Genomic DNA, 112,140 nt, shown 5'->3' with positions numbered 1-112,140 from the left:
AACTCACCACGAGCGATGCTGGTGCTTGGCATTAGCGGAAATCTTTTTCCAAGCAAAAAACCCGCAACCAAAGCATGGCCGCGGGTTCTAAAGTCAAAGACCAGGAAGAGCTTGTCTCGAGAGATCAGCCTTCGGCGGCCTCGGGACCGTCATCCTCGTTGTCATCAGGGCCCTTGTCGAGCATCTGCTCGGAAATGAGACCGGCATTCTGGCGCAATACCACTTCGATCTCGTTGGCGATTTCCGGGTTTTCCTTGAGGAACAGTTTCGCATTGTCACGCCCCTGGCCGAGGCGCTGCGAATTATAGGAGAACCAGGAACCGGATTTTTCCACGATACCGGCCTTGACGCCGAGATCGACCAGCTCGCCGGTCTTGGAAACACCTTCGCCATACATGATGTCGAATTCGACCTGCTTGAAGGGCGGCGCCAGCTTGTTCTTGACGACCTTGACGCGGGTCTGGTTGCCGACAACCTCGTCACGCTCCTTCAGCGAGCCGATACGGCGGATATCGAGGCGGACCGATGCATAGAACTTCAGCGCATTGCCGCCTGTCGTGGTTTCGGGCGAGCCGAACATCACGCCGATCTTCATGCGGATCTGGTTGATGAAGATGACCATGCAGTTGGAGCGGGAAATCGACGCGGTCAGTTTGCGCAGCGCCTGGCTCATCAGACGCGCCTGCAGGCCCGGCAGGCTGTCGCCCATCTCGCCTTCGATTTCCGCACGCGGTGTCAGGGCGGCAACCGAGTCGACGACCAGAACATCGATAGCACCCGAACGCACCAGCGTATCGGTGATCTCCAGCGCCTGCTCGCCGGTATCCGGCTGCGAAATCAGCAGGTTTTCCAGGTCGACGCCCAGCTTGCGGGCATAGACAGGATCGAGCGCATGTTCGGCATCGACAAAGGCGCAAATGCCGCCCTTTTTCTGTGCCTCGGCAATGGTGTGCAGGGCGAGCGTCGTCTTGCCCGAGCTTTCCGGCCCGTAAATCTCGACAATGCGGCCTTTCGGCAATCCGCCGACGCCAAGGGCAATATCCAATGACAGCGAGCCGGTCGGAACCGTTTCAATCTCCACCACCTGCTCATTGCGCCCAAGCCGCATGATCGAGCCCTTACCAAAGGCCCTCTCGATCTGGGACAATGCCGCATCCAGCGCTTTCGTTTTATCCACCGAATTACCCTCAACCAACCGCAAAGAATTTTGAGCCATGTTACACTACCCCTGTGTTATCCATGAAGTACGGATGTTCCTGAATCTGAACTTATTTGTATCTGTTTTGTTCTCATTTTGCAACAGATGCATCTTATTGAAAAATAAGCATAACTTAAAAATGTTCCTAGGATGTTCCCGTCGCTGACGCGACCTGCGGCCCACACATTCCTGAAGCGAATCCGCAGCTTGCCGCATAAAGCGACACCGGCGGATTCGAATCGCTCCGATCATTGCGCCCGGCCGTCCGGCGTTCTAGAGAAAGAACGAAGCGAAGACCTCGCAACCTGAAGTTTATCCGGATAAAGCAATCAACCATGACCACAGGTAACAAACCGCTGCTTTTCGCTGTCGGCGGCGCTCATCTCGACCGGCGCGGCCAGAGCAGCGCGCCTTTCGTGCCGGGCGCGTCGAACCCTGGCATCATGCGCGAGGAGCCCGGCGGCGGCGTGTTCAATGCGCTCCGGCTCGTGGTCCAGCGCGGTGTCTCTGCGGAAATCCTGTCGGTGCGCGGCGGCGACAGGATCGGCGATATGATCGGCGCGGCAATCCAGACCGCGGGGATCAAGGATGGCTCGGCCGTATATATGGACCGGGCAACGCCGAGCTATACGGCCATTCTCGACGAGCATGGCGACGTCGTCGCCGGCATTGCCGATATGGAGCTTTATGAGGTGGCGCTGCCAAGGCAGTTGCGCCGGCGCAAGGTCCGCGATTCCATCGCCGTCGCCGATGCCGTCTTTTGCGACGCCAATCTTCCCTCGGATGCGCTGCAGTGGCTGGCTGGCCTTGCCGGCGACCGGCCGCTGTTCGCGCTGGCAATCTCCCCGGCCAAGGTTCCGCGCCTGGCGCCGGTCTTCGGCAATCTCACCTGCCTGTTCATGAACCGGCGCGAGGCGCGGGCACTAACGGGGCTCGGGGCCGAAGCGGCGTTGAAAGAAATATATGCGGCATTGCGTGCCGAAGGCGTTCGCGGCGCGGTCGTCAGCAATGGCGGCGATGCCGCCTTCGCCTTTTCCGGCGACGATGCCTTCTCCATCCTGCCGCCTGCAGTGAACGGCATCGCCGATGTTACCGGTGCGGGCGATGCGCTGGCCGGCGGCACAATTGCGGCGCTGATGCGCGGTACCGCATTTTCTGAAGCCGTGCGCGAAGGCATGGCCGCTTCCATGCTGACCTTGCAGACACACTCCGCAAGTCCGCGCTTTTCACGACAGGAATTCAACAGCACGCTTGCCTGCATCCCGGCTGCAGTCCAGCTCAGCTGAAAGACAGAAGGAAACGACCATGACGACCAAAGCTCTCAACCCGTTCACCGACATCGCCCCTGAGGTACAAAAGGCGCTGGACGCTGGCAGGCCGGTGGTTGCACTGGAAAGCACGATTATCACCCATGGCATGCCCTACCCCGACAACAGCCGCATGGCGGCTGATGTCGAGGCGATCATCATCGAGGAAGGCGCCGTTCCGGCAACCATTGCCATTGTCGATGGCCGCCTGAAAATCGGTTTGTCCGCCGAGGAGCGCGAGGCGCTGGCGCAGGTCAAGGGCGCCATGAAACTCTCCCGCGCCGATCTCGCCTTTGCACTTGCGGAAGGCCGCACCGGCGGCACGACAGTCGCGGCGACGATGCTTGCCGCGCACCTTGCCGGCATCAGGGTCTTTGCCACCGGCGGCATTGGCGGCGTGCACAAGGGGGCGGAACAGAGTTTCGACATTTCCGCCGATCTCGAAGAGCTTGGCCGCACGCCGGTCATCGTTGTCTCGGCCGGTGCCAAGGCGATTCTGGATATCGAGAAAACGCTGGAAGTGCTTGAAACAAAGGGCGTTCCGGTGGTCGTCCATGGCTCGGATACACTGCCCGCCTTCTGGTCGCGCCAGTCGCCAATCAAGGCGCCGCTGCGTCTCGATACGGCGAAAGCCATTGCGGAATTCCAGGCGGCGCGCGAGGCCATCGGTGTCGTCGGCGGCATGCTGATTGCCAACCCCATCCCCGAGGCAAGTGAAATCCCGGCGGGGATCATGAGCGGGTATATCAGCGAGGCGATTGCCCGCGCCAAGAAAAATGGCGTCACCGGCAAGGCCGTGACGCCCTATCTTCTTTCCGAAATACTCGACATCACCAAGGGAACCAGCCTCAAGGCGAACATTGCCCTCGTCGAGAACAATGCGCGCCTAGCAGCAAAGATCGCGGTCGCGTTGTCTACGCTTAAGTAAGCGGCGCGATCGAGAGCTCGACGCGGCGGTTCTGGGCGCGACCGGCCTCGGTGGCATTGGTCGCGACAGGCTGCGTCGGGCCATAGCCCTGAACGGCGAAGCGGCGGTTGTCGATGCCCTGCTGCGTCAGGTAGTTGGAAACCGACAGCGCGCGCCGTTCTGACAGGAGCTGGTTATGCTGCAGGCTGCCGGTGGAGTCCGTATGGCCGGCGACATCGACGGTGGTCTGGTCAAACTTGCGCAGGACGATGGCAACGGAATTCAGCGTCTCGAAGAACTGCGGCTTCACCTGGTCCTGATCGGTGTTGAAGGTGATGTTGGACGGCATGTTGAGGATGATCCGGTCGCCATTGCGCGTGACCGAAACGCCGGTGCCCTGCAGCTGCGCGCGCAGCTCCGATTCCTGACGATCCATGTAGTTGCCGATGGCGCCGCCGCTGAGCGCACCGATGCCAGCGCCGATCAGTGCATTGCGGCGATCATTGCCGCCCGCCAGCAGGCCCAGTCCGGCACCTGCCAGCGCGCCGAGCGCCACGCCGCCGGCGGTGTTCGACACCTTCTGCTGGCCGGTATAGGGATCGGTGGTCGTGCAGCCCGCAAGGAAGGAGGCTGCAAGGCAGCTGATGGCAAATTTCTTCATCATGGAATCAGGTCCCCGGTTGGATGTGGCCCGGAATATACAATCGATTCGGGCAAAAGAAGGGAGAAGAAAGGCGAAGATCGCAGGCTCAATCGAGATTCGTGTGGTTTGCACAAAGAAGCTGGAATCGCCCTTCGGCCTCATGCCATTTCGACCAGGTTAAAAAGTCCTGACCCTAGCCTGCTCCGCGATTTTCAAATAGCTTCACCCTCGTTGCGTTGATGGTCGGCTCGCTGCTTCTCGAGATGAGCATTAAACAGAAGTTGAAACAGACTACCGGGAGGAAACATCTGTGGCGTTGAATAGACGAGGTATTCTAGGCTTAGCGCTTGGTTCGGTGATCGCATCAGTATTGCCGGCTGCAGCACAAACATTCCCAGATCGTGCCATCACGCTTGTGGTGCCTTTTGCGGCCGGTGGCTCGACTGACCTGGTTGCCCGTCTGGTGGCAGCAAACATGTCGACCACTCTCGGGCAGCAAGTGATCGTGGAGAATGTCGGGGGTGCCGGCGGAAATCTCGGTGCCACGCAAGTCGCCAGGGCAGAGCCGGATGGTTACACGATCCTGATGGGTACAGTTGCAACCCATGCGCTCAATCCACTCATGCTGAAAACGAAGCCCTATGATCCGGTCACGGATTTTGCGCCGGTTTCGCTTTTGGTAATCGTTCCCAATGTCCTGGTTATCAACCCGCAATTGCCGGTTAACAGCGTAAAGGAACTGGTTCAGCTGCTCAAAGACAATCCGGACAAATATTCGTATGCGTCGTCCGGAAACGGCACTCCGCTGCACTTGTCCGGCGAACTTTTCAAAAGCATGGCCGGGGTCTCCATGGAACATATTCCCTACAAGGGTGCAGGCCCGGCTTTGAACGACCTTCTCGGCAACCAGATATCCATCATGTTTGACAACTTGCCATCCTCATCGGCCCATATAAAGGCCGGGTCACTGAAAGCCCTGGGCGTTACGACCAAGGAGCGGGCCCCTTCCTTTCCCGATATACCAACGGTCGCTGAGGCGGTGCCCGGTTATGAGACCTATACCTGGAACGCTTTATTTGCGCCCGCGGGAACCCCGCCCGAGGTTGTGGCTCGCCTCAATGAGGCTGCGAATGCTGCGCTAGCCAATCCTGCTGTCGTTTCACGCATGAAAGATTTCAGTGCAACGATCGTCGGTTCGACACCGGACGAACTGGCGTCACACGTAAAAGCAGAAGTCCAAAAATGGGAGCCCATCGTGAAAAGCACGGGCGTGACACTGGATTAATAAATGCAGAAAATCTTCGAGCGGACGCTTTGTCCGCTCGAAGGATATTCGCCTACATGACCACACGCGCCATGGCGAGAGCATCGGCAAAACGCCCCTCCCTGAAGGCGTAGGCCTTCAGCAGTCCTTCCGTCTCGAATCCGAACTTCTCATAAAGACGGATAGCTGGGGCATTGTCGGCGAAGACCGTCAGCTCGATACGCCTGATGTTCAGCCAATTGTCCGCCGCATCGATCAAGGCGCCAAGCAAAGCCTTGCCGATGCCCTGGCCGGTGAACTTGTCATGCACGCCAATGCCAAGATCTGCGGCGTGCAATCGCCGTCCTTCAAACCGCTGTAAACCGGCGACGCCGACAATCTGTCCGTCGATCTCGGCAACGATGCTCAGCGTGCCGGTACCATGACTCTCAAGCCATTGTCGCGTCTGTTCCAGACTTTGATAGGGCAAGCGCAAGGTCCCGGCGCGATAGAGCGGCAGGTTCGCCAGAGTGGTTATCTGTTCGAAATCGGTGACACGCGTGGACCGGATCGATAATCCGCCGGCTTCGGATGGTGATATAGATGGGTCAGGCATTTGGCTCTCCATTTATCGAGGAGAGCAGGAGCAAACCCTGCGCGCCTCAGTGGCAGGGTTTGGTGAAAGTCCGCGTCGACTTCAGCGCAACAGCTTCCCACCGTCCCTGTAAGGGAGGACAGAGCAAGCCATCATGGTGATCGAGCGAATGGTCATGGCGTTGATCATTCCTTATTCGCGCCAGGCTTTCAATGAGCTTTCAACACAGGGCTAAAGAATCTTCATGAGTGTTGCCAGAACACTGAATCCGACAGCCATCATCACACCGAGACGCAACGTCAGCGCCAGTGTTTGAGCTGTCAAAGCAGCCGACAGATCGGATTTGGTAACGAGCTCGGACATGATGAGATCCCTTGCAGCTCCGGCATGGGCTTCTGCGTGACCCTGGTCCACACCATTTTCACGCAAACGCTTTGCATATCTCTCACAATTGTTTCAACGATTTCAATTCGACTTTTGACTCATTTTCTCAACCCGGTTCAAAATATTTGAGCATCGCAGCAAGCGAAATTGTTTGCGCGCGCCGCGGCGATTAAACATGCTCCACGCCATTCCAAATATTGAAAGGCAAGCATCATGACCGACACTTCACATCCCGTCGCAATCATTACCGGCGGAGGTCGCGGCATGGGCGCTGCCATCGCCCGCGAATTGCATGCGCGCGGCTATCGTCTCGGCCTGATGTCGCCTTCGGGCAGCGCGGTGGAGCTTGCCGCCGAACTCGGCGGCGTCGGCATCAAGGGCTCCGCTGGCGAGGCGAATGATCTCGAAGCTTTGGTCGCCAAGACGGTCGAAGCCTATGGCCGCGTCGATGCCGTGGTCAACCACACCGGCCATCCGCCAAAAGGCGATCTCCTCGACATCACCGACGAGAAATGGGCAATTGGCAATGATCTGATGGTCTTGAGCGTGGTGCGCATGGCGCGGCTGGTGACCCCCTATATGCTCAAGCAGGGCAAGGGCGCGTGGGTGAACATCACAACCTTTGCCGCCTTCGAGCCGAGTCTGGTCTTCCCGGTTTCCTGTGCCTACCGCGCCGCCGTCGGCGCCTATACGAAGCTCTATTCGGACCGCTATGGCGCCGACAATATCCGCATGAACGCGCTTCTGCCGGGCTACATCGACAGTCTCGACCACAAGCCTGGAACAGCAGACAAGGTGCCCATGAAGCGCCTCGGCACGATGAATGAAATCGCCAAGACCGCGGCATTCCTGCTGTCAGACGACGCTGGTTATATCACCGGCCAAAACATTCGCATCGATGGCGGCGTCACCAGGCACGCCTAGGAAAGGCTGACCCCGAAAGTCTCGCGCAGCTGCCTCTGTCCGTTCGGGGTTACCGAAACAGCGCGAGTGCCTTCGATTCGCCTGATCCAGCCATTGTGGAAGCAATGGCTGCACAGTGCTGCGCCGATGGCGCCGGCAAGATGCGGGCGGCGCTCGCTCCAGTCGAGGCAGGGCCGGCACAGGACACGGCCGCGTCTGGCGGTGATCGCCTCGATATCAATGCCGGCGCGATCGAACAGCGCGAGGCCGCTATCGGTAATCTCGCCCGCATCGAGGCCGAGATCGAGATGACCAGCGTCAATAAGAGCATCGGTGATCGAAACGCCGAGATGCCCGGCCAGATGATCGTAGCAGGTGCGCCCTGCCCTGAGGGCTGCGTCGCGCGGTCCGGTCCGCACCGGCCTGGAGGTGATTTCGGGTGCTGCGAGCTGCATGATACTCTCGATCATCCGCGCCACGGCCGGAGACGCAAGCCGGTGGTAACGATGCCGGCCCTGCTTCTCTACCGCAAGCAAGCCCGCCTCGGTCATACGTGTAAGGTGACTACTGGCGGTTTGCGCGGTAACGCCGGCGAGCTGCGCCAGTTCCGATGCCGTCAGCGCCCTGCCATCCATCAGCCCGTTGAGCATGCTCGCACGGCCCGGATCGCCCGCCAGCGCCGCTATTTCCGCAAATCTCGCATTGTTCGACATGATACGTTCCGTGGTTGTTGTCTGGCCAGACTGCCCTCGCCGCAGCCAAGAATGCTTCGAAACTGGTCGAAGTATCAAGCTGCCATTGCCGGCTATACCAAGGTCAATCCAGACGCAAAGGAGCGACCAAAATGAGCATCACCTGTTTCATCCAATACGAGATCGACCCCTACCAGAAGGACGCATTCGAGGAATATGCCCGCAATTGGAACGAGGCGATCCCGCGCTGCGGCGCGGACCTCATCGGCTACTACGCACCGCACGAGGGCTCGGCCACACTGGCTTACGCTGCCTACAACATCGAAAGCCTCGCAGAATACGAGGCTTATCGGAGCCGCCTCATGTCCGATCCGATTGGCCGCGCCAATTATGAATTTGCCAAAGAGAAAAGGTTCATCCGGCGCGAGGATCGCACATTCCTGCGTCTCGTCACGGGAACGAAGGGAGGATTGATCAGATGATTGCAGTGATTTTTGAAGTGGAGCCCGCCGAGGGCCGTGGCAAGGATTATTTCGACAGGGCTGCAGATCTGCGTCCACTGCTGGAGACGATGGACGGTTTTATTTCCGTGGAGCGGTTCCGCAGCCTTGCCAACGAGAACCGCTACCTGTTCCTCTCCTTCTGGCGCGACGAGGCGTCAGTGGCGGCTTGGCGCCAGACCGAGGAACATCGTATGGCCCAGCGTGACGGTCGCGGTGGTATCTTTGCCGATTACCGGCTGAGGATTGCGTCCGTTGTGCGTGACTATGGGTTGCGAGCCCGTGATGAGGCTCCGCTTGACGCGCGGGTTTACCATCACGCCTGAATCCCGTGGTTGCGCTGGGCACATGCCGGTCCGGGACCACGCATATAGTGGCGTTCCGGCCGGTAGCTCGGCACAATGAACTCGCGGACGACGCGAAGCGTATCGCGCAGCTGGATAATCATGGTCATCATTCTGGTCTCTTGGTTCTGGCTTGCCGGGCAAAGCCGGTAGCGATCAATTAGCTAAAATTTAACTCATAAAGATGAACACCTCCTGAACGGCGTTGGTTAAAATCAGGTGAATTCATGAAAAATTAGCCTTAACCAGTTGGGTAAAAACGATTTTCTAAAATGGGAAAAGGACGCAATTTCGCCCTTTTCCATTGGATTTCAAGTCTGATTCAGCGCGAAATTGCAGCTATTGTGACGGTCACAGAATCACGCGTTGCCTATCAGAATGCCTGTTGCCAGGACCAGGCTGCCCCCAAGCACGACCTGTATGGCCGCCCGGAAGAACGGCGTCTCCATGAAACGATGCTGAATATAGGCGATGGCCCAGAGTTCCACGAAGACAACCAGAGCCGCGATTGTAGTCGCCGTCCAGAAATCTGGAATGAGATAGGGCAGCGCGTGACCGAGACCGCCGATCGCCGTCATCAGGCCGTTGGCAAGACCGCGCTTCAGTGGCGAGCCGCGCCCCGACAACTTGCCATCATCATGCGCAGCTTCGGTGAAGCCCATGGAAATGCCAGCGCCAAGCGACGCGGACAGACCGACGAGAAAGGTCTGCCATGTGTCCTGGGTGGCAAAGGCAGCGGCAAAGATTGGCGCGAGGGTCGACACCGAACCATCCATCAGGCCGGCAAGACCGGGCTGGATGTAAGTCAGGATGAATTGCCGGCGCTCGGTCTGCTTCTCGTCCCGCTGCACCGCGTCCGGCGTATGCTCGATGCCGAGGCGATGCGCCAGCGATTCATGGGCCTTTTCGGCGATAGCAAGATCACCAAGCAGTTTGCGCGTCGAGGCGTCACGCACAAGTTTCAACGCCTCCGTATAGAAGCGGTAGGCCTGCTCCTCCATCTTCTCCGCCATTTCCCGCACCTTGTCGATGCCGAGCGGGCGAACCAGCCAGTCTGGCTTGCGCTCAAGGTAGCCCTTCACGTGCTCGCGGCGAATGAGCGGTATCTGGCTGCCAAAACGCTGCTGATGCAGATCGATCAATGATTGGCGATGGCTGTTTTCTTCCTCTGCCATATCCTCAAACACCTTGGCACTTTGCGGGAAATCGTCGCGCAATCCATCCGCATAGGCGAGATAGATCCGCGCATCGTCCTCCTCCGACGAAATGGCGAGTGCCAGGATTTGCTGTTCCGATAGCGACGGAAGGTCGTGGCGGCGGTGACCGAAAAAGCGGCTGAGCATGACATCGTTCCAAGTTAGAATGATTCTAAACTATAGAGTCGAAGGACGCGATTCAAGCCCCAATCCCCCGCTTTTGACCCCATGGACAGAAAGGAGGCGCAGGAGTATCGTCCGCCTCCGCCGACCCTCATTAACAGAGTTTCATCATGACACTTGCCGGTTTTGTCGCCTATTCGGGTGCACTCGCCATTGCCGCCGCCATTCCAGGACCGGGTGTAACCGCCCTCGTCGCACGGGCGCTCGGCTCCGGCTTCCGCTCCTCGCTCTTCATGTCGCTCGGGCTGATCATGGGAGACCTCACCTATCTGACTGCGGTCGTGCTCGGGCTTGCCATGGTCGCGCAGACATTCGGCACGGTTTTCCTCGTCATCAAGTGGGCGGGCGTTGCCTATCTGGCCTATCTCGCCTGGGGCTTCTGGACGTCCGGCATTTCGGCAGAAAAGATCGAGGCAAAGAAAAGTAGCGGCAGTGGCTTCTCCGCCGTTCTTGCTGGCCTGGCCGTGACGCTTGGCAACCCGAAGACCATGCTCTTCTATATCGCGCTGACGCCGACTCTGGTGGACTTGCACACGATCACCCTCGCCGATTATTCGATCCTGGCCGCGCTGACGGTCCTGGTCCTCCTCGTTGTGCTGGTGCCCTATCTGGCCCTGGCAGCAAAGGCGCGCGGGCTGCTCGCCTCGCCGCGGGCACTCAAGCGGCTGAACCGTACCGCCGCAGCCTTCATGGCGGGCGCGGCCTTGGCCATCGCCGGGCGCTCTTCTTGATCCGGAATATTATTCTAACAGCAGGCCTATATTAGTAGGCCTTTCCAACTGAAACATGGTTTGCGCACGGCTTCGACTATGAATTTTCGGATGCGCCCCATAAGATCGGTTCACGACGCAATCCAGCATTGGGAGAATATTGATGAGCAACGATAACGCGCGCAAACCCGGCCGTGGCCGCATTTACAATTCCATTGTGGACACGATCGGCGATACGCCCATTATCCGTCTCGACAAACTGGCCAAGGAAAAGGGCGTCGGCGCCAATCTGCTGGCCAAGCTCGAATTCTTCAATCCCATCTCCAGCGTCAAGGATCGTATCGGCGTTGCGCTCATCGAAGCGCTCGAGGCCCAGGGCAAGGCGACGCCGGGCAAGACCACCCTTGTCGAACCGACCTCCGGCAATACCGGCATCGCGCTGGCTTTCGCCGCAGCAGCCAAGGGCTACCGTTTGATCCTCACCATGCCGGAAACCATGTCGGTAGAGCGTCGCAAGATGCTGAAGCTGCTCGGTGCGGAACTCGTCCTGACCGAAGGCGCCAAGGGCATGAAGGGCGCCATCGCCAAGGCCAATGAGCTCGTCGAGACAACGCCCGATGCGATCATCCCCGGCCAGTTCGACAATCCGGCCAACCCGGAAATCCACCGCAGGACCACAGCCGAGGAAATCTGGAACGATACGGACGGCAAGGTCGACATCTTCGTTGCCGGTATCGGTACGGGCGGTACGATCACCGGCGTCGGCCAGGTGCTGAAGCAGCGCAAGCCCGACGTGCAGGTCATTGCGGTTGAGCCGAAGGATTCGCCGGTCCTCTCAGGCGGGAATCCCGGCCCGCACAAGATCCAGGGCATCGGCGCCGGCTTTGCGCCCGCAGTTCTCGACACACATATCTACGATGAAGTCATCCAGGTTTCGAACGAGGATTCCTTCGCCAATGCGCGTCTCGTGGCGCGGCTTGAAGGCGTGCCGGTCGGCATTTCCTCCGGTGCGGCGTTGACCGCTGCCATAGAGGTTGGCAGGCGTCCGGAAAACAAGGGCAAGAACCTTGTGGTTGTCATCCCCTCCTTCGCCGAGCGTTATCTGTCGACGGTGCTGTTTGAAGGGCTGGAATAGCCTCTATCGCAGAGCGATGACATGTTCCCTTGGTGAGTGCAATCAGCGTCTTGTGCGTGGTTCGACAAGCTCACCATGAGGAACGTGGAGAGGTTTCAGGGAGCCAGGAACGGCAACGCTCACGGGAATGATTGCAAATCACCATTCTCCCTCATGGTGAGCTTGTCGAACCACGCACCGCCGATCTACAAAACCTACTCGCTCTCGAGCATTTCCTTGACTGCCGTTGCAAGCTGCTTCAGCGAGAACGGCTTCGGCAGGAAGCCGAATTTGGCATCTTCCGGCAGGTTGCGCGCAAAGGCATCTTCCGCATAGCCCGAAACGAAGATGAACTTGATATCCCCGTATTCCTTGCGCAGTTCGCGCAGAAGCGTCGGCCCGTCCATTTCGGGCATCACCACGTCGGAGACGACGATATCGACCTTGCCGCCGAGTTCCTTCATCACTTCCAGCGCCTCGACGCCGCTCGACGCCTCGTGCACCGTGTAGCCGCGTGATTGCAGTGCCCGCAGACCACCCATGCGAACGGCATCCTCGTCCTCGACCAGGAGCACGGTTGCAGAACCGGAGAGATCAGTGGCTTTTTCCGTCTTCTTCTCCTTCCTCGGCACTTCGGTCACGATGACTTCGCCATCGGCGTTCAGCATCGGGGATTGCTTTTCCTCCACATGCCGCGGCAGGAAGATACGGAATGTCGTACCCTTGCCAAGTTCTGACTCGGCGTGGATCGATCCGCCCGTCTGCTTGATGATACCATAAACCATCGACAAGCCGAGACCCGTTCCCTTGCCCACTTCCTTGGTCGTGAAGAATGGCTCGAAGATTTTCGCGATCACTTCCGGTGTCATGCCGGTGCCGGTGTCCGCAACCTCGACCAGAACGTAATCGCCCGGAACGAGATCGCGGTAGTTGAGTTCGGCGCTCTCGGCCTCATTCATGTTGCGCGTGCGGAGGATCAGATCCCCACCCTCTGGCATCGCATCGCGTGCATTGACGGTAAGATTGACCACGACCTGCTCGAACTGGCCGAGATCGGCGCGTACCGGCCACAGATCGCGGCCATGCTCGATCTTGAGGTTGACCTGGGTGCCGGCAAGGCGCGTCAGCAGCATGCGCACATCGGCAATCACGTCGGTCAGATTGAGCACTTCCGGCCGCAGGGTCTGGCGGCGCGAGAATGCCAGCAGCTGCCGCACCAGCGAGGCGGCGCGATTGGCATTCTGCTTGATGTTCATGATGTCGGCGAAGGATGGGTCCGACGCACGATGATTGGTCAAAAGCAGGTCCGACGACATGATGATCGCGGTCAGGACGTTGTTGAAGTCGTGTGCGATACCGCCTGCAAGCTGCCCTACCGCCTGCATTTTCTGGCTTTGGGCCATCGTGGCTTCGAGCGCCTTCTGTTCCGTTGTCTCGACCACGGAAACGATGGCCGCTTCCTCGGCGCCATCTTCCGAGCCCGCATCGAAGACCGGGCTGATATAGAAGCGAAGATGCCGGTCCTCATTGCCCGGGATAACCGTATCGACGGGAGAAATCTCCGCCTGGCCGGCAAAGGCTGCCGCAAGCGCCCGGTCAAAGGCCTCGCGATCGCGTTCATGCACGACGGTTTCGAGCGGGATGCGCCTGTCGATGTCATCGCGGTCAACAACGGGCGAGAACAGGCCGAGGAACCTGGCATTGGTGCGCAGGATCTTGCCGGTTGCGTCGACAGCGGCAATCGCCATGGATGCCGAATTGAAGAAGCGCGTGAACCGTACTTCGGCGGCGCGCAAGGCTGCAGACGTATCCTCACCCTCGGCGCGGTTGAGGACGATGGTGCGGGTGGGTCCACGCCTGCCATCACGCTGCGCCTGAACGCGGTGATAGAAGCGCACAGCGAGGCTCTGACCATTGGATTTCGCCAGATCAAGATCGATGACCGTATTGCGGCTGGTACCCGGTTCCGTCTTGACGGCGTTGATCAGTGCCATGCCATTGCCGGCCACGATCTCACGAACCATCATCGAGCCCGGGGTAAACCGGGTCAGGTCAACGCCGAGCCACTCTGCCAGAGTGGCATTGATATAGATGATGCGCCCATCGGGATCGGCTGAGAAGAAGCCGGCCGGTGCATGATCGAGATGGTCGATGGCTTCCTGGATGTCCTGGAAATAGCGTTCCTGTTCGGCACGCTCGGCAGAAATATCGGCGATCTGCCAAGCATAGACCGGCGCGGTCTGGTCGGGGATACCGGCAACCGGGCGGGCCTTCACCCGGTACCAGGTCGGCACGGGCTCGCGGGATGGATCCAGCGGGCGCGACAGGCGCAACTCTTCCTGGCCGGAAACGCCGTCGCGCACCGCATTGGCAAGGCGGTAAATGGGATCGGAGGCGGAAGCTTCACCGGAAAGAATGTGCTCGATTGCCCGCACATCATTGGAATTGGTCACGCCGGTGAGTTCGGCATAGGCCCGGTTGGCGTAGACGATGCGGCCTTTCTGATCGGAGACGACCGTGCCTTCCGGCAATGTATCGACGAAGGCGCGGGTCAGTTCGTCACTCGTACCGCGCGGCGTGAACTGAATGACGTTGATCGCCGAGCCGAACAGGTAGAACACGCCGGTCATGGCAAGCGTGCCGAGAAGGCCAAGCAGGAACTGCTGGCCCAACTGGTCGCGATAGATGAAATAGAGGACGGAAACACCGACCAGCAGCACGCCGAGAATGACCAGCCGCAAGCCGGCCCTGTTCGATTTCGTGTTGGCAATAATCGGTTCTGGATAAAGATCGCTATTCGTTTCTTGAGACATGCGTCTCAAACCCCTTTTCTTCAACATCGCGGCCGTATGCAACAGGCCGATGCTTATTCCCGAATCGTTTGGATCATATCTTTGACGCCGTATAAACCCCATCCTTTATCTGGCGTGGGTTATTCCACCATTCCGTTCGACAATTGCTCAATATTGGACGCTGCCCGCTTATCTCGTTGAGCATTCCGTCATCAGGGTTGCGGCTAACATTCGCTCGCACTAGTGTCACGCAAAGTAATGCTCCGAAGCCCGTGTCGGGGAACAAGTTTCGGGTCCGGAGATCGCAAATAAGGAGTTCGTCATGAACGCTTGGCTGGCCACTGTTGTTGGCGACACCGCTGCCCCTATCGTGGGATTTGTTCTTCTTTTTCTTCTGGTGATTGCGCTGCTCCTTATCGTCTTCGCGATCCTGCGGCGGGTGACGGGCGGAACTTTCGTTGCCGGCGGCCGCAACAGGCAAGTGCGCCTGTCGGTTACCGACGCGGCCGCCGTCGACAATCGCCGGCGGCTTGTACTGGTCAGGCGCGACGATGTCGAACATCTGATCCTGATCGGCGGTCCGAGCGACGTGGTCATCGAGCAGAATATCCGCCAGTTCGCCAAGCAACCTTCGCGCCTTGAGCCGACGGCACCCGCAGCTGAACCCGAACCAAGGCCAGCAAACGGCGCTGCGGAAACGCCGCGCGCCCAGCCGGTCGCGCCGGCCGCGCCCACGGCGCGGGTCGCACCACCGGCTCCGCCCGTGCAACGCCCCGCACCACCCGTTCAGGCAGCGCAGCCGCCCCAGATACCACTGCGCCCGGCTGCACCACAGCCGGTTTCGCCGCCCAGGGATCTGCGCCTTGCCGAGCCTCCGAAGCACGCTCAGGCACCCGCACCCGTTCCCTATGTAACAATCACTCCTGAGGCAGCTCCACCGCAAGCAACTGCACCGGCGGTCGAAACTCCAACGGTCAGCGCGCCGGCGCACGACAACGGCAATGGCTGGCAGCGAACCGCATCGCCATCTTTCGGCGCTCCCCGAAACGAGCCGACGGTTGAGACATCGGCGCCTGCGCGTGAGGCGTCTCCGGAAACCAGGACGACGACTGCTGCTGCCTTTCCCTTTGCAATACGCAACGAGCCGGCATCACCCGCGTCCAATGAACCGACCCTCGAAATTCTTGGCCTTACGGACACTGAAGAGCCGGAAGTTTCACTCGGCGATTTGGATTTCAAGGACGCATTCGAAACCGATCTCGAAGGCGAACTCAATATCGCGCCTGGTGACAAGGAAGAACCCAAGAAGACCGACAATATCGAAGACGAGATGGAGCGCTTGCTTGATGATCTTTCCAAGCCGGAAAAGCGCTAGGAGACTTTCGACAACTTCACCCTGATGGGCATTTATTGCTACAAAAAGAAAGGCCCGGAAACCCGGGCCTTTCTTTAAATCAATCTTGTCAGCTCAATCGTCGCGGTAAACTTTCTCGCGTCGTTCGTGACGTTCCTGAGCTTCGATTGACAAGGTTGCGATAGGACGTGCGTCCAGACGCTTGAGGCTTATCGGGTCCCCTGTCTCTTCGCAAAATCCATAAGTTCCATCGTCGATACGCTGCAAAGCAGCATCAATCTTGGAGATCAGCTTGCGCTGGCGGTCACGTGCGCGCAACTCGATGGCGCGGTCAGTTTCGGAGGATGCGCGATCTGCGATATCTGGCAAGTTCGCATTTTCCTGCTGCAGGATTTCAAGCGTTTCACGCGCTTCCCGCAGAATGTCGTTTTTCCAGTTGATCAGTTTTTCACGAAAATAGGATTTCTGCCGATCACTCATGAAGGGCTCGTCATCCGTGGGCTTATAGTCAAGATCGATAAGTTCATTCATCTTTGAATCACCCTGCACCTATGAGACGCGAGGAGGCCTATATAGGTCGTGTCACATGGCCACACAACTACAAAAAGACATGTAAATCAAAGAAAGGGACCCCGGAAATTTGCTCAAATTATTGGCAAAACCGGCAACATTTCCCAATTTTCTGAACCGAAAGATGAAGAAATAAGGGTAAATTTGGTCATTTGTAGCTCCAACGCACTACTACTGGTTGTAGCCTGCCTTGCAAAAACGCACGCCGCACAGAATTTTCGCAAGGAGGTTTTGCACAATAAAGTGATTATTTTCACATTTGCGGCAGACATTTATCGACTATTTGTGTCTTCTCGTGAAGCATGACACCCTATCTAGCAACGGACTCAGTGGAGTTAACAGATGAGCCAAGTCTATTTGCTCCGCCACGCGAAAGCAGTCTGGCCCTCTCCCGGCCAGAAAGACTTCGACCGGACACTGGATACTGACGGCATCGAAGCCGCAAAGGTTCTTGGACAGGAGCTCAGGCGCTCCGGGCTGAAACCGGAGATCGTCTTGTGTTCACCGGCGATCAGGGCAAGGCAAACCCTCGAATACGTCAACCTGGAACCACCCTTCGTCCTTGATGAAGCCGAAAAGCTTTATTCGGGCGGTCCCGACGCTTATCTCATGGCAATTCGGATGGCCGGGCTTGAACATGAAACAGCCAATTCGGTCATGCTCGTCGGCCACAATCCAATGATGGAGGAACTGGCCATCGCCCTCGCCGGTCAGGGTAACCCACCATCGCATCCGACCTTCACGTCCGGCTTTCCAACGGCTGGGCTTGCTGTCATCCAGTTTGATAGCCCGCTCGCTGAAATCCGTCCTGGAACGGGCACGTTACAAGCATTCTTCTCCCCCTCTGAACATCTCTGAAGACCGATTTCTTGCCATTGAGCCGGCCTCGTCCCATATGGCTGAAATTGTGACTGCGGCCATAGGACGGTTGAATTGGGAACACTGACCACACTTACCGACGAAGCGAAGATCGTACTGGATACGTTGGCGGACCGGACAAGTGCGCTGGTTTCCCCATCGCTGCGGCTCGGCGTCACCGGTCTTTCCCGCGCCGGCAAAACCGTCTTCATCACGGCATTCGTGCACAATCTGATCCATGGCGGGCGCCTTCCGCTGTTCGAGGCGCAGAAATCCGGACGCATTGCCCGCGCCTATCTCGAAGAGCAGCCCGACGATGCCGTCCCGCGCTTCCAATATGAAGATCATCTCAAAGCACTGATCGATGAGCGGATCTGGCCGGATTCGACGCGCGCGATATCCGAACTGCGCCTGACAATCGAATATGAATCGGCCTCGATGTGGAACCGCATGTTCTCCGGCGGCAAGCTTTCCGTCGACATTGTCGACTATCCGGGGGAATGGCTGCTCGACCTGCCGCTGCTCGGCAAATCCTACGCTGAATTTTCCAAGGGCTCCTTCGAACTGGCGCAGCAGCCGAGCCACCGTGACCTGGCAACGGACTGGCTTAGGATGGCGGATAGCGCCGATCCGGATTCTCCGGCGGACGAGATGACAGCGCAGCGCCTTGCAAAGAGCTTCACCGATTACCTCAAAGCCGGAAAGGCCGATGAGCGCGCCCTCTCGACGCTGCCGCCCGGCCGCTTTCTTATGCCGGGCGATCTCGAGGGTTCGCCAGCGCTTACCTTTGCACCGCTACCGAATCTTGGTACCGGAAAGCACCGGCCCGGAACGCTCGGCGCGATGATGGAACGGCGCTATGAGGCCTACAAAACGTATGTGGTGAAGCCTTTTTTTCGCGAGCATATTGCCCGGCTCGACCGGCAGATTGTTCTCGTCGATGCCATGCAGGCCATGAATGCGGGCCCGGCAGCGGTTGCCGATCTTGAACGGGCGCTAACGGAAATTCTCTCCTGCTTCCGCCCCGGCAGCACCAATTTCCTGACGGGCCTGGTGCAACGGCGCATCAGCCGCATCCTTGTTGCGGCAACGAAGGCCGATCACCTGCACCACGAAAGCCACGACCGGCTGCAGGCTATTGTCCGCCGTCTCGTCGATCGCGCGGTCAGCCGTGCCGACTTTTCCGGCGCGAGCGTCGATGTGCTGGCGATGGCGGCAGTACGCACTACACGCGAAGCGACAGTGACACAGGGCAAGGAAACACTGCCCGTCATCGTCGGAACGCCTCTCAAGGGCGAAACCATCAATGGCGAACAGTTCGACGGCAAGACGGAAACAGCCATATTTCCCGGTGACTTACCGGAGAAACCGGATTCAATTTTTGAACAGGCGGAATCAGTTTCGGAAGATCCGGCCATCCGCTTTGTCCGCTTCCGTCCTCCCCGGCTCGAAAGGACAGCGGAGGGCTTCACGCTGTCCTTGCCGCACATAAGGCTCGATCGCGCGCTACAATTCCTGATCGGAGATCGCCTCGCATGACGGATCAAAACCATCGCAAGCCCGCGTCTTTTCGCATCGACCAGCCGCAGCAGGCAGAAACCCCACGCAAGGCTGGTTCCGGCTCGGCACAGCAGCGACGGCCCACAGGGATCAAGGATGTCGCTGTCATCACACCGGCAGCAGTCGATGTGTTCGATCTCGACACGACGACCGCAAACGAACTCGACGCGCTGACTCCGCCGCCAGCGATGGTGCACAAGAAGCGCTTTTCCTTTGCGTCCCTGTTGACCGGAGCGCTTGGCGTACTGGTGTCGCTGGCGCTTGGCCTATGGGCTGATAATCTCATTCGCACATTGTTCGAGCGCGCGCCATGGCTCGGCTGGGTGGCGCTGGGTGTCACGGTTCTAGCATTCTTTGCCCTGTTTGCCATTGTCATAAGGGAAGGCCTTGCGCTGCGCCGCCTCGCCTCCGTGCAGAGCCTGCGCGACGAGGCCGCCAAGGCAGCAGCCGACAACGATGCTCGCGCTGCCAAGGCTGCCGTTGCCAAACTGACGTCCATTGCAGCGACCCTCCCTGCCACAGCCAAAGGCCGGGCTATGCTGCATGACCTGCGCGACGATGTGATCGACGGGCGCGATCTGATCCGGCTCACGGAAACCGAGCTATTGCGCCCGCTCGACCGGCAGGCACGCGACATGATCCTTGCCGCATCCAAACGCGTATCCATCGTCACGGCGGTCAGTCCGCGTGCGCTGGTCGACATTGGCTATGTGGTGTTCGAATCGGCGCGCCTCATCCGCCGCCTCTCGGAGCTCTATGGCGGTCGGCCCGGCACACTCGGCTTTCTGAAACTCACTCGCAATGTCATCGCGCATCTTGCCGTGACCGGCACCGTGGCGATGGGCGACAGCATCATCCAGCAACTGGTGGGTCACGGCTTGGCGGCGAAATTGTCCGCGCGGCTCGGCGAAGGCGTCATCAATGGCCTGATGACAGCGCGCATCGGTATTTCCGCCATGGATCTGGTGCGTCCCTTCCCCTTCAATGCCGAAAGGCGCCCTGGAATCGGCGATTTCATCGGGGATCTGGCGCGGATCGGGGGCACAAAAAAGGACTAAACTGCACTTTGTCGGCGTTCTGGGGTTGTAATTTTATTCGGAGCAAGTTTTGTGGGGATGACAACCATCCGTTAACCATTCCGGACGATGATTGCCGCACGTGCCCCATTCCAATAATTTGTGTTGAGTCTTGTCGATGAAAAGAAGCGCAGCAGCCGCTACCCTCTCCCTGTTCGCCTGCGCGCTCTTCGCGTTGCCGGCGCAAGCCAAGGACAAGGACGCGGAATTCTTCCAGACTATTGAAGGCCAATGGGTTGGTCCCGGCGAGATCGTTGCCGGCAAGTACAAGGGCACCAAGTTCACCTGCACGCTCGATGGCACGACGCCTGAGCAAAAAGCAGGCATGACACTGGATGGCAGTTGCCGCGTCGGCATTTTCAACCAGCCGATGAAAGCAACGATTGTGCGCGCAGGCAACAGCTACAAGGGCAGTTTCCTTGATGGCTCCGCTGGTAAGGGCCTCGACATCACCGGCGGCAATGTTTCGGGCGACCGCGTCGTACTCGCAATCAGCCGCAAGCAGTTGAACGGTGCAATGCAGGCGAAGTTCACCGGTGACAATACCATGAACGTCACCATTTCCGTTCGCCTCGAGGATCAGCTGATCCCGGTTGTCGGCATGACGCTCAAGCGGGTCGATGCGACCGCAGTCGGCAGCATCGCCAAGAACTAGTCTTATTGCGTTTCGCCCTGACGCCACCAGCCCGCATCATTGCGGGCTTTTTCTATGCCGCTCCTGTCGCAGAGCCTTGACCACTCAGCGACTGACTTGCCGCTGATCAGCAATTCCGGGGCGATATCGGCAAGCGGGACCATCACAAAGGCCCGTTCGGTCATACGTGGGTGCGGCAGCAACAATGTCGGACTCTCAAACGCCTCCTCGCCCTCATAAGCAAGAACATCGATGTCGATGATGCGTGGCCCCCAGCGCTCGATGCGCTGGCGCTTCATGCGTTTTTCGATATCGAGGCAGGTGGCAAGCAGCGCCTCCGGTTGGAGTGAGGTCGTGACCTCGGCACAGGCATTGTGAAACCAGGCCTGGTCAATTACGCCCCACGGCGGCGTGCGATAGACCGGCGACACCGCCAGAACGCGCGTGTCACTCCGCCTGTGCAATGCGCGCAATGCCTTCGCCATGGAAGCCACTGGATCGCCGATATTGCCGCCTAGCCCCAGCCAGGCCCTTCGCATCGACATGCTCAACTTCGCTGGCGGCGCGCGTTCAGCACGGCGTCCGCCAGGGAAAGAGCACTCCGGTTCATTGCAACATCATGCACCCGGAAGATATCCGCGCCGGCTAGCCGCAGGATCGCCGAAGAGGCGGAAGTCGCAACATCCCGCTGTTCAGCCTCGCCGCCCGACGTTGCGCCGAGGAACCGTTTGCGCGAGGTGCCAACGAGGAACGGGTAGCCAAATGCCGAAAGTTCGGCGAAACGGTCCATCAGTGCGATGTTTTCGGCCGTATCCTTCGCAAAGCCGAATCCGGGATCAAGCACGATCTGATCGCGCGAAACACCGGCAAGTTTGGCGATTTCCAGCGACCGGTTGAGGAATGCAAACTGATCGACGATGACATCCGGGTCGCGTTCACGCTCGCGCCCCGTATGCATGATGACGAGGCCGGCGCCGGTCTCCGCGGCCAGATCGGCAATGGCAGGCTCGCGCTGAACGCCCCAGACATCGTTGACGATGTGGGCCCCGGCGGCAACAGCAAGGCGAGCAGTTTCCTCACGATAAGTATCGACGGAGATGATGACATCCGTCTCCTTCACCAGCGCCTCGATCACCGGCAGCACGCGAGATTGTTCGACAGCGGGTTCAACCCGCGTCGCGCCGGGACGGGTCGACTCACCGCCGACGTCGATGATCGACGCGCCCCCAGCCATCATCGCACGCGCACCGGCCAATGCCTGGTCGAGCGAGTAATGCAGTCCGCCATCGGAAAAAGAGTCCGGCGTAACATTGAGAACGCCCATGATCAGCGCTCGATCCCCCAATGTCAGAGACCGGCCATGTGCCAGCTTCCATTCCCGTTGCATCGGCGCGCTCCTTGAACTTCACAAATCCTTGTCCTGTTTTTGATCAGAACGTGCGCAACGTCAATTCATCTGCAATGTTTTTGACGGTAGGGTCAGGATCGGGCAGACTTGGCTGAAAAGGAAATACCAAATGCACATTCTTGCCAAAGCTGCGTCGCTCGGTGTGGCACTTTTCATGGCCATGCCGGCCGCTAATGCGGCAACAGTCTTGCGAAAGTACGAGTATTTTTCCCTGAACGGGCGCACCGCAGCAGATCTCGATCGCGAATTGTATCGTCGCGGTCCGCTACTGCAAAAGACGGGACAGCGTCACCCTGGCATGACGAAGATGCGTTTCGACAGCCGGATCAAGTATGGTTCCAATGGCAGCAGCTGCCGTGTCGTCGAAACCAGCATCACGGTCCACGCGCATGTATACCTGCCACGGTGGAAGCAGCGGCGCACGGCAAAGCCTGACCTCGCCATGGTCTGGGACACGCTGTCCGCGGATATCAAGCGGCATGAGGAAAGCCATATCTCGATCGCCCGCACCGCCGCTGGCGATATGGAGCGCCAGATCAAGGCGCTCCCCTGGCGCAGCGATTGCCCTACCATGAAAGCCGACATCGATGCCCTGACGGCGAAGCTGATGCTGCAGCACGACCTTGCGCAGGTCCAGTTCGACAAAGTCGAGGCAATCAACTTCGAAGATCGTTTTGGGCGGCTTCTAACCTACCGGATCATTCGCGAATTCGGCAAAAACCCTTAACTAACGCCCAGCTTCTTCTGCAAGCTGGTCGATGATGTGGTGTATTGGAAGACAATCCGTTCGTTCGGGCTGACGATGTGCTTTGCCGCCTGGGTCATCAGCGCCGCTTCGTGGAAGCCCGAGAGGATCAGCTTCAGCTTGCCCGGATACGAGTTGATATCGCCGATTGCGAAGATGCCCGGCTCCGAAGTCTCGAACGTCTCGACGTTCACCGGAATGAGGTTCTCATTGAGATTGAGACCCCAATCGGCGATTGGCCCGAGCTTCATCGTCAACCCGAAGAAGGGCAGCAGGCGCGTGACGGGAATGTCGACTTCGCCTTCATTGCCCTTGATCGTTGCGTGTGAGAGCTGCCCGCCCTCACCCTTCAGGCCGGAAACCTGGCCGAGTTCAAAACGGACGCTGCCGCTTTCGACCAGTTCGAACATCTTCTTGACGCTGTCAGGCGCGGCGCGGAATTCGGCGCGGCGATGGACGACAGTGAGGCTGCGTGCGATCGGCTGCAGGTTCAGCGCCCAGTCGAGCGCAGAATCACCGCCGCCGACAATCAGGATATCCTCGCCGCGGAATTCTTCCATGCGGCGCACCGAATAGAAGACGCTCTTGCCCTCATAGGCTTCGATACCCGGAACCGGCGGACGTTTTGGCTGAAACGAGCCACCGCCAGCAGCGATCACGACCACCTTGGCTTCGAATACTTCCGCCTCGTCGGTTTCGACATGGAACGAGCCGTCCGCCTGGCGCTCCAGCTTTGTCACCATGCGGTTGAAATGGAACTGCGGCGAAAACGGCTTGATCTGCTCCAGCAATTTTTCGGTGAGATCGTGCCCGCTGATGATGGGCCATGCCGGAATGTCATAAATCGGCTTTTCCGGATAGAGCTCGGCACACTGGCCGCCAGGACGGTCGAGAATATCGATGAGGTGGCATTTGAGATCGTAGAGGCCAAGCTCGAACACCGCGAACAGGCCAACAGGCCCAGCGCCAATGATCACAACATCGGTTTTGATAATCTCGCTCATCGAAAATTCCTCATGCCAGGACCTTCTGCATGCCGTGCAGATAGAAAAAGGGATAATGGCTGGCGCGTTCATGACGCACGGGCTGCACAGCGCGTAACGATTGCATTGGCCAAGGTCAAGACAATGCGTACGGCCGTCACGGCAAAAGGGCCGGCTCGGCGATTATTCTAATCGGTGGATGAGAAAATATCAGCTAATTAATCAAGCCTGACGCTCTGGAACATGTACGACCAGCCCCTCCAGATCATCCGAAACGCGAATCTGGCAGGACAGGCGCGAGTTAGGGCGAACGTCATAGGCGAAATCCAGCATGTCCTCTTCCATGGCTTCGGGCTCGCCGGTCACGGAGGTCCAATCTTCGTCGACATAGACATGGCAGGTTGCGCAGGCGCAGGCGCCGCCGCACTCCGCATCGATGCCAGGCACCGCATTGCGGATGGCATTTTCCATCACGGTCGAGCCGTTTTCTGCGTTCGCTTCAATACGCACGCCATCGAAGGTGACAAACGTGATCTTTGCCATAAGAAATGCCCCAAGCAGGAAAGTTAACGCTGACATAGGGATTTGGACAGGGAAGTCAATTGTACTCCCTGACGCAGCCTTAAGGCATGACGCACGCTTGTCCCGGAATGCAGGAAGCCAGACTAGCCCAGCATGTTAACGCGTGATTGCCGCAATATAATCGCGTACATCGTCGATGACTCGGTGCAGGTCTTTGATCTTTCTGGTATCGGAGGGTGCCTGTTCGATCGCCTCCGCCATTTCAGCAACGCGAAACGCACCGATGGCACGGGCAGAACCCTTCAATGACCTGGCAAGACGCACGCGTTCGTCCGTATTGGCGTGAGTCAGGCGATCGACGATACCGCATATCTGGCGGGAAAACAGGTTGAGGATTTCGATTTCGAGAGCCCTGTTGCCAAAGGTTTCACGCGTCAGATGAACGAGATCGATGGGCCGCTTGCGGGATGGCTTCGATGTTTCGCCACCGGGTAGTGCGAAGGCCATCGAAGCTTGTTGTGGCAGTGCCATTGGTACACTCCTGAACGCTTTTACAATTTGAACTGACAAGTTTACTCAAATGCCGCTGATTCAAGGTTAAAACGAGGCAAGCGCTGCGCCGAAATGGCCAGTTATGGTGAACGTTTGGTAAATTTTGATGTTCGCGTGAAATTTCGATCGACCTCAAAAAATTAACCTTGTGTTTAAACTTTTAAGCATTTCCCGAATCCATTGTTTCTTTCCAAGCCATGTGCCAGTACGATACACTAGCGGCGTAAAGAGTATGGCGCGGTGGGCTCCACATGTGGTCACCGTCCAATATTGTGAGGTAAACATGGCCACAGCCCCGAAAAGCAAAGCAGTGAAGACCGAAGACGAACTTGGTCAAGCTCTTGAAAAGGCTCTCGAAATTGACTTCGACGAGTCGACGCTTGGGATGGATATGGATTTGTCGCCTGTCGATGACGATCTCTTGTCCTTCACTGATCTGGAAGCGCAGATTTCACAGGCAGCCCAGGAGCTTGCAGCGGAAAAGCACAACCCGCCTGCAACCCCGGAACCGGTGAAAGCCGCTGAAGTCAAGGCACCAGTAGTAGTGGAACCACCTGTTCCGCTCCCGGCGCCCAAGCCCCAGATCAAGGCTGCAAACCCTATTCCGGCAGCTCCGCCCGCTCCGCCAAGGGCGCCGGCGGTTCCGACACAGACATTCAAGCCGGCAAACGACGATTTGCTGCAGACGTCCACCACGTCACGCCCGACGACAACCGTACAGGCACCCAAATCGTATCGCCTTGCCACTGCGATCGTCAGCATCCTTTGGGCTGGCGGTATGTTTGCCCTCGGCAATGCCCTCTACGGTTCTTCAATCCGGTCGATTCGCTCGTTCTCGGACTTCGCCGCAGCGCCATATGCTATCGGTTTGGCCGTCGCCATCATTGTGCCGATCATGCTGTTCTGGGCGTTTGCCCTGATGGTCCGTCGCGCCCAGGAAATGCAGTATGCCGCGCGCTCCATGGCTGAAGCGGCCATGCGCCTGTCCGAGCCGGAAATGCTCTCGTCTGACCGGGTTGCCTCATTGGGACAAGCCGTGCGCCGCGAAGTGGCCGCGATGAGCGAAGGCGTCGAACGCACCCTCGCCCGCGCCGTGGAGCTTGAGACGCTGGTTCAGACCGAGGTCAACCAGCTCGAACGTGTCTACACGGACAATGAATTTCGCATCCGCACACTTGTCGACCGGCTCGGCGGCGAGCGCGAATCGGTCATTGGCCATGCCGAACGCGTCCGCGCTTCGATCTCGAGTGCCCATGAACAGCTAAAGGATGAACTGTCGCAAGCCGGTGAATCGCTGCGCGAAAATCTCTCCAACGCCTCGACCAACCTGACCATGTCGATCAGCCAGTCTGGTGAGACGCTTATCGACCGTCTTACCCAGAGCGGCCAGGCGATCTCGGAATCCATTACCTCGCGTTCCGACGACATCTCGCACAAGATCAGCACTTCCGGCGAAGCCTTTGCAAACCTTCTGGAAATGCGCATTGCCGCATTGTCCGAGCAGACCGATACCGTAACGATGAAGCTGGCCGATACGCTGGATGGCCGCACCAACAGCATGCTGTCGCTGCTTGGTAACGCCACACAGACGTTGGTCGGCGAATTCGACACGCGCCTCGCCGGGCTCGACACAACGATCAACGAACGCGGCCGCTCGCTCCTCGCCGAGTTCGAGACACGCGCTCAATCGCTCGATACCAGCACCGAGCGTCTCAATTCAGCCCTTGAAGCCCGTGCGCGCCAGATCAACGAACAGTTGATCGAGCGCACCCGCGATATCGCCAAGACCTTCACCGACGGCCGTGCTTCGATTGACGGTATCGTCGACGAGACCAAGGCCAAGATCGGCAATGACCTGTCGAGCCTGTCGGAATCGGTCGGCAGCCTGCTCTCGACGAATGCGGCAGCCTTTGCCGACAAACTTGTTGAAAGCCGCGAAGCGCTGGCAGCCACGCTGTCGGGCGAAACAGAGCGCGCCGCTTCGATCATCAGCCAGCATGCAGGTCAGATTGGCGATCATACGTCAAACCTGAAGAGCGTTCTGGAAAGCAGCACATCTTCTATCGGCCAGATCATCGAAGGTCACACCTATTCCCTCGACAATCGGACTGCAGGCCTGCGCGCCGCGCTCGACGACAATGATGCACGCATCGGCGCGACACTCGAGCAGCACGCCAAGGCAATCGAAGACCGCACATCCGGCATGCATGCGGCCTTCTCCGACACGGACGAGAAGATCCGTCAGACCCTCGACGAACATGTTCGCACGATCGACTCCCGCAACGGACAGATCGAGGCGGCAATCCACGCCAACGACGCAAGGATCGGCCAGACGCTCGACGCCCATGCCAAGATCATGGACGACCGCACATCAGGCATGCGCGTTGCATTCGTCGACACGCACGCCAAGATCGCACAGACGCTTGACCACCACGCCAAGAGCCTCAACGAGCGCAATCAGGAAATCCAGCTGGCGCTTTCCAGCAGCGATATCAAACTCGGCGACACACTTTCCGCCCATACGCAGGCTATCGATTCCCGCAATGCGGAAATCCAGGCGACACTGCTCAACAGCGGGGCGCGCATCGATGATACGCTCGGCGGCTTCATCGACTCCGTGGACGATCGCACCAACCGTATCGAATCGGCACTGACCAGCAGTGATGCACGCATCAGCGATGTTCTTGCATCCCATGCCAGCGCCATCGAGGATCGTACAGCTGGCATCGAACAGGCTTTGAGCAACAGCGATCAGCGGATCGGCCAAACCCTCGCCTCGCATGCCTCCGCACTTGATGAGCGGACGGCTGGCATTCAATCGGCGCTCGAAAACACCCATTCACGCATTGGCGAGACGCTTGCCCAGCACGCGAACGTTATCGATACACGTACGGCGGGCATTCGCTCCATTCTCGATGACAGCAATGCTCGCATCGGCGAAACGCTTACCAAACACGTCACGGATATCGATGCACGGACGGCCGGTATTCGCTCCGTTCTTGACGGCAGCAATGCGCGCATTGGCGAAACACTTGCCCAGCACGTCAACGATATCGATGCACGGACGGCCGGTATTCGCTCCGCTCTTGAAAACAGCAATGCAAGCATCGACGAAACGCTTGCAAAGCACGCAGGCGATATCGAAGCGCGCGCGGCAGGCATTCGCTCCTTGCTCGAAAACAGCAACGGAGAGATCAGCGACACTCTTGCTTCGCATATCAGCGTGCTCGACGAACGCGCTGCTGCGATCAGGGCAGCCCTCTCCGAAAGCGACTCTCGTATCGGCGATACGCTCAACACCCATGCTAGCCAGATCGATGACCGCATCAGCGGCATCCGGGCAGCCATGGAACAGGGCACAGCTGCGCTTGACCGGACGCTGGACAATCAGGCCAGTGCGATCAGCGACCGCACCGTTGCGCTTCAGGCTGTGCTCCAGGACAGCGCCGAAGTACTGGCGAAAGCCTTCGAGAACCACGGCGGAACCATCGATGAACGCACGACGACCATGCAGGACGCGCTCGCCATCGGCGTCGACAATGTGCGCAAGTCGCTGGAGCAGAGCGCTTCGGTCGTTGCGCGCAGCCTGCGCGACAAGATCTCCGAGGCCGCCTCTTCCCTTACCGGCGAGGCACAAAAGGCCGGCGAAGCGCTTGATGGTCATGGCGAGGCATTCAGCCAGCGCATGAACGAAAGCCTGGCGCAGACAGAAATGCGTCTTGGTGAGCGTGCACGTGAAGCTGCGGCCAATCTGGAAGCGCTTGAAGCGCGCTTCTCTGCGGCAACGGATTCGACTGCATCCAAGCTTGCCGAGAGCACCCGCGAACTCAATGAAGTTCTCGCTGCCCGTTCGCAGGAGATCATTGGCATCCTCGACAATACGGCACAGCCTCTGGTCGACAGCCTCGCAGACAATGGCCGTACGCTGGCTTCGCAGCTCGTTGAAGCGACAACAGCGGCAACGGAACGTCTGCGCGTCGAAAATGCAGCCTTGATCAATGCCATCGCCAGCCGCACGGCAGAAACCATCACGGCCGTCCAGGCCGCGAAGGCGGGCCTCACGGACGACGTCAGCAATCTGATCGACCGCCTCTCCGCTTCCAACGCAAAGCTGGGTGAGCTGATCGATATGGCTACCAAGAATCTTGGTGACATCGACGGACGTCTCCTGGATACGACAACTGCCTTCGCCGAAAATGCGACCAAGGCGGCAGAGTCGTTCCAGACCTCGACCCGCCTCATCGATGGCAATCTCGGCAAGCTGTCACAGCTGTCGAACTCAACGCTGACAGACATCGCCTCCATCGCCAAGCGCTTCGAAGATCATGGCAGCATGCTCAATGCAGCGTCCGAGCTGATCAACGCATCGCAGACGAACCTCGCTTCGACCTTCGATGAGCGCCAGGAAGCCCTGCAAAATCTTGCAGCCGGACTGGTTGCGAAATCCGAGGGCATCGAAAAAACCATGCGTTCGTTCGAATCGCTGGTTTCCTCGGCTTTCGATCGCGCCGAAGGCCGCGCGACGCAGACGACCGAACAGATCCGCAATTCGATCTCGGAAGTCGTCGAACAGGCGTCGCAGAAGTTCGCCAACGCAACGGACGAAATCCGCCGGTCTTCCGCGGCTATCCGCGCAGAATTGGAGGAAACCCGTTCCGAATTGCAGCGCGGCGTCATGGATATGCCAGAAGAGGCAAAGCAGTCGACCGCGCAAATGCGAAAGGCTGTGTCCGAGCAGATCAACGCCCTGAAGGAACTGTCGGAAATCGTTCAGAAATCCGGCCGCCTCACCGATGTCGGCGAAGCGCGCGTAGTACGCGGTTCGGCCCGTGCAGCGGTTGCTGTCGCAGCTCAGCCTCAGCAACGCAGCGAGCCTGTCGCCGCGCCGCAGCCTCAGGCAAATGCACCTGCACCAGCAACTGCAGCTCCGGCAATTCGCGGGACCCTCGACGTACGGGGCAACGCGGCGCCTGCACGTCCTGCTGGCAATGGCTGGGTGTCGGATCTGCTTCGCCGCGCTTCGAGCGACGAGGCACAGGTCGAGCCAACGGCAAAGACCCCTGACGCCGGCGGCCGTTCGCCCGGCCAGGTTGTCGAATCCCTCAACTCATTGTCGATCGACATCACCCGTGCGATCGATCACGAGGCTTCGGTCGAGCTCTGGCAGCGCTATCGTGCCGGTGAGCGCAATGTGTTCACCCGCCGCCTCTATACGCTGAAGGGGCAGCAGACATTTGACGAGATCAAGCGCAAGTATCAGGCGGACAGCGAATTCCGCCGCGCCGTCGACCGTTACATGGACGATTTCGAACGCCTGCTCGAAGATGTGACCCGCAACGACCGCGACAATGTCATGACGCAAAATTACCTGACGTCAGACACCGGCAAGGTTTACACGATGCTGGCACATGCGAGTAACCGCCTGCGGTAAAAACAGGTTCATAACGACACAAAAAAACGCGGCCTTAGAGCCGCGTTTTTTATTTTGGGGGAAACATGCTTGCAAAACGAGGGAGATAACCCGCTAAATAACTGACAGCGTCCAGGTCACGATTTCGCTTGTGGCATTGTCGAATGCACGATCAAGAGCGGCGATATAGGATGCATTACCCGTGCCGCCTACTGGCGATGTCGAGCGGAAAACCCGCGATGCACGAACCGTTCCATTCTTGTCATTGAGGATCTTGATCGCGATTTCAACCACACCGGTTTCACCGGCCGAGGCATCGATATTGAAGGTGCGGATTTCGCTGATGACCTGGTAGTCGATGGCAAGGCCATCGCCGGGACGGCCAACGCCGCCAAGACGGCCTGTGCTCTCGAAAGCCTGAGCCAGACGCGACTGCACGATATTCGGCAGGCGGTCGGCCCACTGCGCACCTTTAAGAAAGGAAATCGAATTCGGACCGGACCGGACCACGACGTTTTCGCCATCGAGCGCCTTCAGGGCGGATGGTGCAGCAATCAGGATCTGGCGGCCCTGCTTCTTTGATGAAGTCACGGAAGGCGAGGCACTGGAAAGATCAAAAGTATCAAGCTTCTTGGTGCTGGCGCAGGCTGAAACGGACAAGACCATCAGCAGAGCGGCAACTGTCGTTCTTGAATTCACCAATGCCCCTGCCCCTGCGAAAACGTGATGATTCCGTTAGCCTTTCATGCGATGCGAACTTGCCAAAGTCAACGGCGTGTGCGGCCGTCATATTCAGGTACATTGCCACCACCACCGAAAATCACGCGCTGTGGATTTTTTTCCAGATCCGTTATTGCCCGTTCGATGCGCTGGACCGATTGGCGGCTCTCAGTGACGAGCGCCTGCACATCGCGCAGACCCTGGCCGGAGAACCGGTTAAGATTGTCTGTGATCGGCCCGAGCTTCGCATTCAGATTGTCGGCTACTGCCCGATAGGATTGCATCGTTTCACGCGCTTCCCTGACGACGCTGCCATCCTGATCCGAAAGCTGCTTGTCAAGCTTGGCCAGAACGCCGTCGACCCGGGTCGATGCCGAATTGAGGCGCGTCATCATTTCCCGAGCCTCCTTGACCACCGCCTGTACATCCTCGGCGCTCTGACTGAACTTGTCGATGACCTCCGAATTGTTGGCGAGCGCATCGGTAAACTTCTTCGTATTGTTGACCGTATCGACAAGTGGCCCCTTCACTTCCGTGATGAAGCTCTCGATCGAGCCCACCGCGCCATCGACACGCTCAAGAATGGTCTGCGCCTTTTGCAGCAGGTTGTTCACCACGGAAGGATCGGCGTCCATGCGGGCGATCTGGTCGTCCTTGGCAGCTTCCTCAAGCAAATTCGGCTCGTTGAGCTTGCCGCCCTTGAGCTCAATGAAGGCCTGTCCGGTCAGGCCGGCGAAACCCAGCGTCGCCTGGGTCGAACGAGTGATCGGTGTGGTTGCATTGACTTCTGTCTGAGCAATCACCGCATCGGGATTGTTGGCGTCAATGAACAGGCGCCGCACACTGCCGACCTTGATGCCGTTGAAAAGAACCTGGCTGCCTTCGGAAAGGCCGGTGACAGAACCGACAATACGAATTTCGAGGGTAGCGGTTTCGCTCCTGTCGCCATAACGGGCAATCCAATAGACGAATCCGAAAGCAAGAGCGCAGATCACCAGCGTGAAAATACCGACCAGGACATAGTTGGCTTTGGTTTCCATTGATTACTTTACCTGACCCTCTTGCCCCTGGATGGGCTGTGGCGTGGTCCGATCGCCTCCCGATCGCCGCCTGCTCTTGCCGTTGCTGACGATCTGGCGTGCACGCTTGCCGCGGAAATATTCCTGAACCCACGGATCATCAAACGCCAGCATGTCTTCGATGGTTCCCTCAACGAGAACCTTCTTCTTACCCAATACCGCGATTCGGTCGCAAACTGCGAACAGGCTGTCGAGGTCATGGGTCACCATGTAGACCGTCAGCCCCATCGTATCGCGCAGATTGGCGATAAGCTCGTCGAAGTCCGCAGCGCCGATCGGATCGAGACCCGAGGTCGGCTCATCGAGAAAGACGATCTCGGGATCGAGCGACAGCGCGCGGGCCAGTGCAGCGCGCTTGATCATGCCGCCTGACAGCTCCGAAGGGTATTTTTCCGCCGTATCGGGCTTTAGTCCGACCAGGTCAATCTTCAGGCGCGCGAGTTCATCCATCAGCCTTTGCGGAATATCGAGATACTCGCGCATAGGCACTTGAATATTCTCCATCACAGTCAGCGACGAGAACAGCGCACCATGTTGAAAAAGCACGCCCATGCGCATGTCGACGCCGAGCTTCTCCTGCTCCGAAGCACGGTCAATGTCGTGACCGAATATGCTGATCTTGCCGCTTTGCTTCTGGTTCAGGCCTAAAATTGCCCGCATCAGTACCGACTTGCCCGTACCGGATGCGCCGACAAAGCCAAGAATCTCGCCGCGATAAACGTCAAGTGACAGATTATCGAGGATCTTCGACGCGCCGAATGAAACGCTGACATCCTTTACCGAAAGGATGACTTCCTTTGCCTCTCGCTCGTGGTCCTGTCTGTTTGCTGTCGGAGTCATGCGCCCTGGCGGTCCTGGCTCAAAAATTGATCGATGCGTAGAAGATCGCGAAAATACCATCGACTACGATAACGACGAAAATGGATTTGACCACGGACGCAGTGACGCGCTGTCCCAGCGACTCTGCACTGCCGCCAACTTTCATGCCTTCCACCGAAGCCATGATGCCGATGATCATCGCCATGAAAGGTGCCTTGATGAGACCGGCCAGATAGCTCGACAGATCGATGGCGTCGCGCAACCGCTGAATGAATGCATCCGGTGTGATGCCGGAGTAAGCCCAGGTGATTGCCATTGCGCCGGCAAGGGCAGCGAAGTCGGCGATGATCGTCAGCAATGGCAGGGAAATGACCAGCGCCACGAGGCGCGGGAACACCAGGACACCAACCGGATTGAGGCCGATGACTGTGAGCGCGTCAGTTTCTTCGCGCATCTTCATCGAGCCGATTTCGGCGGTGATCGCGCTGCCGGACCGGCCCGCAATCATGATCGCTGTCAGAAGCACCCCGATCTCACGCAACACTAGAATACCGACGAGATCGACCACGAAAATCTCGGCGCCGAAATAGCGCAACTGAAATGCGCCCTGCTGCGCAATGATTGCTCCGATGATCGTCGACATCAGGACGACCACGGGCACGGCACCGATACCCATGCTGTCGATCTGATGGACAATGGCTGCGGGCCTGATACCGCTGCGGCCACTCCCCTTCATCTGGGCGCCGCGTACGGTCGCACCGAGGATATGCATGGATTTGATAAAATCGCCGCCAAAGGCATAGACGGTCTTGCCGATCGTCTCCAGAAAGCGAATCAGCAGCGACGTATGCTGGACTGGAACAATGTCCTCGGGGGCTGCCGCAGCTTCACCCACTGCCTCGAACAGGGCGCCCCAACTTGCGGATTGCCCTTCGATCGTGACCTGTTTGCCCGCCTTTTCAAACGTGGTGCGCAAACGTTCAACCAGCCAGGTGCCGGCTGTATCCAGCAATTCGACACCCGAAAGATCGATCACAGCACTGGAAAAGCCATTGTCGTGACCAATTTCACGCATGCGCTCGTCGACGCGGCGGACATTACGTGTGGTCCATGCACCGGAAAGGGCGATCGTCGCGCGATCACCATCCTTGCTGAATTCAACGTGAGGCGGCGCTGCGGTAGAAGCACTTGAATTGTTTGCTCTATCGGTCAACATCACACACACATATCGAGTCTCTTGGCTGATGTCACTTGAACAATTAAGGCGTGTAAAATGGCACTGAAAATGGAGATAACGGTTGAGCGTTGGCCCATAGCGGGGACGTTTACGATCTCGCGCGGCTCGAAAACAGAGGCTGCTGTCGTGGTCTGCATTCTGACCAATGGCGACTATGCGGGACGCGGCGAATGCGTACCCTATGCCCGATATGGCGAAAGCCTGGACTCTGTTTGTGCCGAGATCGAAAAGCTGCGTGATGCCTTGATCAACGGCGCAACGCGGCGGGATCTATCAACCCTGATCAGCGCTGGTGCCGCCCGTAACGCGATCGATTGTGCATTGTGGGATCTCGAGGCCAAGCGCAGTGGCATGTCTGTTGCCGATCTTGCCGGTGCTTCGCCTCTGCGCGACCTGACGACGGCAGTCACAATCTCCTTTGGCGATACGCAGGCAATGGCTGCCTCTGCAAGGGCCTTCGCCGACCGCCCCTTGATCAAGGTAAAGGTTGGCGGCGAGAACGATGCGGAGCGCATCCGCGCCGTCGCCGAAGCCGCACCCTCAAGCCGCATGATCATCGATGCGAATGAGGGCTGGACCAACGACAACATCGTCGAAAATATGCTGGCGGCGGCAAAGGCCGGCGTGGTGCTGATAGAGCAGCCTCTTCCTGCCGGAAACGACGCGATCCTCGCGAGCATACCGCACCCGGTGCCGGTCTGCGCCGACGAGAGCGCCCATGGCACGGACGATCTGCACACATTGCTTGGCCGCTATGACAGTATCAACATCAAGCTCGACAAGACAGGTGGCCTGACCGAGGCGCTGCGCATGCAGAAGCGCGCCCGCGAGCTTGGCTTTGGCATCATGGTCGGCTGCATGGTCGGAACGTCGCTGGCGATGGCTCCTGCAGTGCTCGTTGCCCAGGACGCGGATTTCGTGGATCTCGATGGTCCGCTGATCTTGAAAGACGACCGCAAGCCAGGTCTGGTATTCAATGGCAGTCGCGTTTCACCGCCCAAACCAGAATTGTGGGGCTAGGCTTCTCGTTGTTCCAGTTTCAGCGAGACATTGGCAAGCGTCAGACCGCAAGCCGCGAGCACGACCATCACATAGAAGCCGTAAATGCCCGTCGCGCTGTAGAGCGGGCCGGAAGCCATTGTGACGATTGCCAGCGCTGTGCCGATAAAGAAGGTCGATAGACCCTGCGCCGTGCCACCGCGTTCCTCGGGTATCGTCAGCGCTATCATTTTCTGCATGCCAAGGAATGAAAGTGCAAAGGAAAAGGCGTGCAGGCTCTGGACCACGAGAAACCCGGTAACGCCGAGGCCGCCTGGCGCAATGAGCGGAAAAACGGCCCAGCGGAACATCGCCACTGTCGAGCCAATCATCAGGACTTTGGCCGGATGAAGGCGGCCGAAAAGCCGGCGAAAACAGGTGAACATGATCACTTCCGCCACGACGGAAATCGACCACAGCGTTCCAATCATGGTTTCCTCGATACCGATCGATTTCCAATAGATCGCGGAGAAACTATAGCCATAGGCATGACTGGCCTGGGTAATGCCGGTGGCAATCAGAAAGGTGACGAAGGCTGGCCTGCGCAGTGCCCTGCCCGCGTCCGCAATATCGACATCGGAAAGAGGAGACAGGCGGCGCGGCTTGCCGATGCGCGGCACAACGAAGCTCATGACGCAGGCAGCAATCAGCGTGCCCATCAGTGCCCATGGAATGATGTGTTCGCCCACGTTCTGGATGAATATGCCGCCCACGAAGGAGGTGAGCAGAAACGAGATCGATCCCCAGACGCGCATTCTGGCAAAATCAGCGCCGTAGCGGCGCACGCCTGACAAAGCGATCGTATCGGCAAGCGGCACCTGCGAGGTCCATGGTGGCGCCAGCATCAGTGAAACGATGAGAATTCCGATGAAACCGAATGGCACAAAGTAAAATGCAGCGACGATAGCGGCTAGTGCCGTTGCTATGCTCAGAATATGCGCCCGGTCGTTTGAGCGGTCCGCGAGCATCGAAACCAGCGGTGCTGCAATGACCCGCACGAATAGCGGCATGGACAGGACGATGGCGATTTGCGTCGGCGTCAGGGACCGATATTCGAGCCACAGCGGAAAATACGGCAGGTGCAATCCGCTTGACATGAAAATTGCGAAATAGGCCAGTGCAACCCGCAGCTCGAATCGAGGCGGCTTCTCCTGGTAAGTGTCCGCTGAGGCGGCGGCTATCATTCGAGGGACTTTCGGAAGATCAGAATGGCCCAGGCAGAATCGCAACCCTGCGTTGCCTGAATTTTCGAACTAACACGAAATTTCCCAAGCGCCTAGAAACGCTCGGAATTTGTTATGCGATTTCCTTCCCAATTTAGACTTTGTGCCAATTGAACTCCAAATTCACGCCCTTCACAGTTGTTGGCCCATCAGAGCTTTTCCCATCAGTTCCTGAATTTGAAAAACCCAACACGATAGGTTATATTAAGAATGGTTATCGTCTATCGGGAATACGGGCTGAGCGTGGCTATTTTTTTGAATGACCATGAACCGCCACATGTGCATGTATTCGGCGATCGTCATGCCAAAATTGGTTTGGCGGGAGCTGACGGCAGGCCTTACTTGATTTCGCATTATAAAATGAAGCGGAATGATGTTCGACGCGCGATTGCCATTGTGAATGAACATCAAATCTTTTTGCTCGCAAAGTGGAGAGACTTTCATGGCTGAATTGACCGATGCCGAAATCGATGCCGCAGGGGAGCGTGGCAGAAGAGAGCGAGAAACCGAACCACGAGCCCGTAATGCCTATTATGATCGCGAAAGCGACCGTATCGTCATCGATCTGGTGAATGAATCGACGTTCTCGTTTCCGCCACACCTCGCGCAGAATCTCGAAACTGCAACGGCTGATCAACTTGCGGCAGTCGAAATCATCGGCGACGGGTTTGGTCTACATTGGGAAGAGCTTGATACTGATTTTACAGTTGCAGGCTTGGTCTCAGGTATTTTTGGGACACAAGCGTACCTAGCACGACGGGCCGGACAGGCCACATCACCGGCAAAGGCAATAGCTTCCAGAGCAAATGGCGCGAAAGGCGGACGGCCGCGAAAAGCTGCCGGAAGATGAATTCCTTTACCGCGCCGAAACAGCGCGACTGGATTTCAACTTGCTTGCCGCGAGCTCCCTCGTACCGCCAATTGTCGTCAGCACGCTTTCGAAAATATCGGCGCAGGCTTCCCAGCTGAACCCCTGGAGCCTGACGTCCGGGTCGACCCGCCCCATTTCCAGCGCACCCAAGGCGGCTTCCTGCAAGTTGTCTGACAGAACACCTGCCCCGGAGGCGCCAATAACGTCCTTTGGACCGGGTACGGGATAGCCAGCGACCGGAAGACCGCAGGCAATCGCCTCCAGAAGCACCAGACCGAATGTGTCGGTGCGGCTGGGGAAAACGAAGACATCGGACCCAGCATAGAGACGGGCAAGCTCTTCACCCTCTTTCTTGCCCGCAAATACTGCTTTTGGATATTTCCGCTTCAACTCTTCCAGATCAGGACCATCGCCGACGATAAGCCTGGTTCCGGGCAGATCGAGAGACAGGAACGCTTCGAGGTTTTTTTCCGGAGCAACCCGGCCGACACAGAGAAAAATCGGTCGCGGCAGTTTGAGATCCACGTCCGGCTGGGGCCGAAAGAGTTCGCGGTCCACGCCGCGAGTCCACACCTTGAGCGTGTCGAAGCCTCGCGCCAGCAGTTCGTCATGGATCGATTGCGTGGGAACGAGGCAGGTTTCAGCGGCATTGTGAAAGCGCCGCAGGAAACGATAGGACCAGGAAAGCGGGACCGGCAGCCGTTCGCGCAGGTATTCTGGAAAGCGCGTATGAAAGCTGGTGGTAAAGCGCCATTTGTTCTTCAAGCAAGCCCGCCGCGCCATGATACCGAGCGGGCCTTCCGTGGCGATATGGACGAAAGCCGGCTGGAGCGCCTCTATCCGCGCCTTGACTGCGAGCGGGTAGGTCAATGCGAGGCGGATTTCCGGATAGGTCGGGCAGGGAGCTGAACGATAATCTGCGGGCGAGATGATCGTCACTTCAAAGCCGCGCACCTCCATCTGCTCGCGCAGCTTGGTCAGCGTCCGCACCACACCATTCACCTGGGGGTGCCAGGCGTCCGAAACAATGACAAGCCGTTTTGGCTGGGCGCTTCGCTCAGGCCGCATTCGCCGCCTTTGGACGCTTGTCGTCCAAACGAACGACCGGTGCGAAACCGGCCTGCTCGCCGATAAGATGCGTCCACGACAGAAGCTCCATCCGACCATCATGATGTTCGACAATGGCGGTGCAGCTCTCCACCCAGTCGCCAGTATTGATGTACTCAATACCATCGATCTGCTCGATCGTAGCATGGTGGATGTGACCGCAAATCACGCCGTCAGCGCCAATACGCCGTGCTTCATCGGAAACCACTGTCTGGAACGAACCGATAAAGTTCACGGCTTTCTTGACACGAAATTTTGCCCAGGCCGAAAAAGACCAGTAGCGCAAGCCGAGCATGCGCCGCACCTTGTTCATGACCGTGTTGATGGCGAGCGCCGCGTCGTAGGCCCAGTCGCCAAGATAGGCGATGTGCCGGGCGTTGCGCACGACGACATCGAACTGGTCGCCATGGATGACGAGGAATTTCCTGCCATCTGCTGTCTCGTGCATCGTCCGGTCCATGACTTCGATGCCGCCGAAATGCGTTCCCTGAAAATCACGCAGGAACTCGTCATGGTTCCCGGCGATATAGAGGATGCGGGCGCCCTTGCGGCTCTTGCGCAAAAGCTTCTGGACGATATCATTGTGTTCCTGCGGCCAATGCCAGTTGCGCCGCAGGCGCCAGCCATCGACAATATCGCCAACCAGATAAATCGTATCGGCATCATGGTATTTCAGAAAATCCAGGAGAAAACTCGCCTTTGCGCCTTTCGATCCGAGATGAACATCGGATAGAAAGAGTGTGCGAAACTTACGGGCCTCGTTCTCGACCATGATGCTGATCTCCGTTCAGCGCTGACGCAAATGCGTCCAGTTGCGCTGACACAAACCCGATTCATGTCACAGTCTTATGACGGCGCGGAAAAGTGCGTGTTTTCTGAAGATAAACACTTGTAACAAAATAGACTTCATTTATGCCTCACGCTGTTATTTATGCGTGCTAAACAAATTGATACGCGAGTTTATGACGACGAGCCAATTCCCCGGAGGACATTATCCATGGCCAAGGACAACGTACCCAGCAGCTCTGATCTTGAAGAAAGCGCCCTGTTTTATCATCGCTTTCCTCAACCGGGTAAGCTGGAAATCCAGGCTACGAAGACACTGGGCAATCAGCGCGACCTGGCGCTCGCCTATTCGCCCGGTGTTGCTGCGCCATGTCTCGCCATTCACAAGGATCCCGCGACGGCAGCGGATTATACGAGCCGCGCCAATCTTGTGGCCGTCATCTCCAACGGCACTGCCGTTCTCGGCCTTGGCAATATCGGACCGCTCGCATCCAAGCCGGTCATGGAGGGCAAAGCCGTCCTGTTCAAGAAATTCGCCAATATCGACGTGTTCGACATCGAGATCGACGCCCAGGAAATCAACAAGATCGTCGATGTGGTAGCAGCACTCGAACCGACCTTCGGCGGCATCAATCTTGAAGACATCAAGGCGCCGGAATGTTTCGAGGTCGAGGAACAGCTCCGCGCCAAGATGAATATCCCGGTGTTCCATGATGATCAGCACGGCACGGCGATCATCGTGGCGGCGGCCATTCTCAACGGCATGGAGCTCGCCGGAAAAGACTTGTCCAAGGTCAAGATCGTTGCGTCCGGCGCAGGTGCGGCCGCCCTCGCCTGCCTCAACCTTCTGGTGAAGCTCGGTGCGGACCGGAAAAACATCTGGGTCTGCGACCTGGACGGCGTTGTCTATGAAGGCCGCAACACGCTGATGGACCGCTGGAAGTCAGTCTATGTGCAAAAGACCGACGCGCGCGTTCTTGCCGATGTCATTGGCGGCGCCGACGTGTTCCTCGGCCTTTCCGCTGCCGGTGTATTGAAGCCCGAACTCTTGAAACAGATGGCGCCCAACCCGCTGATCATGGCGCTCGCCAATCCCAATCCGGAAATCATGCCGGAAGAGGCACGCGCTGCGCGTGCCGACGCTATGATCTGCACCGGCCGGTCGGATTTCCCCAACCAGGTCAACAATGTTCTTTGCTTCCCCTATATCTTCCGTGGCGCACTCGATTGCGGTGCGCGGGCGATCAACGAAGAAATGAAGATGGCCGCGGTGAAGGCCATTGCCGCGCTCGCCCGTGAAGAGCCATCCGACGTCGCCGCCCGCGCCTATTCCGGCGAGACGCCAACCTTCGGACCCAATTACCTCATTCCGTCACCTTTCGATCCGCGTCTCATCCTGCGCATTGCCCCGGCAGTCGCCAAGGCGGCCATGGAAACAGGTGTCGCGGAGCGTCCGATCGAAGATTTCGACGTCTATCTGGACCGCTTGAACCGTTTTGTTTTCCGCTCCGGCCTGATCATGAAGCCAATTTTCACGGCGGCGAAAACTGCCGAGAAGAAGCGTGTCATCTATTCGGACGGCGAAGACGAGCGCGTACTGCGCGCTGCGCAAGTGGTGCTGGAAGAAGGCATCGCCGTCCCTACCCTGATCGGGCGTCCCCAGGTCATCGAATCGCGCCTGCAGCGCTATGGGCTGAAGATCAAGATCGGCACGGATTTCGATGTCATCAATCCGGAAGATGATCCGCGCTACCGCGACTATGTCGATCTCCTGGTCAGCTTGACCGGACGGCGCGGCACGACGCCGGAAGTGGCGCGAACCGTCGTTCGCGGCAGCAGTACGGCCATCGCAGCTCTTGCCATCGTTCGCGGTGAAGCCGATGCGATGATTTGCGGTCTAGAGGGCCGTTTCGAACGGCACCTGCGCAATGTCGACCAGATCATCGGCAAGTCGGAAGGCATACGCAATTTCTCTGCCTTGAGTCTGCTTATCTCACAGCGAGGCGTGCTCTTCTTGACCGACACCTATGTCAGCATTGATCCAACCGCCGAAGAAATCGCCGAAAAGACCGTCCTTGCCGCCAATGAAATCCGCCGTTTCGGCATCGAGCCAAAGGCTGCTTTGCTGTCTCATTCCAATTTCGGCTCACGCGATTCCGAAAGCGCCGCAAAAATGCGAACCGCATCGGAAATCCTGCGGGCAAAGGCACCGGAACTGGAACAGGACGGCGAAATGCATGGCGACTCGGCCCTTTCGCAGGTCCTGCGCGAGCGCGTGCTGCCCCATTCACGTCTGAGTGACGAGGCCAACCTGCTGGTTTTCCCCAATCTCGACGCGGCAAACATCACGCTCAACGTCGTCAAGACGGTAACCGACGCACTGCATGTCGGCCCGATCCTGCTCGGCGCAGCCAAGCCTGCGCATATCCTGACGCCGTCCGTAACCTCGCGCGGTATCGTCAACATGACGGCGCTGGCGGTTGTGGAGGCATCACAGCGCGTTGAATAGGACCTCAATGTCTTATTGCTGCCGCATGGTCATGGATGGTTCATGCGCATTCGCTCATCTCGAATGCGCATAACAACCCCAGGCCGCTGTATGTACCGGACATTCCATCTCGTTGTCTTCGCCATTGGAGCCATTCTGGCGACAACACAGCTGTCCTTTGCAACTTCAGATATTTGCGCGCGGATGCAGCAGCGACTTGATCAGCTCAACAGCGGTGCCGATCCGGACGATTATGAGCTCACACTCCGGCGCGACCGGGTTGAGGCGGCGCTTGATGCAAATGATTGCCCTGTCGTCGATGGGCCAATAGGTGAGGAACCTCAGCGTGACACTCCGCTTTACGAGGAGCCCCAACGGGACAGGCCACTGCGCGAAGAGCCACAGCGCGAAGCAGCGCAGCCACCCTCATACGATATCCTCGGAAAAGAGCCCGAAGCGATCGAGCCGGAAATGAGCACGGCGCCGGTCTATGGCGGCCGCTACCAGACCCTGTGTGTCCGCACATGCGACGGCTATTATTTCCCGATTTCCTACGACACTGGCGCCGAGAATTTCTCGCGCGATCAGGCTCAATGTCAGGCTCAGTGCCCAGGCGCCAAACTGTTTTATCAGCCGACCGAAAAGCAAAATCCTGAAACGATGATTTCGCTTAAGGGTGATGTTTACAAGAACATGCCGAACGCGTTCATGTTCAAGCGCGTCGGCGCCACAGCGACGCCGCAATGCGCCTGCCAGAAACCGGCTGGAAATTTCAAGACATTGGGAAATCCGCAGCAAGTGCCCGTGGAACCACTTAAGCCTGCGCCGACTCCCGAACCTGCGCAAACCAAGCCGGTCGAGGCGAAGGCAGAACCGGCAAGCCCGGTTGAAAGCAAGCCAGGGGAGCCTGCACCCACGGCAGCGCCAGCTGCAAAACCATCGTCAATTATCCAGTTGGGCGAGCCAGCGACCACTAAGGCCGACAAACCAAAACCGTTGACCGAAGACAAGCCAATCGATCCCAACCGCAAGGTCAGGGTCGTCGGGCCAACGTTCCTTCCTGACCAAGCAGGGGCAGCAAGTCGGCAAGCTCCGGACCAGAAGTCAGCCCAGTAAGCGCGACACGCAACGGCATGAACAGCGGCTTGCCTTTGCGCCCGCTTTGGGCTTTCACGGCATCCGTCCACTGTTTCCAGGTGTCGCGGTTCCAAGGCTCAGGCGGCAGCAAATCAAAGGCTGCGCGAACGAAATCGCGATCCTCTTCGGCAAGTTGCTCATCCGCTGCCGGGCCGTCCTTGATGATCTTCCACCAAAGCGACGCATCCGAAACGCGTGAAAGATTGCCGCGTACCGCGAGCCAGAATTCCTCGGCCCGGTCACCCTCGATGCCAAGCGCTGTAAGGCGATCCTTCGCTTGAGCATAGGGCATTGCGTGGATGAGGGCGCGATTGAGCGCATCGAGGTCGGCCGGGTCGAACTTCGATGCGGATTTTGACGTCGCCGCAGGATCAAAAATCGCTGCAAGCGCATCCATGCTGGGTACGGCAGTGACGTTTTCCGATGTACCGATCAGTACCGCCAGGCTGGCAACAGCCATTGGTTCATAACCGTCACGACGCAAGCTGCCGATCGAGAGCGCCCCGGTACGCTTGGAAATCCCCTCGCCCGACGCCGTGGTCAGAAGGTTGATGTGGCCGAGATTGGGAACCTTCGCCCCCAGAGCCTCGATGATCGCAATCTGAACGCCACTATTGGTGATATGATCGTTACCGCGGATGATATGGGAGATCCCCATGTCGATGTCATCCACGACCGATGTAAACGTATAGAGATAGGTGCCGTCTTCACGCACCAGGACCGGATCGGACAGCGAGGAGAGATCGACCGTTTCCCTGCTTCGCACAAGATCGTCCCAGTGAACTTCGGTCCTCGCTACCGAAAAGGGATCGTCCTTGAAGTTGGGCAGGAGGAAGCGCCAATGCGGACGCCGACCCTCGGCCTCAAGCTTTACCCTGTCGGCACTCGTCAGCTTCAGGGCATCCCGGCCATAGATTGGCGGCAGGCGGCGGGCCAGACGCAGCTTGCGCTTGCGCTCCAGTTCCTCGGCGGTCTCATAACAGGGATAAAGCAGGCCCGATGCCTTGAGCCTCTCGGCTGCAGCGTCATAGTTCGGAATACGCTTCGACTGGTATTCGATCAGCGCCGGCTTGATACCCAGCCAGTCAAGGTCGGCGATCGTCGCCTCGGCATATTCGGTTTTGGAGCGTACGGTATCCGTATCGTCAAAGCGCAGGATGAATCGGCCGTTGTTTTTCAGAGCGAACAGCCAATTGAACAAGGCAATCCGCGTGTTGCCAATGTGGATGTAACCGGTCGGAGATGGTGCAAAACGGACGGTGATGGTCATGCTTGGGGCATATCGGATGCCGCTACAATTGGCAATATGGGCCGCGCTTGCACGCGGCCCATATTCTTAGTCATCGTTGAGGACAAGCCCCTTGGTCAGCTCAAGCGCCTGCCGCTCAAACAGGCTGCGGTAGATACCGCCATTGAGCCTGATCAGGGCTTCATGGTTGCCTTCCTCGGCGATCCGGCCATGGTCGAAGACCAGGAGCCGGTCGAGCGCACGTACGGTCGACAGACGGTGAGCAATCACCAGCGTCGTCCGTCCGAGCATCAGACGTTCCATCGCTTGCTGGATCAGCACTTCCGATTCTGAATCGAGGCTAGAGGTTGCCTCGTCCAAAATGAGAACAGGAGCATCAGCAAGGAACGCCCGCGCGATGGCCACACGTTGCCGCTCACCGCCGGAAAGCTTGACACCACGTTCACCCACCAGCGTGCTGTACCCCTTCGGCAGAGCCGTTATGAAGTCATGCGCACTTGCCTGCCTTGCAGCCTCCTCGATCTCCTCCTGCGTGGCACCGGGCCGCGCATAGGCGATGTTTTCCGCCAGGGACCGGTGAAACAGGATCGGCTCCTGCTGCACGATGGCGATCTGCTGACGCAGCGAAGCCTGGCGGACGCCGGCAATATCCTGACCGTCAATCAGGATCTGACCGGCCTTCACGTCATGCAGACGCTGGATGAGCTTGACGAAAGTCGTCTTGCCCGAACCGGAATGACCGACCAGCCCCACCCGCTCACCTGCCCGGATCGTCACCGAGAACCGGTCATAAAGCGGCAGACGGTGTGCACCGTAGAGGAAGGTCACATTGTCGAACTCGATCTTGCCATTGGTGATCCGGATCGGCTTGGCGCCGGGCCGGTCCTCAATGCCAAGCGGCTGACTCTGGATATCAACCAGCTCCTCCATGTCATTGACCGAACGCTGCAAATTGCGGATGTGCATCCCGACTTCCCGCAGGTAACCCTGCAGGATGAAGAAGGAGGTCAGCACAAAGGTGATATCACCCGCACTTGCCTGCCCCTTCGACCACAGGATCAGCGCAAACCCGATGACAGCAGCCCGAAGCACCAGCAGCATCGAGCCTTGGGTCGTGCCGTTGCGCGTGCCGCGGACCCAGGTGCGGGCCGTTCGGTCCCGCCATTTGGTCAGAACCTTGGCAAAGCGCGCATCTTCACGGCTTTCCGCACCGAACCCCTTCACCACCATGTTGCAGCTGACAGCGTCGGCGAGCGACCCGCCAAGCTTGGTATCCCAGCGATTGGCAAGGCTTGCCATCGGTGCGACATAGCCGAGCGACATCATCACCGTAACCGAGACAAAGACCAGCGATCCAATGCCGATGATCACGCCCATCAGCGGCCAGTACCAGGCCATCAATGCCGTCGAGCCGACAAGCATGACGATGGATGGGAACAGCGCGAGCAGCAGCGTATCGTTCAAGAGGTCGAGCGCCCACATGCCACGCGTCACCTTGCGCACCGTCGAGCCTGCGAAGCTGTTGGCATGCCAGTCGGTCGAGAAGCGCTGGATGCGGTAGAACGCAGCCGAAGCGATATCGGACATCATTTTAAGTGTCAGGTCGACCACAGCTATGAAGGTGATGTGCCGCAGGATGATGGCACCCAGTGACAGGGCAAGCAGCGTCGAGAACGCGGCGATAGCAGCATTCCAGACCACTGCCTCCGTGGCGTGGCCATTGACAACCGCATCGACGAGCCGCCCCGAATAGAGCGGCGTCAATACGTCGGCCAGTGTCGAAAGCAACACCGCACCAAGAATGACGGCCAGACGCACCGGCTGCTTTTGCCAATGTTTCCAGGTGAATCCAAGAACGCTGCGGAATGCACCACCGCGCAGGTTGAATCGAAAAAAAGACATGATGAATGTCCAGTGCCAAGCGCACCGGCCTCAATAGAAAATTCAGACAAGAATGCCGTGAAAAGGACGAAGAATCAGTACGGCATGATTGATTTGGCGACTCGCCTGGATACAGGAAAGGCCAATGTTGGCGATGAGTTACCTTGACTTCGTGAAGTCAATCGAGAAGTCGCAAGACCTCTCGTCATCACGTGTCAGGAACGAGCGCCGCCCCGCGGGGACATGGAAAAAGCTGTCATTCGAGAACCTCCCGGTCTTCATTGCCGGAAGATCGCTTATAGGTGAATCGTTCTCGCACGCCAAGCGCCTGTTTTTTAAGCATTCGCTTTTCGAATTTTGGTGCGGCCAGATTGCAACAGTTGGCTCGACTACGCTGCTTTTGTGGGGTGGCGCGGTTTGGTCTGGTCGCCATAACCAGCCAGCAGGCGACCGAAATATCCTCGTCCAGCGTTTCCCAATGCAGACCGCGAGAGCTTATGCGCACATTGCTGCGTTGTTCGGCCGTGGCATGCAGGAGACGGGGAAACCACACAAGCGGAACACCAAGCGTACGACCATCGGAGAGTTCCAGCCACATGCTGTCATCGTCGAAGCGCACGGCCTCAGCTTTCACCAAAGAATTCATGCCACGCTCCTGTTATTACTTTATGCCGCTGTTCCACGAGTTCATTCAATTCACGCAGAATTTTAGCATTGAAACCATCATTGTATGCCAGATGCACCGGCTCGCGCGGATTGCCTTCGTTCGAATAGAAGAAAAACTTGAATCCCTTGTGTCTGAATCACCGGCATCAGTGGCCATTCTGCCGATCGCGGAACCGGTTGGTAATGGGATAACGGCGATCGCGGCCGAAATTCTTCTTCGTCACCTTCACGCCTGGCGCAGATTGCCGGCGCTTGTATTCGGCAATGTAGAGCAGGTGTTCGATACGCTCGACCGTCGCGCGTTCATGACCACGCTCGACGATTTCATCGACGCCCATTTCGTGCTCGACGAGGCATTCCAGAATATCGTCGAGAACCGGATAAGGCGGCAGCGAATCCTGGTCGGTCTGGTTTTCACGCAGTTCCGCCGAGGGTGCCTTCTTGATGATGTTCACCGGGATAACCTCGCCCGAAGGGCCAAGACCACCGGCGGGGACATTGTTGTTGCGCCATTCCGACATGGCGTAGACCTGCATCTTGTAAAGGTCCTTGATCGGATTGTAGCCGCCATTCATGTCGCCATAGAGCGTGGCATAGCCGACCGACATTTCCGATTTGTTGCCCGTGGTCACCACCATGGAGCCGAACTTGTTGGAGATCGCCATCAGGATCGTGCCGCGTGCGCGGCTCTGCAGATTTTCCTCGGTGATGCCTTCCTTTGTGCCCTCGAACGTGGGTCCCAGCGCCTTGAGGAAGCCCTGTACGGGCTCAAAAATCGGCACGATGTCGTAGCGGCAGCCGAGCATGCGGGCGCAATCCTCGGCGTCCTTCAGCGAGTCCTTCGACGTATAGGTGTAAGGCATCATGACGGCGCGCAGACGCTCCTCGCCCAGTGCATCCACCGCAAGCGCAGCGCAGATTGCAGAGTCGATACCGCCGGAAAGGCCGAGCACGACATCCTTGAAACCATTCTTGTTGACATAGTCACGCAGGCCCAGCATGCAGGCGCGATAGTTCGCCTCTTCGCCCTCCGGAATCCTCGACATCGGTCCTTCATGGCACGTCCAGCCATTGGCCCTGCGCCTCCACGTGGTGACGATCAGCTGCTCCTCGAACTGCGACATCTGGAATGCAAGATTCTTGTCCGCATTGAAAGCGAAGGAAGCGCCGTCGAAAATCAGGTCGTCCTGGCCGCCGAGCTGGTTGGCAAAAACCAGCGGCAGTCCCGTCTCGATGACCTGGCGCAGAGCCACCTGGTAGCGCACATCGACCTTGCCGCGATAATAGGGGGAGCCGTTGGGTACGCAGAGGATTTCCGCGCCACTCTCCGCCAGCGTTTCGCAGACGTCATGATCGCCCCAGATGTCCTCGCAGATTGGAATGCCGATGCGCACCCCGCGGAAATTGACCGGACCGGGCATGGGGCCAGCCTGGAAGACACGTTTTTCATCGAACTCGCCATAGTTCGGCAGATCGACCTTGAAACGCTCGGCAATCACCTTACCGCCATCAAGCACCATGACCGAATTGTGCAAGCCTGTTTCGCGCTTCAGCGGCGTGCCCATGACGACACCCGGACCGCCATCAGCGGTATCCAGCGCAAAATCCTGCACTGCCTTTTCGCAGGCTTCGATGAAGGCGCGCTTGAGCACCAGATCTTCAGGCGGATAACCGGAAATGAAGAGCTCTGTATAGAGCACCAGATCGGCGCCCTGACGTGCAGCGTCAGCGCGAGCCTCGCGGGCTTTTGCCAGGTTGCCTTTGATGTCGCCCAACACGGGATTGAGCTGAGCGATGGCGATACGGAGAATGTCGGGATTTTTGCTCATATTGAGTATTTAGCATTTCGTTGTTCGATAAACAATGTGGAGGGTAGCATGCATCAGGAAAAAAACACGGTCCAGAGCGTATAGAACCAGACCGTTGCAACCAGAATGATCGAAATCAGCACAGCAAGAGACCCGCAATCCTTGGCGATCTGGATTTCTCGATGAAAATCCAGGGAGACCGCATCGCAAGCCGCCTCAATGCCGGTGTTGAGTACTTCGATCATGATCAGAAACAACACCGATCCGGTCAGGAGCAAGAAGGATAGCACCGTCGGCGCAACAACGGCTGCCAGGGGTATCGACAGGAAGAAGAGGATGAGTTCTTGCTGGACCGCCTGTTCATGCTTCGCCAGATGCCTCAGCGCGCGCATGGAGTTGATGAATGCCATTACCAGCCGATGCATGCCCCGTCCCCGTATTTTCCGATCAGGCAGCTTTAAGGCGAGATTGGCGCACGTCAATCCTTTGAGCGGCTAGTTCCCCGCCACCACGACACCGCCGCCGCCCTTTTCATATTGTGGCAAACCGTCATCGATCTCGTAATAGTCGCCCTTGTTCCCAACAAAAATGTGGCTCTCGCCCTGCAGTCCGGAAGGATGATCGAATGCCCCGGCCATGATGGAAATATAGTCGCGCGTTTTACCCTTCCAGAAAAGCACCGAACCACAGTTCTTGCAAAAACCACGGCGCGCGAAGTCACTCGCCTCGTACCAACTGAGATTTTCCTCACCGGAGATGCTGATGCAATCATCCTGAACATTGGTCGCAGCCAGGAAATGGCCGGTTTGCTTGCGGCATTGCGAGCAGTGGCAATAAACGACACCGCGTACATTACCACCCCGCGTCTCGAAATGTACTTTTCCGCACAGGCATGAGCCCCGACGCAACTCGACCATGATGACAACCTCCCGTTTACAGAGGACAAACTTAGACGGCGCCGCGGACGACGCCTTTCGCATTCACGTCTTTGCCGGACGCGCCAGCGACAGGCGCAGCAGGGCTGCACCGACGACAGCAGATAGCAGCGACCCCAGCAGAACGCCGAGCTTCGTTTCATCCTGCAGCAGCGGCGAATTGGCAAAGGCAAGCAACCCGATGAACAGGCTCATGGTGAAGCCAATGCCGCACAGGATCGCCACACTGTAGATTTGCAGCCAGCTTGCCCCTACGGGGCGTTCGGCAAGGCGCAATTTGATCGCAACCCAAGCAAAAGAAAAAACACCGAACTGCTTGCCGAAAAACAGGCCTGCCGCAACGCCAAGCGGAACCGGATCTGCAAGGTTGGACAGCGAAATGCCGGCGAACGACACACCGGCATTGGCGAAACCGAAGATCGGCACAATGAGAAACCCGACCCAGGGCTGTATGGCGTGCTCAAGCTCCAGCAAGGGCGAATCCGTCTGCCCCTTCTCGCCGCGCATGGGGATCGTCAGCGCAAGCAGTACACCGGCAATCGTCGCGTGGATGCCGGATTTGAACACCAGGATCCACAGTATGACACCAAGAACAAGATAGGCCCACAGCCGCACCATGCCGAGATAATTCATCGCGAGCAAAATGCCAAAGACAGCAGCCACGCCTGCCAGAGCCGGGACATTGAGCCCTTCGGAATAAAACAGGGCGATGATGATCACAGCGCCAAGGTCATCGATGATGGCGAGTGCCGTCAGGAACACTTTCAGCGACAATGGAACGCGCGATCCAAGCAGCGACAGTACACCAAGCGAGAAGGCAATGTCCGTGGCGGACGGGATTGCCCAGCCGCGGATCGTATCCCCTTCATTGAAGGCAAGGAAGATCAGCGCCGGAACAAGCATGCCGCCAACTGCGGCAAATCCCGGCAATGCGCGGCGCGACCAGTTCGACAATTGCCCGCTGATCATCTCTCGTTTGATCTCGAGACCGACCAGAAGGAAAAACACGGCCATCAGCGCATCATTGATCCAGTGCAGTATGCTCAAGCCGCCGACATAGGTCTTCAGCAAACCGAAATAGCCTTCGCTCAGCGGTGAATTGGCAATGATCAGCGCCAAAGCGGCAACCGCCATCAGAATGATGCCCCCGGAGGCCTCATTCTCCATAAATGAACGGAAAGACGCAGTCAGGCGGATTCGGCGCGAGGGTTTTGTATCCATGGTGCCTTGATAGAATCCTGAAACGCAAAACTCCAGTCAAAACACCGGGCTAATTGGAATTGAGCACGTCACCCACAACAAAGGGCGGCCCTAAGACCGCCCTTTGCAATATTACATTCATGCCAGCAGGTCAGGCGTTGACGGCCAGCTTCTGCGGATGGCTGTCACGTTCTTTCTTGAGAAGCTCGGCAACGAGGAACGCCAGTTCCAACGCCTGATCGGCATTGAGACGGGGATCGCAATGGGTGTGGTAGCGATCGGACAGATCTTCTGCCGAAATCGCCCGCGCACCGCCTGTGCATTCCGTCACATTGTTGCCGGTCATTTCGATGTGAATGCCGCCTGGATAGGTTCCTTCCGCATGATGGACCGCGAAGAAGCTCTCAACTTCTTTCAGGATGCGGTCGAACGGCCGCGTCTTGTAGCCATTGGCCGTGATCGTGTTGCCATGCATCGGATCACAGGACCAGACCACGTTGCGACCTTCCTTTTGCACCGCGCGGATCAGCTTCGGCAGATGGTCGCCGACCTTGTCGTGGCCGAAGCGATTGATCAGGGTCAGACGGCCCGGCTCGTTCGCTGGATTGAGCAGGTCGATCAAACGGATCAAGTCGTCGGCCTCCAGGGTTGGGCCGCACTTGAGACCAAGCGGGTTCTTGATGCCACGGCAATATTCGACATGGGCATGATCCGCCTGGCGTGTACGATCGCCGATCCAGATCATGTGGCCGGACGTGCCGTACCAGTCGCCCGAAGTAGAATCGACGCGCGTCAGAGCTTCTTCATAGCCAAGCAGCAATGCCTCGTGGCTGGTGTAGAAATCCGTTTCACGCAACTGCGCATTGGTCTCCGATGTGATGCCAACAGCGCGCATGAAGTCCATCGTGTCCGAGATACGCCGGGCCAGCGAACCATAGCGTTCGCCTTGCGGGCTATCGGCAACGAAACCCAGCATCCACTGGTTCACGTTCTCCAGGTTGGCATAGCCGCCCTGTGCGAATGCGCGCAAAAGGTTGAGCGTAGCGGCCGACTGGCGGTACGCCATTTCCTGGCGAGCCGGATCGGGAATTCGCGCCTGTTCCGTGAACTCGGTGCCATTGATGATGTCACCGCGATAGATCGGAAGTTCGATGCCGTTCTTCGTCTCGGTATCCGAGGAACGGGGCTTGGCGAACTGGCCGGCAATACGCCCGACCTTGACGATGGGCTTTGAGGCGCCAAACGTCAGGACGACGGCCATCTGCAGGAATACCCGGAAGAAGTCGCGGATATTGTCGGCGCCATGTTCGGCAAAGCTTTCGGCACAATCACCGCCCTGCAACAGAAAGCTTTCGCCCTTGGAAACGGCAGCCAGCTGCTTCTTGAGCTTGCGCGCTTCACCTGCAAAAACCAGCGGCGGATAAGTACGAAGACGGGCCTCGACGTCGCTCACAGCCTGAGCGTCCGGATAATACGGCACCTGCTTGATAGGTTTGCCTCTCCAGGAAGTCGGTGTCCAGTTCTTGGTCATTATTGCACCTGTTATTTGCTTTCCATACCGGTAGCGATTGTTGGGGACTTTCCGGTCACGCCGGAAGGCGCTCATATAGTCCAATTGGGACAGTTATACCAGTCCTGTTAACCCACGTCCAAAACTCACAGTTGGATACGAATGGGGCCCCTGGACGGCGAAGGGAATTGGCCGTTGTCGCGCTAACATTTTTGATTTACGTTGACGTTAAGGTCAAAATTGGAGCGACCAATGCGCCATATCATTTTCGAGGCCTCGGACGGCTTTCCGCTACACGGCACGTTATTCGAGGGGAACGGCGATGGACCGGTGGTCCTGATTTCGCCGGCCGCAGCTGTTCCCGGCAGGTTTTACCGGCATTTCGCCGACCGGCTGATCCAGCTCGGCGCGTCGAATGTACTGACCTATGATTACAGGGGCGTCGCCAGGTCAGCCACACCGAAGGGGTGGAAAGCGCGTCTCAACATGAAGGACTGGGGCACGCTGGATTTTCCTGCGGCGCTGGATACTCTGAAACGCATGTCCGGCGCGCAATCTCTCGTCGGCATAGGTCATTCCTTTGGCGGCGTTGCGCTTGGCCTCAGCAACCGCTCCTCCGACTTCCAGCGCTACACCACACTCGCCTCGCTTTCGGGGTATTATCGCAATACGGCAGAACCCCTCGCCGTCTTTGCCAAGATGAACCTGCTTGGCGTCCCGCTCACCATTCCGCTCGGCAAATTGCCGAAATGGGGCGGATTGGGCGAAGCCCTCCCTGGCAGCGTATTCCGCGACTGGGCGCGCTGGTGCCGCAACCCGAATTTCCTGTTTGCGGACCCGAAGGTACCCGAAGCGCAACATTTCCAGTCGGTGCGTATTCCGATCCTTTCCGTCGGCATTACCGATGATGTCTGGGGAACCCGCAAGGCGGTTGATGGCTTGCTTGTCCACTACAACAACGCCGCCATCCGGGAATTGTGGCTTTCGCCAGATCAGAAGGCCCAGGCTCCGGTTGGCCACCTCGGCTTTTTCCGCAAGCACCATGAAGCAACGCTTTGGCCAGCCGTCATCGACTGGCTGCTGCATGGGCAAGTTCCGGAAGGCGCAACCTTGCGGCAGGAGACACAAGTCGCCTAGGCGACTTCGCTTAATCCGCCTCTGGGAACTTCAATAAAGAGTGCACCACGATCGGCCAGCAACCTGTCGAACAGGCTGGTTTCGCGGTCATTGAGTGAAACGGCGCGCGGATATGCCGGCGCGGCACGATCCTTGTAGATGGGCGTGTCGAAGTGATGCGTTTCCTGGACGAAGCGGGCAAGTCCCGCGTCACCATGTTCAATCAGGAAGCCTTGCATGACCGCATCGAGATAGGACTGCAGGATGCGAGGTGGTTCGGGGTGTAGCGGCACGTCGTGCTGTGCCTCATAGACAAAGAGCGGACATCCATCCAGCAACGGCGTTCTGGTCTCGACATGTTCCAGGAGGACGCTGCGCCTGTGATAATGCGCCTCTCGCAGGTCGACCGCAGGCAGATTGTCCAGATGATCGAACACCAGCAAACCATCAACGCTGGCGCCCTCCTCCCGGCGTACCGATAACAGCGCTGCGGGAAAGCCCGGCATGTCCGGGCGCGGGCGCCATAGCCTGCGCCAGCCATGCAGCCTTGCCGGAATGGCATGGACGATATTGGTGCGAAGTGTATTGCGATTTACCAGCGAGCCATAACCGAAATAGGCGACAAGTTCGCCATTTTTCGCCAAAGTCTCGATATCATACATCAGTCAACGCGCTCGCAATTCACGATGCGGTAGCTCGGCTTGTACATCGTCACCAGTTCTTCCGAGGCTGTCGGGTGCACCGCCATGGTCCGGTCGAAATCATCCTTCGTGCAGCCTGCCTTGATCGGAATCGCAAGGAGCTGCGCCATTTCGCCCGCATCTGGTCCCAGAATATGCGCACCGACCACCTTCCTGCTGGCAGCATCGACAATCAGCTTGGTCAGCATCTTGTCCTTGGCCCCGGAAAGCGTATTGCGCATCGGACGGAAAAGGGCGCGATAGACTTCCAGCTCCTTGAACTCCTTGCTCGCCTCTTCTTCGCTGAGGCCAACCGTACCGATTTCCGGCTGCGAGAAAACAGCGGTTGCGATCTGCCGGTGGTCCGGCTTGGTCGGATTGTTCCTGAACGCGGTTTCTAGGAAACACATGGCCTCGTGGATGGCGACGGGCGTCAACTGGACACGATTTGTCACGTCTCCAACCGCCCAGATATTCGCCTTGCTGGTGCGTGAATAGGCGTCGACCTTGATCGCGCCAATCTCGTCGACATCCACTCCTGCCGCTTCGAGCCCGAGCGATTTAGTGTTGGGCACCCGGCCGATAGCGAGCATGACCTGATCAGCCACAAGCTCATCACCGGATGACAGATGAACGGTGAGATGCCCGCTATCCTGCCGCTTCACCTCCTTGATAACTTCCACGCAGCGGACGCGAATGCCCTTGGCAACCATCGATGCATGCAGCAATTGCCGCAGATCGTGATCGAAGCGCGAAAGGATCTCCTTGCCGCGGTAGACGAGCGTTGTTTCGACACCCATCCCGTGGAAAATATTGGCGAACTCCACTGCGATATAGCCTCCGCCCTCGATAACGATGGCTTTCGGCAGTTTCTCGAGGTGAAATGCTTCATTGGAGCTGATGCACAGTTCGTGCCCCGGCAGGGCGACATGCGGATTGGGATGGCCGCCGGTGGCGACGAGAATTTGGTCCGCAGTGACCCGTTTGCCAGTCTTGAGGATTTCAATCGTGTGGTCGTCGATCAGCACGGCCCTGCTGTCAAATATCTCGACGTTCGAGTTGTCCAGCCCGCTCCGGTAGAGCCCTTCCAGCCGCGCGATTTCGCGATCCTTATTGGCAACCAATGTCGGCCAGTCAAAACTGGTCTCGCCAACGCTCCAGCCATAGCCGGCGGCAGCTTCGAAATGCTCCGGAAACTGCGATGCGTAGACAAAGAGCTTTTTCGGTACGCAGCCCCGGATAACGCAGGTGCCGCCCATCCGGTATTCTTCGGCAAGTGCAACCTTTTTGCCCATGGCGCCGGCAAGCCGGCCTGCGCGAACACCACCCGACCCTCCTCCGACAACGAAAAGGTCGTAATCATTGGCTGTCATGGGGAAGCACTCCGAATCTGGTCAACAGGTCATTGCATATGGGTTGTATCGCGGCTCTTTAAAAGAACAAAGCCCAGCTTGGGGCCGGGCTTTGTGGAATGGTCCATCAGAACAAGATCAGGGTTTCGGCTGAGCCGGAGCTTCAGGCGTGGCCGGAGCCGGCGCGGGGGCTGTCGCCGCAGCTGCTGCAACAACCTTTTCAGCGACCGCCTGGGCCAAGTCGCGCGCAATACCGCGCTGCCAGATGCTTGCCGCCTTCATCACTTCGCGCGTGACGATCGGGCCCTCCGACAACAGTTTCTTGCCTGCAGGGGATGTATAGAAACCGGTGATGGCATTCAGCTCTTCTTCCGTGAAAGATACGGCATAAGCGCGGGCGGCTTCATTTTCGAGATCGCCGCGGCGCGATGCGAGTGCCAGTGCCTGTTCATCGACCGTCGAGCTGATGATCGCTTCCAGATTGGGATCCTTCTGGATCAATTCGCCCTTCAATTGCAGCGCCACAGTTGGCAGGATCGAGTCGAACTGATCGGTTGTCCTGATCGCCGTAACGGCAGCTCGTGCGGCCGCCAGATGCGATGGGGTGATTTCCTGCGCTTGCGCAGAATAGAGGCCGCCCAGCATGACTGCGACAGACAAAGGTGCAATCAAGCGGCGGAAGCCAGTTGCTCGGTTCATGGATTTATCGCTCCGTTTTCGACGTTGTTAGTGTTCGGATACCGTCAGCACCAGCCAAAATGGCCACGCGCGCCAGTCCCAGAAAAAGTCCATGCTCCACAACGCCGGGAATGGCGTGCAAAGCGTCCGATAAAGCTCTTGTATCCGGAATGCGGCCAAAAGATGCATCCAGGATCAAATGCCCGCCGTCTGTAACAAATGCTTCGGTGCCCGTCATCCTCATTGTGATGGGGCCTGCAAGTCCAAGTCTGATTGCTGCTTGTTCAATGGCCAACTTCGTGGCCGCAAGGCCAAACCGGTTGACTTCGATCGGCAGTGGAAATGCGCCGAGTGTTTCCACGAGCTTTGACTCGTCTGCAATCACGATCATTTCAGTTGAAGCCGCCGCGACGATCTTTTCGCGCAGCAAGGCGCCGCCACCGCCCTTGATCAGCGCAAGCTGCGGATCAACCTCATCGGCTCCATCGATCGTCAGATCAAGTGCGGGTGTTTCCTCAAGTGTCGTGAGCTTGACCCCCAATTCCAGGCAAAGCGCTGCCGTACGCTCGGAAGTTGGCACGCCGATAACATTCAATCCGGATGCGACCCTGACCGCAAGCAGCCGCACAAACTCTTCCGCGGTCGATCCCGTTCCGATACCGAGGCGCATGCCGTCCCTGACATAGGTCAGTGCTTCGGCAGCAGCTTTGATTTTCAACGTTCTGGCATCCATGGGTGGGTGCGCCCTCTTGTAGCTTTGACTCAACATCACTTTGACTTGACACTGGGCTCCCTAACACGTCAGGCACTCGGGTCAAGGCTCGTTGCTTGATTTAACGCCGACCTTATACTTGAGTATCGATAGACCGCATATGCAACCGGCGAAATTCCGCCCCGACTCCACAGGAATAATGATGTCCAAACCAATCGTCGTTTTTGATCTTGATGGAACTCTGGTGGATACCGCGCCTGATCTTCTTGATAGCCTTAATCATTGTCTCGATGCGGCAGGAATGCAAAAGGTCGACCCCGTCGCGCTGCGCCGCTATGTAGGGCAAGGCGGCCGTGTGATGATTGAACGTGCCTTCGAGGCACAGCAAAAGCTCCTTGGACCGGAACAGCTCAATTGGCTTGTCGATGTCTTCATCGAACATTACAGCGCACATATGCCCGGCCATTCAGCGCTCTACGAGGGCGCTGAAAAGGCTATGGATGACCTCTCAAACGCCGGTTATCTTCTTGCAGTGTGCACGAACAAATTCGAAGGTCTTTCCATCAATCTGTTGACTGGTCTCGGCCAGTCGTCTCGTTTCAGCGCGATTTGCGGCTCAGACACATTCTCTTTTCGCAAACCCGACCCGCGCCATTTGATTGAAACGATCAAGAAGGCTGGCGGCGACCCGGAACGTGCCGTCATGATTGGCGACAGCCGCACGGATATCGACACGGCAAAAGCCGCGGGGATTCCGGTCATAGCGGTCGATTTCGGTTATTCGGACCATCCGGTCGCAAGCTACGATCCAAGCCGGGTTATTTCACACTATCGTGAGTTGAAGGTCGAACTCGCCGACCATTTGATAGGTGCGGTGAATGCTTGACACTATCCAGTAACTCAAAGGTGATCTGGAACAAAAGCGACAATTGCGCGTTGTTCACTCGACTGATGCCACGCCATTTTGGCTTACCATCTGATGTTTCTTTTTACTCTTACATTGAATGCCAGGCATGTAGCCTCGGGATTTCAGGAGGAAATATGAGAAAGCTCACTTCAGTACTGGCAGCACTAGCGATGTCGGTCGGTTCGATGTCTGCGGGCACGATCCCCGGTTATGCTGCGCCACTGGTGCCGTTGTCCGTTGAAACACCATCCAACATTCAAATGGTCAATGAAGACGCTCGCGTCATCAGACGCTTTCCGCGTGGCGGAAATCGTGAATGGCGTGGTGATCGTGGCTGGCGCGGTGACAATGGCTGGCGTGGTGATCGTGGCTGGCGCGGCGACCGTGGCTATTACCGCGGTGACGGATACAGGTACAATGGATATCGCGGCTACCGTTACTATCGACCCGGATATCGGCGTTACAACGATGCATGGTTCCCGCTTGCCGCATTTGCCGGTGGATTGATCATCGGTAATGCGATCAGCCGGCCGGCTCCCGTTTATCGCACCAGCGGTTCCCATACAGAATGGTGCTATAATCGTTACCGGTCATACCGGGCCTATGACAATACCTACCAGCCTTATGGCGGCCCGCGCCGTCAGTGCTACTCACCCTATCGGTGAGTTAAGCCGACCGTGATTTGCTTCAAGGAGCCCGGTACATCCGATACCGGGCTTCTCTGTATTCAAGCCTCTTTCCCACCAAAAGCGCCCATGCATTAGACGAAATCCCGTTGGATTTGCCTTAATCGCATTACCGTTGCACAAAATTTGAGCGAAACTGACGACTGCGCCATAAACAGCGGAATGTGCTTGCTTTTTTTTCCGAACCCGCTTGAATGACACTTGTGTGAAGGGGGTTATGAGTGAAGCCATTTGATGAGATGATCGAAACCGGCGGTCAGGTACGCCCGCCATATGGACAGTTAAAGTGCTGGCTTGATACCCAGAACCCCGAGCGGTTGGCGCAAAAGGCGCTCGATGCAGAAAATGTCTTCCGCAAGACCGGCATTACCTTCGCCGTCTATGGTGATGAGGAAGCTGCAGAACGCCTCATTCCCTTCGACATAATTCCCCGCATTATTACTGGAAACGAGTGGCGCCGCCTGTCGCAGGGCATCGAGCAGCGCGTGATGGCCCTCAATGCGTTTCTTGATGATATTTATCATCGTCAGGAGATCATTCGGGCGGGCCGCATTCCACGCGAGCTTTTCACCCACAATGATGCCTATTTGCCGGAAATGGTCGGGTTTCGCCCGCCAGGCAATGTCTATACCCACATCATCGGAGTGGACATCGTAAGGACTGAAGAAAACCAGTTCTATGTCCTTGAAGATAATGCGCGCACACCGTCGGGCGTTTCCTACATGCTGGAAAACCGCGAAACGATGATGCAGCTGTTTCCCGAACTCTTCCAGCAGATCAAGGTTCGCCCTGTCGAGACATATCCGAAGCTGCTGCGTCAATCGCTTGCAGCAGTTGCACCTCCGGGGTGCAAAGGTACGCCCACAATCGCGGTCCTCACTCCGGGGATCTATAACTCCGCCTATTTCGAGCACGCATTTCTCGCGGATCAGATGGGTGTCGAGCTCGTCGAAGGTAGCGATCTGAAGGTCGAAAACGGCAAAGTGGTCATGCGAACCACAGAGGGAAATCGTGCCATTGACGTGCTCTACAGGCGTGTTGACGATTCCTTCCTCGATCCCCTCACCTTCCGCCGCGATTCAGCATTAGGGGTCGCCGGGATCATGGATGTGTATCGCTCCGGCAATATCACCATCGCCAATGCTCCCGGCACCGGTATCGCCGACGACAAGGCGCTTTATTCGTATATGCCGGAAATCGTCGAGTTCTATACCGGGCGCAAGGCGATTTTGGAGAATGTTCCGACGCATCGCTGCTCCGAACCCGACACACTCAAGTATGTCCTTGAGAACCTTGCCGATCTCGTCGTCAAGGAAGTCCACGGATCAGGCGGTTATGGCATGCTGGTGGGTCCTGCTGCCTCGAAGAAGGAGTGCGAGGCTTTCGCACTCAAGTTGAAGGCCAATCCGAAGAATTACATTGCTCAACCAACGCTGGCCCTGTCGACAACGCCGATCATGACCGAAAAGGGTCTGGCGCCGCGCCATGTCGATCTGCGGCCGTTCGTTCTTGTTTCGGATCGCATCCGCATCACGCCTGGCGGATTGACCCGCGTGGCATTGAAGGAGGGCTCGCTCGTCGTCAACTCCAGTCAGGGAGGGGGGACGAAGGACACCTGGGTTCTGGACGACTAGACCGATTTGAGGGGAATGAGGGCTGCCAAAGACGGCTCCAGAAATACAAAGAGGGATAACACCGAAAAATGCTTCTTGGCCGAACCGCAAATGGTCTCTACTGGATGTTCCGCTATATAGAGCGGGCAGAGAATATGGCGCGCCTGATTGATGCCGGTTTGCGCATGGCCTTGACAAAAACGTCCGATGCCCCGGAAGAATGGTCATCCGTTTTGATGAGCGCGGGTGTCAAGATCGGCTACGACAACAAGTACAAGGAATATAATGCCAGCCTGGTGTCTGATTTCCTGCTGCGCGATCTCGGTAATCCGTCGAGTGTCATGTCTTGCGTTGAAACAGCCCGCTCGAATGCACGCATGGTGCGCACGGCGCTGACGCGCGAAGCATGGGAAAGTGTCAACGAGACGTGGATGATCCTCAAATCCACGCTGGCGCAGCAAATTCCAGAAACCGACCTTCCGCGCGTCCTCGACCAGATCAAGCGCGAAACCGCGATCATTCGCGGTGCCTTTCACGGGACGATGCTGCGCAACGAGATTTTCAACTTCGCGCGCATCGGTACCTTCATCGAGCGGGCGGACAATACAGCCCGCATTCTCGACGTAAAATATTACGTGCTGCTTCCGTCGATTTCCTATGTCGGCACGACGCTGGACAATTTTCAATGGGAATCGATCCTGCGTTCTGTTTCCGCGCATCGCTCCTATCGCTGGGTCTATGATGTTGAATACAACCCCGTGAACATAGCGGATTACCTGATCCTCAATTCCCGCATGCCGCGGTCGCTTAATTTCTGCTATTCAAATATCGTTGATAATCTGAAATATCTTGCCAATGATTACGGCAAACGGCACGAATGCCATGACATGTCCGAAGGCATTATGAAACGGCTCGAAGACAATGAGATCCGGACCATCTTTGACAATGGTCTGCATGAGTTTCTGAGTGATCTCATTTATCAAACGAACAGCTTGAGCAGCAAGATTGCTGAAGCCTACAATTTCGATTGAAGATCATGCTCCTGAACATCCAGCACAATTCCCACTATCGGTACGACGCTCCGGTGCATTATTCGGTGCTGCGCTTGCGCATGCATCCGCAGAGCAGCCCCGGCCAAAAGATCATCGATTGGGCGGTAACGGTCGAAGGAGCAAAGCAGGAGGCAAGCTACCGCGACGGCTATGGCAATCGCACCATGCTGATAAGCCTTGAACGCGATGTGCAGGAACTCGTCGTTCGTGCTGAAGGACAGGTTGAAACCGAGGATCGGACCGGTGTCCTCGGCAAAGTCTATAATTTCATGCCAATCTGGCTCTATGAGCGCGAGACCGAGCTGACGAAACCCGGCGATGCAATCCGCGAATTGGCAGCAAGCCTTCAGGTCAGATCCGACAAGCTTGCGGTCATGCATGATTTGATGGGCCTGTTGCATCAGAAGGTTGTCTACACACCCGGCTCTACTAATATCCTGACGACCGCCGAAGAGGCATTGGTCAATGGCAAGGGTGTCTGTCAGGACCACACCCACATCTTCCTTTCGGTGGCGCGTCTTCTGAACATCCCTGCCCGCTATGTGTCCGGCTATCTCATGCTGACGAATACGATCGAACAGACGGCAAGCCACGCCTGGGCGGAAGCCCATATTGATGGGCTTGGCTGGGTGGGATTCGATGCGGCCAACGATATTTGCCCGAATGAAGGCTATGTGCGCGTTGCTTGTGGCCTCGACTATCGCGAAGCAGCGCCGATTTCTGGAATACGCTTTGGACCCGGCATTGAATCACTTGCCGTGGAAGTCAATGTAGAGCAGTAATCGGGGCTGACTATTCGGATTTGGGATTCGCTATGACCTACTGTGTAGGCCTTAAACTGGACCGTGGCCTTGTGTTCATGTCTGACACAAGAACCAACGCTGGTGTCGACAACATCTCGACATTCAAGAAAATGTACACGTGGGCCAAGACTGGCGATCGCGTCATTACGCTGCTTTCCGCCGGCAATCTTGCAACGACACAAGCCGTCATCAGCATCCTGAACGAACGGACAAAAACACCCTCCGAACGGTCGCCGTCGATCTATGACATGCCGTCGATGTTCCAGACGGCTCGGCTTGTCGGCGATACCATAAGGCATGTCATCGAAGAGGTGGATTCGGGTGGACAACGTGCCGATTCATTTGGCGCATCGATCATCCTCGGCGGTCAGATCAAAGGTGGCGATCCGCGTCTCTTTCTGATCTACCCAGAGGGCAACTTCATTGAATCGACGCCCGACACACCCTTTTTCCAGATCGGCGAACATAAGTACGGCAAGCCGATCATCGTCCGTTCCTATGATCCAGCAATGACGTTTGAAGAGGCTACCAAGCTCTTGCTGGTGTCCTTCGATTCAACTCTGAAATCCAACCTGTCAGTGGGTTTGCCGCTCGATCTGCAATTCTATCAATCAGACAGTCTCAAGCTCGGATTCGAGAAGCGGATCGAACGCCACGATCCCTACTACGAAATCATTTCCGAAGGCTGGTCCCAGGCTTTGAAACTGGCATTTCAAAGCCTGCCACCATTCGAGATAGAGCCGAGAAGCTAAATCTAGAGCCTTGCCGTCTGTGCAGCCTGGACATTGCCCTGCCGTATCGCCCGCGTCTTGACGATTGCTTTCTCAAGATAAGCGTCACGCTGATAGACATCGTCGTAGTAGTGGATGTCGCCCGTCATTGCGTCGGGCCAGGCGGTGAAATAGGACACGTAGACGGGCAATTGTTCTTTCACCCTGACACTGCGCTCGTTCTTGCCGAAATACTGTTTCAGATCTTCCACAGGAACACCAAGCACGGCCGCAGCCATATCGCGTGGACGCTCCAGGCGAATACAGCCATGGCTCAAGGCACGCATGTCCCGCTTGAAGTAGGATTTGGCGGGGGTGTCATGCATGTAAATGTCATGGCTGTTCGGGAACAAAATCTTCAGTTCGCCCAGCGCATTGTCGAGGCTTGGTTTCTGACGAATGCCGACACCGCCGCCATTGGCGGCCACCTGCGACCAGTTCACCGAGCTTGACGGCACCACACGGCCGGTTTTGTCATAGACCTCGTAGCCGCTGTTCTCGAGATAAGACGGGTTGCCAAGGATTTTCGGCATCATCTCGTTGAGGATAATCGAACGCGGAACACCCCAGGATGGATTGAAGACAACCGTTTCGATCGTATCGTCGAAGAAGTAGGTCTGGTTGGTCGGCGATCCGATGACAATGTTCATCGCCAGCTTTTCAGCGTTATCATCGAAGTACTGCGCCCGGTAGGCAGGCTGATTGATGAAAACGTAACGCTTGCCGAAATCATGCGGCAGCCAGCGCAAGCGCTCCATGGAATAGAGAATGCGATCACGCCTGGACGCGGTCGTTTCGCCCTGCAGCGCACTGATTGTGTTGCTGCCAATGACGCCATCGGCCTTGCGCCCCTGTGCCGTCTGGAAGTCCTTGATGGCTTCGACGAGGCTGTCGTCATAGACATCAGAACTTTCATGCGCTTGCAGAATAGCCTCATGCGTCGCCAGATAATCCTTGGGCGCCTTTGCCTTGATCAAAGCCACCACGTTGCGGATTTCCGGATTCTGGTCACCAGGACGAATCTTGGTACCGACAGCAACGCGTATGACGGGTTCATTGGTATCGCCAATCTCATGCAGGTTCTGCTTGAGTTCCGTGTACCATTTGTTTTGCGGCGCGAATGCAAGGAGCATGGCGCTTGGGTCGTTGGACGAAGCGAGCTGATCGATCACTTCGCGGGGCTTGACGCGGCCAACAGCAATATCGTGGAATCCGCTCAGACGGTTTGGATTGATGCGGCCCTCGCCCTGATCCATTGCATAACGCAGCGCACGCGCCGACATCATCAGTTCGAATTCCGAAAGTTCCTTCAACCGTGCAGGAATATTGGAACGGTCGTAATCATCGCTCGGCAACGGGACCGCATAATCTCCAGGGTCGAGCCCCTCCTCGGCAGCTTTTGCGAAAAGCGCCGCAACGGCCTTGGCCTTTGGCGTTACGTCATACGATGCCGTCCAGATCGGTCGCTGCTTCGTGGCGTAATAGGAAACGATGGCGTCGGCGATTTCCTTCTCAGCCAGGACATGCGCGTCCTTCAGATGATCGATCTTGAGCCCGAACTGTTCCATCTGCGGAGGCGACGCGACGCCATGGTCGGCAGACGCGGTGAGCTGTGGATCAACCTTGGCAAAATCGACTTGAACCAGTGCTTCCGGCTTGTAGTCGTAATTCGTTGGCGCCGTTACTGTTACGCGCTTGATCGGTCCGGATGGGCGTTTCGCATACTCTCCGCCAACCGGTTCGTTTGGCCGCAATTGGCCATTCTGATTGACGGGCTTGGAGTCGACACGGCGGTTACCGAACAACAGCTCCATCAAATTGTTGGCAGCCGAAGCAGACGTCATGGATACGGCTGTCGCCGACAACATGGCCGCCAAAAAGATCGCACGTTTTTTAGAAAAGGAGTTCATGATTTCCGCCCGGAAGGTACTGTCTTGCCCACGGGTGAACATGGGCCATGGATTTGGTGTGTGGCCAGTTTCATCGCATCCTATTTAGATTCTTTTAACAATGCCCCGCGCCCCACTGATTATTCTCCGGCGGCACTATTTTAAGCGGTGTGCCGATTTCGACACATTTATCGCAATCCATCCATAGAAGGGATCGATGCAAGGCATAACCACTTGATTAATAAGACTTTTACAAGGATAACGCTCAGTGAGATCGCCGCGGAGCAAATGGCTCGCGGCTCAAGCCCTTATCTGCCAGTTCATCGAGATAGGCCTGCCAACGTGTGTCCATGTTGCGGCCGAGATCGATCAGATAGTCCCAGCTGAACAGGCCGGTGTCATGCATGTCATCGAAGATAATGCGTACCGCATAATTGCCGACGGGTTCCATCCTGGCGATCTCGACATTGATCTTGCCGGGGACAGTCACGCGCTGTTCGGGCGAATGGCCCTGCACTTCCGCCGACGGTGAAGCAACCCGCAGGAGTTCCGCGGTCAAAGTATAGGTTTCGCCATTGTCGAAGGCGATCGTCAACGACCGCCGGTCCTTGCTTACACGCAGTTCTTTCGGCCAGGCATTGGTCATGGTGGACACTCCTCACAATCGACCCTTCTCTAGGCACGGCGGGTAAAGGCTGCAAGCGAATCCTCTCGTAGAACGTTCAATATTCGAGCGAAATGTCGCAGCACCAATGCAGACACACTTGCCCGGATGACTGGACAAGTCACTGGCAGCATCCTATCTCTTCAGGAGGAGGAAGTCCTTGGACCACGTAGCGTTGCTCGACAGAACAGCATTCCAGACACCGATGATCGATCCGTTCGGGCGGACGATCAGCTATCTGCGCGTTTCCGTGACGGATCGTTGCGATTTCCGCTGCACCTATTGCATGTCGGAACACATGACGTTCCTGCCGAAAAAGGATTTGCTGACGCTCGAGGAGCTGGACCGCCTCTGCACTGCATTCATCGAGAAGGGTGTGAAAAAACTGCGTCTTACCGGCGGCGAGCCGCTCGTACGCAGGAACATCATGCACCTGATTGGCGAACTGTCGCGCCATCTGCAATCCGGCGCCCTCGAAGAGCTGACGCTCACCACCAATGGCTCCCAATTGGCACGCTACGCCCACGAACTGGCTGGCCACGGCGTCAAGCGCATCAATGTGTCGCTCGATACGCTGGACCCCGACAAATTCCATGCAATTACCCGCTGGGGCGATTTCAACCGCGTCATGGAAGGCATCGATGCGGCACAGCAGGCTGGTCTCAAGATCAAGCTGAATGCTGTCGCGCTCAAGGGCTTCAACGACCACGAGATACCCGAAATGATCCGCTGGGCCCATGGTCGCGGCATGGATCTGACGCTGATCGAGACCATGCCGATGGGCGAAATTGATCTCGACCGCACAGACCAGTATCTACCGCTCTCATTGCTGCGGGCCAAGCTCGGCGAAGAATTCACGCTCGAAGATATTGCCTACAAGACGGGCGGCCCCGCCCGCTATGTCGAGGTCAAGGAGACTGGCGGACGTGTCGGCTTCATCACGCCGATGACGCATAATTTCTGCGAAAGTTGCAATCGCGTACGCCTGACCTGCACCGGCACACTTTACATGTGTCTCGGCCAGGAAGATGCGGCCGACCTGCGAGAACCTCTGCGGGCATCCGAAGGCAACGAGCTCTTGAACGATGCCATCGACGAAGCCATTGGCCGCAAGCCCAAGGGTCATGATTTCATCATCGACCGCCGCCACAATCGCCCAGCGGTATCCCGGCACATGAGCGTTACCGGCGGATAAACTTACTTCCCGGCTCCCCAATATTCCGAATGCGTTGAACGGCGCAGGTTGATATATCAACCTATGCGATTCTGGAGGAGAATCGCTGCACCCATTTGGAATGACGATCTTGGCGCTATCCCCCAATCTGCGTGGCAGTTTGTTCATGGCTATCGGCATGGCGAGCTTCACCTTCAATGATGCGACGGTAAAGTTCGTCGCCGAGCACATGAATATGGGCCAGGTGATGCTCGTACGCGGATCGATCGCCACCATACTGATCCTTGCACTCGCCTGGCACCAAGGTATGTTGATACCGTTGCGCGAAGCTCTGCACAAAATGACAATTCTGCGGGTTATCGGCGAAGTGGTCGGAACGGTCAGCTTTCTTGTCGCTCTTGTCCATGTTCCCCTCGCTCTGACATCGGCGATCCTGCAGGCCCTGCCTCTGGTCGTTACCATGGGCGCGGCGATGTTCTTCGGCGAGCCCGTGGGCTGGCGGCGCTGGATCGCGATCATTATCGGTTTTTCCGGGGTGCTCATCATCGTGCGACCCGGCAATGAGGGTGTAAGCCCCTATATTTTCCTGATTGTCATCACAGTCGTTTTTGCCGCGCTACGCGATCTCGCAACACGTAAAGTGCCCAGAACCATTCCCGTTCTGATGATCTCGGCGTTGACATCGGCCGGCGTTTCCCTGGCCGGAGTGGCGATGATCGGTCCGCTTGGTGGCTGGACGCCGATGACCTTGACAAACACCCTGCTTCTGACGCTTGCGGCCTGCTGCGTCATCGTCGCTTACCACTTCATCATTCTCGCCATGCGTGAGGGCGAGATCTCGTTCGTTGCGCCTTTCCGCTACACCAGTCTGATCTGGGCAATCCTGCTCGGATTTCTGTTCTTTGGCGATTTGCCGGACATTCCGATGATCATAGGCTCCATCATCGTCATTGGCAGCGGGCTTTATACGCTCTACCGTGAGCGTATCGTCGACCGAATGAAGCCGGTGGCGATCGCGGCGGCAGCGGCAACAACTTCACCGGATGGAGTGTGAATGTGCGAATTGCGGGCATAATACTGGCGGGTGGACAATCCCGCCGGATGGATGGGCAGGACAAGGCAATGCTGCCCTTCGGCGATCGACGCCTGATCGACCATGTGCACGAACGCCTATCGCGCCAGATCGAGATCATCGCGTTGAACAGCAACGGCGATCCCGGGCAATTCTCGAATTTGCGCGTGCCGGTGATCCCTGACGACATTAGCGGCTTTGCCGGGCCGCTCGCCGGTATTCTGGCGGCAATGGAATGGGCCAACAATCAGGCCACGCCTTTCTCGCACATCCTGACCGTGGCGATCGACACGCCCTTTTTCCCCGATGACCTTGTCCATACACTTCGCCGCTCCATTGCCGAAGCACCTGGCCATATCGGCGTCGCTGCGTCCGGAGACAGGCTTCATCCGGTATTCGGCCTCTGGCCGGTCTTTCTCAAAACAGATCTTCGCCATTGGTTGAGCGATGATAAAAATCGCCGCGTCATTGCCTGGATCGAAGGCCACCCACATAAAATTGCGGAATTTCCCATTGTGACAACGCATTCGGGCACGCTGTTCGATCCATTCTTCAATATCAATACGCCGCAGGATATTGCCGACGCCCGGCAAAGATGGATCACAACGAAATGACATCCGCCACGCATCACATATTCGGTATCACTGGCTGGAAAAATTCGGGCAAGACCACCCTCACCGTCAAACTCGTGAATGAACTGACACGGCGGGGCTGGAAAGTATCGACGATCAAGCATGCCCATCACGATTTCGATATCGACAAGGAGGGTACGGATTCGTGGCGTCACAGGAAGGCCGGTGCGGGTGAAGTCGCCATTGTTTCGGATCAACGCTGGGCGCTTATGCATGAGCTGGCAGAGGAAGGAGAGCCCTCGCTTGCTGAGATCATTGCCCGCTTTGCACCTTGTGATCTTGTGCTCGTCGAAGGCTATAAGCGTGAGCATCACAAGAAGATTGAGACCAGAAGACTGGAAGGTCGGTCCGGAGAACGCTTGACGCTGAACGACCCGGCGATTGTAGCCATTGCAAGCGACCATCCCATCGCCGGGGAGCACATTCCCGTCTATGACCTCGACGATATACCTGGACTGGCTGATCTGATTGAGCGTGAAACCGGCCTTCGCGACAGGCGTGTCAGAAAATGACGTTTCAACCCGAACGTGCGCAACAAAAGTATAAGGTCAAAAACATTAATGTGATTTTGCCCTTTAGATTCGTTCGGCGACGCACGATTCCCGGTTGCATTTGGCTGAAAACTAGTGGGAATATCCGCGTAGGAGCAGTAAAAAACTGCGACTTGCCCGGAAGGCTGTCCAAAAGAACAGGGGAACAGCCGGGCCATAAAAGAGAGGTTCAAATAAATGCGTATCAACAAGCGTCTCGCACTCGCGATTTCCGCTGCAGCCCTGGCCTTTACCATGGGTGTGGCTCACGCAGAGGACGCCCTTAAGCTGACAATCGCTTCCGAAGGTGCCTACCCGCCGTTCAATAATCTGACGCCAGATGGCAAGCTGGAAGGCTTCGACATCGATATCGGCAAGGCTCTGTGCGAAGAGATGAAGGCAGAATGCACCTTCGTAACCCAGGATTGGGACGGCATGATCCCGGCTCTGCAGGCTGGCAAATTCGACGCAATCATCGCGTCGATGTCGATCACTCCGGAACGTCTGGAGAAGGTCGATTTCTCGAAGAAGTACTACAACACTCCACCTGCCATCGTGGTACCGAAGGATTCCGACATCAAGGACATCACTCCGGAAGCACTAAAGGGCAAGACCCTTGGCGTTCAGGCTTCCACCAGCCACTCGAACTTTGCCGAGGCCAAATATAGCGGCTCCGAAATCAAGATGTATCCAACGGCTGACGAGTACAAACTCGAAATGGCCAACGGTCGTATCGACGCTGCAATGGACGACGTGATCGTGCTCGGCCAGTGGCTCGACAGCGAGGCCGGTGCATGCTGCAAGCTCCTTGGAACCATCGAGCCTGATGTCAAGATTCATGGCCCAGGCGCCGGCGTGACTGTGAAGAAGGGCAATACTGCCCTCGCAGATAAGTTCAGCACCGCTATTGCAGCGATCCGCAAGAACGGGAAGTACAAGGAAATCAACGACAAGTACTTCAAGATCGACGTTTACGGCGGCGAGGATTGAGCCGACCGCGCTGACTTGATAAGAAATGTAGATGGCGGCGAGCCGCCATCTACGCCATGAACTTCGAAAAATGACGGGCTGGCTCGAAAAAGAGCCTGGGGAATAGCCCGCAAGACACGAAAGTTGCCTATGGAAGGCTCAATAGCGTTACTTGGTTTTGGCGAAGGCGGATGGGGCCCAAGCATTGCCAGCGGTGTTCTCGTTACGGTCAGTTTGGCACTTGCAACGCTGCCACTCGGGCTGGCGATCGGCTTTTTTGTCGCTCTCGGCAAGCAGTCTTCCGAACCGTCTGTCAAGCTTGCTGCAAACATGTACACGACGATATTCCGTGGTTTGCCTGAACTGCTCACCCTGTTCCTGGTCTATTTCGGCGGGCAGATCGGTATCCAGATGCTGGGCCAGATGCTTGGCTATACCGGGACTATCGAGATCAATTCATTCATCGCCGGCATGTTCGCGATGGGCACTGTATTTTCTTCCTATGCCAGTGAAGTGTTTCTCTCGGCTTTTCGCGCCATCCCAAAGGGCCAGTACGAAGGCGGCTACGCCATTGGCCTATCCAACGGTCAGACAATGCGCAAGGTCATCCTGCCGCAACTGATCCGCATAGCACTTCCCGGCCTGGGCAATCTCTGGATGATCCTGCTCAAGGACACAGCGCTCGTCTCAGCGATCGGACTTGCCGACATATTGCGCCAGACCTCCGTTGCTGCCCGCGTGACCAAACACGCCTTCCTGTTCTACGGCACGGCTTGCATGATTTATCTCGCGCTTGCCATCCTTTCATCCTTCGTCATCGATGGCATTGATCGTTGGGCGGCCAAAAGCGGGGCAAAGCGATGACCGAGAGCTTCATCAACGCGCGGACACCGACAGTTTTGCGCCCGCCCGCACCGCCAAAACGCTGGACCCGATCACGCGTGATCGGTCACATTCTCGTTGGTATCTGGGCTGCTCTCATCCTTGGTCTGCTGCTCTATCTTTACAGTGCCTGGAATATCGAGCTCGTAAAGAAGTATGGCCCTACGTATCTGTCTGGCCTCGGAACCACGATCACCCTTGTCGGTAGTTCGATCATTCTCGGCGCGGTGCTGTCGGTTCCGGTCGTATTGGGCCGCTTGAGCAAGAGCAGCATCATTTCGACGATTGCCTATTTCTACGTCTATTTCTTCCGTGGGACGCCGTTGATTGCCCAGGTATTCCTGATTTATTACGGCGTCGGCTCATTCAACAAAGAACTCCAGTCAATTGGGTTGTGGGTCCTGTTCCGTGAAGCCTGGTTTTGTGCCCTGCTGGCGTTTGCCCTCAACACCGCAGCCTATCAGGCTGAGATCTTGCGGGGTGCCATCCGCAGCGTTTCATTGGGGCAATGGGAAGGAGCAGCCTCGCTCGGAATTCCAAAATTCGTCACCTTCTGGAAGATCATCCTGCCGCAAGCTTTGATCGTGGCATTGCGACCCTATGGCAATGAAGTTATCCTGATGATCAAAGGCTCTGCAATCGTCGCCTTGATTTCGGTCTATGACCTCATGGGTTATACAAAGCTGGCCTATTCACGCACATTTGACTTCCAGACCTACCTATGGACGGCAATCATTTACCTGGTCCTGGTGGAAATACTGCGGCATCTATGGGATTGGATGGAGCGCCGCATTACGCGCCACCTGATTCGCTAGAAAATCCACCGAAAAGAGAATCTGAACCATGCTGAAGATCTGGGGCCGGACAAACTCGACCAACGTTAAGAAGGTACTCTGGGCTGCGGAAGAAGTCGGCGTCCCCTACGAGAACATTCCAGCTGGAGGCGCATTCGGCATCGTATCCGATCCCGAATATCGTGCGAAGAATCCGAATGGGCTGGTTCCAACGCTGGAAGACAAAGACCTGGTGCTTTGGGAAAGCAACACCATCGTCCGCTACCTTGCCGCACAGTATGGTCAATCGACGCTCCATATCGAGGATGCCGGAGCAAGGGCCAAGGCTGAAAGGTGGATGGACTGGGCAACGTCCACGCTCGCTACCCCGTTCCGCGACGTCTTCTGGAATGTTGTGCGTCTCACACCCGACAAGCAGGATCATGCGGCCAAGGAAAAGGGCATTCAAGACTGCGGCAGGCTATTTGCCATTGTCGACGCTGCACTCGCCTCGCAGCCTTTCCTATCCGGCCCAAAATTCGGTGTAGGCGACATCCCGCTCGGTTGCTTCGCCTATGCCTGGTTCGAAATGCCGATCGATCGGCCAGATCACCCGCATCTTGCCGCCTGGTACGAGCGCCTTAAAGAGCGCCCGGCATATCAAAAGTCAGTGATGGTCCCCCTCACCTGAGCGGCATCTGCTTACCTAATTTTTCGGCTTAAGGCGCCACACCCCGAGCAGGCCTTCCTCATAGGCCTTCTCATCAGTTGGAATTGTGATCGCTTCGGTATCCGCCCATTTCTGCGCGAAATCCCGGTAATTGGACGAGAAGACATTTCCCGATTGGCCCGTGGTCTGGATATAGGTCGAGCGGTCGAGACTGGCGAGATCGAACAGGCCGCGATAGCTGGTGCCATGGGTTACCCGGTAAGGATTGCTTTCGTCGGTAAACGACGATTTTCCTCGATCAAGACTGAAGGCGCCGCCGGATGCAGGCACGGTGACATTGAACAAACGATCGAGCGGGCTGACTTGGGAAAACGGCCGGTGCGCGCCATAGGCATAGTGCAGCGCGCCCCAGTTCCATTTTGATCGGTCAGAGCCCATACGCGTATCGAGATCCTTGACCGCGTCGCCAAGAGCCAGTGCAAGGATGTCGCCGCAACTCTCCTTCTCCGGCGTGCGACCATCGTCGCACCAGTTGCGAGCCGGCGTCGGACCGAGCCAGCGCAACATGGCATCGACATGCCCCTGCCAGAAGGATGGGAAGGCATCACCGAGATCATCTTCAAGGATGCGCTTCATTGCCATCCTGAGCCATGCATTGAAAAGCAAAGGCTCGATGCGTGCGCGGTCCTCGACAAAATCCCACCCGCTCAATTGCGTGATGATGCCCTGGTCCACATCGCCTCTTCCTTCGACCAGCTTGAGCATGACCGGCAACAAGGCCGCATAGGCATTGTCGTAAGCATCGCCCTGTACCTTGCGATTGGTTCCCATCGTCTGCTGGTTTGCACCATAGACCAATGTCTTGATCCGCTCGAACCGCCAGGGTTCATCCCAATCGAAGGTGAGGAAATGCGGGTAACTTGAATCGACGATCTTGGTGTTGGCGGTCGCCAGAACACTATCGGCAGGATTATAGACGCGTGGCAGTTCCTCGTACGGAATAAAGCCCTTCCAATCGTAGGTCGCGTCCCAACCCGGCGACGGGGCGCGGCCCATGATCTGATTGGCGGGGTCACGCATTGGAACCCGCCCCGGCGCGATCATGCCGATGTTCCCATCCACATCGGCAATGACGATCGACTGCATCGGCGTCACGAATTCGCGCATGCCATTCTGGTAATCCAGCACGCTGGCAAAATCCCAGAGCTTCAGGCCTGCCGAAATCGTTGTATCGTCACCAGCCAAGGCGGTCCAGGACAGTGATGCAACTGCGCCCTCTGGAAGGTAGTGGTCAAGCCCGCGATAATCGGCAGGCAAGACCGGGCCGTGCCGCGTGACCAGGCGCTCGAAATTGACGGTGTCGCCGCCTTTAACCCTGATCGCTACACTCTTCTTCTCGAAAGGCTGGAAACCCTCCGGCGTCTGATATTCGTTGGGATTGGCAGGATTGATCCTTTCGACGAAGATGTCCTGAACGTCTGAACCGGTATTGGTAAATCCCCAAGCGACTCTGTCGTTTCGACCCAGCAACACGAGCGGCGCTCCGGGCAACGTCACGCCGACAAGGTTCTTCGATGAACCATCTGCATTTTTCACTTGCAGGTGCGCAAGATACCAGATGGCAGGTGCCGACAGTCCAAGGTGCGGATCATTGGCGAGAATGGGTTTTCCGGTCTCGGTCCGAGTACCGCCGATGACCCAATTGTTCGACGCACCGGTGGACATGATTTCGTTCAGCGACGCAAATTGCCTTTCGGCCTCAAGTGCTCCGGTCTTGATTGTGCCGCTAGACAATCCAAGCGCCTGCCTCAAATCCGGCAAGGGCGGTGGAGTATCGCCGGCCACAGGCGGTTGAAGATCCGCGATCTCCGCATCATTCATGCCAAGACGGGCAAACTTCAAGCGCAAGACTTCGTCGTCGATATTGGCGGCAAGGGACACCGACATCAGTTTCAACGTCACGATTACATCGGCAGCGGTCCATTTTTCCGGCGAATGGCCGAGGATGACGAATTCCGGCGAATATTTGGAGCCGAAAACCGGGGCGGCGCTGTCAATGAATGCGTTGATTCCGCGCACATAGGAGTCGATCTTCTTGCGGTCCGCATCATTGAGCGCCGCAACGGAGCTTTCCGCCGATTCGTAGAGGCCGATTGAGCGGATGAAACGGTCGGTGAAGATAGTCTTGTCACCGAAAAGCTCGGACAGGCGGCCCTGCCCGGCCATCCGGTTCACTTCCATCTGCCAGAGGCGCTCCTGGGCATGCACAAAGCCAAGGGCCATCAGAACGTCATCAACCGAATTGCCACTGATGTGCGGAACGGCATTCTTATCGCGGGTGATCGTCACCGGTGCGGAAAGATCCGCCAGCACCATATCGCCGGTTGCGGGCGCGACCGAGCGTGCAAGCCAGACGTAACCAAGAACTGAGGCAAGTAGTGCTATGGGGATGAGGGAAAAAACAATCCACAATAGGCCTTTGATGATCCGCCGCATTGTCCTAACGTCCCCCGATCCTGGTACTCAACACTATGGGCCTATCTGACAGAGGAAACTACGGAATGGCAACAGTCGCTTTTATTGGTCTTGGCGTCATGGGGTACCCGATGGCGGGTCATCTCAAAACACGCGGCGGCCATGACGTCACGGTCTTCAATCGCAGCAGCGAGAAGGCAAAGAAGTGGGCGGAACAGTTCAAGGGCGCTCACGCGCCGACGCCGCAAGAGGCTGCAGCGGGCAAGGATTTCGTCTTTTCCTGTGTCGGCAATGATGACGACCTGCGCTCCGTGACGATCGGCGAGAACGGTGCGTTTCACTCGATGAAGAAGGGCTCAATTTTCATCGACAACACAACCGCCTCTGCAGAAGTTGCACGCGAACTCGATGCGGAAGCGCGCAAGAGAGGCTTCCACTTTCTCGACGCCCCGGTCTCCGGTGGTCAGGCAGGCGCCGAAAATGGCGCGCTGACGGTCATGGTTGGCGGTGAGCAGGATGCATTCGACAGGGCTAAGCCGGTCATCGAATCCTTTGCCAAGATGGTTGGCCTGATGGGGCCAGCAGGCGCCGGGCAATTGACCAAGATGATCAACCAGATCTGCATCGCCGGCCTTGTCCAAGGCCTCGCGGAAGGTATTCATTTCGGCAAGAAAGCTGGTCTCGATATCGAAAAAGTCATCGAGGTCATTTCCAAGGGGGCAGCCGGTTCGTGGCAGATGGAAAACCGTCACAAGACCATGAATGCCGGAAAATATGATTTCGGTTTTGCCGTCGACTGGATGCGCAAGGATCTGGGTATTTGCCTCGCAGAAGCGGATCGCAACAATGCGAAGCTGCCGGTGACCGCGCTAATAGATCAGTTCTACAAGGACGTGCAGGTCATGGGCGGCAGCCGTTGGGATACATCATCCCTGCTGGCGCGGCTTGAAAAATAAGCCAAGCGCCTTGGTACCGGCCTGATATCCTCAGGCCGGCTCTTTCTCAATGCTCATATAGTCCAATGGCAATTCAGTGGTGTATTTGATCTGCTCCATGGCAAAGGCAGACGATACATCCCGGATATCGATCTTGGTGATCAGCCGCTTGTAGACCGCATCATAGGCGGCGATGTCCGGCACGACAACGCGCAGGAGATAATCGACGTCACCACTCATGCGATAGAATTCAACCACTTCGGGGAATTCCTGCACAACCTCGGAGAAGCGCTTCAACCACTCATTGCTGTGTGAACCGGTGCGGATCGAGACAAATACGGTCACTCGCGTGTTGACGCGAACCGGGTCCAGAACCGCAACCCGGCGCTGGATTACACCGTCTTCTTCCAGCTTCTGGATACGGCGCCAGCATGGCGTGGTCGAAAGCCCGACTTTCTTGGCGACATCAGCCACAGCAAGCGTTGCATCCTCCTGGAGGAGGCGGAGAATTTTTCGGTCGAGTCTATCCATGTTTGTCATCCCTGTGGAATGGGATACTTTATGGTCCGATAATCAACGAGCGTACAAGAAAATTATTCCAATCTTTTCAAATTTGAAAAAAATTTCATCCCAATAGCTAGGAAATTAGAATCCTGACCTTCTCCCTCAACACTGGTAGAACGTTCTGCGCGAACCACGGATTCTTCTTCAACCAGACATTGTTGCGCCAGGAGGGATGCGGCAAGGGCAGGATCGAAGCTCCGGATTCCACTTCGAAATATTCTCGCCAGTTCGATACCGTTTCAGTCATGCTGGCACGACGGCGCCGGCCAAGGTGATAGGCCTGCGCATATTGGCCGATCGTCAGGATGAGCTCGATTTGCGGCATCAGTTGAAACACGCGGTCATGCCACGTCTCGCGACATTCCCGCCGCGGCGGCAGGTCGCTGCCATGCGCATCATAACCCGGAAAGCAGAAGCCCATGGGCACGATGGCAAACTTGTCCGGATCGTAGAAGGTTTCCCGATCGACACCGAGCCAGTCACGCAGCCGGTCGCCTGAAGGATCGTTGAATGCCAGACCAGTGTTATGGACGCGAATACCTGGCGCTTGCCCGCAAATGACAATTCGCGCCGTCGAAGAGACCACGCACACAGGATTGGGTTCGTTGGGTAAAGGCGGACCAAAACGCGGTGCATCCCGGCAAATCCGGCATGCCTTGATCTCAAACGACAGGGCTTCGAGAGCTGGCAGCACGTTCGTCAAGCTCATGCCTTGGCGCTTGGCCGGCTTGATACAGCATCATGCCACCGCCGAAGATGAACAAGCTCGTCGGGTAACGTGATTCTTGCAGGCTTGAGAAAATCGATAGCCACTAGCAGCGTGATATCGGCAATCGAGTATGTGCTCCCTGCGATGAATTCATTCGTCGCCAACTGATCATCCATGATTTTCATGAAAGCCGCAGCTTTCGGCCTATTGGCCTCTCCCCAGGCAGGAACTTGCGGTATCTCCCATTGGATCATCGCCGGATGGGTATGCCGGAAGGCGGCGGTGACTGCGGCCATGAGGTAGAGCTCGACACGGCGGTTCCACATCTCCACCTGGGCCTTGCCGACTGCTCCCGTGCCAAACAAGGGAGGTTCCGGATGGAGCTCTTCGAAATAGCGCGAGATCGCCACGGATTCGGTAAGAACCGTGCCATCATCAAGCTCCAGTATAGGCAGACGCTGAAATGGATTGAGCGCGGTGATCTCCGCGGACTTGTGTGCCATGGCGGACATATCGACCGGTATCATTGGCACTTCTATGCCTTTTTCAGCCAGGAAAATTCGCATGCGGCGCGGATTGGGCGCGCGGCCCCCATCATAAAGTTTCACAGTAGTCCTCCCAGTAGTCGGTTGATCAAGTCAAATAATTGGTCGACCAAGTCTGCCGGTCGATTGGGTTGCTGTTGTGACGGTTCCGGCAACTCCTCGTGCTCCTCGCGCCAATCCTGCGGCGTCTCGAATTCACTGCCCCACAGACCTTTCTTGGTCCGGCGAGCCTGCATTTCGGCGTCATGATAATCGCCATATGCGATGGCCTGTCCAGCCTCGACCATTGCTTGGTTGAGGTTGACTTCATCGATGAAGCAGGTTGCAAGGCTGCGATTGTATTTGTCGTGGCCTTCTCCTGCACATCGCACCGGCCTCCCCCCGATCAGGCGTATCAACGTCTGCCGGGAACCCTGGCCGCAGGCGCTGGTCGCCGAGGCAGCGCCGCAACTTTGGGTGAGCTCTGGAGCGTCGATACCCTTGAGCCGAATGTGGTTGCCGGAAATCGAGATCGTATCGCCATCGATGACATAGGCCTTGCCGACGAGTGATTCCACTGGTTCCCGTCTGTTGAGCTTGGCCGCCAGCAGAGCGACCAAGGCAAAGAAGATTGCCATCAGCATGAAATCCAGCACTTTACGAGCAAATGAGCGTGGTGCCGATGCTGGACGACGCCATCTGGGGCGGTAGCTGCGATAGCCTCTGCTCATCGGAGATTCATTGGAAGAAGAAGGTTCATATCCGCCTTTGGAGCTAATCCAATTGATGGCATTCGCTGCTTTGTTTTGAAGATCTCTTAATCATTTGTGAATAGGCTTGCGATGCAATGCTGCCACAAGTGCAGATCTAAGGCCATCTGGAACGAGGCGCATGGCATTACTCGACGCAACCACAGCAGACAAGAATATTGTTGATCGGCGGAAACTGCCGCGCAACAAGGATCTGTCGATGGTTATGCGAGGCGCCCGCGACCGGTTGATGGAGCGTGCGGGCATCAACCATTTCGAACGCGAATTGTTGTTCATGCACACGCGGGCACTCATCGTCAATTCGGCGACGATACCGCTTTTGATTGTCATGATCGCTGTTATCGGCGTCTTTTCGGGTTTTGGTAAGAGTATTATCCTCTGGGCGGGTTTCACGATCGCCCTCTATGCCATACTCGGACTTCTGGCACGCCGCCTTGCGAAGCAGGGCATTGTCAACGAACATATCCGGCAATGGCAGATGATCTATCTGGGCGGACATTTTATGACCAGCATAGGTTGGGCATATTTCGCCTATCTCGATTGCGCCGCCTGTGGAATTAGTCTTTTCCCGGTCATCAAGGCGGTGGTGATCATCCTCGCCATGGCTATCACTGCCATCGTTTCTTCGGCACTGCGCGCTGCCATCCTGGCAGCTTTCACCTTGCCGGTAATCACCTATACGCTTCTCGCATCCAATCATCTGGATAGCCCCCTTCTGGCCACCATGGTTGTCATGCTTTTTGCCGGTCTCGCCTTTTTCTACCTCGTCGCGACGCGGCTCAACCAATCTGTGGCGGTCACGCTGGCGCTTCAAGCAGAGAAGGACGCGCTGATTGCCGAGCTCGAGACCGCCAATGCAATGTCAGACGAGGGCAGACGACGGGCCGAGGAAGCCAATCTGGCCAAGTCGCGTTTCCTCGCTTCCATGAGCCACGAATTGCGCACGCCGCTCAACGCCATTCTCGGATTCTCGGAGGTGATGGCCAAGGAAGTGCTGGGTCCGATTCAGAATGGGACCTATCGCGAATATGCCAGCGACATCCATGCTTCGGGTGAACACCTGCTTAATCTGATCAATGAGATTCTCGACCTGAGCCGGATCGAGGCCGGTCGGTATTCAATCAACGAAGAACCCTTGCTGCTGACCGATATCGCCAATGAGTGCATCCACATGATGAATCTGAAGGCGCGCAACAAGGATGTCAGTCTCATACCTCAGTTTGAAACGGGTATGCTGCGCCTCAATGCCGATGAACGCTCGATCCGTCAGATTCTCCTCAACCTTATCGCCAACGCGGTGAAATTCACTCCGCCGAACGGCAAGATCCACATCAAGGTTGGTTGGACGGTCGGCGGCGGTCAATACATCTCGGTCCGTGACAATGGCCCAGGCATTCCACCCGAGGAAATTCCCGTGGTTCTGTCCTCGTTCGGCCAGGGATCAATTGCTATAAAGAGTGCTGAACAGGGCACCGGCCTCGGCCTTCCTATCGTGCAGGCGCTTGTCCATGTTCACGATGGCGAATTTCATTTGTTTTCCAAGCTGCGTGAAGGAACGGAGGCACTTGCGACGTTCCCGCGTATGCGTGTCATCCAGAGCACTCAAACATCCTCAAAGAAGCACAGCCAGAAAAAAGCTGCGTAAAATAGTCAAGTTCAATTTATTGTTATTTGCTCGTTATTTGGCAGCGCTGCATTGCTGTGTGCAGTGCAACAATCTGAACGGGACACGCAACAATGAATGCGAACGGAAACAACCGGGCTTTAATCATTCCCGCCCTTGGCGGAATCTACACAAACCTGGGCCAGCTCTCTGAAACAATCCTGCGTGTGATCACTGGCATCGCGTTGATCGTGCATGGCTCTGGAAAGATCGCGAACCCATTCGGTGCGGTAGGGATGGTCGAAGGCCTCGGGTTCTATCCTGGTGTATTCTGGTCGCCGCTCCTGTCCGTAACCGAGTTCGTGGGCGGTGTTCTTCTAACCATCGGCCTGTTCACGCGTCCGGCCGCTTTTGCTACGACCATTATCCTCGCCGTCACCATCTACTTCCACGGGATCGTCCAGGGTCAAGGCTGGGGCGGTGCCGAAAAGTCGATCCTTTGGACTGCCATCCTGTTCTTTTTCGTCATTCGCGGCGCCAGCAATTACTCTGTCGACGCGAAGATCGGCAAGGAATTCTAACCGACCCGAGAATCGAAAAGGCCTGCTTTCGCAGGCCTTTTTCTTAATCGCGATTACTGACGCCAGCCTGGTCGAACGTCGCCATGCCGCTGTGGCAAAGCGCAGCTGCCTTGACAATACCCGCTGCCAGCGCCGCGCCCGTACCCTCGCCGAGCCGCATTCCGAGATCGAGAAGCGGCTGCTTGCCGAGTTTCTCCAGAACCTTGCGATGACCCGGCTCCGCTGACACATGACCAAACAGGCAATGGTCGATTGCTTCCGGATTGGCTGCATGCAGAATTGCCGCCGCTGCCGTTGCGACATAGCCATCGATGATCACGGGGATTTTTTCGACGCGTGTAGCGAGGATCGCTCCGGCCATGGCGGCTATCTCACGGCCACCAAGACGCCGCAGCACCTCCAGCGGATCCTTGAGATGTGATGCGTGCAGCGCGACAGCGGCACGTACCACATCGGCCTTGCGCTTCAATCCCTCGCTGTTCGAACCAGTACCGGGACCAACCCAATCTTCCGCCGTTCCACCATAGAGCCCGTGGAAAATCGCTGCCGCAATCGTCGTATTGCCGATCCCCATTTCGCCAATGCAGAGTAGGTCAGTGCCGCCGGCAATCGATTCCATGCCGAATGCCATGGTCGCGGCACAGGTCTTTTCGTCCATTGCCGCTTCTTCGGTGATGTCGGCAGTCGGGTATTCCAGCGCGAGATCGAAGATCTTCAAACCGAGATCATTGGCGATGCAGATCTGATTGATGGCAGCTCCGCCCGCAGCGAAATTCTCCACCATCTGTGCCGTGACAGACGATGGATAGGGCGAAACCCCCTTGGCAGTGACGCCGTGATTGCCGGCAAAGACGGCAACCAGCGGCCGTGTCACCTGCGGGCGCGCACGCCCGGTCCACGCAGCAAGCCATTCGACAATCTCTTCCATGCGCCCGAGCGCGCCCGGCGGCTTCGTCAGCGTCGCGTCGCGCTTGCGCACAGCAGCGACAGCAGCCTCGTCAGGTCCCGGCAATGTCTCGATAAGAGTGCGAAAATCGTCAAACGGCAGGCCAGTGGTCATGACATTCCTTGTGATCAAGTCTTCATGGCAAATTAGGAACACCCGTCCTATAAGCGCTGGAAGAGAAAACGCAAAGGTCAACACACGGCACAGAGTGTCGCGACCCTTCGATTCAGAGGTTTTTAGTATGGAATTGGTCAAGGAGACGATGCGGGCGCTAGCCTTTCTCTCGCGCCTGCCCGTCTCGCCGCGCTGGTTCGTCGGATACAGTGGTTCTCTTCATGACACGGTGCGCGGCTTTCCTTTGGCGGGCGTTCTCATCGCCCTGCCCGCATCGATCGTATTGCTCGTCGCGGTTGCGCTCGATCTGCCTGAAATCGCCACCGCGTTGTTTGTGATCGTGGCCTTGATCATTACCACCGGCGCGCTGCACGAGGACGGACTGGCCGATGTCGCCGACGGCTTCTACGGCGGGAATTCGGTAGAGCGACGGCTCGAAATCATGAAAGACTCGGCAATCGGTTCCTATGGCACACTCGCCTTGATTATTTCCGTCCTTATGAAAACAGCACTGTTGGCGACGATTGTCGATAGAGTTGGTCCATTCCAAGCGTTTGTTGTCGTAGTTGGAACAGAGGCTGCAAGCCGGGCGACGCTTGTCAAATTCTGGCAGAGCCTGCCCTCCGCGCGAGCCGGCGGCGTTGCTGACCAGGCAGGAATCCCAAATGCTGAAGACGCCAATTTTGCCCTGTTCCTCGGTGCGGCCGTCCTTGCGATCAGCTATGGCACGGCGGGCGGACTATTGGCCGTCATCATTGCCGCATTTCTGACCGCACTCGTCTACCTCGGCTTTTTAGGGCTATGTCGGGAGACGATCGGCGGTCAAACAGGCGATACATTGGGCGCAATGCAGCAGCTCGCGACAATTTCACTTCTGCTCGGGCTTGTCATTGCAGTTTAACCGTACCAAATCTGTGCAATGAATTCCATCGAGTCACCCTGCATTCTCGTCTGCGCTATCGATATCAAGACCGGCTATTGCTTCGGTTGCGGGCGCACGCGCGAGGAAATCGGCGCCTGGTCGATCATGTCACCGGAAAATCGTCGCACCATCATGGCTGGCTTGCCTGCCCGGCTTGAAACGGTCGAGCGGCGGCCGCGCCGCGAAACACGGCGAAGCCGAATGGCTCGCGAAAAGCAGCAGGAGGTTTGATCAACGATGAGCCGCCTGTTCTGGATCATCATTGCACTCATCGGCGGCACTCTCCTTCTGCTGATGGCAAACAACGACAGCGGTTCCACGCTCGGCATGGCCAATGACGACTTTGCCCGCTTCGCCTACATGGGTATCTGGGGCATTGTCCTTGCCTCGGCTCTCCTCGGCTCCGGTATTCCGCTCAGCCATTTCCTGCGCAGCATGGCTATTTGGCTCATTATCATTCTGGGCCTCGTCGCAGGTTATCAATATCGTTATGAATTGCAGGATGTTGGCCACCGTATTACGGCGGGTTTGATTCCCGGCAGCCCAATCTCCAACCGCGATAGCGATGGTCTGGTTACCGTGACACTAGCCAAGGCGGACAATGGTCATTTCGAGGTCAGGGGCGAAGTGAATGGCGCGGCAGTGCCCTTCATGATCGATACGGGCGCATCGTCGATCGTGCTCTCCGCCAACGATGCGCGTAGAGCAGGCCTCAACCCAGACAAGCTTTCCTACAAAACACCGATCACGACTGCCAACGGCACGACCACGGCCGCGAATGTCACGCTGGACAGCATCAAGATCGGTGCCATTGAACGCCGCAATATCCGCGCGATGGTAACCCAGGATGGCCGTATGGACGGCAGCCTACTGGGCATGAATTTCTTGAACACGCTCAGTGGTTTTTCCGTGCGGGGCGACCGGCTGGTCCTGTCTGACTAAGCCGCCTCATCAGCGAACGAGGTCTGAATTACCCCATACGCCCGGCGAATAACAGCGCTATCAGCGTTAGCTTGATTGGCATCGGTCGACAGTATCTGACGCCAGCGCCGGGCGCCGGGTGCCCCATGAAACAGGCCAACCATGTGCCGCGTGATGTGCGACAGCCGCCCGCCCCGCGCAATGTGCGCGTCCGCATAGTCGCACATATGATCGATGATCGCATCGAGCGAGGATGAGGCGTCCTTGCTGCCATAAACCGTGGCATCGACATCGAGCAACAGCATCGGATTGTTGTAGACAGCGCGGCCAAGCATGACGCCATCTACATGATTCAAATGCTCAACTGCTTCACCGAGCGTCTGAATACCGCCATTGATCCCGATGAATTGACTCGGATTTTGCCGTTTCAGACGATAGACGCGATCATAGTCCAGCGGCGGAATATCGCGGTTTTCCTTCGGCGAAAGCCCCTTGAGCCAGGCCTTGCGCGCATGAACCCACAACGCATCGGCTCCGGCGTTGAAAACACCTTGGGCGAGTTCGTCGAGGGCCACTACCGTATCCTGATCGTCGACACCTATGCGGCACTTGACCGTCACCGGAAGTGCGACCGCCTGCTTCATTGCGTGCACACATACAGCAACGACACTCGGCGTCTGCATGAGGCAAGCACCGAACGTGCCCGATTGAACACGGTCGGATGGGCAGCCGACATTAAGATTGATTTCCTGATAGCCCATGGCCTCACCGATACGCGCGGCTTCAGCCAATTTGGCTGGATCGGACCCACCCAGCTGCACGGCAACGGGATGCTCGCCTTCCGCAAACCCAAGAATCCTCTCGCGATTGCCATGGATCGCGGCATCGGCAACCACCATTTCGGTATAGAGCAATGCATGGCGCGTGAACTGCCGATGGAAGGCGCGGCAATGCCGGTCCGTCCAGTCGATCATCGGCGCTACAGCAAAGCGATTGTGCTTGTAGTCGTTGTATTTTTCCGCCTTTTCAATCACTTGCCGTCAATTCCGAAATGTCTGTTAGCCCGCCGTTTCGACTGTTTTTGACCGTTTCCACTTATTCGGTACTACATTGTCGTACCGTGGGAACTATAGTACCTACCGAGAAAGCGAAAAAATGGCACGATCGGGTACACCGGTCAGATCGTCATAAAGCGTAAAGGCGTTATTGTCCATCGAGAGGCCAAGACCTTCGATCAACAACAGGCGGCATCGGCTTGGCTCAACGTCGAGAGACCGAACTTTCGGTGCCAGGAGGTCGAAAGAGCAAAAACTTCTGGCGTGACTCTCGACAATGTCATTGACCGCTATATCAAGGAATCACCCAAGGTTCTGCCACTCCAAATCCGCCTAGTACCACCAGGATTCCAATCACTATCGTGGAGACGCGAGAACAAGCAGCGCGTGAAAACCAACGACGAGTCGCGAGGCTCAGCCAACCATCAACGAGTACGGTCCGGCGACGTGACGGGGTTGGGGCTACGTAACTCATCCATCAAAGGTGCTTCGGCGGTTCCCACACTTCATCGGGATTCGGCAGCGGTGTCTCATCCGGCGAATGAATTGGCGGTGGTTCTAGCACTGGCGGAAGTGGTCCAGGCTCGGGATCAGGGATAGGCGGTTCGCTAGGCATTGGCGGCTTCGGTTCCGGTTCCGGACCAGGTATTGGATCACCCATATCAGTTTCTCCTTGTGATCGGGTCTTAACTAATAAGCGCCGAGGAATGTTCCGCTGGCTCACCAACTCAGTAGCACACACTCCTTGCATACAACCAGAGATTGAGTATCATTTGGTGACAGAATGATGGTGGAGACCGATCATAAGTAGCAGTCGAAACGCTTTCATGGAGCGGCTCAAGGGCGTGATCGCCGAATATGAAGCCATCGCTTCAGCGCTTGAATCCGGTCACGACAAAATCCATCGAACGTCGCGCTACGGCGAGAAGGAAGATATCTCGGCCCAGACTGCGGACCACTACCGGCGTTTGCTTTCCCATTATAGGGAAGTCGTGGCCCGCCACGAGGCGAAAAAGAAATAGGGGGACCCGCAATGACCGTAGTCCGGCCTCATTTACCCAGAAGCCATCCAGATCGTTTCAGCGAGTGCCAAAGGGCAATTGAAGACTATGTGTTTGAGCTGCTTGGAGACGCCATCGAGGCGGGATGGAGCAAGGATGAGATTTTGGCAGCGATCATCGAAGTGGCGGACAATACCACTCTAGCGATACATCAAAATGTGCTGCTGTCCGTGGAAACGGAAATGAAAAAATTAAAGAAAAAAGGTAACTGACGACCACCCCTCAAGCACGGAAATCAAAACGACAGCAAATCTTGACTTTGCAGCACGACACTAAGCGCAAGCCGTCGCGCGGCTCTGAGATGAAAAAGCCCGCCGACGGTGATCCCGATCGGCGGGCGCAGCAACCTAGCGGCTAGCTATTATTTGGCTGGCGTTTCCGGCAAGGCTGGCGCAGATGCATCAGGCTTGGTCGCGCTCGTTTTCATCGGATCTGCAATCCCCTCCGTGAAATTGGCGGATCGGTCAAACTCTGGAGCAGCGCTGAGCTGATCTTTGGTGGTGTTGACTACCAGCCAACTGTTGCCATCACTGCGGGTGGAGACTTTAAGCTGGGCAGGTGCCATAGCGACATCCTTTTCGCCAACGCCAAGGAACCCGCCAACACCGATAATAGCTGCTTGGACCATACCATCGGGGCCAATCACCAAGTCGTTGAGCTTGCCAATCGTCTCGGCGTTATCGCCATCGCCGTTATAGACGGCCTTGCCGAGGAACCCGGAAGCAAGTATCTGCCCCTCGGAAGCCTTGGTTAGCGATGAAACGTCCGGGGTCGCCGGAGCCGCTGCCATCGGTTTGAACAATTCCTTGTTTGTCACCGTAAGGGGAGCCGGGGTTTCTGCCGGTGCAGGCGCTGTCTGACTCAACGCGGTGCCGGACATGAGTGCCACGCACGCCGTGGCTGCGATGAGAGTTTTGATCATTGCATTTCTCCGCTTGTTAAGAAATTCCTGAGAATTTCCCAAGGATTTCTATCTATTCCACAAAACGCGCCAATTGTGCCGGATCATCCGGGGTAAGAACGGAGGCCACAGTAAGTGGGGCCCAGATTGCCCACGATTTTGATCATGAACGATACTGAGCCCCTTATCGGGATGACTGTTGAACTCGCTCAACGCTTTCCCGACATTGGTAAAACTCATTTCAGCAACAATGGTTCCCAAACAATGCTGGCCAACGTAAACAGTATGTCTGCCAGCAGACAATGACACTAGGCAAGTCGACGGCTTGGTCTTTTGCCGTGTAAATTCCATGCAGATGATATTATGTACGGCAGACGCACCTGCAAGCTCGGGCCTTGGACTGGAAGGGAGCGATCAATGGCAGCAATTATCACAATGCGACATGCGGTGTTTGGCATTGGCGTGTTCGCCGCCCTTTCGGGCGCTCATGCTGAAAGTTACGCTGAAATCTTATTTAAGGAGAAGTTCGAAGTTCACATCCGGGAGATGGTTGCAGACGGCATCACTCGTAAGAATGCCGATTACATCGCTTACGCTGCCCTGGCACGTAGTTCGTACGAACTGTGTGGCGATCACCTGTTTCCGAAGAGTTTGGCATATAGCAGCTACCAACAATCGCTCGAAGAGACATCGCTACCGCAGACGGTAGTTGATCGGCACATCCGCGCTTTTGAAGGCATCATGAAGGCAGAGTTTCAGGATCAGCGGGCACTCATGCAATATTGCGGATCAAAGCCATAAGGCGCTAGGCCCTGCACATCAACCGGCCAACAACGCCGCATTAGGCCTCCAAAAAAGGGAGGAGCACAAAGGCGCGGGTGGGGAACCCGTTGTCGTACTTGTCTCTCGCTCCTCCCAATTGGCCAACCACGAAGGTCGGGGCATTTGGGGGTGCAGGGTCGCTCTTCGCAGCTAGCCAGATCACAATACACCCATGTGGCGTGCCGGTCTGTTCATCGAAAGGCTTAGCTGGATCGGGTTAGGGTTTTCTAGGTGTGTCGATAACCGGGCCGATGGCGAATACAGAGTTCAGCAGGAACCGACCGATAAATCTGGGGAACCAGGATCATTCGCCATCGAATTCCCGCTGGACCCGAATGACGAGTTCAGGTTTACGGACATCACGATCAACCACTCTGTCTCGTCCGAGGAATTCCCCTTTAAGGCAATACATGGGCATCACGCCGATTATGGTGAGGTATATTTGATGTCCAGCCTTGAGGCTGGAATTATAATTTACAACGGAGACATAGGCTCAGGACCATCCAATGATATCCCTACACTGGTGATAGTTCATGACGATAACCAAACACCGGCGCGTCTTTTATCAAACATTGACCCCATGTTTGTGATTTTGCCGAGCATGCCGCCCAGCAAAAAGGGGGAAATGGAGAGAGGCGTTTGCGTGACCACCTCTCCTCTCAAATTAGGCTGACCATTTAATCGGGGGATGATTTGGTCAAGGTCGGGTCACCTCGCGGTCAGTACTGCGAGTATACCTGCTCCGGGTTGCGGTATGTGTGGCAAAATGTTCAACCGAAAAAAGGGGAGGAGCCAAAGACGCGGCTCTATGCGTATCCGGCGACGGCTACGCTGGCGGCTAAGAGCGATTGCATCCCGTCTGGATGGTTGTCCGCCATGTATGGTTCATGCCGTTGCAAGGCCCCATACAGCAACAGCGCGAAGACCAGCGCAAGGCCTAAACCTATTGCAATGAATGCGGTTCTATCGAGCATGATGCAACCCTCCATGACAATCTGCATTAAGGCACCGGTGCCCTCAGGGCTGGCATCGGGGAAGTCTAGAATGTGGGCCTCCAAAAAAGGGGGAGGAACGCGACACGACTTTTGAAAGGTGGAGGTTGTGGGCCTCCTCGTCTGCTGCTCCTCCCAAGCAATTAACCAACCGCGAAGGTCGGGGCATTTGGGGGTGCAGGGTCGCTCTTCGCAGCTAGCCAGATCAGAATACACCCGTGCGGAGTGCCGGTCTGTTCATCGAAAGGCTTAGCTGGATCGGGTTAGGGGTTTTCGAGGTGGAAGGGAAACAGGAGGCCAATTGCAATGTGCTCGGAGAATGCCATTGGCCCATTTGGATTTGAAAGTTGAAACGACTGAGAGTAGCGTCGTCCAGGCCGATGACGCCTATCACGGAACCATGGCAAATGTGGCTGGCCATACTTATTAAGCTTTTGGAAGCAGCCGGTATCGCTTGGCTGTTGTGGTTCCTATCGACAGGATCATACGTTGGTCTGCCTCTCGATGAAGAGAACGACGAAGCGCAGTGAGCCTATTTTGTGGATAGGAACGACACAAAATGCATATGAAAAAGCTCAATACAGTCCGATACGATGAACCGCGCGGTACTTCCGCCGGGCGACCTCTGGAAAACTCAGCACTGACACAAGATCAAGCCGCGGCTTAGGGCTTAAGGGCTGCACGTCATGGGGAGCGCTCGGCTTTGAGAAGCGCTTTGGTCAGGCATGGTACTGCAGCGAGCATAAAAGCGATGCTGAAGTCTAGGACACGGACTGGAACGGAGACGGTAATGGACATTCGATCTGCACTGACGGAGCTATGTGAGGCCTTCAACGCACACGATCTTGATCGGATCATGACGTTCTTTTCTGACGATTGTGTCTTGGAGATGCCAAGGGGCAGCATGTCTTGGGGTTCTCGTTTCGAGGGCAAACGGAACGTACGAGAAGCGCTGGCAGCCCGCTTTGAAGGCCTGCCTGATGTCCACTACGGCAACGAGGAGCATTTTGTGGATTTGGCGGCCGATACCGGCATCTCAAAATGGACCCTCACAGGCACCACCCGCGAGGGGGCGAGAATGGAGGTCCACGGTTGTGACTTCTACACGTTTCGCGACGGCAAGGTGATCCGCAAGGACTCATATTGGAAAATCGTGGAGTAACGTGTACGCAACCAGAACTACATGCTAGGACAGCATTGCTTTTGCACGATGCCGGGACCCGAAAGCAAAAGTGGGCAATTACCCAGCTTGCCACCCAGCTCGACGCCTACAGGCTTGGACCCTCTGTGCCGATCGGAAGAAAGGTAATTGGCGACCTCACAGCGTGCTCCCCAAGCAGCACCCTGACTGAGTGCAGATCATTTCGTATGATCTTGCGTGCTGAGGGAGATTGGCAAATAAGTAAGCGGCAGATATTTCGCCCGATACGGGACCACCATCTACGACGTCGTGCCGGCTGCCGTTTGGCCATCGAAGATCGCATGCTTGAGCTGTTGGGAGATGCCATTGAGGCAGGATGGACGAAGGAAGAGGTCCTGGCAGCAATGATCTAGGTTGCGGATGAGACCGCGCTGGCGATGCATCAAAATGTGCTGCTATCCGTAGAATCAGAACTGCGAAAACTGATGAAGAAAAAACGTAACTGAAAAAATGCGATTTTGATGCGGGCTTCGCATGCTACCTGGTCTTGGCTCTCAACAGGTCCGCGACAAATACGGTTCTGATAAGTTCACCAGGCTCGTTGTATATGCGAACCACCCAAGCGGTCGGATCGCATCCTTCTACATCCATCAGGGTCTTTCTTGCTGCCTTTTTGGCGGCAACAATCGCTGCTTTATGATCGGGGAACTCGATTGGCGTTACGTCTTCAAGTACAGCCCCCTCTTCAAAAACAAAACGAAACAGCGGCATGATTTGCCTCGCACTCATCTACCTACAGTGAACTCGCTGCTGTATAATTCGTTCCGTCAAGATGTCTGAAACCCCATCAAAACCCACCTATCCCGTGCACTTGGAGAAGCCGGCTGCCGGACTGTTCGAACACTATTGCATGCACCCAGACTGCAAGGTGTTGGGTGCGTTCGGTTTTGAAAAGCGATACGGTCAGGAATGGTACTGCAGCGAGCACAAGCGGGATGGTGAGGTCTAGCGCTTTGCACTCCGCGCCAAACCTTTGAACCGCGCTGATGCCGCCCGCGTTGTAGGCTTCGGCAAGAGCTACCTCGAGCGCAGAGAACGCTTCCGGTTCCAGGTGCATCGCAGCTATGGCGCCGCTGATGTCGCCCTTCTCCAGCCTCTCAACCACAATGCGAAGGGTAATCGCAGACTTGATTGCCTCTATGCCCCCAAGGAAGGCTTCTGCCAACATGACATCGTACTTATCGAGCAGTTGTTCGAAGATACTGCGGTTGGTTGCCATCAGTTACACTTCTCTCGGGAAGATAAGCGCTTGATCATGATATGTTACTTCCATTGTCATGGCCGAGAAGGTAATAGCCACGCATGTCCAGCCAATTATCATCGCTAGAAAACGCCACCAAATACCTCACGCCTGCCGACAGAGATCAGTTCTTCAAAATCAAGCGTGAGATGGAAAAATCCGGAGCCTCGAAGAAAAGCATCGAAGAGCGTTTGCACGCTTTTATGTGGGAAGTAGTTGAGTCTGACGATGAAGACGAAGAGGACGAATAGCCAAGACTTACTATTCCTCACTGCCAGCAGAATTGAGCGACATTCTCATAGAAAAAGGCGGCCCCTAAGAGCCGCCTTCTCCTACCTCAGAGCAGGATACTTGCTTAGAGGCGGAAGATTGCCAGTGGGTACCAATACCCGTCATTGTGGCGACGATAGCCGCGGCGTTGTTCGCGATAACCACGGTGGCCATTCCAGTATCCGCGCCGATCACGACGGCTCTCGTAGCGATGTTCCCGACGATCACGACGGTTCTCGTATCGATCATCGCGGCGATCCCGGCGATCCCAACGCTTCTTTCTCTCATTCGGATATTCATAGCGCCTGTCGTCACGGTACTGGACCTGCACGACGTTTGAAGCAGTCGGAACGCTCTGCGCAGCAATTGGTGCCGCGAATGCCGCACTAAGCGATGTCAGCCCCATGAAGACGGCGAGGAATCCCGCAGTAAATAACGAAACAATTTTTTTCATTGTAACTCCTGTTAACAATGCGCTGAGTGGTGCGCCTTTGACTGTTAACGGAGCATGAACGGAAATTGTTAGTTCCTGGCTGGTTTAGCCTCTCGTGAGTGGATAGGCGCCGACGTATCCCACCAGCTTAGAATACCGGATCAAACGTTACGAAACATTAAGAAAAATCTCGTTGCGAGGCCTCGATGTTTGCGCGAGTTTCGAAGGCCCATAGAAGAATTTTGAACTGGAGCATTCAATGTCCGCCACAGCATACTCGCCCATTCAAAAGGCGCTGCACTGGACACTCTTCATTCTTATACTTGCCATATATGGTCTGACGTACGGCGATAGTTTGTTTCAACGAGGTGATCCAACGAGGGATCTCGCATGGTGGTTGCATATCTCATTTGGCCTATTGCTGGCTGGATTAGTGTTGTGGCGAGTTGGATTGCGATTGTCTAAAGGTGCGCCAAGACTTCCCTCGTCGATGGGTGACGCTGAACAAGCTCTTGCCAAGGCTGCACACCTCGCGCTCTACGCGCTGCTGATAGCCATTCCCTTGCTCGGAATTCTGTTGACCTGGTTTAGAGGTGACGCGCTGAGTTTCTTTGGTTGGTTCACCATCCCAGCACCCTTTTCGCCGGATCGCGATCTAGCCCGATCAATCAAGGGACTTCACAATCTCTTCGCCAACGGAATATTGATCATTGTAGGAATTCATGGCTTCGCAGCCCTTTGGCACCATTTTGTTCGCAAGGATGACATTCTGAAGCGCATGCTTCCAGCGAAGTCTAACCTCTCGCCTGAACCTCAAAATATACAACCATCCTCGCCGGATTGAGCGGCATGACGCGAATGATTGTCTGGGACATACCGCCGATAATCAGCTTGTCCGTGGTTGTAGGAACGATCGCCAAGCCTTTGGCAGCAATATAGACTTTCTTGTCGCTGGCCCTGATTAGCGTTCCGTCGATGTCCTTGTTGTCAAACTTGAGAACCGCAAGGACGCACGGGAAGGGCGTTGGTACCGCCTCGCCCGGATCCCATACTGGACCACTGCCCGGCATATCGCGAACGATTGATCCAGCCTGTCCGAACTTTTCGAGCAAACGCAGCGCAATAATTGAACGACGTCATGTTGCGTCCTTTGCATTGGATCGAACTGCCGTATCATGCGTTGGGGCAACGGGGCACAACCGGAGGAAACAGTTATGCACGCAGCCAATCTGCAACTTGAAGGTCTCTGTCTGGCTATCGCTTCCATTAACCGTTTGCTGGTTGCAAAGGGCGTTGTCACACAGGAGGAGTTGGACAATGCGTTCGAGAAAGCAGAAGCCACGGCACGGGGCGACAATCGGTTTGCCGGTAACATGTCATCTGCAAATCGGGACGCCGTTTGCTTTCCTATAAGAGTTCTTCAAATCGCCAACGATACTGGCGCGGAAACGCCATGGTCATTTTCAGAACTTGCCAAGCTCGTCGCAGGAACCAAAGAGCCCTATGACAAACAAAGCTAGACGGCCAGAATGCCTGGCCCGGCCGCGCTGCACGATGGCAACATGGTTGAGGCGGATATTCTTCTGGATGGCGTCGTAGGCCTCGCCCGATGGTGTGGTACCGGCAGTGAAATCAAGGTCACAGGTGCAACCCGCACTCAATTCCTGCTTGCCGTTTTCGATGTCGGTAATGGCCGCTTCATCGCTGACCATGAGCGGGACACGGATGAAGATGCCCTCTCCCGTCACCTCATCGCCGGTCTGGCCGACGGCGTAGTCGCGCCAGTTCTTGGACGTGACATGCTCGTCAGGATGATCGTTGGTGACGGGTCGATGTGCAGCGCTCTTGAGCGTATCCTCGCTGAAGACCTCAGAGCCCGGGCGATAGACGCGCACCTGCGCCATGTCGGGCTTGCCGACCTCCGAGCCGAGATAGACCTGGATACCGGTTCGCGCGATACGAGCGTCGGCAACAAGGTAGCCGTCATCACACCGGCGCGTTCCCGCGACGGTTACAGCGTCTGTGAATTGCATGCGAACGTCCCTATTTATAGATTCAGTGAAGACGGATCGGAGGACAGCCATGGAAGCCAGAACCGCCACGCCCCAAGACCTCAGTCACGTTTTCGAGCATCTCGCTGCCAGAATGAGCCAGGACTATGCGACAGTGGGAGAAACCGAAGGCAAAGCAAAAGAGCATCTCCTCATGGACCTTAGAGAAGGCCGCGGTCACGCACTTGTCGAGGGAGGTAAGACGTTGGCTGTTATAACCTGGCATGAAAACGATGGCGTCGCTTACACGTCATTTGCTGCCGATGAAGAGTTCTTCAGTGCGAGAACAGTCCGGTTCTGCAAGCGTCATATTCGCAGAATTCAACAGCTTTGCGGTAATTCCCCAATCAGGTCCGTCAGTCGGAACCGTCCCGACATTGACCGATGGTTTGCTGTAATAGGATTTAGCAAGATCGAGCAGAGCGAAAACAGCGCCACTTTTGAGTTGCCGGCTCGTCTGGACTAGCCCGGAGCTTGTTTTCCTGGCGTTGCCGCGGCGATGATTTCAGCTTCGGTTGGTTCCTGTTCTGACAGCTTGCCGTATTCATCGATGAAACCATCTAGCCCCGGCAAGCTGCCGTCCTAGGCCGACTGACTAGTCTCTAGGTGTGCGGCCGCTTTTGGCCCATAGCGGCTATTCAGACTAGGGAAGCTTAACCCGATGTAACAGTAACGTACTTCTTTCAGTCAGCAGGAATTGCGACGATCAGCATGCGGGAACGTGGGGAACGCTGTCGACCGCCTGTAGCAAGGTGCAACTATTCGGGGGAACGCAACCATGGCCATGCGTCGTACAGGATTGCTGTCCGCTTCGCTAGCAGTCGTTGCATTCATATCTTCCGCTCAGGCGCAAGAGAGCGCAGCAGACCTGGCAAAGAAGCTCTCTAACCCCATAGCGTCGCTCATCAGCGTGCCATTCCAGGGCAATTATGACGGCGGCTATGGCCCGAACGATGGCAGTAAGTACACGATTAATATCCAGCCCGTGATTCCATTCACCTTGAACGAGGACTGGAACGTCATCTCACGCACAATTCTGCCAGTAGTCTGGCAAGACGACATTGCTGGACCCTCGGGAAGTCAATTCGGCCTTGGCGACATTACCCAGAGCCTGTTCTTCTCGCCGAAGAAACCCACGGCATCCGGCATCATCTGGGGTGTCGGCCCTGTCTTTCTTTTGCCGACCGCAACTGACGATCTGCTCGGCGGCGAGAAGTGGGGCGCAGGTCCCACGGCCGTTGTCCTCAAGCAATCCGGTCCATGGACATATGGTGCTCTCGCCAACCACATCTGGTCGTTCGCGGGTGATGATGACCGCCAAGACGTAAACTCCACATTCCTGCAGCCCTTCATTTCCTACACGACGCCGAAAGCCTGGACCTTCGCGCTCAATACCGAAAGCACTTACAATTGGGAGACCGAAAACTGGTCCGTTCCCATCAACTTCACGATTGCGAAACTCGTGAAGGTCGGGAAGCAGCCGATTCAATTGACCGCAGGCGTCCGCTATTGGGCCGAAAGCCCGAGCAACGGCCCTGACGGTTTTGGGGCGCGCCTGGCAGTAACATTCCTTTTTCCAAAGTGACGGAGATCGAACTCAACCAATAACACGAACGGGGGAACACCATGGCATCGATCCGAAGCAAGGTCTCATTACTGGCAATTCTTATCGCGGCAGCCACCTTGAACAACGACAGCATTGCCCTGGCTCAAAGTGCTTTCGAAGTACCCAAAGAGATCACCACGCCCGACAAGGTGGAATCCCGCATCGGTACTCTCGAATTCAAGGACGGAGCACCGAGCGCCGAAACGGCCAAGAAGGTATTCGACGCGCTTGATTTCACCCGCGGCTTGGACGCTTTCCTCAACAGTTACGGCGGTGCTTCGGCCTATGCTCTGCAAAAAGGATTCCAAAGCATCGGCGCAGACGACAATACGGTCGTCCTCTTTCCCGAATTGATGGATTCGAAGTCACTGTTCCTCACGGCTAACGCCGACACCGTCTACTACCTCGCCGTCGTTGACCTGACCAAAGGCCCCATCGTGATCGAACAGCCGCCGAGGGGGCTCGGCACCATCAACGACATGTGGTTCCAGTGGATCATCGACATCGGTTTTCCCGGTCCGGATCGCGGCGAAGGCGGCAGGTATCTGATCGTTCCGCCCGGCTATACCGGACAACTGCCGGACAGCGGCTTCCACGTTGCTCATTCGAAAACGAACAGGGTCCTTTACGGTGCCCGCGCTTTTCTCACGGACAATGACCCAAAGCCCACTGTCGATCTGATCAAGAAGCACCTCAAGATTTATTCCTACACACCCGGTGGCTTTGGCACGAGTATCGCCACGGCCCTTGGAGGCAACGTCAGGCTCGAAGCAAATCCCCCCGTTCCTGAAACAAAGTTCGTTGAAGCGAGCGGCAAGGCGTTCAATACTGTTCCTCCCAACGACTACTCGTTCTTCGAGATGATCAACGAAAACATTCAAGCCGAGCCGGCCGATTCCTACAATCCGGAACTTGCCGGACAACTGGCCGCCATTGGGATCGTCAAGGGCAAGGATTTCAAACCGGACGACCGAATGAAGAAAATCCTGACCGACGCCGCAGCTGTTGGCAACGCTGCCGGAAGGGTGCTGAACTGGAGAGCAAACGAGGTTCCCGGATGGGCCTACTATCCCGATTCTGCCTGGTCGAGCATGCTGTGGGAGGGCGGTGCGAACTTCGAAACCCCGCCGCCGATGATCACCAAGGAAGGTCTGTTTGACCCGTTGCCACCGACGGGCGCACGCACCCTCAACTCGAAAACGGCGTTCTACTACGGCTATACGCTCGATTCGCCGGGGATGATCATGCGGCTTCCCCGCGTTGGATCGCAGTATCTGATGGGTTTTGTCGATGCGGACAAAAGGGACCTCGAAGGCGGCAAAACGTACAAGGTGACGCTGCCCAAGGGCATCCCGGCAGAGGCATTCTGGTCGTTCACCGTTTACGACAACCAGACGCGTTCAATGCTTGACACACCACAGCGCTATCCGCGTGCGGGCAGCCAGAGCTATCCGTCACCCGCTGCCGAAGCCGATGCAGACGGTTCGACCACAATCTATTTCGGCCCGAAGCAACCGGAGGGTGTGGAACGCAGCAACTGGGTTCAGACGATGCCGGACAAGGGTTGGTTCACGATCCTGCGCCTCTACAGCCCGCTGGAGCCGTTTTTCACCAAAGAATGGCGCTTAAGCGAAATTGAGCCCGTCAAATAATCAATGAGTGCCATCGACTTTGGAGATCATACCCATGCCTACTTTGGACACCAAACGTATTTTGCTCTCTTCAACGATGCTCGCCATGTTGGCAACAACGGCTGGCGCGCAGGAGCGTCATGCGTATTTCGGGCAGACGCATCAACACACCAGTTGGTCGCTTGATGCTTACATCATCGGCAACACGGTTACTGGTCCCGCTGAGGCGTACCAATATTCCATGGGAGAGACGATCAAGCATCCCGCTGGCTTCGACGTCAAAATAAAAACGCCGCTCGATTTTCAAGGCGTCACCGATCACTCGGAATATGTCGGCGTGATCAGGCTTGCCAACGATCCCACTTCCTCGATCAGCAAGTTGCCTGTCGCCGAAAAGCTGAAGGTCACCAAAGACAACCCCGCCATGAAGATTTTCAGTTGGCTGGCGGGCACCATCGCGACCCACAAGCCAGTGACCGAATTGCTCGATCCGCAATTGGCCGGGACCGTATGGGCTCAAAACAACGCGATTGCCGACAAGTACAACAAGCCGGGAACATTCACCACATTCTGTTCGTACGAATGGACATCGATGCCGAACAACCAGAACATGCATCGCAACGTGTTCTTCAAGGATTGTTCCAAGGTTCCGCAGACTCCGTTTTCGGCCATCGAATCTGACCATCCCGAGGATCTTTGGACGTGGATGGATGGCCAGCGGAAGGCGGGAAACGAGGTCTTGGCAATCTCCCACAATGCCAACCTTTCCAATGGCATCATGTTTCCGACTGATGTCGACAGCAAGGGCAATCCAATCGATGCCGCCTGGGCACAGCAGCGCATGACCAACGAGCCCTTGACTGAACTCAAGCAAGTGAAGGGAGCATCGGAAACCCATCCTGACCTCTCGCCAAATGACGAGTTCGCCAACTTTGAAATCATGAACTACCTGATTGGCCTCGATAACAGCACCTCGAAACTGCATGGCAGCTACGCCCGCGAAGCCTACGAAAATGGTCTGGCGATGCAGGAATCGCGCGGTTATAACCCTTACAAGTTCGGGGTTGTCGGCGCGGGAGACTCCCACAATACCGTCACTGCCTACTCGCAGTCGAACTTTTTCGGCGCCCACGGGTTGGTGGACGCTACGCCCGAGGCCAGACTCGCGGGAACAGTTGCATCCGGCATGACCATCCTGCAAACCGGAACCTCCGGGCTTACCGTTGCTTGGGCCGAAGAGAACACGCGTGACTCGATCTTCGCCGCCATGCAGCGCAAGGAAGTCTATGCGACAAGCGGCGTCCGAATTCAGGCACGACTGTTCGGTGGCTGGGATTACGACAAAGGACTTCTCTCGCAAGATGATTGGGTCAAGGTCGCCTATGCGGGCGGCGTGCCCATGGGCGGCGACCTGCCTGCAACTGACGACAAAGTGCCGTCGTTCGTCGTCTCCGCCGTGAAAGACCCCGCTAACGGAAATCTGGATCGTATCCAGATCGTTAAGGGCTGGACCAAACAAGGTCAGATATTCGAGAAGGTGTTCGACGTTGCCTGGTCAGGTGATCGCCAGGTGAATCCCGCGACTGGCAAATTGCCTGCGGTCGGCAGTACGGTGGATATCACCAAGGCCACCTATACGAACGACATCGGTGCCGTGGAGCTCAAGGCAGTTTGGACGGATCCTGAGTTCGATGCCAGCCAGCATGCATTTTACTATGCCCGCGTATTACAGATTCCCACTCCACGCTGGAGTACGTACGATGCGGCTAAGCTCGGCATCCTGCCGCCGAGTGATGTGTCCCCCACGGTTCAGGAACGGGCCTGGACCTCGCCGATCTGGTATACCCCTTCAGCAACCGCAATAGCCAAAGCTGAAAAGGGCGTGACCGTCACTGACCTGACCAAGGGCGGCGCAACAGTGCTCAATGATGATCAACTCAAAGAGTTGGTCGGGCAAACTCTGAAAGTCCGCAACACCGTAACCAATCACGAATTTCAGATTTTGTTCGGTGCTGCCGGAAAGCGCGTCATCACGGAGTTGAACGGCGGTGCGCCCAAATCGGATGATCTATTGCAGGTGATGCATACGAGCCTCTCCGGATCGTCGGCCGACTACGAAATACGCGATGGGCACATGGTCACGACGATCGATGGAACGCCGTTCGAACTGACAGTCTACAAGAAGGGTGATCAATACGTGGCGGCGCGCAGCAATGAATTCGGCTACGCAAACTACGAAGTTCAAAGCGTTGAACGTTGACCATGGGACACATGGGCGGAGAGGTAATGCAATGAACCTGTTTCCCATAGCGCCACGTCCAGAACGAAACGACAGCGACAGCGACAAGATCAAGTCGATAAAGCAGTGGCAGCGATTGCTCAGCGAGCCGCTGCTGCACTTCCTCGTCGTGGGTGTCGTTCTCTTCGGCGTATATCGCATTCTTAATCCTGTAGCGGAACAAGCAATCGATACGCAGAAAATCGAGTTGACCAAGGACGACGTCCGGCAACTGGCAATCAGCTGGCTTGCGCAAGGAAGGTCATTGCCGACCGAAGATCAACTGCGCAGTCTATTGGATCAGAAAGTTACGGAAGAAATACTGTCCCGCGAAGCTGTGGCGCTCGGGCTTGATCGCGACGATCAGATTATCAAGCGCAGGCTCGCCCAAAAGATGGATTTCCTCGCAGCTGACGTAGCTTCGATCGAAGAACCAAGCGACGCGGTGCTCACCGCCTGGTTTCAACAAAACGCCGCCCGCTTTGCACTCCCGCCACATGCGAGCTTCCGGCATCTTTACTTTTCGCAGGACAACCATGGTGGCGGGTCGAAAGAGTCAGCGGCGGCCGTTCTTGTTCAGATTGGGGGCAAATCGCCTGATGCGCCCGGTGTTCCATCGGTGGCTGATCCTTTCATGTTTCAGAACCATTATGGTGACGCCACGCCAGACCAGATGGCAAAGGAGTTCGGACCTGACTTCGCCACTGCGCTGTTCAGACTCAAACCCGGTTCTTGGCAAGGGCCCGTCCAATCCGGCTATGGGTGGCATCTAGTTTGGATCGACGTGATTGATCCCGGACGCATTCCCGCCTTCGAGGAGGTTAGGCCCCAAGTAAAGTCGGCGTGGATGGATGAACGCTACCGGGATGTAAAACGGGCCGCGCTCGAGGAGATGCGTTCGCGTTATACCGTATCGGTGCCCTCGATAAGCCCTGCTGACTTACGGGACCTGCAACGGCCAATGGCCGGCTCCTCACCAGAATGGCTTGCGCAATGAGCGACTTTGGCAGGTTTTTTGGCTTTTGCTGCCGCCTCGTGCGGGGCGCTGTTGTCGCATGCCTTTGCTATGTGTCAGCCGCTGCGGCTCATGAAGTTCGCCCGGCCTATCTCCAGATCGATCAGACGGGCCCAAACCGATACAGCGTAATCTGGCGCACCCCACTGCTGTCGGGCATGCGCTTGCCGGTTGCTTTGCGGTTTTCCGACGAGGTGAAGAACGTCACACAGCCTGCCGAACGGGAGCTTCCGGATTCGATTGTCGAGCGTCGTGTCGTCGAGACCACCAAGGGCAATCTGGCCGGCGAACGCGTAGAGTTCGTGGGCCTACAAGCCACGATTACGGATGTGCTGGTGCGCGCGCATTTACTTGGCCAACCTGTTTCCACCACACTGGTGCGCCCTTCTCGGCCGTGGGTCGACGTCGCAACCCAGCCCGGACGTTTGGACGTGGCAAAGACGTTTGTTGTGCACGGCATCGAGCACATTCTGTTGGGCTACGATCACCTGCTCTTTGTGTTGGCTCTGATCCTCATCGCGCGCAACTGGCGAGCACTGCTTCTGACGGTGACCGCATTCACACTGGCGCACACGATCACGCTGACGCTAGCGACGCTTGGCTTTGTCCATATCCCAGGACCACCCGTCGAAGCGGCAATCGCCTTCAGCATATTGCTGCTTGCCTGCGAGATAATCCGCATCCACAACGGCCAAACGAGTTTGACCCAGCAGCGACCATGGTTGGTCGCCTTTGCTTTCGGACTGTTGCACGGACTTGGCTTTGCCGGAGCGCTGGCCGATCTGGCTCTTCCTGTCGGGGATATTCCACTGGCTCTGCTATTCTTCAACGTTGGCGTGGAACTGGGACAGCTGATATTCATCGCTGCGGTGATTGCCGCAGTAGGTTTTGCACGATTGTTGAAATATCCGCCACTTGTTGGCCGCACTGCATTTCTCACGACCACCTATGGCATTGGCACAATGGCGTCATTCTGGTTCGTGGAGCGGCTGGCGGCATTTTGACTGGGGAGAACGTTTTTCGGGCAATAGCAAAACAAACGGAGGAGACAATACCATGCAAAGGAAACTGGAATCTCTAAGTTTAGCAGTCGCAATATCCTTCTTGGCGCTTGGAGGCGCCTTGGCGCAGGACAAGCCTAATGCCATCAAGTCACCGGCGACAAAGACCATCGGATCCGCAAAGCCTCAGGTTGAACCGGCGCTGATCGTGCTCAACTCGAGGGGTGCCAGCATAAAGGAAGGAAAGCTGGTCCTCACGGGGATTTCACCCAATTCGATCATGTTCGCTGATCGTCCGGTGAGGGCAGCTGGCCACGTTCTTACTGCGCATCTTCTGGAAGAGTGGGCGACCGGCAAGGACAGCTTCGCCACCGATCCGCCCAACGCGACGGTGTCCGTCCTCAAGAAGGACGGGAGCGATGTCCTTGACGCCGTCGTCACCTTGAATGCTCCCAAGATGGAGGACGACAATCTCAGCTTCGATGTGGAGGTGCTGGAGGGTAGCCTCGATGGCGCGGACGGACCGGCATCGACCTTTATCGACATCATCGGAATGCCGTTCACACCGCGTTCATTTGCGGGCGTCGCCCGTCGCTCCGCGTTTCGAGGAGCCTGGTATGGGGGGCCGTCGCCGGAGCCGCTGTGGCAGCGCCGTACTATTATCCGCGGCCTGCCTGCGGCCCTTACCCGTATCCGCCATGCTATTGATAAGGGCACTGGGCGTTCTCTGCTTAAATCAAGTCCCATGCGCCAATGTCCGCAATGGGCGCAAAGCGGACATTCATCTTGATTGGTTGTTGGCAATCCAGCCTGGCATGCGTTACTAGCAGCGTGGGCGACGCGTACTCCCCTCAGCCGCCATAAAGGTAGTTCGGAAGCCAGAGCGTTATGCCGGGCCAGATGTACATGATAATCATGCAAACGATGACGATCAGCATGTAAGGCATCATGCCGGCGAATATCTGGTTGAGCGTGACATGCGGTGGGGAGACCCCCTTGAGATAGAACGCCGACATTGCGACGGGGGGTGACAGGAACGCCGCCTGCAAATTCACGAAGACCAGCACTCCCCAAAGAACCGGGTCGATGTTGAAGTGCTTCAACATCGGTAGAAAGATCGGCACGAAGATGATGATGATCTCGGTCCATTCGAGCGGCCAGCCGAGAATGAATATGATCGCTTGCGACAGTATCATGAACTGTATGGGCGACAGGTCAAGCGACAGGACCCATTGCTCGAGCAGCGCCTGACCGCCGAGGATTGCGAAAACAGCCGAGAACAGCGCCGATCCGACAAAGAGCCAGCACACCATGGCCGTGGTCTTCGCGGTCAGAAACACCGCTTCTTTGGTGCGCTTCCAGTTGAGCGTTCGGGCCTGGAACGCCAGCAGAAAGGCACCCGCGGCACCGACTGCTGCGGACTCGGTAGCCGTCGTGATTCCAAACAGGATGACAGCGAGCACGACCGCGGTGAGAATGCCAAGAGGCATGACGGAGGAGGTCAGGAGCTTCACGACCTCCAGCCGCTCGGCATTCATATTCCGGTAGTAGCGGACGAGTATCAGTGCAGCCAATGCGGCAATGAGGCCGAACGAAACGTAGAAACCGGTAGCCGGTCCAACAGGCGTGGCGGGTGCCGCGTCCAGCACTGGTGAGCCGAGCTGCTCCAATCCGGATGGAGCTTCGAGTTCGGCGGATGCTTGCGGATGGATAACGACATACCACCACACGAGCAAAAGGACGAAGGTTGTTAGGGCGAAGGGCACCAGAGCAGCAAAGAAATTCCGAAAGAGCTTCCAATAGGTAAGATGTCCATTCTCCGTCACGAGCGCCATCGCCCTGGACGGCGCAAGCAATGCCGAAAAAAGTCCGACAAGCATGTTGTGTGAGTAGACTGCCTGAAAGCTTCGCATCCAAGCCGGTACCGGAACCTTTGTTTGTTCCTCCGTCAAGGCGGGAGCGATCCGCGGATTGATTGTCGCCCATGCAAGAATGTAGACGAGATAGAGGAAAGCAAGGAAAAAACCGGGGAACATCGCGGCGGCGTAGAGCTTCACCACGGACTGCCCCGCGACCGCCGCATAGACGATGATCATGACCGACGGCGGGATCAGGATACCCAGCGTGCCGCCGGCGGTAATTACGCCGGAAGCGAGCCTCACATCGTATCCGGCGCGCAGCATCGGATTGAAGGCAATGACCCCCATTAAGACCACCACAGCGCCGACGAGGCCGCTGGCGATGCCCCAGAACGTGCAGACGATGAGCGTCGCAACGGCGAGTGACGCCGGAACGCGCCGGAACGCGAGCTGGATGCTGTAGAACATCTTGTCGACCAGCGCCCCGCGTTCCATCACGTAACCCATGAGCACGAACAGCGGGATGGAGATCAGAACATCGTTGGTCATGGCCCCGTAGGTACGCTGGACCATCAAATCGAAGATGCGATTATCTATCCAGTGCTCAGCGGGGTTGTAGAACGCGTAGAACCCGAAAAACATGCCGAGGCCCATCAGCGTGAAGGCCGTCGGGAAACCCATCATGATAACGACCACGATGAGCATGAGCATGGTGAGTCCGAGAACGGGATCGCTCATGTCTGCAAATCCCCACCCGAACCGCGTTTGCGCGCCGTCTCGTCGATTTGTTGTGCGCGCTCGATCGCGGCTTTGCGCGTCTCTTCGTCTACATGCTCGCTGTGCGCGAGCTGCTCCTCGACCACGTCGATCTCCGCGACATCCTTGAGCCGGCTGGGCCATTCCCCCGTCTTGAGGCAGACGATACAGCGCACGATCTCGGCGAAGCCTTGAAGCATCACAAGGGCACCAGCCAACGGAATGACCGACTTGAAGTAGTAGATCGGCGGGCCTTCCGCGGTTATAGTTGAATGCTCCCCGATCCGCCACGAAAGTGCCGCGTAGTCGTAGCCTGCGTAAACGAGGGCGGCGATGCCGGGAAGAAAGAAGACGATGTACAATACAAGATCAAGCGCCGCCTGTGTCCGCGGCCGCATCGAACTGTAGAGAAAGTCGCCGCGTACATGGGCGTTTTGCGCCAATGTGTATGCTCCGGCTAGCATGAACAATGTGCCGTAAAACATGCTGCTGGCATCGAATATCCACGCCGTCGGCATATTCATGATGTAGCGCTTAAAGACCTCAACGCAGACAAGCGTCATCAGCCCGACGATGAGCCACGCCGCCGCCTTTCCAACCCATGCGCTGATTGCATCGATCATATGCAGAAAATGCTGAACGTTCACGCGTGCCCCCAATGGCGAAAGGATATTTAGGCGAACAAAGCATCCTCGGTCATGTTCCCAACGATGCTTTATTCGAACTGTGCGTCAGATCTTCTTCGCCGCCGCGTTCTCTCCGAAATAGTGATCGAAGGCCATTCGGCGGTTGACGACAGTGTCCTGTTCCCAACGCGTTGCCCGCTCCGCAAAGGCGATTTGGGACTGGATGACTTCCTTGAACAGCGGGTTTTCCGCCGCCTTCTTCTTCACGACCTCGTCGTATACCTCCAGTTGTTTTTTGAGGATCGCGTCCGGCGTCTTGTAGAACTTGACCTTATCGGTGGTCTGCATCTCCACGTAGTCTTTCGAATAGCGGTCGATCGCCTTCCAGTGCATGTCCTGCGAAGCGGCCTCCACGGCGTTGGAGATGATGGCCTTCATCTGGTCAGGCAATGTGTCGTATTTCGTCCTGTTGAACAGCACCTCGAACTGCTCGGCATTCTGGTGATAGCTTTGCAGCATGCATATCTTGGACACGTCCGGGAAACCGAGGACCCGGTCGGACGACGCGTTGTTGAATTCGGCCGCGTCAATCAGGCCGCGATCCAACGCCGCGACGATTTCGCCGCCCGGCAGCGCGTTAACCGCCGCACCGAGCGCGGTGAAGACATCGATCGAGATACCGACGGTGCGGAATTTCAGTCCCTGGAGATCCTCGACCTTGGCCACGGGTTTCTTGAACCAGCCGAGCGGCTGTGTCGGCATCGGCCCGTAGAGGAACGAAACGACACTCGCGCCTATGGAGTCGTAGAGCTTTGCGAGAAGCTCCTTGCCGCCGCCGTATTTGTGCCAGGCGAGCGTCATGTTGGCATCCATGGCAAAGCCCGGCCCCGATCCCCATAGCGCCAGCGCGGCCTGTTTGCCGTAGTGGTAGACGACCACGCCGTGGCCGCCGTCAAGCGTTCCTTGTGACACCGCGTCAAGCAGGCCAAATGCAGGCACCACGGCGCCGGCCGGCAGTACCTCGATCTTGAGGTCGCCGCCTGTCATGTCGTTCACCTTCTTGGCAAAATCCAGTGCGAACTCGTGAAAGATATCTTTGGCGGGCCATGTGCTCTGCCAACGCATGCTGACAGGCCCTTGCGCCTTGACGATGCTCGGCGCAGCAATGATCGCCGCGCCCGCGACGGCCGCACCGCCCAAGAACTTGCGGCGCGAGGTCTTGTCCCATGTTTGGGTCATTGATTTGGTCATTTGTTCCTCCCAGAAGCCCGGGCCTTCGTGCCCATCTCAGACGATACTACTCAATGACTTCACAAGCAAAGATTACTTTATGACAGCTAAAGCAATGATTAAAAGTGGACGGCATACAAATACTACAATTCAGCATTGCTGAACTTGCGAATTGCGGCCTCTTTTACGATGGGTACATCCTGCCATTGAATGACTGCTTTCGCGACGGGTACAGACGGTCAGAAACGTGGCGGCGGTTACGGGTCTCAGTGGTTGCGGGGCTTGAAACCACTGAGACGTTGCATCGGAGACTTCGAACTAATTGAATAATGCGCCTTGAGAAAGGCCGGAACTATTTCTGCCTAGCCACGAAGTCTTCACACCGAGGAGGCACGTCAGCGGGCGACCGCGGTGGAAAGCGGGCTACGTTTAAAGGGGATGTCGCCTCAGACGGCTCTTGAAGTCAAAACTGGTCACTCGTTGAGCCTATTCCGGCAAGCCTGCCTTTAATAGACCTTGGCGAAGCAATTCCCGGTGATCAGGACACTCCAGAACGACCACCCGCTTCAAGAAATCGGCCGTGGAGAAATTGGGCCGTTCTCTCAGGACGAGGGCAACTTCGGAGTGCGCTTCGGACAATCGGTGCGCTTGCGCATAACACGCCGCAAGTCGGGCATGCGTATATGGACCGGGATTGGGCAGTTCACTCAGCGCAAGCGCTGCCTCGTCGTAGCGCTCCAACAAGTAAAGAACGTTGGCGAGAGCTGCCTCGTACCACGACGGCGGAAACGGGTTGAGCCGCATTCCTTCATTGATCCATTCCAGGCCTTCGTCGAGTCTGCCCCGTCGGGCCAGAAGGCCTCCCATTTGAACGAGGCCATTCGCATCGTTCGGATTGAGTTGATAGGCTCGGCGGAAGTGACGCTCCGCGATATCGAACTCGCGGCGGAAGACGCAAACGAGCGCCAACAAGCGATGGCAAACGCTTTCTTGCCCGTCCAGGGCGACTGCCTTCCTCGCGATCGCAAACGCGTCGTCCAGAACCTCCGCTGGGGCATCGGCATAACCGTGCAAGGCAACTCGAGAGAGAGCAAGGTATGCATAAGCCAGAGCAAATCGAGGATCGCGCTCGACTGCAGCTTCGAGCATGTGGCAAGCCTGTTGGTTGTCATCATCGGCATATCCTCTGAGGTGAGCAACACCGCGCAGATAGTACTCATAGGCTGCAAGGCTCACCGTCGGCTTGCGAAGCGACTGCTGGAATTTCACCTCCTCGATCCGGCCAACGAGCGTCGAAACAATCATTTTGGCGACTTCGTCCTGTACTGCAAAGACATCGGTCAGGCTGCGATCAAAGCGCTCAGCCCAAAGATGACTTCCAGTTGCGGCTTCAATCAGCTGAGCCGTGACACGGATGCGCTGGTCCACGCGCCGAATGCTTCCCTCGACAATGAAAGCGACGCCAAGCTGTCGTCCGATTTCCTTCAGACTGGTAGGTTTGCCGCGAAAATTGAAAGACGAGTTGGCAGCAATGACCGAGAGCGAGCGAAACCGTGCAAGACCAGTGATGATATCCTCTGTAATCCCGTCGCTGAAGAAGGTTTCATCAGGCCGGCCGTTCAGGTCCTCAAATGGAAGGACGGCAATGGAGGGTCTATCCGTAATGGGAAGGCTGGCAGGTCCAACTGTTGGTGAATCCATCCAGTGCCAGACCCGGACAGGCCGCGCGATGTTCTTCAGCGACACCTCGCCGCCGTCCTCAAATGCCAAGCCACTCTTTCCGGCGAGCTGACGCTGGACAGTATCCGATATGCAGATGCCGCCCGGTTGAGCCAGGGCTTCAAGGCGGGCGGCGATGTTGACGCCATCGCCGAACAAGTCGTTGCCTTCGACCACCACGTCAGCGAGATTGATGCCAATGCGAAAGATCATGCGCCGATCGGGAGAAATCTGCCTTTGATCGAGTGTAATATCATTTTGCAGCGAGACCCCGCAGTTCACCGCATCTACAGCGGAATTGAACATGACCAGGGCACCATCTCCCATCAATTTCATGATCTGACCGCCATGGGTCGAAATTGTCGGTCTGAAGATAGAGGCTTGAAGCCGTTTGATTGAGCCGAGCGTATCCATCTCGTCGATTTCAATCAGGCGAGAATAACCGACGATATCTGTGGCCATAATCGCCGCAAGCCGCCGTTTGACGCGATCTTTTGCCATCCCTTCTCCCCGAGTTCCGAGAGACTTTGGCTAGATCGGGCACGCCGCGTTTGAACCCGATGCCAGCTTTGAGAAAAATATGAAAACGTGACCAGCTTCCGCTCAATCTGGACTTCGGTCAACCGGATTGGCTTTGATCCAAAATTCGGATACTCCACGCTGTTCCGCTAGCGGCGGTTTCAATGGATCGTTTGTCTGTAACTGACTGTGTTCTACGTGCAGGGCGCGATTGGCTCACACGACGGCCGGCGGTTCTGCCGAGCCCTTTTCCTGGCCGCTTTCCGTTCAAACGCACTAACGGGACAATCAATCGTCGTCAGTCGGCTGGAGTATGCATAACGTGGCTGCGGGCTCCCTGATACGCGGACCAAACAGAGGCGGCCCTAAAAAGTGGGCCGCCATGATGCGTTGCACCCAGGCCCGTGGTCGTATGTCCAGGCAGTCCAGCCAAACGGCGGCAGCGAGTTCGCTACGGCTCGTTGACAGCCTCGGTGCAAATCCTGTCCAAACAAGGATCAGGGCCATCATGGTCGGATTCACCGTCGTCGATGGATTTCGAAGGATAAGTTTGCTGCCGTTGGCTCTTAACGAATGTCTCCTTTTGGCGCAGAGCGGACATCGTCCACCTTCTGCTATTGCCGCCAAAGTTGCCGGTGGTCCGTTTGTAGAGTGATGCCTAATGACAGTTTCTGCCAAATTAAAGGCATCCATCTGCAAGATTTAGCCAACTATTTGGATGAGCGACGCGCAGCGGCGGTCAAAGAAATCAGGCAACTGACAAGCTAGGACTCACTAATCAGAACCAGAAGGCAAATGTCGCTGGGCCCTATTGGCGCAAGCGGACTCAAAGTTCAAACCGGAATTTCCGTCGATTGCTTCACGCGCTGCATGGGAATTTCGGATTTGATATTCCTGACGCCCTTGATTCGACCTAGATGCTCGATCTGGAATTTTCTGTAGCCTTCAAGGTCTGGAGCTACAACGCGGAGAATGAAGTCGCAGTCCCCGGCCATAAGGTGGCACTCCACGACTTGAGGTAGCCTTTTGATCGCCTCGACAAATGGGACCACGGTTTCCTCGTCCTGACCTGAAAGCCACACACGTGCAAACACCGTAAAGCCCATGTCAATCTTGGAGGCATCAACGAGTGCCACGTAGCGTTCGATGATACCTGAGTCCTCAAGAATTTTTACACGCCTCAGGCACGGTGAAGGCGAGAGGCCAACCTTTACAGCCAATTCAGTGTTCTGAATTTTACCGTCGTGCTGGAGCGCCCTCAGGATGGCACGATCAATCGAGTCAAGTTGCGCTGGCATTGAAATTCAACATTCATGGATTCCCTAGCTTGAAACGCTAATATATCAGAGATTCTGCCGATAAACGCAACTGAATTTCGCTCCGTAGAAGTGCGTCGCAGGAATGAGTAATTCCTCGGAAGCGGAGGCCCTACAATATGAGCGAAACGAACAACCGTGTTGGTAGTGTTGGCGCTGCGCGGAATGACACGTGGCGTGGGTTTAAAGACGGGATACCCATCATGTTGGGGTTCGTTCCTTTCGCACTTGTTTTGGGCGCACAGGCCACACAGAAAGGTTTCAGCGCGATCGAGGTTCCGATGATGACAGGGCTCAACTTTGGCGGCGGATCAGAGTTTGCAGCGGTGGAACTGTGGACCTCTCCACCGCACATATTGCTGATCGTTGCTATCACCTTCCTCGTCAACAGCCGCCATCTTCTGATGGGAGCCGCATTCGCGCCGCTAATGCGCGGCCTGTCTCATCGACAGGCACTTAGTGTCCTTTTCTTCATGTGCGATGAAAGCTGGGCCATGGGCCTGGCGGACGCCCATCGACGCCATGGCGACCTCAATCGAGGCTATTTCTTTGGTGCCGCTCTGGGTCTTTATGCAACGTGGATCATCTTCACCACAACGGGGGCGTTGGTCGGACCGTTTCTGGGTGATGTGACACGCTTCGGCTTTGACATGGCTTTTCCTGCCGTGTTTCTCGTCATGCTGGCGGGAATGTGGAAAGGGCCACTTGCAGCGCGCCCCTGGCTGGTAAGCCTGACTGTTGCGGGCGCAACTCATGTTTTCTTGCCGGGTGCGTGGTATGTCCCAGCAGGTGCACTGTCAGGTCTGATCGCAGCTTACTTCTGGGCGAGGTCGGCATGATCGATCCAATGTTTGCACTAACCATTCTGTTGATGGCCATCGTGACCTATCTTACGCGGATCGGCGGTTACCTTTTCCTGAGAAGCCGAACGGTGAACGAACGAACGAAGGCGCTCATGGAATGCGCACCTGGTTGCGTTCTGATCACGGTGATTGCCCCAGATTTCGTTACAGGACGTCCGGCCGATCTCATTGCGCTGGCGATAACAATACTCGTAGCGACCAGACTGCCGGTTCTGCCCACCGTCCTGATTGCCATCGCCTCGGCGGCGATCCTTCGGAATATCCTGGTTTAATGGTCACTCTTCACGGGAAGCCGAAAGTGGCGGGCGGCCGCTTTCGGCGGCGCGAAGCGGACATGAATGTCTGCTTCTGGGCAGAGCGAACATCGTCCAACTTCTGCTATTGCCGCAAGTTGCAGATGGTGTCCGTCGTCGAGTGATGCCTCACGGCAGTTTCTGCCAAATTAAAGGCATCCATCTGCAAGACTTGGCGGACCATTTGGATGAGCGACGCGCAGCAGCGGTCAAAGAAATCAAGCAGCTGACAAGCTAGACTCAGGATTCACTAATCAGAACCAGAAGGCAAATGCCGCTGGCCCCTATTGGCCCAAACCAGTCTTCCATATTCGGCGAAGCGAAAAACACTGGGGTTGAGATCGGCTTCATCCATTCGGTACAAACCTTTGTGGTTGTGCCAAGCGCCTCGTCACGGACATTCGTATATGCTAGTTTCCGTCAGAAACTGCCGGATTGGATTGTGGGCCAGCGGGCGCTGAGTTTCTCCGGCGACGTCAAGAAGGCGATCGTAGCTGCTTTCCACGCCTGATCGACAAACTTACCCGCGTCCAGCTGCTGATCCTTGACGACTAGAGAACGCATATAGGCCTCGCTAAATCGACAAGGTTCTGGACCCAGGAGGTAAAAATGGACTCAAGCGAGTCGAACGCGGACGTTGCACCCTCAGGACAATCCATTGTCCATATTGCCGTTCAATTGGGCCTCGTCGCCCTTCTGGTTTATGTTTGTGCTAGGATAATATCGCCTTTCATGGGCATTCTGCTTTGGTCGGCGATCTTGGCTGTCATACTACATCCCTTGCATCTCCGCCTATCCAACCGGCTCGGCAATCGCTGGTCGGCATTTCTCATCGGCATCGTCGGCGTTGCGGTCGTGCTGGTACCAATGTTCGTCGTGGTCACATCGCTTGGGTCTTCCATTTATTCGCTTGTATCCGGCTTGCAGAACCACAGCTTGACTATTCCGCCGCCTCCAACGTGGCTTGCTGATCTGCCGCTGGTCGGAGCCAAGCTCTCAGAGGGTTGGTCGCTCACTGCCACCAACCTACCGTTGGCACTCAGTAAATACGGTCAGATGCTGACTAGGCCCGCTGCGTGGCTCGCATCCTTCGCTGGCGGCTTGGCCGCGGGCGGCCTGTCTTTCGTTCTTTCCATTGTGATTGCCGCAGTTCTTGTCGCGTTTGCCAGGGGTGCAGCGGCTTTTGCCCTGGGTCTGCTGGAGGTAGTCACCAACAGTAAGGCGCGCGGGGCCCGACTCCTCAAGCTGACAACCGCGACGATCCGGGGAGTGGCGGTCGGGGTGGTCGGCGTGGCGGTAATCCAGTCGATGCTTGTTGGCGTCGGCTTCTTCGCCATTGGGCTTCCGGCCGCCGGAGCGCTGACGCTTGTGACGTTTCTATTGGCACTCGTGCAGGTGCCGCCGCTGCTGTTGACTGTGCCTGTTATGGCTTATGTCTTTGCCACGGAAGCGACGACACCCGCGGTAATCTTCGCCGTTTGGGCCTTCGTCGCGGGGCTGAGCGACAATATCCTCAAGCCATTGATGCTCGGCCGCGGACTGGACGTGCCGATGCCGGTCATTTTAATCGGTGTCATCGGAGGGATGCTGGCCGACGGCCTTCTCGGTATATTTGTAGGCCCCGTGCTGCTGGCGGTCGGCTTTGTATTGCTAATGGAATGGATGCGCCAGCGCGCCGTCGAGGACGGACCCCAGATCGAAGGTCCGGCTCTATGATTGCGGTCATTGCTCTCGGCTTGCTGGCGATGTCGATATGCCTCGCGCTTCAAGCGCTGGCTTCCATGCTCGCCGCGCGTTACTTTGCTCACGCCATGATAAAACCCATTGGCCCAAAGCCTTGGCGTGCGATCTTCCTGCAATTTTCGGTTCTGATGATCGTGCTCATGGTGGGCAATATCGTCCAAGTCGCATTTTGGGCGCTGCTATATAGCGTGCTCGGTGCCTTCGAGGACTTTGAAACGGCAATGTATTTTTCGGGCGTCACCTTCACCTCACTTGGCTACGGCGACGTGGTGCTCCATGGCCGTATCCGGCTGCTTGGGCCGTTACAGGCTGCCAATGGGCTGATGATGTTCGGGATCACGACCGCCCTCTTCTTTTCGGCTATCCAGCAGGCCACGGCGAAGTTGACCACGGCAATTCGAAGCGCACGTGAGCCGTAGCGTACGGAGCAACGGCCGCTTTTGGCGCAAAGCGGACATTTATGGAGGTCTTAAGCTGCAGGGGTAAGCTGTCTCGGCTCGAACTCAACTTGCGTCATGCGTCCGGGGATATCGATCAGTGCGATGACGCGGCCCTCTCCACTCGTCTTGAGGTAGGGATAGCACGCCTGCATTGTTCGCAGATAGGCGATCGGGCCCATCTGGAAATTGCGCTGCAACTGCTCCGCCGACAGATCGATGATGGATGAGAACGGCGCAGATGGATCGAACGCGTTGTTCACGAGGATGTCGACCCCGCCATAGGCAGTGACCACCTTATCCACCGCCGCCTTGATCTGATCGGCATCGCTGATGTCACAAGACACGCCAAGGGCGGTCCCACCCGCGGCTTTAATGTCCGCGACAACGGCGTCCA

The 112,140-nt window shown here is 56.8% G+C and carries 113 protein-coding genes and 3 pseudogenes (1 of these 116 only partly in view); 61 read left to right on the top strand and 55 right to left on the bottom strand.

Annotation, left to right across the window (positions count from 1 at the left end; genetic code table 11):
- Positions 1-124: 124 nt before the first annotated feature.
- Positions 125-1,216 (bottom strand): recombinase RecA, encoded by a 1,092-nt coding sequence (gene recA, locus BLM14_RS06500; protein ID WP_099998632.1) that lies wholly within the window; start codon positions 1,214-1,216, stop codon positions 125-127.
- Between the two features lie 317 nt (positions 1,217-1,533).
- Here recA and BLM14_RS06495 point away from each other — a divergent pair, with 317 nt between their 5' ends.
- Together BLM14_RS06495 and BLM14_RS06490 are read left to right on the top strand one after the other, a co-directional pair.
- Positions 1,534-2,484: a carbohydrate kinase family protein gene (locus BLM14_RS06495; protein WP_099998631.1), complete on the top strand. Its 951-nt coding sequence runs from the start codon at positions 1,534-1,536 to the stop codon at positions 2,482-2,484.
- A gap of 19 nt (positions 2,485-2,503) precedes the next feature.
- Positions 2,504-3,433, top strand: coding sequence for a pseudouridine-5'-phosphate glycosidase (locus BLM14_RS06490; protein WP_099998630.1), 930 nt, complete (start codon positions 2,504-2,506; stop codon positions 3,431-3,433).
- Here the strand turns inward: BLM14_RS06490 and BLM14_RS06485 are convergent.
- The gene (locus tag BLM14_RS06485; protein WP_100001066.1) at positions 3,426-4,076 is read right to left on the bottom strand and encodes a YiaD family glycine zipper/OmpA-like lipoprotein; all 651 of its coding nucleotides are present in this window, start codon (positions 4,074-4,076) and stop codon (positions 3,426-3,428) included. The two genes, BLM14_RS06490 and BLM14_RS06485, sit on opposite strands and share 8 nt — an antisense overlap.
- A 295-nt stretch (positions 4,077-4,371) precedes the next feature.
- Between BLM14_RS06485 and BLM14_RS06480 the strand changes: the two genes are divergently transcribed.
- Complete coding sequence (locus tag BLM14_RS06480) at positions 4,372-5,340, top strand: Bug family tripartite tricarboxylate transporter substrate binding protein (protein ID WP_418314223.1); 969 nt, start codon at positions 4,372-4,374, stop codon at positions 5,338-5,340.
- 52 nt (positions 5,341-5,392) lie between these two features.
- Here the strand turns inward: BLM14_RS06480 and BLM14_RS06475 are convergent, their stop codons facing one another.
- A complete protein-coding gene (locus BLM14_RS06475) occupies positions 5,393-5,914 on the bottom strand; it encodes a GNAT family N-acetyltransferase (RefSeq protein WP_099998628.1) in 522 nt (173 codons plus the stop codon).
- Between the two features lie 210 nt (positions 5,915-6,124).
- Positions 6,125-6,256, bottom strand: a complete 132-nt coding sequence (locus tag BLM14_RS32420) for a hypothetical protein (protein ID WP_257791434.1) — start codon at positions 6,254-6,256, stop codon at positions 6,125-6,127.
- A gap of 234 nt (positions 6,257-6,490) precedes the next feature.
- Here BLM14_RS32420 and BLM14_RS06465 point away from each other — a divergent pair, with 234 nt between their 5' ends.
- Positions 6,491-7,201, top strand: a complete 711-nt coding sequence (locus tag BLM14_RS06465; protein ID WP_099998626.1) for an SDR family oxidoreductase — start codon at positions 6,491-6,493, stop codon at positions 7,199-7,201.
- Here BLM14_RS06465 and BLM14_RS06460 read toward each other — a convergent pair.
- Positions 7,198-7,893: an ArsR/SmtB family transcription factor gene (locus BLM14_RS06460; protein WP_099998625.1), complete on the bottom strand. Its 696-nt coding sequence runs from the start codon at positions 7,891-7,893 to the stop codon at positions 7,198-7,200. The genes BLM14_RS06465 and BLM14_RS06460 overlap by 4 nt on opposite strands.
- A 131-nt stretch (positions 7,894-8,024) precedes the next feature.
- On the opposite strand from BLM14_RS06460, the gene BLM14_RS06455 reads away from it, so the two are divergent.
- On the top strand, positions 8,025-8,354 hold the full coding sequence (locus BLM14_RS06455) for an NIPSNAP family protein (RefSeq protein WP_099998624.1): 330 nt from the start codon (positions 8,025-8,027) through the stop codon (positions 8,352-8,354).
- On the top strand, positions 8,351-8,698 hold the full coding sequence (locus tag BLM14_RS06450) for an antibiotic biosynthesis monooxygenase family protein (RefSeq protein WP_099998623.1): 348 nt from the start codon (positions 8,351-8,353) through the stop codon (positions 8,696-8,698). The genes BLM14_RS06455 and BLM14_RS06450 overlap by 4 nt, the downstream gene beginning before the upstream one ends.
- On the opposite strand, the gene BLM14_RS30905 is transcribed toward BLM14_RS06450, so the two are convergent.
- Together BLM14_RS30905 and mbfA are read right to left on the bottom strand one after the other, a co-directional pair.
- Positions 8,689-8,829, bottom strand: a complete 141-nt coding sequence (locus tag BLM14_RS30905; RefSeq protein WP_157929485.1) for a hypothetical protein — start codon at positions 8,827-8,829, stop codon at positions 8,689-8,691. The genes BLM14_RS06450 and BLM14_RS30905 overlap by 10 nt on opposite strands.
- Before the next feature lie 246 nt (positions 8,830-9,075).
- Positions 9,076-10,059, bottom strand: coding sequence for an iron exporter MbfA (gene mbfA / locus BLM14_RS06445; protein ID WP_099998622.1), 984 nt, complete (start codon positions 10,057-10,059; stop codon positions 9,076-9,078).
- A 146-nt stretch (positions 10,060-10,205) separates the two neighbouring features.
- Here mbfA and BLM14_RS06440 point away from each other — a divergent pair, with 146 nt between their 5' ends.
- A complete protein-coding gene (locus BLM14_RS06440; protein ID WP_099998621.1) occupies positions 10,206-10,826 on the top strand; it encodes a LysE family translocator in 621 nt (206 codons plus the stop codon).
- 142 nt (positions 10,827-10,968) lie between these two features.
- Complete coding sequence (gene cysK / locus BLM14_RS06435) at positions 10,969-11,940, top strand: cysteine synthase A (RefSeq protein ID WP_099998620.1); 972 nt, start codon at positions 10,969-10,971, stop codon at positions 11,938-11,940.
- Positions 11,941-12,134: 194 nt separating this feature from the next.
- Here cysK and cckA read toward each other — a convergent pair whose 3' ends face one another.
- Complete coding sequence (gene cckA, locus BLM14_RS06430; protein ID WP_099998619.1) at positions 12,135-14,732, bottom strand: cell cycle histidine kinase CckA; 2,598 nt, start codon at positions 14,730-14,732, stop codon at positions 12,135-12,137.
- 301 nt (positions 14,733-15,033) lie between these two features.
- On the opposite strand from cckA, the gene BLM14_RS06425 reads away from it, so the two are divergent.
- Positions 15,034-16,086, top strand: a complete 1,053-nt coding sequence (locus tag BLM14_RS06425; RefSeq protein WP_099998618.1) for a flagellar biosynthetic protein FliO — start codon at positions 15,034-15,036, stop codon at positions 16,084-16,086.
- Positions 16,087-16,179: 93 nt separating this feature from the next.
- Here BLM14_RS06425 and dksA read toward each other — a convergent pair whose 3' ends face one another.
- Positions 16,180-16,596 carry an RNA polymerase-binding protein DksA gene (gene dksA / locus BLM14_RS06420; protein ID WP_027231664.1) on the bottom strand — a complete coding sequence of 139 codons (417 nt, stop codon included), beginning with the start codon at positions 16,594-16,596 and terminating at the stop codon, positions 16,180-16,182.
- 381 nt (positions 16,597-16,977) lie between these two features.
- On the opposite strand from dksA, the gene BLM14_RS06415 reads away from it, so the two are divergent.
- The 4 genes from BLM14_RS06415 (at position 16,978) to BLM14_RS06400 (ending at position 20,784) form a co-directional block, all read left to right on the top strand.
- Complete coding sequence (locus BLM14_RS06415; protein ID WP_099998617.1) at positions 16,978-17,493, top strand: SixA phosphatase family protein; 516 nt, start codon at positions 16,978-16,980, stop codon at positions 17,491-17,493.
- A 75-nt stretch (positions 17,494-17,568) separates the two neighbouring features.
- Entirely contained in the window at positions 17,569-19,032 is a 1,464-nt protein-coding gene (locus BLM14_RS06410; RefSeq protein WP_099998616.1) for a YcjX family GTP-binding protein, read from the top strand.
- Positions 19,029-20,111: a YcjF family protein gene (locus BLM14_RS06405; RefSeq protein WP_099998615.1), complete on the top strand. Its 1,083-nt coding sequence runs from the start codon at positions 19,029-19,031 to the stop codon at positions 20,109-20,111. The genes BLM14_RS06410 and BLM14_RS06405 overlap by 4 nt, the downstream gene beginning before the upstream one ends.
- 136 nt (positions 20,112-20,247) lie before the next feature.
- Positions 20,248-20,784 carry a hypothetical protein gene (locus tag BLM14_RS06400; protein ID WP_099998614.1) on the top strand — a complete coding sequence of 179 codons (537 nt, stop codon included), beginning with the start codon at positions 20,248-20,250 and terminating at the stop codon, positions 20,782-20,784.
- Positions 20,785-20,786: 2 nt separating this feature from the next.
- Here the strand turns inward: BLM14_RS06400 and folK are convergent, their stop codons facing one another.
- Together folK and folP are read right to left on the bottom strand one after the other, a co-directional pair.
- The gene (folK, locus tag BLM14_RS06395) at positions 20,787-21,308 is read right to left on the bottom strand and encodes a 2-amino-4-hydroxy-6-hydroxymethyldihydropteridine diphosphokinase (protein WP_099998613.1); all 522 of its coding nucleotides are present in this window, start codon (positions 21,306-21,308) and stop codon (positions 20,787-20,789) included.
- Between the two features lie 2 nt (positions 21,309-21,310).
- Positions 21,311-22,150: a dihydropteroate synthase gene (gene folP / locus BLM14_RS06390; RefSeq protein ID WP_099998612.1), complete on the bottom strand. Its 840-nt coding sequence runs from the start codon at positions 22,148-22,150 to the stop codon at positions 21,311-21,313.
- Between the two features lie 130 nt (positions 22,151-22,280).
- On the opposite strand from folP, the gene BLM14_RS06385 reads away from it, so the two are divergent.
- Positions 22,281-22,898 carry a DUF922 domain-containing Zn-dependent protease gene (locus BLM14_RS06385; protein ID WP_099998611.1) on the top strand — a complete coding sequence of 206 codons (618 nt, stop codon included), beginning with the start codon at positions 22,281-22,283 and terminating at the stop codon, positions 22,896-22,898.
- Here BLM14_RS06385 and BLM14_RS06380 read toward each other — a convergent pair.
- The 3 genes from BLM14_RS06380 to BLM14_RS06370 form a co-directional block, all read right to left on the bottom strand.
- The gene (locus BLM14_RS06380; RefSeq protein WP_099998610.1) at positions 22,895-23,920 is read right to left on the bottom strand and encodes an NAD(P)/FAD-dependent oxidoreductase; all 1,026 of its coding nucleotides are present in this window, start codon (positions 23,918-23,920) and stop codon (positions 22,895-22,897) included. The genes BLM14_RS06385 and BLM14_RS06380 overlap by 4 nt on opposite strands.
- A 201-nt stretch (positions 23,921-24,121) precedes the next feature.
- Positions 24,122-24,442, bottom strand: coding sequence for a 2Fe-2S iron-sulfur cluster-binding protein (locus tag BLM14_RS06375; protein ID WP_099998609.1), 321 nt, complete (start codon positions 24,440-24,442; stop codon positions 24,122-24,124).
- Positions 24,443-24,577: 135 nt separating this feature from the next.
- Positions 24,578-24,952 (bottom strand): Hpt domain-containing protein, encoded by a 375-nt coding sequence (locus tag BLM14_RS06370; protein ID WP_237143473.1) that lies wholly within the window; start codon positions 24,950-24,952, stop codon positions 24,578-24,580.
- A gap of 304 nt (positions 24,953-25,256) precedes the next feature.
- Between BLM14_RS06370 and BLM14_RS06365 the strand changes: the two genes are divergently transcribed.
- On the top strand, positions 25,257-30,404 hold the full coding sequence (locus BLM14_RS06365) for an apolipoprotein A-IV repeat region-like domain-containing protein (RefSeq protein ID WP_162293140.1): 5,148 nt from the start codon (positions 25,257-25,259) through the stop codon (positions 30,402-30,404).
- Positions 30,405-30,497: 93 nt separating this feature from the next.
- Here BLM14_RS06365 and BLM14_RS06360 read toward each other — a convergent pair whose 3' ends face one another.
- The 4 genes from BLM14_RS06360 to BLM14_RS06345 form a co-directional block, all read right to left on the bottom strand.
- Complete coding sequence (locus BLM14_RS06360) at positions 30,498-31,049, bottom strand: ABC-type transport auxiliary lipoprotein family protein (protein WP_100001064.1); 552 nt, start codon at positions 31,047-31,049, stop codon at positions 30,498-30,500.
- A gap of 101 nt (positions 31,050-31,150) precedes the next feature.
- Entirely contained in the window at positions 31,151-32,143 is a 993-nt protein-coding gene (locus BLM14_RS06355) for an MlaD family protein (RefSeq protein WP_099998607.1), read from the bottom strand.
- A gap of 3 nt (positions 32,144-32,146) precedes the next feature.
- Entirely contained in the window at positions 32,147-33,022 is an 876-nt protein-coding gene (locus BLM14_RS06350) for an ABC transporter ATP-binding protein (RefSeq protein ID WP_099998606.1), read from the bottom strand.
- Between the two features lie 19 nt (positions 33,023-33,041).
- Complete coding sequence (locus tag BLM14_RS06345; RefSeq protein WP_099998605.1) at positions 33,042-34,217, bottom strand: ABC transporter permease; 1,176 nt, start codon at positions 34,215-34,217, stop codon at positions 33,042-33,044.
- A 57-nt stretch (positions 34,218-34,274) separates the two neighbouring features.
- Between BLM14_RS06345 and dgcA the strand changes: the two genes are divergently transcribed.
- Positions 34,275-35,258 carry an N-acetyl-D-Glu racemase DgcA gene (gene dgcA, locus BLM14_RS06340; protein WP_099998604.1) on the top strand — a complete coding sequence of 328 codons (984 nt, stop codon included), beginning with the start codon at positions 34,275-34,277 and terminating at the stop codon, positions 35,256-35,258.
- On the opposite strand, the gene BLM14_RS06335 is transcribed toward dgcA, so the two are convergent.
- On the bottom strand, positions 35,255-36,460 hold the full coding sequence (locus tag BLM14_RS06335; RefSeq protein WP_099998603.1) for an MFS transporter: 1,206 nt from the start codon (positions 36,458-36,460) through the stop codon (positions 35,255-35,257). The two genes, dgcA and BLM14_RS06335, sit on opposite strands and share 4 nt — an antisense overlap.
- 249 nt (positions 36,461-36,709) lie before the next feature.
- Between BLM14_RS06335 and BLM14_RS06330 the strand changes: the two genes are divergently transcribed.
- Together BLM14_RS06330 and BLM14_RS06325 are read left to right on the top strand one after the other, a co-directional pair.
- Positions 36,710-36,949, top strand: coding sequence for a DUF4160 domain-containing protein (locus BLM14_RS06330; RefSeq protein WP_099998602.1), 240 nt, complete (start codon positions 36,710-36,712; stop codon positions 36,947-36,949).
- A complete protein-coding gene (locus BLM14_RS06325; protein WP_099998601.1) occupies positions 36,942-37,349 on the top strand; it encodes a DUF2442 domain-containing protein in 408 nt (135 codons plus the stop codon). The genes BLM14_RS06330 and BLM14_RS06325 overlap by 8 nt, the downstream gene beginning before the upstream one ends.
- Before the next feature lie 6 nt (positions 37,350-37,355).
- On the opposite strand, the gene BLM14_RS06320 is transcribed toward BLM14_RS06325, so the two are convergent.
- Both BLM14_RS06320 and BLM14_RS06315 read right to left on the bottom strand, forming a co-directional pair.
- A complete protein-coding gene (locus BLM14_RS06320; protein ID WP_099998600.1) occupies positions 37,356-38,438 on the bottom strand; it encodes a glycosyltransferase family 4 protein in 1,083 nt (360 codons plus the stop codon).
- Complete coding sequence (locus BLM14_RS06315) at positions 38,428-39,249, bottom strand: UDP-2,3-diacylglucosamine diphosphatase (protein ID WP_099998599.1); 822 nt, start codon at positions 39,247-39,249, stop codon at positions 38,428-38,430. The genes BLM14_RS06320 and BLM14_RS06315 overlap by 11 nt, the downstream gene beginning before the upstream one ends.
- Before the next feature lie 225 nt (positions 39,250-39,474).
- Here BLM14_RS06315 and BLM14_RS06310 point away from each other — a divergent pair, with 225 nt between their 5' ends.
- Together BLM14_RS06310 and BLM14_RS06305 are read left to right on the top strand one after the other, a co-directional pair.
- Positions 39,475-41,772, top strand: coding sequence for an NADP-dependent malic enzyme (locus BLM14_RS06310; protein ID WP_099998598.1), 2,298 nt, complete (start codon positions 39,475-39,477; stop codon positions 41,770-41,772).
- A gap of 90 nt (positions 41,773-41,862) precedes the next feature.
- The gene (locus BLM14_RS06305) at positions 41,863-42,867 is read left to right on the top strand and encodes a DUF2865 domain-containing protein (RefSeq protein ID WP_157929484.1); all 1,005 of its coding nucleotides are present in this window, start codon (positions 41,863-41,865) and stop codon (positions 42,865-42,867) included.
- Here the strand turns inward: BLM14_RS06305 and gltX are convergent.
- The 8 genes from gltX to BLM14_RS06260 all read right to left on the bottom strand — a co-directional run bounded on the left by gltX (position 42,785) and on the right by BLM14_RS06260 (position 52,158).
- Complete coding sequence (gene gltX, locus BLM14_RS06300) at positions 42,785-44,158, bottom strand: glutamate--tRNA ligase (RefSeq protein ID WP_099998596.1); 1,374 nt, start codon at positions 44,156-44,158, stop codon at positions 42,785-42,787. The two genes, BLM14_RS06305 and gltX, sit on opposite strands and share 83 nt — an antisense overlap.
- Positions 44,159-44,224: 66 nt before the next feature.
- Positions 44,225-46,039: an ABC transporter ATP-binding protein gene (locus BLM14_RS06295; RefSeq protein ID WP_099998595.1), complete on the bottom strand. Its 1,815-nt coding sequence runs from the start codon at positions 46,037-46,039 to the stop codon at positions 44,225-44,227.
- A 235-nt stretch (positions 46,040-46,274) separates the two neighbouring features.
- The gene (locus BLM14_RS06290) at positions 46,275-46,664 is read right to left on the bottom strand and encodes a DUF2442 domain-containing protein (protein WP_204251995.1); all 390 of its coding nucleotides are present in this window, start codon (positions 46,662-46,664) and stop codon (positions 46,275-46,277) included.
- A gap of 166 nt (positions 46,665-46,830) precedes the next feature.
- Positions 46,831-48,513 (bottom strand): NAD+ synthase, encoded by a 1,683-nt coding sequence (locus tag BLM14_RS06280; protein WP_099998594.1) that lies wholly within the window; start codon positions 48,511-48,513, stop codon positions 46,831-46,833.
- A 53-nt stretch (positions 48,514-48,566) separates the two neighbouring features.
- Positions 48,567-48,917 carry a diacylglycerol kinase gene (locus BLM14_RS06275; RefSeq protein WP_099998593.1) on the bottom strand — a complete coding sequence of 117 codons (351 nt, stop codon included), beginning with the start codon at positions 48,915-48,917 and terminating at the stop codon, positions 48,567-48,569.
- A gap of 69 nt (positions 48,918-48,986) precedes the next feature.
- The gene (locus BLM14_RS06270) at positions 48,987-49,409 is read right to left on the bottom strand and encodes a GFA family protein (RefSeq protein WP_099998592.1); all 423 of its coding nucleotides are present in this window, start codon (positions 49,407-49,409) and stop codon (positions 48,987-48,989) included.
- Between the two features lie 63 nt (positions 49,410-49,472).
- Positions 49,473-50,648, bottom strand: coding sequence for a Na+/H+ antiporter NhaA (gene nhaA / locus BLM14_RS06265; protein ID WP_099998591.1), 1,176 nt, complete (start codon positions 50,646-50,648; stop codon positions 49,473-49,475).
- Positions 50,649-50,778: 130 nt separating this feature from the next.
- Positions 50,779-52,158 carry a class II 3-deoxy-7-phosphoheptulonate synthase gene (locus tag BLM14_RS06260; protein WP_099998590.1) on the bottom strand — a complete coding sequence of 460 codons (1,380 nt, stop codon included), beginning with the start codon at positions 52,156-52,158 and terminating at the stop codon, positions 50,779-50,781.
- 231 nt (positions 52,159-52,389) lie between these two features.
- Between BLM14_RS06260 and BLM14_RS06255 the strand changes: the two genes are divergently transcribed.
- On the top strand, positions 52,390-53,274 hold the full coding sequence (locus BLM14_RS06255; RefSeq protein WP_099998589.1) for an alpha/beta hydrolase family protein: 885 nt from the start codon (positions 52,390-52,392) through the stop codon (positions 53,272-53,274).
- Here the strand turns inward: BLM14_RS06255 and BLM14_RS06250 are convergent.
- The 4 genes from BLM14_RS06250 to rpiA all read right to left on the bottom strand — a co-directional run bounded on the left by BLM14_RS06250 (position 53,271) and on the right by rpiA (position 56,696).
- Positions 53,271-53,915 (bottom strand): gamma-glutamylcyclotransferase family protein, encoded by a 645-nt coding sequence (locus tag BLM14_RS06250; protein ID WP_099998588.1) that lies wholly within the window; start codon positions 53,913-53,915, stop codon positions 53,271-53,273. The two genes, BLM14_RS06255 and BLM14_RS06250, sit on opposite strands and share 4 nt — an antisense overlap.
- A complete protein-coding gene (gene gor, locus BLM14_RS06245; protein ID WP_099998587.1) occupies positions 53,915-55,306 on the bottom strand; it encodes a glutathione-disulfide reductase in 1,392 nt (463 codons plus the stop codon). Before gor ends, BLM14_RS06250 begins: the two co-directional genes overlap by 1 nt.
- A 117-nt stretch (positions 55,307-55,423) precedes the next feature.
- A complete protein-coding gene (locus BLM14_RS06240) occupies positions 55,424-55,984 on the bottom strand; it encodes a DUF2059 domain-containing protein (protein WP_099998586.1) in 561 nt (186 codons plus the stop codon).
- A gap of 4 nt (positions 55,985-55,988) precedes the next feature.
- Entirely contained in the window at positions 55,989-56,696 is a 708-nt protein-coding gene (gene rpiA / locus BLM14_RS06235) for a ribose-5-phosphate isomerase RpiA (protein ID WP_099998585.1), read from the bottom strand.
- Positions 56,697-56,877: 181 nt separating this feature from the next.
- On the opposite strand from rpiA, the gene BLM14_RS06230 reads away from it, so the two are divergent.
- The 6 genes from BLM14_RS06230 (at position 56,878) to BLM14_RS06205 (ending at position 62,488) form a co-directional block, all read left to right on the top strand.
- A complete protein-coding gene (locus BLM14_RS06230; RefSeq protein ID WP_099998584.1) occupies positions 56,878-57,561 on the top strand; it encodes an HAD family hydrolase in 684 nt (227 codons plus the stop codon).
- Between the two features lie 155 nt (positions 57,562-57,716).
- The gene (locus BLM14_RS06225) at positions 57,717-58,247 is read left to right on the top strand and encodes a BA14K family protein (protein WP_099998583.1); all 531 of its coding nucleotides are present in this window, start codon (positions 57,717-57,719) and stop codon (positions 58,245-58,247) included.
- 242 nt (positions 58,248-58,489) lie between these two features.
- Positions 58,490-59,902: a circularly permuted type 2 ATP-grasp protein gene (locus tag BLM14_RS06220; RefSeq protein WP_099998582.1), complete on the top strand. Its 1,413-nt coding sequence runs from the start codon at positions 58,490-58,492 to the stop codon at positions 59,900-59,902.
- Between the two features lie 68 nt (positions 59,903-59,970).
- A complete protein-coding gene (locus BLM14_RS06215) occupies positions 59,971-60,912 on the top strand; it encodes an alpha-E domain-containing protein (protein WP_099998581.1) in 942 nt (313 codons plus the stop codon).
- Positions 60,913-60,917: 5 nt separating this feature from the next.
- Positions 60,918-61,715 (top strand): transglutaminase family protein, encoded by a 798-nt coding sequence (locus tag BLM14_RS06210; protein ID WP_100001063.1) that lies wholly within the window; start codon positions 60,918-60,920, stop codon positions 61,713-61,715.
- 32 nt (positions 61,716-61,747) lie between these two features.
- Positions 61,748-62,488, top strand: coding sequence for a proteasome-type protease (locus BLM14_RS06205; protein WP_099998580.1), 741 nt, complete (start codon positions 61,748-61,750; stop codon positions 62,486-62,488).
- Positions 62,489-62,490: 2 nt separating this feature from the next.
- On the opposite strand, the gene BLM14_RS06200 is transcribed toward BLM14_RS06205, so the two are convergent.
- Together BLM14_RS06200 and BLM14_RS06195 are read right to left on the bottom strand one after the other, a co-directional pair.
- Complete coding sequence (locus tag BLM14_RS06200) at positions 62,491-64,416, bottom strand: L,D-transpeptidase family protein (protein WP_100001062.1); 1,926 nt, start codon at positions 64,414-64,416, stop codon at positions 62,491-62,493.
- A 244-nt stretch (positions 64,417-64,660) separates the two neighbouring features.
- The gene (locus BLM14_RS06195) at positions 64,661-65,041 is read right to left on the bottom strand and encodes a gamma-butyrobetaine hydroxylase family protein (RefSeq protein WP_099998579.1); all 381 of its coding nucleotides are present in this window, start codon (positions 65,039-65,041) and stop codon (positions 64,661-64,663) included.
- A gap of 223 nt (positions 65,042-65,264) precedes the next feature.
- Here BLM14_RS06195 and moaA point away from each other — a divergent pair, with 223 nt between their 5' ends.
- From moaA to BLM14_RS06155, 8 genes are all read left to right on the top strand, one after another.
- The gene (gene moaA / locus BLM14_RS06190; protein ID WP_237143523.1) at positions 65,265-66,254 is read left to right on the top strand and encodes a GTP 3',8-cyclase MoaA; all 990 of its coding nucleotides are present in this window, start codon (positions 65,265-65,267) and stop codon (positions 66,252-66,254) included.
- A 109-nt stretch (positions 66,255-66,363) separates the two neighbouring features.
- Positions 66,364-67,287, top strand: a complete 924-nt coding sequence (locus tag BLM14_RS06185) for a DMT family transporter (protein WP_162293139.1) — start codon at positions 66,364-66,366, stop codon at positions 67,285-67,287.
- 2 nt (positions 67,288-67,289) lie between these two features.
- Complete coding sequence (mobA, locus tag BLM14_RS06180) at positions 67,290-67,919, top strand: molybdenum cofactor guanylyltransferase MobA (protein ID WP_237143472.1); 630 nt, start codon at positions 67,290-67,292, stop codon at positions 67,917-67,919.
- Entirely contained in the window at positions 67,916-68,449 is a 534-nt protein-coding gene (gene mobB, locus BLM14_RS06175) for a molybdopterin-guanine dinucleotide biosynthesis protein B (protein ID WP_100001060.1), read from the top strand. Before mobA ends, mobB begins: the two co-directional genes overlap by 4 nt.
- 216 nt (positions 68,450-68,665) lie before the next feature.
- Positions 68,666-69,457 (top strand): ABC transporter substrate-binding protein, encoded by a 792-nt coding sequence (locus tag BLM14_RS06170; RefSeq protein ID WP_099998576.1) that lies wholly within the window; start codon positions 68,666-68,668, stop codon positions 69,455-69,457.
- 129 nt (positions 69,458-69,586) lie between these two features.
- On the top strand, positions 69,587-70,300 hold the full coding sequence (locus BLM14_RS06165) for an ABC transporter permease (RefSeq protein WP_099998575.1): 714 nt from the start codon (positions 69,587-69,589) through the stop codon (positions 70,298-70,300).
- Entirely contained in the window at positions 70,297-71,133 is an 837-nt protein-coding gene (locus BLM14_RS06160) for an ABC transporter permease (protein ID WP_099998574.1), read from the top strand. The genes BLM14_RS06165 and BLM14_RS06160 overlap by 4 nt, the downstream gene beginning before the upstream one ends.
- Before the next feature lie 28 nt (positions 71,134-71,161).
- Entirely contained in the window at positions 71,162-71,782 is a 621-nt protein-coding gene (locus tag BLM14_RS06155) for a glutathione S-transferase family protein (RefSeq protein ID WP_099998573.1), read from the top strand.
- A 15-nt stretch (positions 71,783-71,797) separates the two neighbouring features.
- On the opposite strand, the gene BLM14_RS06150 is transcribed toward BLM14_RS06155, so the two are convergent.
- On the bottom strand, positions 71,798-74,257 hold the full coding sequence (locus BLM14_RS06150) for a penicillin acylase family protein (RefSeq protein ID WP_099998572.1): 2,460 nt from the start codon (positions 74,255-74,257) through the stop codon (positions 71,798-71,800).
- A 65-nt stretch (positions 74,258-74,322) separates the two neighbouring features.
- Here BLM14_RS06150 and BLM14_RS06145 point away from each other — a divergent pair, with 65 nt between their 5' ends.
- Entirely contained in the window at positions 74,323-75,192 is an 870-nt protein-coding gene (locus tag BLM14_RS06145) for an NAD(P)-dependent oxidoreductase (protein WP_099998571.1), read from the top strand.
- Positions 75,193-75,222: 30 nt separating this feature from the next.
- On the opposite strand, the gene BLM14_RS06140 is transcribed toward BLM14_RS06145, so the two are convergent.
- From BLM14_RS06140 to BLM14_RS06125, 4 genes are all read right to left on the bottom strand, one after another.
- The gene (locus tag BLM14_RS06140) at positions 75,223-75,702 is read right to left on the bottom strand and encodes an Lrp/AsnC family transcriptional regulator (RefSeq protein ID WP_099998570.1); all 480 of its coding nucleotides are present in this window, start codon (positions 75,700-75,702) and stop codon (positions 75,223-75,225) included.
- A 106-nt stretch (positions 75,703-75,808) separates the two neighbouring features.
- Positions 75,809-76,444, bottom strand: coding sequence for a uracil-DNA glycosylase family protein (locus BLM14_RS06135; RefSeq protein ID WP_099998569.1), 636 nt, complete (start codon positions 76,442-76,444; stop codon positions 75,809-75,811).
- On the bottom strand, positions 76,441-77,052 hold the full coding sequence (locus BLM14_RS06130; RefSeq protein WP_099998568.1) for a glutathione S-transferase: 612 nt from the start codon (positions 77,050-77,052) through the stop codon (positions 76,441-76,443). The genes BLM14_RS06135 and BLM14_RS06130 overlap by 4 nt, the downstream gene beginning before the upstream one ends.
- Positions 77,049-77,699, bottom strand: a complete 651-nt coding sequence (locus tag BLM14_RS06125) for a thermonuclease family protein (protein ID WP_099998567.1) — start codon at positions 77,697-77,699, stop codon at positions 77,049-77,051. The genes BLM14_RS06130 and BLM14_RS06125 overlap by 4 nt, the downstream gene beginning before the upstream one ends.
- A gap of 160 nt (positions 77,700-77,859) precedes the next feature.
- On the opposite strand from BLM14_RS06125, the gene BLM14_RS06120 reads away from it, so the two are divergent.
- Together BLM14_RS06120 and BLM14_RS06115 are read left to right on the top strand one after the other, a co-directional pair.
- Positions 77,860-79,383, top strand: coding sequence for a sensor histidine kinase (locus tag BLM14_RS06120; protein ID WP_099998566.1), 1,524 nt, complete (start codon positions 77,860-77,862; stop codon positions 79,381-79,383).
- Positions 79,384-79,475: 92 nt separating this feature from the next.
- Positions 79,476-79,922 carry a DoxX family protein gene (locus tag BLM14_RS06115; protein WP_099998565.1) on the top strand — a complete coding sequence of 149 codons (447 nt, stop codon included), beginning with the start codon at positions 79,476-79,478 and terminating at the stop codon, positions 79,920-79,922.
- Positions 79,923-79,965: 43 nt separating this feature from the next.
- Here the strand turns inward: BLM14_RS06115 and cobT are convergent, their stop codons facing one another.
- Complete coding sequence (gene cobT, locus BLM14_RS06110) at positions 79,966-80,982, bottom strand: nicotinate-nucleotide--dimethylbenzimidazole phosphoribosyltransferase (RefSeq protein WP_099998564.1); 1,017 nt, start codon at positions 80,980-80,982, stop codon at positions 79,966-79,968.
- 127 nt (positions 80,983-81,109) lie between these two features.
- Between cobT and cobS the strand changes: the two genes are divergently transcribed.
- The 3 genes from cobS to BLM14_RS06095 are packed head-to-tail and all read left to right on the top strand — an operon-like array spanning position 81,110 to position 82,846.
- Positions 81,110-81,883 (top strand): adenosylcobinamide-GDP ribazoletransferase, encoded by a 774-nt coding sequence (cobS, locus tag BLM14_RS06105; protein WP_157929483.1) that lies wholly within the window; start codon positions 81,110-81,112, stop codon positions 81,881-81,883.
- Between the two features lie 18 nt (positions 81,884-81,901).
- A complete protein-coding gene (locus BLM14_RS06100; RefSeq protein WP_099998562.1) occupies positions 81,902-82,135 on the top strand; it encodes a DUF1289 domain-containing protein in 234 nt (77 codons plus the stop codon).
- A 6-nt stretch (positions 82,136-82,141) separates the two neighbouring features.
- Positions 82,142-82,846, top strand: coding sequence for a TIGR02281 family clan AA aspartic protease (locus tag BLM14_RS06095; RefSeq protein ID WP_099998561.1), 705 nt, complete (start codon positions 82,142-82,144; stop codon positions 82,844-82,846).
- On the opposite strand, the gene dusA is transcribed toward BLM14_RS06095, so the two are convergent.
- The gene (dusA, locus tag BLM14_RS06090) at positions 82,843-83,799 is read right to left on the bottom strand and encodes a tRNA dihydrouridine(20/20a) synthase DusA (protein ID WP_237143522.1); all 957 of its coding nucleotides are present in this window, start codon (positions 83,797-83,799) and stop codon (positions 82,843-82,845) included. The genes BLM14_RS06095 and dusA overlap by 4 nt on opposite strands.
- 908 nt (positions 83,800-84,707) lie before the next feature.
- Between dusA and BLM14_RS06080 the strand changes: the two genes are divergently transcribed.
- Together BLM14_RS06080 and BLM14_RS30900 are read left to right on the top strand one after the other, a co-directional pair.
- Entirely contained in the window at positions 84,708-84,902 is a 195-nt protein-coding gene (locus tag BLM14_RS06080; RefSeq protein WP_099998559.1) for a hypothetical protein, read from the top strand.
- Between the two features lie 11 nt (positions 84,903-84,913).
- Positions 84,914-85,153 (top strand): hypothetical protein, encoded by a 240-nt coding sequence (locus tag BLM14_RS30900; RefSeq protein WP_157929482.1) that lies wholly within the window; start codon positions 84,914-84,916, stop codon positions 85,151-85,153.
- 149 nt (positions 85,154-85,302) lie between these two features.
- Here the strand turns inward: BLM14_RS30900 and BLM14_RS06075 are convergent, their stop codons facing one another.
- On the bottom strand, positions 85,303-85,863 hold the full coding sequence (locus BLM14_RS06075; RefSeq protein ID WP_099998558.1) for a PRC-barrel domain-containing protein: 561 nt from the start codon (positions 85,861-85,863) through the stop codon (positions 85,303-85,305).
- Between the two features lie 396 nt (positions 85,864-86,259).
- On the opposite strand from BLM14_RS06075, the gene BLM14_RS06070 reads away from it, so the two are divergent.
- Both BLM14_RS06070 and BLM14_RS06065 read left to right on the top strand, forming a co-directional pair.
- Positions 86,260-86,643 (top strand): hypothetical protein, encoded by a 384-nt coding sequence (locus BLM14_RS06070; protein WP_099998557.1) that lies wholly within the window; start codon positions 86,260-86,262, stop codon positions 86,641-86,643.
- A gap of 193 nt (positions 86,644-86,836) precedes the next feature.
- Positions 86,837-87,337 (top strand): hypothetical protein, encoded by a 501-nt coding sequence (locus BLM14_RS06065; RefSeq protein ID WP_099998556.1) that lies wholly within the window; start codon positions 86,837-86,839, stop codon positions 87,335-87,337.
- Between the two features lie 133 nt (positions 87,338-87,470).
- Here the strand turns inward: BLM14_RS06065 and BLM14_RS06060 are convergent, their stop codons facing one another.
- Positions 87,471-87,638, bottom strand: coding sequence for a hypothetical protein (locus BLM14_RS06060; RefSeq protein ID WP_157929481.1), 168 nt, complete (start codon positions 87,636-87,638; stop codon positions 87,471-87,473).
- A gap of 808 nt (positions 87,639-88,446) precedes the next feature.
- Here BLM14_RS06060 and BLM14_RS06055 point away from each other — a divergent pair.
- Positions 88,447-88,818, top strand: a complete 372-nt coding sequence (locus tag BLM14_RS06055; protein ID WP_099998554.1) for a nuclear transport factor 2 family protein — start codon at positions 88,447-88,449, stop codon at positions 88,816-88,818.
- Between the two features lie 516 nt (positions 88,819-89,334).
- Here the strand turns inward: BLM14_RS06055 and BLM14_RS06045 are convergent.
- Entirely contained in the window at positions 89,335-89,568 is a 234-nt protein-coding gene (locus BLM14_RS06045) for a DUF6894 family protein (RefSeq protein WP_133123875.1), read from the bottom strand.
- Between the two features lie 76 nt (positions 89,569-89,644).
- Positions 89,645-90,076, bottom strand: a complete 432-nt coding sequence (locus tag BLM14_RS31505) for a hypothetical protein (protein WP_204251994.1) — start codon at positions 90,074-90,076, stop codon at positions 89,645-89,647.
- An 83-nt stretch (positions 90,077-90,159) separates the two neighbouring features.
- Here BLM14_RS31505 and BLM14_RS06030 point away from each other — a divergent pair, with 83 nt between their 5' ends.
- The gene (locus tag BLM14_RS06030) at positions 90,160-90,348 is read left to right on the top strand and encodes a hypothetical protein (protein ID WP_099998550.1); all 189 of its coding nucleotides are present in this window, start codon (positions 90,160-90,162) and stop codon (positions 90,346-90,348) included.
- A gap of 104 nt (positions 90,349-90,452) precedes the next feature.
- Here BLM14_RS06030 and BLM14_RS06025 read toward each other — a convergent pair whose 3' ends face one another.
- Entirely contained in the window at positions 90,453-90,821 is a 369-nt protein-coding gene (locus BLM14_RS06025; RefSeq protein WP_099998549.1) for a hypothetical protein, read from the bottom strand.
- 238 nt (positions 90,822-91,059) lie between these two features.
- Here BLM14_RS06025 and BLM14_RS06020 point away from each other — a divergent pair, with 238 nt between their 5' ends.
- A complete protein-coding gene (locus BLM14_RS06020; protein WP_099998548.1) occupies positions 91,060-91,644 on the top strand; it encodes a cytochrome b in 585 nt (194 codons plus the stop codon).
- A 370-nt stretch (positions 91,645-92,014) separates the two neighbouring features.
- Positions 92,015-92,320: a hypothetical protein gene (locus tag BLM14_RS06010; protein WP_099998546.1), complete on the top strand. Its 306-nt coding sequence runs from the start codon at positions 92,015-92,017 to the stop codon at positions 92,318-92,320.
- On the opposite strand, the pseudogene BLM14_RS06005 reads toward BLM14_RS06010, so the two are convergent.
- Positions 92,318-92,833 (bottom strand): annotated as a pseudogene (locus BLM14_RS06005) (DUF2213 domain-containing protein); the annotation flags it as partial. The gene BLM14_RS06010 and the pseudogene BLM14_RS06005 overlap by 3 nt on opposite strands.
- Positions 92,834-92,882: 49 nt before the next feature.
- Here BLM14_RS06005 and BLM14_RS06000 point away from each other — a divergent pair.
- From BLM14_RS06000 to BLM14_RS05970, 7 genes and pseudogenes are all read left to right on the top strand, one after another.
- On the top strand, positions 92,883-93,317 hold the full coding sequence (locus BLM14_RS06000; RefSeq protein ID WP_099998545.1) for a hypothetical protein: 435 nt from the start codon (positions 92,883-92,885) through the stop codon (positions 93,315-93,317).
- A 318-nt stretch (positions 93,318-93,635) separates the two neighbouring features.
- Positions 93,636-94,436 carry a hypothetical protein gene (locus BLM14_RS05995; RefSeq protein ID WP_100001058.1) on the top strand — a complete coding sequence of 267 codons (801 nt, stop codon included), beginning with the start codon at positions 93,636-93,638 and terminating at the stop codon, positions 94,434-94,436.
- 41 nt (positions 94,437-94,477) lie between these two features.
- Complete coding sequence (locus tag BLM14_RS05990) at positions 94,478-96,109, top strand: DUF1254 domain-containing protein (RefSeq protein ID WP_099998544.1); 1,632 nt, start codon at positions 94,478-94,480, stop codon at positions 96,107-96,109.
- Positions 96,110-96,143: 34 nt separating this feature from the next.
- A complete protein-coding gene (locus tag BLM14_RS05985; protein WP_099998543.1) occupies positions 96,144-98,348 on the top strand; it encodes a DUF3604 domain-containing protein in 2,205 nt (734 codons plus the stop codon).
- Positions 98,349-98,379: 31 nt separating this feature from the next.
- On the top strand, positions 98,380-99,363 hold the full coding sequence (locus BLM14_RS05980) for a peptidyl-prolyl cis-trans isomerase (protein ID WP_099998542.1): 984 nt from the start codon (positions 98,380-98,382) through the stop codon (positions 99,361-99,363).
- Positions 99,360-100,385 carry a HupE/UreJ family protein gene (locus tag BLM14_RS05975; RefSeq protein ID WP_099998541.1) on the top strand — a complete coding sequence of 342 codons (1,026 nt, stop codon included), beginning with the start codon at positions 99,360-99,362 and terminating at the stop codon, positions 100,383-100,385. The genes BLM14_RS05980 and BLM14_RS05975 overlap by 4 nt, the downstream gene beginning before the upstream one ends.
- Before the next feature lie 52 nt (positions 100,386-100,437).
- A pseudogene (locus BLM14_RS05970) lies at positions 100,438-101,090 on the top strand (hypothetical protein).
- A 143-nt stretch (positions 101,091-101,233) separates the two neighbouring features.
- On the opposite strand, the gene BLM14_RS05965 reads toward BLM14_RS05970, so the two are convergent.
- From BLM14_RS05965 to BLM14_RS05935, 5 genes are all read right to left on the bottom strand, one after another.
- Positions 101,234-102,979: a TRAP transporter large permease gene (locus BLM14_RS05965; RefSeq protein WP_099998540.1), complete on the bottom strand. Its 1,746-nt coding sequence runs from the start codon at positions 102,977-102,979 to the stop codon at positions 101,234-101,236.
- On the bottom strand, positions 102,976-103,620 hold the full coding sequence (locus BLM14_RS05960) for a TRAP transporter small permease subunit (RefSeq protein WP_162293137.1): 645 nt from the start codon (positions 103,618-103,620) through the stop codon (positions 102,976-102,978). Before BLM14_RS05960 ends, BLM14_RS05965 begins: the two co-directional genes overlap by 4 nt.
- Before the next feature lie 108 nt (positions 103,621-103,728).
- Complete coding sequence (locus tag BLM14_RS05955) at positions 103,729-104,874, bottom strand: TRAP transporter substrate-binding protein (protein WP_237143471.1); 1,146 nt, start codon at positions 104,872-104,874, stop codon at positions 103,729-103,731.
- 465 nt (positions 104,875-105,339) lie between these two features.
- Positions 105,340-107,073 (bottom strand): adenylate/guanylate cyclase domain-containing protein, encoded by a 1,734-nt coding sequence (locus BLM14_RS05950; RefSeq protein ID WP_099998539.1) that lies wholly within the window; start codon positions 107,071-107,073, stop codon positions 105,340-105,342.
- An 851-nt stretch (positions 107,074-107,924) separates the two neighbouring features.
- A complete protein-coding gene (locus BLM14_RS05935; RefSeq protein ID WP_099998537.1) occupies positions 107,925-108,389 on the bottom strand; it encodes an Lrp/AsnC family transcriptional regulator in 465 nt (154 codons plus the stop codon).
- A gap of 137 nt (positions 108,390-108,526) precedes the next feature.
- Here BLM14_RS05935 and BLM14_RS05930 point away from each other — a divergent pair, with 137 nt between their 5' ends.
- The 3 genes from BLM14_RS05930 to BLM14_RS30895 are packed head-to-tail and all read left to right on the top strand — an operon-like array spanning position 108,527 to position 109,688.
- Positions 108,527-109,246: an AzlC family ABC transporter permease gene (locus BLM14_RS05930; RefSeq protein WP_099998536.1), complete on the top strand. Its 720-nt coding sequence runs from the start codon at positions 108,527-108,529 to the stop codon at positions 109,244-109,246.
- On the top strand, positions 109,243-109,542 hold the full coding sequence (locus tag BLM14_RS05925) for an AzlD family protein (RefSeq protein WP_099998535.1): 300 nt from the start codon (positions 109,243-109,245) through the stop codon (positions 109,540-109,542). Before BLM14_RS05930 ends, BLM14_RS05925 begins: the two co-directional genes overlap by 4 nt.
- Positions 109,542-109,688, top strand: coding sequence for a hypothetical protein (locus BLM14_RS30895; protein WP_157929480.1), 147 nt, complete (start codon positions 109,542-109,544; stop codon positions 109,686-109,688). The genes BLM14_RS05925 and BLM14_RS30895 overlap by 1 nt, the downstream gene beginning before the upstream one ends.
- 295 nt (positions 109,689-109,983) lie before the next feature.
- On the opposite strand, the gene BLM14_RS30890 is transcribed toward BLM14_RS30895, so the two are convergent.
- The gene (locus BLM14_RS30890) at positions 109,984-110,127 is read right to left on the bottom strand and encodes a hypothetical protein (RefSeq protein WP_157929479.1); all 144 of its coding nucleotides are present in this window, start codon (positions 110,125-110,127) and stop codon (positions 109,984-109,986) included.
- A 45-nt stretch (positions 110,128-110,172) separates the two neighbouring features.
- On the opposite strand from BLM14_RS30890, the gene BLM14_RS05910 reads away from it, so the two are divergent.
- Positions 110,173-111,279 carry an AI-2E family transporter gene (locus BLM14_RS05910; RefSeq protein ID WP_099998533.1) on the top strand — a complete coding sequence of 369 codons (1,107 nt, stop codon included), beginning with the start codon at positions 110,173-110,175 and terminating at the stop codon, positions 111,277-111,279.
- The gene (locus BLM14_RS05905) at positions 111,276-111,725 is read left to right on the top strand and encodes a potassium channel family protein (RefSeq protein WP_099998532.1); all 450 of its coding nucleotides are present in this window, start codon (positions 111,276-111,278) and stop codon (positions 111,723-111,725) included. Before BLM14_RS05910 ends, BLM14_RS05905 begins: the two co-directional genes overlap by 4 nt.
- A 121-nt stretch (positions 111,726-111,846) precedes the next feature.
- Here BLM14_RS05905 and BLM14_RS05900 read toward each other — a convergent pair.
- Positions 111,847-112,140, bottom strand: a pseudogene (locus BLM14_RS05900) (SDR family NAD(P)-dependent oxidoreductase) (its annotated part continues 127 nt past the right edge of the window); the annotation flags it as partial.

This window comes from Phyllobacterium zundukense, from assembly GCF_002764115.1.
Taxonomy (GTDB): domain Bacteria; phylum Pseudomonadota; class Alphaproteobacteria; order Rhizobiales; family Rhizobiaceae; genus Phyllobacterium; species Phyllobacterium zundukense.
Note: the sequence above shows the minus strand (reverse complement) of the source record. Positions and strands in the feature narration are given on the sequence as shown.

Excerpts from the sequence above, each read along its gene's own strand:
- BLM14_RS30900 (WP_157929482.1), top strand. The coding sequence starts at position 84,914 with ATGACCGTAGTCCGGCCTCATTTACCCAGAAGCCATCCAGATCGTTTC.
- BLM14_RS05965 (WP_099998540.1), bottom strand. The coding sequence starts at position 102,979 with ATGAGCGATCCCGTTCTCGGACTCACCATGCTCATGCTCATCGTGGTC.
- BLM14_RS06335 (WP_099998603.1), bottom strand. The coding sequence starts at position 36,460 with ATGATAGCCGCCGCCTCAGCGGACACTTACCAGGAGAAGCCGCCTCGA.
- BLM14_RS06145 (WP_099998571.1), top strand. The coding sequence starts at position 74,323 with ATGGCAACAGTCGCTTTTATTGGTCTTGGCGTCATGGGGTACCCGATG.
- BLM14_RS06200 (WP_100001062.1), bottom strand. The coding sequence starts at position 64,416 with ATGAACTCCTTTTCTAAAAAACGTGCGATCTTTTTGGCGGCCATGTTG.
- BLM14_RS06450 (WP_099998623.1), top strand. The coding sequence starts at position 8,351 with ATGATTGCAGTGATTTTTGAAGTGGAGCCCGCCGAGGGCCGTGGCAAG.
- BLM14_RS06195 (WP_099998579.1), bottom strand. The coding sequence starts at position 65,041 with ATGACCAATGCCTGGCCGAAAGAACTGCGTGTAAGCAAGGACCGGCGG.
- BLM14_RS06360 (WP_100001064.1), bottom strand. The coding sequence starts at position 31,049 with ATGGTCTTGTCCGTTTCAGCCTGCGCCAGCACCAAGAAGCTTGATACT.
- BLM14_RS06205 (WP_099998580.1), top strand. The coding sequence starts at position 61,748 with ATGACCTACTGTGTAGGCCTTAAACTGGACCGTGGCCTTGTGTTCATG.
- dksA (WP_027231664.1), bottom strand. The coding sequence starts at position 16,596 with ATGAATGAACTTATCGATCTTGACTATAAGCCCACGGATGACGAGCCC.
- BLM14_RS06320 (WP_099998600.1), bottom strand. The coding sequence starts at position 38,438 with ATGCGGCCTGAGCGAAGCGCCCAGCCAAAACGGCTTGTCATTGTTTCG.
- BLM14_RS06345 (WP_099998605.1), bottom strand. The coding sequence starts at position 34,217 with ATGTTGACCGATAGAGCAAACAATTCAAGTGCTTCTACCGCAGCGCCG.
- BLM14_RS06095 (WP_099998561.1), top strand. The coding sequence starts at position 82,142 with ATGAGCCGCCTGTTCTGGATCATCATTGCACTCATCGGCGGCACTCTC.
- BLM14_RS05935 (WP_099998537.1), bottom strand. The coding sequence starts at position 108,389 with ATGCCAGCGCAACTTGACTCGATTGATCGTGCCATCCTGAGGGCGCTC.
- BLM14_RS06465 (WP_099998626.1), top strand. The coding sequence starts at position 6,491 with ATGACCGACACTTCACATCCCGTCGCAATCATTACCGGCGGAGGTCGC.
- BLM14_RS06290 (WP_204251995.1), bottom strand. The coding sequence starts at position 46,664 with ATGAATTCTTTGGTGAAAGCTGAGGCCGTGCGCTTCGACGATGACAGC.
- BLM14_RS06140 (WP_099998570.1), bottom strand. The coding sequence starts at position 75,702 with ATGGATAGACTCGACCGAAAAATTCTCCGCCTCCTCCAGGAGGATGCA.
- BLM14_RS06385 (WP_099998611.1), top strand. The coding sequence starts at position 22,281 with ATGCACATTCTTGCCAAAGCTGCGTCGCTCGGTGTGGCACTTTTCATG.
- BLM14_RS05985 (WP_099998543.1), top strand. The coding sequence starts at position 96,144 with ATGCCTACTTTGGACACCAAACGTATTTTGCTCTCTTCAACGATGCTC.
- BLM14_RS06440 (WP_099998621.1), top strand. The coding sequence starts at position 10,206 with ATGACACTTGCCGGTTTTGTCGCCTATTCGGGTGCACTCGCCATTGCC.
- BLM14_RS06010 (WP_099998546.1), top strand. The coding sequence starts at position 92,015 with ATGCACGCAGCCAATCTGCAACTTGAAGGTCTCTGTCTGGCTATCGCT.
- gor (WP_099998587.1), bottom strand. The coding sequence starts at position 55,306 with ATGACAGCCAATGATTACGACCTTTTCGTTGTCGGAGGAGGGTCGGGT.
- BLM14_RS06490 (WP_099998630.1), top strand. The coding sequence starts at position 2,504 with ATGACGACCAAAGCTCTCAACCCGTTCACCGACATCGCCCCTGAGGTA.
- BLM14_RS06215 (WP_099998581.1), top strand. The coding sequence starts at position 59,971 with ATGCTTCTTGGCCGAACCGCAAATGGTCTCTACTGGATGTTCCGCTAT.
- BLM14_RS05975 (WP_099998541.1), top strand. The coding sequence starts at position 99,360 with ATGAGCGACTTTGGCAGGTTTTTTGGCTTTTGCTGCCGCCTCGTGCGG.
- BLM14_RS06325 (WP_099998601.1), top strand. The coding sequence starts at position 36,942 with ATGGCTGAATTGACCGATGCCGAAATCGATGCCGCAGGGGAGCGTGGC.
- BLM14_RS05990 (WP_099998544.1), top strand. The coding sequence starts at position 94,478 with ATGGCATCGATCCGAAGCAAGGTCTCATTACTGGCAATTCTTATCGCG.
- BLM14_RS06425 (WP_099998618.1), top strand. The coding sequence starts at position 15,034 with ATGAACGCTTGGCTGGCCACTGTTGTTGGCGACACCGCTGCCCCTATC.
- BLM14_RS05905 (WP_099998532.1), top strand. The coding sequence starts at position 111,276 with ATGATTGCGGTCATTGCTCTCGGCTTGCTGGCGATGTCGATATGCCTC.
- BLM14_RS06060 (WP_157929481.1), bottom strand. The coding sequence starts at position 87,638 with ATGCTCGATAGAACCGCATTCATTGCAATAGGTTTAGGCCTTGCGCTG.
- BLM14_RS06400 (WP_099998614.1), top strand. The coding sequence starts at position 20,248 with ATGAAAAGAAGCGCAGCAGCCGCTACCCTCTCCCTGTTCGCCTGCGCG.
- BLM14_RS06160 (WP_099998574.1), top strand. The coding sequence starts at position 70,297 with ATGACCGAGAGCTTCATCAACGCGCGGACACCGACAGTTTTGCGCCCG.
- folK (WP_099998613.1), bottom strand. The coding sequence starts at position 21,308 with ATGTCGATGCGAAGGGCCTGGCTGGGGCTAGGCGGCAATATCGGCGAT.
- BLM14_RS06080 (WP_099998559.1), top strand. The coding sequence starts at position 84,708 with ATGGAGCGGCTCAAGGGCGTGATCGCCGAATATGAAGCCATCGCTTCA.
- BLM14_RS06415 (WP_099998617.1), top strand. The coding sequence starts at position 16,978 with ATGAGCCAAGTCTATTTGCTCCGCCACGCGAAAGCAGTCTGGCCCTCT.
- BLM14_RS06020 (WP_099998548.1), top strand. The coding sequence starts at position 91,060 with ATGTCCGCCACAGCATACTCGCCCATTCAAAAGGCGCTGCACTGGACA.
- BLM14_RS05925 (WP_099998535.1), top strand. The coding sequence starts at position 109,243 with ATGATCGATCCAATGTTTGCACTAACCATTCTGTTGATGGCCATCGTG.
- BLM14_RS05960 (WP_162293137.1), bottom strand. The coding sequence starts at position 103,620 with ATGATCGATGCAATCAGCGCATGGGTTGGAAAGGCGGCGGCGTGGCTC.
- BLM14_RS06210 (WP_100001063.1), top strand. The coding sequence starts at position 60,918 with ATGCTCCTGAACATCCAGCACAATTCCCACTATCGGTACGACGCTCCG.
- BLM14_RS06275 (WP_099998593.1), bottom strand. The coding sequence starts at position 48,917 with ATGCATCGGCTGGTAATGGCATTCATCAACTCCATGCGCGCGCTGAGG.
- BLM14_RS30890 (WP_157929479.1), bottom strand. The coding sequence starts at position 110,127 with ATGCGTTCTCTAGTCGTCAAGGATCAGCAGCTGGACGCGGGTAAGTTT.
- cysK (WP_099998620.1), top strand. The coding sequence starts at position 10,969 with ATGAGCAACGATAACGCGCGCAAACCCGGCCGTGGCCGCATTTACAAT.
- BLM14_RS06170 (WP_099998576.1), top strand. The coding sequence starts at position 68,666 with ATGCGTATCAACAAGCGTCTCGCACTCGCGATTTCCGCTGCAGCCCTG.
- BLM14_RS06310 (WP_099998598.1), top strand. The coding sequence starts at position 39,475 with ATGGCCAAGGACAACGTACCCAGCAGCTCTGATCTTGAAGAAAGCGCC.
- BLM14_RS06280 (WP_099998594.1), bottom strand. The coding sequence starts at position 48,513 with ATGAGCAAAAATCCCGACATTCTCCGTATCGCCATCGCTCAGCTCAAT.
- cobS (WP_157929483.1), top strand. The coding sequence starts at position 81,110 with ATGGAATTGGTCAAGGAGACGATGCGGGCGCTAGCCTTTCTCTCGCGC.
- folP (WP_099998612.1), bottom strand. The coding sequence starts at position 22,150 with ATGCAACGGGAATGGAAGCTGGCACATGGCCGGTCTCTGACATTGGGG.
- moaA (WP_237143523.1), top strand. The coding sequence starts at position 65,265 with ATGATCGATCCGTTCGGGCGGACGATCAGCTATCTGCGCGTTTCCGTG.
- BLM14_RS06460 (WP_099998625.1), bottom strand. The coding sequence starts at position 7,893 with ATGTCGAACAATGCGAGATTTGCGGAAATAGCGGCGCTGGCGGGCGAT.
- BLM14_RS06375 (WP_099998609.1), bottom strand. The coding sequence starts at position 24,442 with ATGGCAAAGATCACGTTTGTCACCTTCGATGGCGTGCGTATTGAAGCG.
- BLM14_RS06365 (WP_162293140.1), top strand. The coding sequence starts at position 25,257 with ATGGCCACAGCCCCGAAAAGCAAAGCAGTGAAGACCGAAGACGAACTT.
- mobB (WP_100001060.1), top strand. The coding sequence starts at position 67,916 with ATGACATCCGCCACGCATCACATATTCGGTATCACTGGCTGGAAAAAT.
- BLM14_RS06065 (WP_099998556.1), top strand. The coding sequence starts at position 86,837 with ATGTGGCGTGCCGGTCTGTTCATCGAAAGGCTTAGCTGGATCGGGTTA.
- BLM14_RS06355 (WP_099998607.1), bottom strand. The coding sequence starts at position 32,143 with ATGGAAACCAAAGCCAACTATGTCCTGGTCGGTATTTTCACGCTGGTG.
- BLM14_RS05995 (WP_100001058.1), top strand. The coding sequence starts at position 93,636 with ATGCGTCGTACAGGATTGCTGTCCGCTTCGCTAGCAGTCGTTGCATTC.
- BLM14_RS06255 (WP_099998589.1), top strand. The coding sequence starts at position 52,390 with ATGCGCCATATCATTTTCGAGGCCTCGGACGGCTTTCCGCTACACGGC.
- BLM14_RS05910 (WP_099998533.1), top strand. The coding sequence starts at position 110,173 with ATGGACTCAAGCGAGTCGAACGCGGACGTTGCACCCTCAGGACAATCC.
- BLM14_RS06475 (WP_099998628.1), bottom strand. The coding sequence starts at position 5,914 with ATGCCTGACCCATCTATATCACCATCCGAAGCCGGCGGATTATCGATC.
- BLM14_RS06240 (WP_099998586.1), bottom strand. The coding sequence starts at position 55,984 with ATGAACCGAGCAACTGGCTTCCGCCGCTTGATTGCACCTTTGTCTGTC.
- BLM14_RS31505 (WP_204251994.1), bottom strand. The coding sequence starts at position 90,076 with ATGGCAACCAACCGCAGTATCTTCGAACAACTGCTCGATAAGTACGAT.
- dgcA (WP_099998604.1), top strand. The coding sequence starts at position 34,275 with ATGGCACTGAAAATGGAGATAACGGTTGAGCGTTGGCCCATAGCGGGG.
- BLM14_RS06000 (WP_099998545.1), top strand. The coding sequence starts at position 92,883 with ATGGAAGCCAGAACCGCCACGCCCCAAGACCTCAGTCACGTTTTCGAG.
- BLM14_RS05930 (WP_099998536.1), top strand. The coding sequence starts at position 108,527 with ATGAGCGAAACGAACAACCGTGTTGGTAGTGTTGGCGCTGCGCGGAAT.
- BLM14_RS06070 (WP_099998557.1), top strand. The coding sequence starts at position 86,260 with ATGGCAGCAATTATCACAATGCGACATGCGGTGTTTGGCATTGGCGTG.
- BLM14_RS30905 (WP_157929485.1), bottom strand. The coding sequence starts at position 8,829 with ATGATGACCATGATTATCCAGCTGCGCGATACGCTTCGCGTCGTCCGC.
- BLM14_RS06370 (WP_237143473.1), bottom strand. The coding sequence starts at position 24,952 with ATGGCACTGCCACAACAAGCTTCGATGGCCTTCGCACTACCCGGTGGC.
- BLM14_RS06025 (WP_099998549.1), bottom strand. The coding sequence starts at position 90,821 with ATGAAAAAAATTGTTTCGTTATTTACTGCGGGATTCCTCGCCGTCTTC.
- BLM14_RS32420 (WP_257791434.1), bottom strand. The coding sequence starts at position 6,256 with ATGTCCGAGCTCGTTACCAAATCCGATCTGTCGGCTGCTTTGACAGCT.
- BLM14_RS06055 (WP_099998554.1), top strand. The coding sequence starts at position 88,447 with ATGGACATTCGATCTGCACTGACGGAGCTATGTGAGGCCTTCAACGCA.
- BLM14_RS06250 (WP_099998588.1), bottom strand. The coding sequence starts at position 53,915 with ATGTATGATATCGAGACTTTGGCGAAAAATGGCGAACTTGTCGCCTAT.
- BLM14_RS06315 (WP_099998599.1), bottom strand. The coding sequence starts at position 39,249 with ATGGTCGAGAACGAGGCCCGTAAGTTTCGCACACTCTTTCTATCCGAT.
- BLM14_RS05950 (WP_099998539.1), bottom strand. The coding sequence starts at position 107,073 with ATGGCAAAAGATCGCGTCAAACGGCGGCTTGCGGCGATTATGGCCACA.
- BLM14_RS06330 (WP_099998602.1), top strand. The coding sequence starts at position 36,710 with ATGGTTATCGTCTATCGGGAATACGGGCTGAGCGTGGCTATTTTTTTG.
- BLM14_RS06485 (WP_100001066.1), bottom strand. The coding sequence starts at position 4,076 with ATGATGAAGAAATTTGCCATCAGCTGCCTTGCAGCCTCCTTCCTTGCG.
- BLM14_RS06155 (WP_099998573.1), top strand. The coding sequence starts at position 71,162 with ATGCTGAAGATCTGGGGCCGGACAAACTCGACCAACGTTAAGAAGGTA.
- BLM14_RS06165 (WP_099998575.1), top strand. The coding sequence starts at position 69,587 with ATGGAAGGCTCAATAGCGTTACTTGGTTTTGGCGAAGGCGGATGGGGC.
- BLM14_RS06125 (WP_099998567.1), bottom strand. The coding sequence starts at position 77,699 with ATGAGCAGAGGCTATCGCAGCTACCGCCCCAGATGGCGTCGTCCAGCA.
- rpiA (WP_099998585.1), bottom strand. The coding sequence starts at position 56,696 with ATGGATGCCAGAACGTTGAAAATCAAAGCTGCTGCCGAAGCACTGACC.
- BLM14_RS06045 (WP_133123875.1), bottom strand. The coding sequence starts at position 89,568 with ATGCCGCTGTTTCGTTTTGTTTTTGAAGAGGGGGCTGTACTTGAAGAC.
- BLM14_RS06405 (WP_099998615.1), top strand. The coding sequence starts at position 19,029 with ATGACGGATCAAAACCATCGCAAGCCCGCGTCTTTTCGCATCGACCAG.
- BLM14_RS06455 (WP_099998624.1), top strand. The coding sequence starts at position 8,025 with ATGAGCATCACCTGTTTCATCCAATACGAGATCGACCCCTACCAGAAG.
- BLM14_RS06225 (WP_099998583.1), top strand. The coding sequence starts at position 57,717 with ATGAGAAAGCTCACTTCAGTACTGGCAGCACTAGCGATGTCGGTCGGT.
- dusA (WP_237143522.1), bottom strand. The coding sequence starts at position 83,799 with ATGATCGACTGGACGGACCGGCATTGCCGCGCCTTCCATCGGCAGTTC.
- nhaA (WP_099998591.1), bottom strand. The coding sequence starts at position 50,648 with ATGGATACAAAACCCTCGCGCCGAATCCGCCTGACTGCGTCTTTCCGT.
- gltX (WP_099998596.1), bottom strand. The coding sequence starts at position 44,158 with ATGACCATCACCGTCCGTTTTGCACCATCTCCGACCGGTTACATCCAC.
- BLM14_RS06230 (WP_099998584.1), top strand. The coding sequence starts at position 56,878 with ATGTCCAAACCAATCGTCGTTTTTGATCTTGATGGAACTCTGGTGGAT.
- mbfA (WP_099998622.1), bottom strand. The coding sequence starts at position 10,059 with ATGCTCAGCCGCTTTTTCGGTCACCGCCGCCACGACCTTCCGTCGCTA.
- BLM14_RS06495 (WP_099998631.1), top strand. The coding sequence starts at position 1,534 with ATGACCACAGGTAACAAACCGCTGCTTTTCGCTGTCGGCGGCGCTCAT.
- cckA (WP_099998619.1), bottom strand. The coding sequence starts at position 14,732 with ATGTCTCAAGAAACGAATAGCGATCTTTATCCAGAACCGATTATTGCC.
- BLM14_RS05980 (WP_099998542.1), top strand. The coding sequence starts at position 98,380 with ATGAACCTGTTTCCCATAGCGCCACGTCCAGAACGAAACGACAGCGAC.
- BLM14_RS06295 (WP_099998595.1), bottom strand. The coding sequence starts at position 46,039 with ATGTCTTTTTTTCGATTCAACCTGCGCGGTGGTGCATTCCGCAGCGTT.
- cobT (WP_099998564.1), bottom strand. The coding sequence starts at position 80,982 with ATGACCACTGGCCTGCCGTTTGACGATTTTCGCACTCTTATCGAGACA.
- BLM14_RS06305 (WP_157929484.1), top strand. The coding sequence starts at position 41,863 with ATGTACCGGACATTCCATCTCGTTGTCTTCGCCATTGGAGCCATTCTG.
- BLM14_RS06380 (WP_099998610.1), bottom strand. The coding sequence starts at position 23,920 with ATGAGCGAGATTATCAAAACCGATGTTGTGATCATTGGCGCTGGGCCT.
- BLM14_RS06115 (WP_099998565.1), top strand. The coding sequence starts at position 79,476 with ATGAATGCGAACGGAAACAACCGGGCTTTAATCATTCCCGCCCTTGGC.
- BLM14_RS06030 (WP_099998550.1), top strand. The coding sequence starts at position 90,160 with ATGTCCAGCCAATTATCATCGCTAGAAAACGCCACCAAATACCTCACG.
- recA (WP_099998632.1), bottom strand. The coding sequence starts at position 1,216 with ATGGCTCAAAATTCTTTGCGGTTGGTTGAGGGTAATTCGGTGGATAAA.
- BLM14_RS06120 (WP_099998566.1), top strand. The coding sequence starts at position 77,860 with ATGGCATTACTCGACGCAACCACAGCAGACAAGAATATTGTTGATCGG.
- BLM14_RS05955 (WP_237143471.1), bottom strand. The coding sequence starts at position 104,874 with ATGACCAAATCAATGACCCAAACATGGGACAAGACCTCGCGCCGCAAG.
- BLM14_RS06270 (WP_099998592.1), bottom strand. The coding sequence starts at position 49,409 with ATGGTCGAGTTGCGTCGGGGCTCATGCCTGTGCGGAAAAGTACATTTC.
- BLM14_RS30895 (WP_157929480.1), top strand. The coding sequence starts at position 109,542 with ATGGTCACTCTTCACGGGAAGCCGAAAGTGGCGGGCGGCCGCTTTCGG.
- BLM14_RS06100 (WP_099998562.1), top strand. The coding sequence starts at position 81,902 with ATGAATTCCATCGAGTCACCCTGCATTCTCGTCTGCGCTATCGATATC.
- BLM14_RS06135 (WP_099998569.1), bottom strand. The coding sequence starts at position 76,444 with ATGAGCTTGACGAACGTGCTGCCAGCTCTCGAAGCCCTGTCGTTTGAG.
- BLM14_RS06350 (WP_099998606.1), bottom strand. The coding sequence starts at position 33,022 with ATGACTCCGACAGCAAACAGACAGGACCACGAGCGAGAGGCAAAGGAA.
- BLM14_RS06150 (WP_099998572.1), bottom strand. The coding sequence starts at position 74,257 with ATGCGGCGGATCATCAAAGGCCTATTGTGGATTGTTTTTTCCCTCATC.
- BLM14_RS06260 (WP_099998590.1), bottom strand. The coding sequence starts at position 52,158 with ATGACCAAGAACTGGACACCGACTTCCTGGAGAGGCAAACCTATCAAG.
- BLM14_RS06075 (WP_099998558.1), bottom strand. The coding sequence starts at position 85,863 with ATGATCAAAACTCTCATCGCAGCCACGGCGTGCGTGGCACTCATGTCC.